A 115343-nucleotide genomic window follows, 5' to 3' on the forward strand; every position below is an offset into this window, starting at 1 on the left:
TTTTAATGACCTGATGGGCAAATTCAATCGCCTCTACCATCTCAGCTTCCGAAATTTCCTTGGCTTCGCCCTCTACCATGACGATGTCATTGGCAGACCCTGCTACAATAAATTCGAGCGTCGCGTTTTCAAGTTCGCTCAGCAACGGGTTGATGACCAGCTGCCCGTCGATCTTGGCCACTCGAACCTCCGATATCGGCCCGTTGAATGGGATATCGGAAACCGCTATGGCTGCCGATGCCGCCAATCCGGCCAATGCGTCGGGCATGATGTCTTTATCGGCCGATATCAACGATATCATGACCTGCGTGTCCGCATGGTAATCTTCAGGGAACAGCGGGCGCAACGCACGGTCGACCAACCGGGAGATAAGAATCTCATAGTCCGAAAGCCGGGCCTCACGGCGCAGAAAGCCACCGGGGATACGGCCCGTGGATGCATACTTTTCTTGGTAGTCTACCGAAAGCGGTAAAAAGTCCGCTCCGGGTTTGGGTTCCTGTGCGGAAACCACCGTGGCCAACAGCATGGTTTTTCCCTGCTTGACCACCACCGAGCCGTCTGCCTGTTTGGCCATCTTCCCGGTGGAAATCTCAATCTGGCGGCCTGCGCCGATATCGATCGTTGTTTTGACTTCGTTGTAACTCATTTGTTGTTTCGATTCGGTGTGCTATTCGTCTTTAGGCGGCACACCATGATTCTATAGACTTTTACTTGGGTGCAAAAGTAGAGAAACGGCACTGCATATGCAAGTTTTAATCTCCTTACACAGCGACGTTTATCGAATAGCGCATAGGTCTGCCCGGTAATGTACCGTGGTAATCAATGCGAATCGCGCGACACTTCACTGCCCGATCCACCTTTCAGGAAATCGAAGTCGGCCCCTAGATGTGCCTGCTCCACGTGGTCCACATACAGCTTGGCATAGCCACGTGGAAATGGGCTAGCCACTGCTTGCATACGCTCCCGCCGCCGGGCAAGTTCATCATCTTCAACCAGCAGGTCCAACCGGCGGGCAGCCACGTCCAGCCGGATCAGGTCGCCGTCTGCCACCAATGCCAACGTACCGCCAGCTGCCGCCTCCGGCGACACATGCAATACCACGGTCCCGAAACCCGTGCCGCTCATCCGACCATCCGAAATGCGTACCATGTCGGTAACGCCCTTGGTCAACAGTTTCATGGGTATGCCCATGTTGCCCACCTCGGGCATACCCGGGTATCCCTTCGGGCCTACGTTCTTCAGTACCAGCACCGAAGTCTCGTCCACATCCAGCTCGGGATCGTCTATCTTCCGCTTATAATCCTCGATATCCTCGAACACAACAGCACGGCCCGTATGCTGCATCAGCTCCGGCGATGCCGCCGACGGTTTCAGTACGGCCCCGTCCTCACACAGGTTTCCCCGGAGCACTACCATGCCTGATATCGGATTGATCGGCTCATCGACCGTCGAGATAACCGTAGTATCCAAACTCTCGCAGCCCGTGATATTTTCGCCTATTGTCTTTCCGTTCACCGTGAGTGCGTCGGTGTGGAGGTGGCGTTCGATCGCATGCATTACGGCCGGCAGTCCTCCGGCGTAATACAGGTCTTCCATGAAATACTGCCCCGAGGGTTGCAGGTTGGCCACCAGCGGCACACCCCGTGAGAACTTATCGAAGTCCTCCAGTTCAAGTTCCACCCCCATCCGTCCAGCAATGGCCATCAGGTGGATGGCGAAGTTCGTGGAACCGCCAATCGCCGCATTCACCCGGATGGCGTTCTCAAACGCCGGGCGGGTGAGTATATCCGATAGTTTCATCTCTTCCCAGACCATTTCCACGATACGGCGACCCGAAAGCTGCGCCAGTACCTTGCGGTTCGCGTCTGCGGCCGGTATCGCGGCGTTGCCAGGCAGCGTGATGCCTAATGCCTCCACCATGCTGGCCATGGAGGAAGCCGTACCCATCACCGCGCAATGCCCTCGGCTCCGGCACATCCCACCCTCGGCGAGGTTCAATTCTTCTTCGGTCATGATTCCTTTACGAGCATCTTCCGAAAACCGCCACACGTCGCTCGTACCGATGCTTTTGCCGCGGTATTTGCCGGTCAACATGGGGCCGCCCGAAACCACCATCGTCGGTAGGTCCACACTACACGCGCCCATCACCAGCGACGGCGTGGTCTTATCACAGCCGCACAACAGGATAACTCCGTCTATCGGGTTCGCCCGGATGGATTCCTCCACGTCCATGCTGGCCAGGTTGCGAAACAGCATCGCCGTGGGCTTCATCAGTGTTTCGCCCAGCGACATCACCGGAAACTCCACCGGGAAACCGCCCGCCTCCAGCACGCCACGCTTTACCGACTCAGCCAGTTCGCGAAAATGCGAATTGCAGGGGGTCAACTCTGACCACGTATTGCAGATGCCAATCACCGGCTTACCACGAAACGAGTCTGATGGTATCCCCTGGTTCTTCATCCATGCACGGTAGATAAAACCGTCCTTGCCCGAACGGCCAAACCAATCCGAACTCCTTAGCTTTTTTTTATCTTCCATCTGTTGTCAATTTAGTCGTTACTATTCGAAGTCAAATAGTAGTTAAATCGTCCTAAAGGTGCCACGTCTCCGTATTGATAAAAATCCATAATATCGCCACTTTGCGGCAAGTTATCTGTCCATTTGAATTCAATGTCGACCGTGTCAGTTATCCCTAACGCTTTCCGGTCAATCCGCAGTTCAAGGCGGTTATCGGAAACAGCAAACTCCACTGCCCCCGCCCGCTTCCATTTCCATCCTCCGCGGTTTCGTTCGAGTACAGCCTTACCCTTGCGGGGTGATACACGGTTAACGATAAAATCATAGCCTTCCCAGCCGGTATTTTTATCGCGGTCGATGTCAATCAACAAGTTCATCCAAGCAGGTTCGCTGGCGTCCGTAAGCGGTGCCGCAGTTTCCACAAGGAAATAGACGTAGTCGTCGTCAAATGTAGCTTTTGTTTTTATGATATCGTTTCGGCCGGTTGTATTTTCGTAACGGAGGTTGCCCCAGCCCTGCTCCCTACGGTGCTTCGTATTCCCGGAATAAGCATCAAATTGCAACGTTACGGCATTCCAATCCTCGGCATCACCGTCAATCCGGATACCCGTATGTTTCTCCGCATAGCGGATCGGATCAGCGCCTTTAAATCGGCGCACATTGGTAATCAGTTGGTAATAATAAGCATCGCCGTGACCACCTTTCATCGGTTCGATATCCCGGCTGTGCTCCTGATCAAACAGATCTGGGAATGCATTATACGTACCGCCCCACTCTTTCTGCCTGCCTGCAACCCATTCGTTCCAGCCCGTTACAAAAACAAACTCCGGGTCAAGCTCGATCGCACGGTCCCATTGCTCTTGAAAGTTCAGCCCATATGCTATTTTACTGTCATCGGCAGTGTGCCCTCCATGGTGGGTGTAGCTACGTCCGAATGCCTTCGGAGCATTCATCGCACTTAATCCGTTTTCCTTGGTCCAGTTTTGGGCTACACCTACCGTCACCTGTTCGTAACTCCCCTTATCATTGGCTGTAAAGCCATGTTGTGGGTAAATTTCCAGCCAGCCCCAGTGATCATCGCGCTGTGGGCCTTTATCATAAACCGGCTGGGGCGGCCTGAATGTAAAAAACTGCCGGATCTCCCGATAGAGACGTTCCTTCTGCGGATCATCGGTTGGAGCCTCCAGGTGTTCGTAGTATGCCATAATCAATGGCTTCCCTTTCCATTGAAACCAAAGGTCGCGGTATAATCCATTACCATACAGGTTCTGGTATATCTTGGTAATTGCTGCCAAACTCCCCTCATGGGCGGCAAAGCCCAGCATAAAAGCAATCTGAGGCGTATTCACACCATCTTTCCGGGCTTCCGCAAACACCTCACACAACGCCATATAAGATTCTTCCCATGTGTAAGAACCATTTGTACAATCAAACACAACGACATCCACACCGGCGTCGGCAAGCATTTCGGCATGGCGCCGTAGTACCCAGCGGTCGGTACTCCGATAGTACCCGAATAACGGCTCACCCCAATGGTAGTATGAGGCGTCTTCAGGCCACGCTGGATGATCGTAATCATCGAACATGCCATTATTTAATTTTTGCAATTCCGAAACGTTATAAGCGGGACTATCGGCGAAATGATTGTGCCACGTCCAATAGAACATGCCTACGAACTTATCGGCATGCAAATCGCCCACCTCATCATGCGTAGGTAATTTTCTACCAAGGGCGTCCGTGGCTGGCAGCGACTGTCCGGCCAATCCCAATGGGGCAATCACTAAACCCAATCCTAACCATTTCGGTATTCGAAATTTCATATCTTTTCTGCGTGTATATTCAAGGGTTTCTACAATGCTAATCAATAGATTTGATTCGCGCAAACCGCCAACAATTAAATTTTATTTTTACCATTAAACGCTAGTTGTCGTATACGATGATAGCAACACGTCAATTAACCGTAAGCACACCCTGCATAACCCGCCAGTGGCCGGGAAAGGTGCAAATGAACGGATAATCACCCTTGGCGTCTGGCGCCACAAAATCCAGCTGGTAGGTCTCGCCAGCGTTGACCAACGGGGTGGCAAACAGCACTTCGGGCATGTCGGGGATAAACTGCCTTTCGTAACCGTCCGGCAGACTAGCCATGTCGTCGGCGGCCGTGCCCACCTTTTCAAGGCTTCCCGGCTTGGCCACAACGATGTTGTGAGGCATCTGGTCGCTATTATCAAACAGCAACGACACGGTTTTGCCAGCGGCAACGGTAAGCACGTCCTGGTCGAACGCCATTTTTCCGGGCAGGGCCTTGAGATGGAGCACCACCTCGCCCAGTTCCTTCCCTTCGGTCCCGCCGCCCGCACCGGCTTCGCCCGTGCCATCGGCCAGTGGCTCCAGGATATCCCGGTGGTTTTCGCGGAACCGCTCTACCGCAACGACGCCCGCCAGTTGCTCAAAATCGGCCGGCGAAAGCGGATCCACACCATACTTGCCATGACCGGGATCGTCCGTGATGAAGCCCGGTACCTGAAGTTCCTGCGCAGAAGCCAATGGACGGAGCAGGGCATACGCTTTTTCCGGGTCATCAGCCAGAAACTGCTTATCTTTCCTGAACATTTCCATCCACACGGGTTTGAGGTGCTTGAAGGACTCGCTCAGCGCATAGCCGAGGTAATCGTCCACAGGCAATTCGGTTGCTGCAAGCAATGCCCGTACGGTCTTTTCAGACTTAAAATGACTCAGTGCTGCGATCGCTTCCAACCGTACCCTGGGTGACGGGTCTTCAGACAGGGCAACGAGCCTGTCGTGGGAGTCCTTGACCCGGTCCGACCAATAGCGCAATACACGTGTGGCCGCAGCACGCACGTGGTGGTCTTTACTGGCCAGCAATTCGCCCAGAAGCTTTTCGTTGGGCTGGTTGAACTGCTGGTAGACCCAAAGGCCCTCCAGGCGGTGCTGCTCCACTTCCGGGTCTTCATTGTCCAGTCCGGCAACCCAATCCGACACGGCGGGGAGCACCTGGTCGGCTGCGAACTCGCGGAGTTGCCGTCTCGTGCGGTAACGCGTGCGGTCTTCCGCCGCTTTGAGCTGGTCGAGCAGTTCGGCGATGTCAAGGCGGCTCAGGTCGACCGGATTTAGCGTGGGTCTATCTTTGTGGGTAATCCTCCAGATCCGGCCACGCGTATGGTCGCGCTGCGGATCGCGGAAATTCTGTTCGCCATGCTGGATGATGGGATTGTACCAGTCGACAACATATAGTGCACCGTCCGGCCCAAACTGGAGGTCGACCGGTCGGAAATTGGGATCCTTGGACTGTAACAATGGAACCGTCTCATCGCCGACAACACCGCTGCCCGATTCGGACATCTTGTGCTGCCGGATACCCTGGAAGCCGATGAATGTGTTGAACAGCACATTGCCCTGTGCACTGTCCGGAAATGCACGGCTGGACACGATTTCCAGGCCGCAAGTCTTGGGTTTCGACGCCGAGGTGAGGAAATCCTTCATGCCCATGTGCTTCTTCGGATAGTCGATGGCCACCGTGAGCGGAGGAGCGAAGTAGTTCATCCCTGTGGATACATCGGCGATCAGGTGCGTGCCGTCGCGCATGAAAACGTTCCCCCAAGGGTTGGCATACGGGTAGGAGATGTATTCGTCGAATTTCATTGTCCGTGGCTCGTACCGCCAGGTGTTGCCGTAGGCTCCCCGGCGCGGCCCATAGGGCGTCTCTACCTGTGTGTGCAAGAATGTACCCATGTGCATATACAGCGCCCCATCGGGGCCCCATTCATAGGTATTCAGCGTATGGTGCGAGTCTTCTGTACCGAATCCCGAAAGCAGCGTTTGCCGCAGGTCGGCACGGCCGTCACCGTCGGTATCCTTGAGGAATACAAAGTCGGGAGCCTGGGTGAGGTACACTCCGCCATCCCCCAATTCAAAACCCAGGGGAAGGTACAGGCTGTCGGCAAACACCGTATGGGTGTCGGCTTTCCCATCACCGTCGGTGTCTTCCAGCACGAGAATCTTGTCGTTGGGTGGGTTGCCGGGGGTGTAGTTCGGATAGGATGGCATCGTGGCCACCCACAATCGCCCTTGGGCATCGAACGTGATCGATACGGGGTTGGCTAACGGAAAGTCTATCTCTGAGGCGAACAACTCGATCTGATACCCTTCTTGCAGCACGAACTGCGACTTGGCGACTTCCAGATCCCTGCGGGTAGTGGCCGGTGCAGCCGCCTGCGCTCCTTCTTCCCGCCCAAAGGCAACCACACGCTCCGCGGCCCGGCCGTCGACGGCGGCCCCGTCAAGTGCGCCGGCCCACACCAGGCTGTCCAAGCGCACCACCATGCCGTCAATCTCCTGCAATTCGGCGGAAAGGGCTTGTCCCCCCGCCCACTCGCGCCGGCGGCCGTAGATGTACTCGCCGTTCTGCGCCTTGTGCCGGTAGAAGAAATGCTGGTTTTTTGTAGCAACGAGTTCTTTTAAGCTTGCCGCATGACCACCCTCGGGCCAAGCGGCCACCGGCAGGTCCAGTGTCCGGGCAATGAGCTCGCTGGCGATGCGGTATCCTCGGTCCGTAAGGTGGATGCCATTGCCCGTCAACGGTTCGTCTCCGGCATCCATCAGTTCCTTGGTTGGCGCATAAAGGTCGATGAACGGGATATCCAGCGACCGGGCCACCTCCCGCATACCGCGGGTGTAGGCCTTCAGTTCCTTGTTGTGTTCGGTGGGGTCGGGAAGGAAGCCACCAAGCTTCTCGTGCGCAATCGGCGATACAAGGATAATCTGTGGGGGTGTCTTGCCGTCATGGCTGTGGGCCCGCAGGCCCGAAAGGAATACCTGCAGGTCTTCCTTGAATGCTGCCAGGCTGTCCCGCCCCTTGAATGACTCGTTCATGCCGAAGCAGGCGATAATCACATCAGCCTGCTGCTGATGGAGGTGTTCGTGGAGCGTACCGAAATTGAGTGGGCGCGGGCGCAGGTTCACCTCGTCGGCGCTCCACCCCAGGTTTCTCACGCGCAGGCGGTGTTCCGGAAAACTAAGGTGCAGCAGCGTCTCGAAATAGTTGCTCCGCTGCAACCCCTCGGCAAACGAATTACCGATGACCACGATGTTGCTTTCGGGAATGGGCTTAAATGGCCAGACCTCGGTCTCCTGCCGACAGGATAAAACAGTGGTAATAACGGCTAATGCGAAGCCATAACATAAGATTCTGTTCATTGTCTTTACCGTATGATAGTAAGTGAATTCAAGTTTAATCGGTCAATCCGAGCATACGCCGCTGTGACCATACAATCGATTCCAAAGAAAGTAAAACGGATGGAGACTGGCGTCCTGTGCTTACCTGATGCGAGCGGAATCGAGGCAATGACACCTACGGCGTTGAGTCGTCAAGAAGTCGTTTACAGTGTAGCTGCCATTGCGGGATCACTAACACCATGCATCCCGGTTTCGACCCTTCCGGCAAAACGACACGAAAATCCATCGGCAGTTTGAACCGTAAAATCATACCAGTTAGCACTTTTTTTCAAGGATATATTTTTTTTCAGTACTCGTCCGGCGGTGACCGTTAGCATCTCAGATGCGGGATATCCGTAGGCATTACTTACAAGTGCGACAGCGAGCGACGTTCCCGATTGATGTCGTAAACGTATTGAAATACCTCCCTTACGCTCGTCGTAATCCAATGCTACGTCCGGTTCAACGGCATTGATATTGCCGGCAAATTTGCGGAAGTAACCGTTAGGTCCGTACACTTCAAGATCATATGCACCGCCAGTTTCGCCTAGGTCCCACTCGTCCGTCAGGGACTTAGTAGCCTCTACAGTGTATCGGCGGGGTATTTGATCAAGTCGGTTCATATCATATACATGATAGACGCCCCCCTTGGAACCCTTATTTTCAAAAACAAGTCGCACCTTGTCGTCTTCACGCAGGTAATTAAGCGTGCAATGCAAGGTATAAGGAAGCGCGCGGGATAGCCGGGTTCCTTTTTCTTGATAGAGCTGTGACGGCTTTTGCGGAGCCGCGGCTCTGGGCAATGCCTTTGAAGCCGCATCAATAGCCTCAAAACCGGACGTGTCCGGCAAATTGGGAAACTTAGGATCATTGGGCGTGACAAAGTCAAATGCCGACGTCAGATCACTGCTTACCGCGCGATGCCACGGTGAGATGGCCGGCACCGTTACACCGAACCGCTTTTCAATAAACTGTGCCACCGAGGTATGGTCAGCAACGGCGGAGTCTACCCATCCCCCTTTGCTCCAGGGCGACAGGATGTACATGGGCACCCGGGGGCCCATACCCCAGGGCCGTAGGTTGCCTGAAATGGTATCCCTTTTGTCGATATAAACGCGGGCTGTCTCCATATCCGCGAGATTATCTTTATCATTATGGAAATACATGCCAGCCAAATCGATGGTAGACTTGCCGGCAAGGGTATTATCGAGGTTGTAAGATGGTACAGCAGGTGCCGGTAGGTGGTCAAAGAGACCATCGTTTTCGTCAAATGTCAGAAAGAAAACGGTCTTACTCCATACTTCAGGATTGGCCGTGATTGCCGAAAGCACGTCGTGCGTAAAATCCGCTGCTCGATAAGGGCTAGACGGCGCTCCGGGGTGTTCCGAATTGCTTTGAGAGGGCAATACCCAACTCACTTGCGGCAATGTGCCGTTTTTCACATCATTGGTGAGGTCTTCTATCGACCAATGGCGCATCCCATTTTCATAGATCGGCGATCCCGGTTTGGCATTACGGAAGCTCTCAAACGCTAAGCAGCCGTGCATCGCCCCTGTCCAATTGTCATTCGGGTCCTGATAAATACGCCAGCTTATGCCTGCCTCTTGCAATACATCTGGGATGGTGGGCCAAGTGAAGGCATTCCCTTGGTAGGTGTACCCCGGTTCGGGCATTTGGCCTTTGATCCAACAACGCAGATTGACCGGTTCGGAATCGGCGTCGGTACAGTTAATACCAGCCGCCCGCTTTTCGGGATCACATACCGAACCGGACCAAAACACAATCCGATTGGGATCTGTACCGGTCGCTATAGAACAGTAATAGGCATCACAGATGGTGAAATACTCGGCCATCGCATACTGGAACGGGATTTCTTCGCGTGTATAGTAAGCCATGGAAAACGGCGTCTTAAATAACGGCCAAAATCCGTATTTGCCCTGGTTCCAGGCAGCCTGTGTATCCGGGAAATTGTGTGGGGTCCCATTAATCAGCGCGGCATTTGAGGTGTTTCGGTTTGCCCGGTACGGGGGCACGATTTGTTCGCCATCCGATTGATGGAACGCCCGCTGACCACTGGCGAGCGGTATGGGAAAGCGGTCACCGAAGCCACGCACGCCACGCATGGCACCGAAATAATGATCGAAAGACCGATTCTCTTGCATCAAGATGACAATGTGCTCCACATCGTTAATGGACCGGGTTGCATTATGCGCTTCTACGGCTAAGGCACGCTGTAACAGCGGCTCCCACAATGCAGCAGAAAGTCCGGCTGTAGCCGATAGTTTGATGAAATCTCTCCGATGTAATTTCCCCATTGTACCTCTTTGTTTACGAAACGGATAACGCCAACGTCGTTTTTCGTCTGCTGCTACCAAAAATGGTAAAAATCAGGGACTATTTGGCCAACGTCCCCGGAAAATCACTTAACTTTTCGCAGCACACCTGCTCCATGACCTGTTTCAACTGGGCTTTGAGCAACGCAATGGTATGATCGCCACCACGCTTACCCAACGCGGAAACGCCATACATAAACGGTCTTCCCATAAATGTGAAATCGGCTCCGCAAGCTAACGAACGGCCAATATCCGGCCCAGAACGCAAGCCGCTATCTATCATTATCTTTATCTGGTCACCATATTTCTCAACCAGTGCACCCAAGGGTTTGATGGTCGATTCGCCCGCATCGATTTGCCTACCGCCATGATTAGATACAATCACACCATCTGCCCCAAGTCCGATACTCGCTTCCATGTCTTCATCACATACAACCCCTTTGATGACCAGTTTGCCCTTCCACAAATCGCGGATGGCTTTAACCTTGTCAACATCAACCCGGCCGGTAAACGTCGCATTCATAAACTTACCCAGCTGACTCAAGTTGAGGCTCTTATCCATATAGGGCTTCAACGTGGCAAATTCGGGAATTCCCACACGTAAGGTTTCAAACGCCCAAGTGGGCCGTATCGCCGCTTGCAGAAAATTATTGATCGTCATTTTTGGCGGCATGGAAAGACCTGCCTTGATTTCACGGTAACGCAATCCGAACGACGGCACATCGACCAACACAACCAACACAGGACATTGCACGGCTTCGAGCCGGCGGAGGATGTCATCGCGTAACCGATTTTCCGTAGGGTGATACAATTGGAACCAAAACTGCGATTCCGACACTTCTGCAATACGTTCAATGCTGCTTGTAGACACCGTACTCAGAATATAGGGCACGTTGTGCTTCAGCGCGGCCTTGGCCAATATTTCCGGGGCATTAGGCCACATCAGGCCCTGCAGTCCGATGGGCGATATACCAAACGGAGCATCGTATACATGACCGAATAACTCCGTCTGCATGTCTACCCCATGGTGCTTTTTGAGGTATCGGGGGATGAGCTGGATATCGCGGAAATCCGCCTCATTGCGCCAAAGATTCAGCTCGTCATTACACCCTCCTTCGAGGTAATCGAATGCAAATTTGGGAATACGCCGTTTTGCTCTTCTTTTTAGATCTTGCACCGACGGGTATTGGGGGTTGTATTTAAATAGCTCAGGATTCATTGCTGTTCTTTGTTTTCATTCGAAAATAATTTTGTTTTTTGTAGCCTCATGGAAGCTGCATTTTCATCAAGCACATTTACGCCCAGCAGTGATGAAGCTCACAAACGCCGAGTGCTAGGTTTCGTTCGAGTGCGCGTAGAAACGCAGCTCGATCAAGTCGTTCGGCAATGGCTGCGTATTCCAAGCGGAGTGAATCGCCAATGCGGCGCCAACTGCCGTGGCTTGCGCCATGGAAGCGGCAAAAACCTCCATTTCCGGAAAAGCGTTAGCCAACAAATTCATGAAGATTGCATTCTTGCTGAACCCGCCATCCACAAAAATACGTTTTACGTCGGAACCCTTTATTGCCAGTCCAGTCGAAATCACCTGTAAATCAATCAAGTCCATCATCAATCGATGATAGGCTTCCTCATACGAACCATAATCCGACAGGTTACGTTGGGCAAAGGCAGATACCTTGCTCCCGATCGGCACTGGGCCAGCCGTTTCCTTACGCAACTTAGCCACGATACGGGGATTATATGCCATGTTACGGTAGCGGCTGGTAGGCTGGCCAAAGTATTCGGCAATCCGTTTCACCTGCTGTTCATGCTCATAACCGGCAAAGAGGCGAGAAGCTTTCACCGGGGTACCCTGGTAATGCATGTAACAAAGGCAGTCAGCCTCCAATTCCGCCTTGGTAAGCGGTGTATGGTTAAACGGATTGAGGCTGATGCACCAGGTTCCCGTCGATATCAACACAAACGGCTCGTGGAAACTCACTAGGTAAGGAATGAGGGCGGCCGAACTGTCGTGCAGCCCTACTCCAACGCCGTACCCATTGCCCGGAAACGAGGCCGGAAAGATGTCATCGCCCGCTACGATGGGTGCGAGCTTTTCATCGAGTTCTTCGCTGCGTACCCATTCGTGGTAATCGTTTTTGCTGAAATCCCACAGCTGGGTGTGGCAACCGATGCTTGTCATGTCGGAATACATACGGCCAGACACCAAGAAACTCAGGTATTGCGGCAGATGCAAGGCGTAGCGTATCCGCTCGTAAAGCGCCGGCTTCTCATATTTGATCCGATAAAGCTGCATACCCGAGTTGAGGCTACCCAATACGGGCGAGGCCGTTGAATAGGCCACTTTTTCCTCCCCACCGTACGTTTCGTAAAAGTGCCGCTGCAATTGCTCCGGATAAGGCTTCAGGTAATTGTAAAGTGGCGCAAGCGGCTTCCCGTTTTCATCCACATACACCAAGCTGGCTCCGTATGCCGCAAAATTAATGGCCCGCACGTCAAACTCCGGCCTCCGGAATACCTCGTGCAGGGAATCGAACACCGATAACCGCAAGCTTTCCAGATTTTCACAGGGGTCGCCATCTTCGTCTTCCGTCTCGGTGAACCGAGCTGACCGTTCGAACACAATTTTATAGCGCTCATCGAACAGAAAGAGCTTTTTGTTGGTTTTGCCAACGTCGAATATCGCTATGACTTGTTTCTTCATCTACAACCCCGTAGCTACCGTCTTTGCCCCTCTTTCTTTGATCAAGCCAGCCCGCACATCCAATTCCCTATAAAGTTCAATCGGGTTCAACGCTGCGCCAGCCCGCAGGCGTGCTTCGGCAACCAGCGGCCGCACATCGGTACGAAATGCCTGCTGCAGCACTTCCTGAGCGCGAGCTACGTCGTTTACTGCCTGCGCTTCGCGGAGTGCATCGCGATCGATAAGCAACGCCTGTGCGTAAGCAATCAAAATCGCCTCAACCGACTGGATCAAATCTTCCAAGGGATCCTTCAGGTTATGTGAAGCATCAATCATCCATCCCAAATCTTTCGCATGGTTCATCCCGCGTGCATCCATACCCTCCACCAGCTCGCTGAAGATCAAGAACAGTTGGTAGGGTTTGATACTACCGGTAGTAAGGTCGTCATCGCCATATTTAGAGTCATTGAAGTGGAAACCGCCTAGCTTACCTTCCATGAGTAGCAGGGAGACAATCTGCTCGATATTGGCGTTCGGCAGGTGGTGACCCAAATCGACCAGTGTATAGGCCTTGTCGCCCAGTTTACTGGCATAAAGCAACGACTGTCCCCAATCGCCCACCGTTGTCGAATAGAAGTTGGGCTCAAATGCTTTATACTCCACAAATATCTTCCAGTCGGCAGGCAACGCCGCGTATATCTCCTGCAAGCTTTCGAGGGTATTTTGAAAGGCCTGGCGGAAGTTTAGTTGACCAGGAAAACTTGAACCGTCGGCCAGCCATACCGTCAATGACTTAGACCCCAGCTCCACGCCATGCTTGATAACCTCGATATTATGATCGACTGCTTGCTTGCGCACCGCGCGGTCTACGTGCTGCATGGAGCCAAATTTGTAACTTTGCGCTTGGCCAGGTTGATCCTGGAAGGTGTTGGAATTCATGGCATCAAATGCCAATCCATGCTGATCGGCGAGGGTACGAATAGCCTCATAATCTTTTGGGATATCCCAGGGGATATGCAATGAAATGGCGCCGCTCGACTTATTGAGGGCATGCAACAGCCCAATATCTGCAATTTTTTCTTCCAGGTTACGGGGTTCGCCCCCGCCAGAGAAACGACCGAAACGCGTACCGCCCGTACCTAATGCCCAACTGGGAATGGCTACCTGGAAATCGACCAGTTTGTTTACAATATCCGCCGCATTAGGCAGTTCTTCCGCCAACCGCTCAAATCGGCGTTGTTGCGTCGTTGCCAATCGGCGGTTATGCTCCGCTATTTTATTTTTATCGATACTCATAATGGATTCTTAACAAAGATAAGCAGAATTGCCAACCGATTGCCCAAGGGTCAATTGAGTTGACAATACTGCAAAAAAAAGATAATTAACGTACAAATGCCATGGCTACACCTCCGTCCACATTCAACACATTGCCGGTCGACTTATTCAATAAGCCCCCCGTCAAAGCGAAACATGCGTTAGCGATATCATCCGGCAGAATGATCTCGTTGAGCAGCGTGCGCTTGGCGTAATATGCAGGCAACTCCGCCACGGTGATACCGTATGCTTTGGCACGGCCTTCCGCCCATCCGCCAGCCCAGATATTACTGTCACTGATTACCGCATCCGGGTTCACTACATTCACCCGGATATGATCTGCGCCGAGCTCGGCCGCATTCAACCGGCTTAGATGTAGCTGTGCTGCTTTGGCCGATCCATAGCCCGCGTTATTCGGGCCACTAACCAGCGCATTTTTACTGACAATATTGATGATATCTCCACCGATTGCCTGTTTTTTCAACACAGTCACTGCAGCTTGTGTAACCAAGAACTGGCCTTTAACCAGCACATCATATAACAAATCCCAATCTTTCTGGGTATGATCCTCAATCGATTTCGATATCGAAAGACCTGCGTTGTTCACCACAATGTCGATCCCACCGAATGCCAGTGCCGCGGCATCAAAGGCTTGTTGTATCTGGTCAGCATTGGTTACATCCAGCAATGCCGTAGCGTAGGCATCTTTACCGAATGCGCCTTGAAACTCCTTCCCAGCTTCCGCCAAGCGGTCTGCGTTGAGGTCGTTGAGTACAACCACTGCTCCCTCTTGTACAAACTTTCTTGCGATAGCTTTACCAATGCCACCGGCACTTCCGGTTACCAAAGCTATTTTCCCAGAGAGGGGCTTGGGTTTTGGCATACGCTGCAGCTTCGCTTCTTCCAACAGCCAGTATTCAATATCAAACGCTTCCTGCCGCGGTAGGGAGGTGTACTCCGATATCGCCTCGGCACCCTTCATCACGTTGATGGCATTGGTATAAAACTCGGCTGCTACACGCGCGGTCTGTTTATCTTTTGAAAACGAAAACATACCGATACCGGGATAAAGGATAATCACCGGGTTGGGGTCGCGCATAGCAGGGCTATTGGGACGTTTGCAGGTCTCGTAATAGTCTTTGTACATAGCCCGGTAGGCTTCAAATGCCGGTGCGAGCTGTGTTTTCAGTGCCGCAGCATCCGACAAATCAGCGTCGGGCGCCAAGTCAAGCACCAACGGGCTGATTTTCGTGCGTAAAAAGTGATCGGGGCAGCTGGTGCCTAACGGCGCCAAGCGGTCGAGGTCGTTGGAATTGATGAATTCCAGTACTCTCGAATCGTCGGTGAAGTGCCCCACCATGCTACGCTCGGATGAACAGAATCCACGAAGGATCGGTGCCAATGCAGCTGCCTGCTTTTTCCGGATGTCAACGTCGACATCCGCCACCTTGGCGCCACCGAATACCGGTCGCTTCTTGCCGTAATTGGCCTCCAGGTATTCGGCACAACGTTCAATGACCGTCAATGTATTTATGTAACTTTCATAGGCGGTATCGCCCCAGGTAAACAAGCCGTGCGATCCGAGCATGATACCCCGGATGCCCGGGTTCTCAGCCAAACATTGCCGCAGTTGCAGCCCTAAATCGAATCCCGGCCGTTGCCACTCGACCCAGCCGATTTCACCATTAAATAACTCTTGGGTGATGCGCTTGCCGTCTTTAGCAGCAGCTATAGCTATCGCTGCGTCCGGGTGTAGGTGGTCGATATGCTTAAATGGCAGGAAGCCATGCAGTGGCGTATCGATAGACGGCGCCTTTGACTCCAAATCATAAATACAATGGTTAAAAAGCCCCACCATCTCATCCTCGTGTTCGATTCCCCGGTATACATTTTCGAGGCTCCGTAGCCGGTCGACATACAATGCCGCAAGGCCACTACGTGTGAGCGTACCGATATCACCGCCCGAACCCTTTATCCACATCACCTCAGTTTCGGCGCCTGTGAGCGGGTCTTTGGCAATGGCTTTACAAGAGGTATTGCCCCCACCGTAATTTGTGAGACGCAAATCCGCGCCCAGTAAGTTGGACCGGTAGAGCAGAAGAGCCACCTCGTCTCCCTCCAGTTCTGCGGCCTTAGCGTGATCCCACAAATAACTTACATGCTTGAATGCATCTTTCTCAATGATATTTGACATCTTACTTATTGTTTTATTCGTTTGTTGTATTGTTTTCCGTGTGTTTGACCCAGTGTTGTTTCTTCAGTCCGCCCCTAGCGACTTATGACTTCCCGCTAGCGACTTATAACTTTAGGTATCCAGCGTCCTCGCAAAGCCCACCAATATGATGGAAAGGATAATGGTAGCGATACCACCTATAATAGTAGCATAAGTCTTCTTTCCCACGCCCTTCCATTCCTTTAAGATAACCCCCCAAGCGTTGGCAATCAGGATAATAAATGCCATGTGCAGTATCCACGAGCTTGCCCCGTTGCCCAAGCGGCTTTCGCCCATCCCGTAAAAGAAAAACTGGAGATACCACGTGGTTCCAGCCAATGCGCAGAACAGGATATTACGTGCGATCGGAGTTTTCGTATTTACGTAGTCACCGAATGTTTTGTTGCGTGCATTCAGGAACATGCACCACAGGAAATTGGTCGTAAGGCCGCCCCATAACACAACCACATAGGTAACATTATTCTGGAACAGAAACTCACCCTCACCCGGATTGGCCGCCTTCCATAGGTCGTTGGCTACGTTGGCCATTGGTTTGCCGGCTTCCAATCCGAAATTGAAACACGCGCTGAGTATACCAGACACGATACCGACAATCAGCCCAATGCCGAATTTAAAATCTTTGTTCCCACTGGCATCAGCGGCACCCGCAGCCAGTTCTCTTTCTTTCAGCACACCTGCTTTGCCGCATAAATAGATACCAACTATACAAACTGCCAAGCCTATTAATACGGTACGTCCGGAGTTCGTTGTGAAAAATAAATCGATGGTTTCTTTCCCCTCACTGCCGCTGAAATAAAAGTAAATAGATGGCACCAACGAACCGAATACCATGGTAAGACCCAGTATGATACTGCTGCCCAACGAAACACCGAGGTACCGTACGCCCAGCCCATAGGTGAGGCCACCAACACCCCAGAGTAAACCAAACAGGAACGAATAGCCTAGTGTGCTGCTGTCGGCCTGACGGATGATATCTGCAAAACCGGGAATGGTAATGTAGGCAGCCAATGGCGGAACGATAAGCCAGGAAAACAGTCCGCCCACAATCCAGAAGCTTTCCCACGCCCAGCCTTTCACCTTTTTATAAGGCACGTAAAAACTACCTGAGGCAAATCCGCCCACAAAATGAAAAAACACTCCTGCTAATGCTTGCATATCAATACGGTTAAATTTTCGGTCATTTAGCTATAAAAACAGCGCAAGATAGAAAACATGAAAACACGAACTGTTATGGGCTGTCATGTTTAATGTCGGCTGCTCAATTTTTTGCCCTTGGATTTCCATTTAGACAATAAAACCCGTAATATCGTGTTCTAAAATAGAAAATAATACAACAGACGAACATGAGAAATTTTACAATGCTTGCGATCCTGGTTGCTGTCTTTTCAATTGGCAACGTTTTTGGCCAAAGTACAACCACACGTGTGCCCCCCAAAGGCTCGCTCACCAGTGGTACCATCGATAGCCAATTCGTTTACCTTTATGCAATTTCACGGACAGAGAATGGCATCGAGTATGTTCGCCGACCTAACCTTGAGCAGATTCGGAAAAATGTGGCCGACACCATTCGTGCACTGACCCAGGAAATAGCCGGCTTAAAGGCAAAAGAAGGCAATCGACAGACTGCCGTGGAAGCAATGACCGATTCACTCACCCTCGTACAGGAAGAGCTCCAGACAGCCCAACGGGAGAAGGACAGTTTTTCCTTTATCGGTATTTCACTGAAAAAATCGACATATAGTTTGATTATGTGGGGAATTGTATTGCTGTTGGCTGCTACATTGGCCATCTTTATCTACCGATTCAACCAAAGCCATGTGGTGACCCGAGATACCAAGAAAGCGATTGCTGACCTCCAAGACGAATTTGACCAACACCGAAAAAAAGCGATGGAGAAAGAACAGAAACTGAAGCGCCAATTGCAAGACGAAATCAATAAACGGCTGTGATTGTACGAAGCCGAATAATTGTTTAATTTATATTTGCTTTTAATTCTTTAAAGCGTATTTTTGCAGACCAAAATTAAGGCGGTTAATTGGCCTTTATTAGATTGGTTTATAAAATTTTAGTTCCTGATAGTATGTCCAATATTGGAAAAATAGCCCAAATCATCGGCCCGGTGGTCGACGTCAGTTTCGCTGAAAATGCCAAGCTTCCGAAAATTTACGATGCGCTGGAAATCGAGAAAGAAAATGGTCAGCGTATTGTTCTAGAGGTCCAGCAGCACTTGGGCGAGGAGCGCGTGCGCACCATCGCGATGGATGCCACTGAAGGCCTTACACGCGGAATGAAAGTGGTCGACACAGGAGCCCCCATCAAAATGCCCATCGGTGACAGCATCAAAGGACGGGTATTCAACGTGGTAGGTGACGCTATTGACGGCATCCAGGAGCTTGATAAATCCGGTGGCCGTAGCATTCACAACGACCCACCCAAGTTCGAGGACCTTTCCACAGAATCCGAAGTACTCCTCACCGGGATCAAGGTAATCGACCTCTTAGAGCCTTATGCAAAGGGCGGCAAAATCGGCCTGTTCGGTGGCGCCGGTGTTGGTAAGACCGTATTGATTCAGGAATTGATTAATAATATCGCTAAAGCATATGCTGGCCTTTCCGTATTCGCAGGGGTTGGTGAACGTACCCGCGAGGGGAATGATCTGCTCCGTGAAATGCTAGAATCGGGCATCATCAAATATGGTGACGAGTTTTTGGAAGGTATGGAAAAGGGCGAATGGCCGTTGGAAAAAGTGAATACCGAAGAAATGAAGGATTCTAAAGCGACCTTCGTATTCGGACAAATGAACGAGCCCCCAGGAGCACGTGCCCGTGTAGCACTTTCGGGACTGACCATCGCCGAGTACTTCCGCGACGGTGACGGCGAAGGAGCAGGCCGTGACATCCTATTTTTTATCGACAATATTTTCCGGTTTACACAAGCAGGTTCCGAAGTGTCGGCACTATTGGGTCGGATGCCGTCAGCGGTTGGATACCAACCAACGTTGGCTACCGAAATGGGACTCATGCAGGAACGGATTACATCCACCAAACGTGGTTCAATCACGTCGGTACAAGCAGTATATGTACCAGCCGATGACTTGACGGACCCCGCACCGGCAACGACGTTTGCCCACTTGGATGCGACCACTGTACTTTCCCGTAAAATCGCTGAATTGGGTATCTACCCTGCCGTAGACCCGCTTGACTCGACCTCACGGATTTTGAGCCCGGCCATTTTGGGCGATGAGCACTACAACACAGCGCAACGTGTGAAGGAAATCCTTCAGCGCTATAAGGAGCTACAAGACATTATCGCCATTCTCGGTATGGATGAGTTGTCCGAAGAGGATAAGCTAACCGTGCATCGCGCCCGCCGCGTGCAGCGTTTCCTTTCGCAACCATTCCACGTAGCGGAACAATTTACCGGCCTCAAAGGCGTATTGGTAGACCTCAAAGAGACCATCAAAGGGTTTAACATGATCATCGATGGTGAGGTAGACGAATACCCGGAAGCTGCTTTTAACTTGGTAGGCACCATTGAAGACGCAATCGAAAAAGGTAAAAAACTGTTAGCGGAAGCTGTATAAATGAGACTCACTATCATTACCCCAGACCAACCGGTTTTTGAAGGCGACATTACATCGGTAACCGTTCCCGGTACCGCTGGCGCTTTTGAAGTCCTGGAAAACCACGCACCAATCGTATCAACACTGGAAAGCGGCAAGGTCGTCGTCCGTACCGGAAAAGGGGAAGACATTTTTGAGATTATCGGTGGCGTAGTGGAGGTGATCCACAACAACGTTACCGTGCTTGCCGAAGGGATAAAGGAACCGTAAAACAAGATACACGAAAACACGATAAGCCCCTCGGTAAATACAGTGCCAAGGGGCTTATTTTTTTTGCAACTTTTCCGACCGTCGGACCGATTTTAAGCAGAATTTATAGGCAAACCAACGAACGTCAAAAAAATGAACCGAATACCAAAATTGGATTTGGTATATATTCATCAAATTTTAACACGTGTATAACTGTTAATCATAGACAAATATTTTGAAATTACAATAATATCAGAATTATATTCTGTTTTAAAAAATAGGCGTTTTGCTATTGCCAATAATGAATAAAGGTTTTACCTTGATGAGGTCGAAAATCAACACCTATTCGGATGTTGATTTAAGAAAGACCCAAAGCGTTCAGACAGGCTCGGGTAACTGGTATAAGTTGGTTAGAAGTGATGAAGTACTTCGATAGAAATGCATGGATTTATTTGGACGGTCGGTTTGTCAAAGCCGATACCGCAGGAACAGATCTGTTTAGCCAGTCGGTACATTACGGATTGTCGGCCATCGAAGGAATCCGCGCATACAACACGCACAACGGCACACGACTATTCAGGGCCGAACAGCACTACGAGCGGCTCCGTCACTCCTGTGAGCAGGTTGGCATCGATTTCCGATGGGAAACCGATGTGTTGGTAGACAAGACTTATGAGCTGCTTGACAGAAATAACCTGCGGAGCGCATACATCCGCCCGCTGGTCACTACTGGACGCAACATGTACCTCACACCGGCAACAGATTCTAGTATCGTCATCACCGCTTGGGAGTGGGGACCCTTTTTAGGTGCAGGCCTTATCCGTACTACCTTGTCTCCTTACCGCCGGCCATCGCCGCATTCCCTGCCCATGGACGCAAAGGTTTCGGGCCAATACGTATCATCCATCGTGGCGACAACCGAGGCTACCAAACGGGGTTTTGACGAGGCGATTCTATTGGACCACGACGGATATGTTGCACAGGCTTCGAGCAACAACCTATTTATAGAAAAGGACGCCACGTTATATACACCGCCGGTGGGACATATCTTTCCGGGAATTACGAGACAAGCTGTCATCGAACTCGCAAATATATTTAACATCGGCGTGGTAGAGAAACAGTTGACGCCCGACGAACTGAAAGGGGCCGACAGTGCTTTCCTCACGGGTACGGCGACCGGCATTGTGGGAGTCGCGGCTGTAGACGGCACAACGTTCCCAGAAGCGTGGAGCGATACGATGGGCGCAACGGTACAACGTGCGTACAAGAATTTAACATTAGAAAAAGAAAACTACGAAGTGATCATATAATTATGCCAACTAATCAAACAACAGAACTAAACAAATACAGCAAAGTATTTACACAAGACAAGACCCAACCTGCAGCCCAAGCCATGCTCTACGGCATCGGGCTAACGGACGATGACATGCAGAAGGCACAGGTTGGTATTGCGAGTATGGGCTACGACGGAAATACCTGCAACATGCACCTCAACGACCTCGCCCAGGTGGTAAAAGAAGGTGTATGGGAGAATGACCTTGTAGGTCTCGTCTTCAACACCATCGGTGTGAGCGATGGCATGAGCAACGGTACGGACGGCATGCGGTACTCGTTAGTGAGCCGCGATATCATCGCTGACAGCATCGAAGCCATTTGTGGCGGCCAATATTACGATGGTGTCATCACCATCCCTGGTTGCGATAAAAACATGCCCGGCTCCATCATGGCCATGGCTCGGCTCGACCGCCCATCCATCATGGTGTATGGAGGGACCATCGCACCGGGTCACTATAAAGGGCAGGATTTGAATATCGTTTCCGCTTTCGAAGCACTGGGACAAAAGATAGCGGGCGAACTCACCGATGAGGATTTCCTAGGCATCGTCAAACACACCTGTCCGGGTGCAGGGGCATGCGGCGGCATGTATACAGCAAACACGATGGCAGCTGCCATCGAAGCACTGGGCATGAGCCTACCCTACTCATCATCCAACCCCGCCGTAAGCGAAGAGAAGAAGCAAGAATGCCGCGAAGCGGGGAAATACATCCGCATCCTCCTCGAGCGCGACATCAAACCGTCTGACATCATGACGCGCAAAGCGTTCGAAAATGCCCTGCGTGTCATCATCATCCTTGGTGGCAGTACCAATGCCGTGCTCCATTTCATCGCCATTGGCAAAAGTGTGGGTATTAATATCACACAGGACGATTTCCAGCGGATGAGTGATACCACCCCGGTACTTGCCGACTTCAAGCCGAGTGGAAAATACCTGATGCAAGACCTGCACAACTACGGCGGTGTGCCAGCAGTGATGAAATACCTGCTCAATGAAGGGTTGCTGCATGGCGATTGCCTTACCGTAACCGGGCAGACGCTGGCCGAAAACTTAGCCGAAGTAACACCGGTTAATGAAATAGACCAACCCATTGTCCATACACTCGACAATCCCATTAAGCAAACGGGTCACCTCCAAATACTGTATGGCAACCTCGCCGAGAAAGGCAGTGTCGCCAAGATTTCGGGTAAAGAGGGGGAACGTTTCGAAGGCCCCGCCCGAGTATTTGACGGTGAGAAAGACCTGATTGCCGGACTAGCTTCAAAACGAGTAAAACCTGGCGACGTAGTGGTCATCAAAAACGAAGGCCCAAAGGGAGCGCCGGGCATGCCCGAAATGTTGAAACCGACCTCGGCCATCATTGGTGCCGGCTTGGGTAAAAGCGTGGCATTAATCACCGATGGCCGCTTTAGCGGTGGTACCCATGGATTTGTGGTAGGCCATATTACGCCGGAAGCGTACGAAGGTGGATTGATCGGCCTGGTTGAGGACGATGACGTCATTGTCATCGATGCGGTTAATAATACGATCAACCTGCTGGTTACCGACGATATCATCGCCGAGCGCAAGGCCAAATGGGAACAACCCACATTGAAAGTAACCAAAGGTGTATTATACAAGTATGCAAAGACGGTAGCGGACGCTGCCTCCGGTTGTGTAACGGATGAATGTTGATTGTAAGTCGTTAGTCATAAGTCGTTAGTACGGAAGCAAAAAACAAAAAACTATGAACACGTTGGAAATCACAAAAGACAACTCGCAGGACAATTTGACGGGCGGTGCTAAAACCACGCAGTTGAGTGGCTCACAGGCTGTGCTCGAAGCGTTGCTGGCAGAAGGCGTAGACACCATATTCGGTTATCCCGGCGGTGCCATCATGCCAATCTATGATGCGCTGTATGATTACAGCGAAAACCTAAAGCACATCTTGGTGCGGCACGAACAAGGTGGCATCCACGCCGCGCAAGGCTATGCTCGCACCTCCGGCCGTGTAGGGGTGGTCTTCGCTACCAGTGGCCCGGGAGCCACTAATCTGGTAACCGGCCTTGCCGATGCCATGATCGACAGCAATCCCATTGTCTGCATTACCGGCCAGGTATTTGCACACCTCCTCGGCACCGATGCTTTCCAAGAAACCGACGTGATCAACATTACTGCTCCGATTACCAAATGGAACTACCAGGTTACCGATGCTTGCGAAATCCCTACGGCATTGGCCAAGGCATTCCACGTAGCACGTACCGGCCGGCCGGGCCCTGTCTTGATCGACATCACAAAGAATGCCCAGATCCAGTCGTTCGACTATACGGGCTATCAGGTGTGCAACCACATCCGTAGCTATCGCCCGAAGCCCATTGTCCGCCGGGAATATGTACAGCAGGCCGCCGAACTGATCAATGCAGCTAAAAAGCCATTTATTTTATTCGGCCAGGGCATCATCCTCGGTAAGGCAGAGGCCGAGTTCAAAGCGTTCATCGAAAAAGCGGGAATTCCCGCAGCAGCTACGGTCATGGGGCTTAGCGCACTGGAAACCGACCACCCCTTGCACGTAGGTATGCTGGGCATGCACGGCAATTACGCACCCAACGTACTTACCAATGACTGCGATGTGCTTATCGCCATCGGCATGCGCTTTGACGACCGTGTGACGGGCAGGTTAGACAAATATGCTAAACAGGCGCAGGTGGTCCATCTGGACATCGACCCTGCTGAAATCGACAAAAACGTAAAAGCAACGGTCCCGGTATGGGGAGACTGCAAAGAGACCCTGCCATTGCTCACGGAATTGGTAACCCAACGTGAACATAAGGAATGGGTAGCACGTTTCCGCGAATTGGAACAGGAGGAAATCACGGAGGTCATCCAAAACGAACTCAACCCCACTACCGAAATCATGACCATGGGCGAAGTCATCAAGACTGTCAATGAACTGACAGGCGGCGACGCGGTAATCGTTACGGACGTCGGACAGCACCAAATGGTAGCTTGCCGCTACGCGAAATTCAACCAATCCAAGAGCAATGTCACCTCCGGTGGGTTGGGCACCATGGGATTTGGACTACCGGCCGCCATCGGGGCTTGGTATGGTGCGCCAGAGCGGACAGTGGTTGCCGTTATCGGCGATGGGGGCATCCAGATGACCATCCAAGAGTTCGGCACCATCATGCAATTCGGTGCCAAGGTGAAAATCCTCGTCCTCAACAATGAGTTTTTGGGGATGGTGCGCCAATGGCAGCAACTCTTCCATGATAGGCGGTATTCGTTTGTAAACATCACCAGTCCGGATTTCGTGACTGTAGCGAAAGGCTACGGCATACCCGGCCGCAGCATCAGCGACCGCACAGACCTGAAACAGGCGGTAAAGGAAATGATCGACTACGATGGATCTTACTTCCTTGAAGTGATGGTAGGCAAAGAAAACAACGTCTTTCCGATGGTACCCCAAGGTAGCAGTGTAAGTGAAATCAGGTTAAAGTAATTGATTTTTGACTTTTGGTTTTTAACTTTTGACAACAAAACATGGACAAGCAAGAATATACGATAACGCTCTATACGGAAAACAGCATCGGGATGATCGGCCGTATATCCATTATCTTCTCGCGGCGCAAGATTAATATCGAGAGCCTCAATACGTCACCCTCGGAAGCTGAGGGCATCCATCGGTTCACCATCGTCATCCATGAAACGGAAGACGTGGTGCGCAAGCTGTGCCGGCAAATCGAAAAACAGGTGGAAGTACTGAAAGCATATTACAACACCAATGATGAAGTAATCTGGCAGGAGCAAGCGCTTTACAAGGTCCCTACAAACATCGTTACCGAAAAAGCGCCCGTTGAGCGGCTGTTACGCCGATACGGTGCCAGCGCGGTGGTAATCCGCAATGACTACACGGTATTCGAAACAGCTGGCCACCGCGAAGAAATCGATGCGCTCACGGAAGCGTTGGCCGAATACAACCTCATCGAGTTTGTGCGGAGTGCCCGCATTGCTATCATTAAGGATAGTGAAGGTTTCCATAAAAAACTGAAAGAGTTTGAAGAAGCCGAACCGGCGGAGGAAGTGATCGAGAATCGCTACCTCAACAAGCAGGATAAAGTATTCACGATGTGACCTGCAACATCAACATGACAGCTAAATAAATACGAAAACAAAAAAGTCAATTACATAAATAGAACAATGGCAAATTATTTCAACACCCTACCCCTTAGAGAACAATTGAACCAATTAGGCGTTGCTGAATTCATGGATATCAGCGAATTCGCTGACGGCGTTAGCGCGTTAAAAGGCAAAAAAATCGTCATTGTGGGCTGTGGTGCTCAGGGCCTCAACCAGGGCCTTAATTTAAGAGACAGTGGACTGGATGTCTCCTACGCGCTCCGCAAGGAAGCTATCGAACAAAAGCGCGATTCATGGAAGAATGCTACCGATAATCATTTCACCGTAGGCACCTATGAAGAGCTTATTCCTACGGCCGACTTGGTCAGCAACCTCACACCCGACAAGCAGCACTCGTCGGTAATCGATGCGGTGATGCCGCTGATGAAAGAAGGCGCTACGCTTTCCTATTCACACGGCTTCAATATCGTCGAAGAAGGAAAGCAAATCCGCAAAGACATTACGGTCATCATGATTGCTCCGAAATGCCCCGGCTCCGAGGTGAGGGCGGAATATCTGCGTGGTTTCGGCGTACCCACACTCATCGCTGTCCATCCGGAAAACGACCCGCAGGGAAAAGGCCTCGCGCAAGCGAAAGCCTATTGCGTGGGAACCGGCGGACACAAAGCGGGCGTATTGCGTTCGTCTTTCGTTGCGGAGGTCAAATCCGACTTGATGGGCGAACAAACCATTTTGTGCGGATTGCTACAAACCGGATCCATCCTGTCGTTCGACAAAATGATCGAAAAAGGCATCGAGCCCGGCTACGCCTCTAAACTGGTGCAATATGGCGTTGAGGTCGTTACCGAAGCGCTGAAACAAGGTGGGGTTACCGCAATGATGGACCGCCTCAGCAATATAGCCAAAATAAAGGCTTTTGAAGTATCCGAAGAACTAAAGGCAATCATGCGTCCTCTCTTCCAAAAACACCAGGACGACATCATGAGTGGCGAATTCAGCCGCACGATGATGGAAGATTGGGCGAATGGCGACAAGCAACTCTTGGGATGGCGTGCTGCCACCGGCGAGACCGCCTTTGAAAAAACACCCGCTGGTGATGTGAAAATCGGTGAACAGGAATATTTCGACCATGCGGTATTTATGGTCGCTTACATCAAAGCCGGGGTTGAACTGGCTTTTGAAACCATGGTTGAAGCCGGTATCAAGCCGGAATCGGCATACTATGAGTCGTTGCATGAAACCCCACTGATTGCCAATACCATCGCGCGTAAGAAGCTCTTCGAGATGAACCGCGTGATTTCCGACACCGCCGAATACGGTTGCTACCTGTTTGACCACGCGTGCAAGCCGCTATTGGCCGATTTCATGAAAACCGTGGATACGGACATTATTGGCAGGGATTTCAATGAAGGCAAAGACCTCGCGGTTGACAACCAAACATTGATTGCTGTAAACGAAGCCATACGTACCCATCCCGTAGAAAAAGTGGGTGCCGTATTGCGTAAGGCCATGACAGCCATGAAGGCTATAAAAACAGTTTAAGAACCTATATCCGGGTCGGTAAAAGCCGTAAAACGCTGAGGCCGATCCGGATCGGTTTAATAGGCCAAGAAAGGGCATAATTGCATATTATTGGCATTTTTTAGTAAATTTGTGTCGTACCATAATGACTGACCCGGTCGTCCATATCGCTCAATTGAATCTGCAGTATGCGGATCGTTTGGTATTGGATCAATTGGACTGGCAAATCCACCGTGGGGAACATTGGCTCATCGGCGGCAAAAGCGGTTCGGGTAAAAGTGCGCTGGCAAAAGCATTGGCGGGGCTTGAGAAAACGAGTGGTAGTATCCGGATCCATTTTGATGACCAATCGGCACTGCCCGCACGCACATTATACGTATCCAATTGGTATCAGTTTACTAACCTGGAAGGTGATCGCAATTTTTATTATCAACAACGATATAACAAACAACAGAAGAACGATACACTCACGGTATACGCCGAATTAGCTGCTTACGCCGAGTCCGAGGACCTCTCATTTGCGGACCTCGAACAATACCTTACCCTTTTTGAATTCGTTGATCTGAAGGGCACCCAATTGATTGAGCTTTCCAGCGGTGAACACAAGAAGCTGCAATTGATCAAAGCATTGTGGCTGAAACCCCAGCTGTTAATTGTCGATGAGCCCTACACCGGGTTGGACAAAGCTTCACGCCAGAAGCTGAATGGTTTTTTTGACGACCTTGCGGCCAGCGGGGTGCAGTTGGTACTCGTTACCAATGAACGGGATGTACCAAACTGCATCAACCGGTTTGCCGAAATTGACCAAGGCAAACTCAACCAGGTGGACGATGCACACGCGATTTCGATGGATGTAAGCCGCACAAAACAAACACTACCCGCATTTCTTAGGGAAGCACCGGCATCACCTTCCGAGATCATGGTGCACATGGAAAACATCCAGGTCCGGTACGGCGAGAAGGTGGTGCTCAGCGGAATCGATTGGACGGTACGTGCAGGCGAAAAATGGTTACTTCAAGGGCACAACGGGTCGGGAAAATCTACCTTGCTGAGCCTGATAACGGGCGACCACCCACAAGCGTATGCCAACAACATCAGCCTCTTCGGTCAACCGCGCGGTAGTGGCGAGAGCATTTGGGAAATCAAGGAACGCGTAGGCATCATCTCGCCTGAACTGCATTGGTATTTTGATAAAACCGCCCGGGTGTGGGAAGCCATTGCTTCGGGTTTCTATGACAGCATCGGTTTGTTCAGGCAGGTCAGCTATGAGAAACAGCAGAAAATTGATCAACTGCTAGCCTTCTTTGAACTTACCGATGTCAAAGACCGGCTGATCACTACACTGCCCTTGGGAAAACAGCGCTTGGTACTGCTGGCCAGAACGATTATCAAAAACCCGCCGTTGCTGATACTGGATGAGCCATGCCAAGGGCTTGACCATACGCAAACGGCCTTTTTCAATGCGGTAGTCGATGAGTTGTGCGGTTTTGGAAAAACGCTGATCTATGTTGGTCACTACGAAACCCAACTGCCCAATTGTTTGGAAAAGAAGATGGTACTTGAAAAAGGTAAAGTAAAAATAATAGAAGAGATGAGCGAGCTTGTTTATTAAGCAGGTTACCAGAACACATAACATAAACAAAAAAACAATTTATGATGTTGCACGATCCTAACCGCATATATATTTTTGATACCACCCTCCGGGATGGCGAGCAAGTGCCGGGTTCACAACTGACCACCCCCGAGAAACTCATCATCGCTGAAGCACTGGAGGAGCTGGGCGTGGATATTATCGAAGCTGGTTTCCCGATTTCGAGTCCCGGCGACTTCAAGAGCGTCGTGGAAATATCCAAGTTGGTGACAAACCCCACGGTGTGCGCGCTTACGCGCGCTGTCAAAGGTGATATCGACAGCGCGGCCGAAGCACTGAAGCACGCTAAGCACCCCCGGATCCATACGGGTATCGGTGCCTCAGACATGCATATCAAATACAAATTCAACAGCACGCGGGAAGCCATTTTGGAGCGTGCCGTCGAAGCGGTGAAATATGCGAAAAGTTTCGTTGAAGATATCGAGTTTTATGCGGAGGATGCCGGCCGGGCCGACAACGAATACCTCGCCCGCATGATCGAGGCCGTAATTGCAGCCGGTGCAACCGTCGTAAACATACCGGATACCAACGGTTACTGCCTTCCCGAACAATACGGCGCCAAAATCAAGTACCTCAAAGACAACGTAAAAAACATCGACCAAGCCATTATATCCGTCCACTGCCACAATGACCTGGGGCTCGCTACGGCAAATAGTTTGGCTGGTCTGCAAAACGGCGCGAGGCAAGTAGAGTGTACCATCAACGGCATCGGTGAGCGTGCAGGAAATACCTCGCTCGAAGAGGTTGTTATGGCATTGAAAACCCATCAATCACTCGGGCTACATACCCAGATCAACACGAAACAACTGTACCCGCTTAGCACGACGGTGAGCCGGATGATGCGCATGCCGGTTCAGCCCAACAAGGCGATCGTAGGCCGCAACGCGTTTGCACATAGTTCAGGCATACACCAAGACGGGGTACTTAAGCACCGTGAAAATTACGAAATCATCAACCCGGAGGATGTCGGCATCGACCAGTCGGAAATCATATTGACCGCCCGGAGCGGCAGGCATGCGTTGAAACATCACTTGGTGCGCTTAGGATACGCCAGTGATCGGATAGACCTCGACCAGATCTACCAACGCTTCTTGGAGTTGGCGGATGCAAAAAAGGAGCTGAAAGACGACGATCTGCTCCAGTTGATGGGTGCAAAGACCGAAGAGAACTTTAAAAATGGGTTAGCCATCAATGCCCTGCAGGTAACTACCGGTGATCAGGATACCCCGATAGCGACCATCAGATTGGCCCACAACGGGGAGGAGTTTACGACCACCGCCACCGGCAATGGTCCGGTGAGCGCCACCATCAAAGCTATCGAGGAAATCACGGGCAAACACATCGAAATCAAGGAATTTAATATCCATTCGATCCACGGTGGCAGTGATGACGTAAGCAAAGTGGATATGCGCGTGGTGTACGAAGACAAATCTTATATGGGCTACGGGTTCAGTACAGATATCGTCCGGGCTTCCGCAAATGCGTACCTCGATGCGCTCAACAAGTTTATTTAGGTATTAGTGATAAGTCATTAGTCGTAAGTCGCTACGCTAACGGCAAACAGCAAACAGCAAAAAACGAAACAACTATAAAAATGAGTAAGACATTATTTGACAAAGTGTGGGATGCACACGTCGTGCATAAGATCGAAGGAGGGCCTGATGTGTTATTTATTGATCGGCATTTGATCCATGAGGTAACCAGCCCCGTTGCGTTTCTTGGGCTCAGGAACCGTGGAATCCGTGTATTGTATCCGGAGCGCACATTTGCAACGGCAGACCACAACACGCCGACAATAAACCAGGATAAGCCCGTGGCGGACCCATTGTCTGCCAACCAATTGAGGGCATTGGAAGAGAACACGAAGGAATATGGCATCCCACATTGGGGATTGGGCCATTATAAAAACGGAATCGTCCACGTGATTGGTCCGGAGAACGGGATTACGCAACCCGGTGCCACCATCGTATGCGGCGACTCGCACACCTCTACCCACGGTGCTTTCGGCGCCATCGCCTTCGGGATCGGCACCTCAGAAGTGGAAATGGTCCTTTCCACGCAATGCATCATGCAGCCGAAACCGAAAAAAATGCGCATCACCATCAACGGTACATTAGGCCGTGGTGTGCTGCCCAAAGACGTGGCGTTGTTCATCATTTCCAAACTCACCACCTCGGGTGCCACCGGTTACTTCGTCGAATACGCCGGTTCGGTATTCGAGCAGATGAGTATGGAAGGCCGCATGACCGTCTGTAACCTCAGTATCGAAATGGGTGCCCGTGGCGGGATGATCGCGCCCGACCAAACCACGTTTGACTACATCAAAGGCCGCGAGTTCAGCCCGAAAGGTGCAGACTGGGACAAAGCAATGGCTTATTGGAAAACGCTCAAAAGCGATGCCGACGCCCAATTCGACAAAGAGCTCACGTTTGACGGTTCGGAAATCGAACCGATGATCACGTATGGTACCAACCCGGGCATGGGCATCGGTATTACCCACGATATCCCCGATGCCGAGCAAGTGGAAGCAGCGAAAGCAACGTTTGAGAAATCGCTCGGCTACATGGGCTTCCATGAGGGCGAAGCCATGATTGGCAAGAAAATAGATTATGTGTTCTTAGGCAGCTGCACCAACGGCCGCATTGAAGACTTCCGCGCCTTCGCATCCCTGGTGAAGGGTAGGCGGAAGGCCGATGATGTGACGGTGTGGCTGGTGCCCGGCTCGCACGTTGTCGAAAAACAGATCCGTGAGGAGGGCATCCTCGATACGCTCACCGAAGCCGGCTTTACCTTGCGGCAGCCCGGTTGTTCGGCCTGCTTGGCGATGAACGACGATAAAATACCAGCAGGGAAATACGCCGTGAGTACGTCAAACCGTAACTTCGAAGGCCGGCAGGGCCCGGGCGCCCGTACCTTACTTGCCAGCCCATTGGTAGCGGCAGCTGCTGCCGTAACCGGCAAAGTAACCGATCCACGAACCCTCATTTCATAACGACATGGCATACGACAGTTTCAACATATTGACAAGTACAGCGGTTCCACTTCCTATCGAGAATGTGGATACCGACCAGATTATCCCGGCACGGTTCCTGAAGGCAACCGAACGGAAAGGTTTCGGGGATAACCTCTTCCGCGATTGGCGGTACCACCCCGATAATACGCCAAAAGCGGATTTCGTACTGAATGATCCCACTTACAGCGGGAAAATCCTCGTTGGTGGCAAAAACTTCGGCTCCGGCTCATCCCGCGAACACGCCGCATGGGCAATTTATGATTATGGTTTCCGATGCGTGATATCCAGTTTCTTTGCTGATATCTTCCGCAATAACTGCCTGAATATCGGTGTACTACCTGTACAGGTAAGCGCAGCGTTCCTTGAAAAGGTATTTGCTGCGGTTTATGCCGATCCAGATACCAAGTTGGAAGTCAACCTGCCCGAGCAGACCGTTACGATACAGTCCACCGGCGAAAAGGAATCTTTCGATATCAATAACTACAAGAAGGGCAACATGATGAATGGCTTTGATGATATCGATTACCTGCTCAATATAAAATCCGACATCGAAGCGTTTTCCAAGACACTCCCACTGTAATCGTAATCGCATGGCCAGCAGGATAATTGAAATCATGGACACCACGCTGCGCGATGGCGAACAGACATCGGGCGTGTCGTTCTCGGTTTCTGAAAAACTGACCATCGCGCAATTGCTCTTGGAGGAACTGCAGGTGGATCGGGTGGAGATCGCTTCGGCGCGTGTTTCACAAGGCGAATTTGACTGTGTGAAAGCGGTAGCCAAATGGGCAGCGGACAATGGTCATCTTGACCGCATCGAGGTCCTCTCGTTTGTAGATGGTGGCAAATCGCTCACTTGGATGCAGCAAGCTGGCATCAACGTGCAGAACCTGCTTACTAAAGGTTCGCTGAACCACCTGACGCATCAACTGCGGAAAAGTCCACAGCAACACTTCGATGAGATTGCTGCCGTTATCGAATCGGCCGCCGAAAGCGGCATCCGTACCAACGTGTATCTCGAAGACTGGAGCAATGGCATGCGCCATTCGCCCGACTATGTGCTGCAATACCTCGATTTCCTGACATCACAGCCTATCGATCGGATTATGCTGCCCGATACGCTCGGCATCCTTTCGCCAAGCGAAACCGCTGCGTTTGTTTCGTCCGTACGGACAAGGTACCCCCAAACACGTTTTGATTTCCATGCGCACAACGATTACGACCTCGGTACGGCCAATGTATTGGAAGCCGTAAAAGCCGGCATAAATGGATTACACCTCACTGTAAACGGCATGGGCGAACGCGCTGGCAATGCTCCATTGGCAAGTGCAGTAGCAGCAATCAATGACCTACTGACCGATGCCAGGGTACGCATCAACGAGTCGGCCATTTATACGGTGAGTAAGCTCGTGGAAAACTTTTCCGGCGTACGGATACCCACCAATAAACCGGTGGTGGGCGATAATGTCTTCACGCAGACGGCAGGTATCCATGCCGATGGCGACAACAAGAAGAACCTGTATTTCAACGACCTGCTGCCCGAACGTTTCGGCCGCAAGCGCAAATACGCATTGGGCAAGACTTCAGGCAAAGCGAATATCGAAAGAAATCTGCAAGAGCTTGGTCTCAAGCTGAATGAAGAAGATCTGAAAAAGGTGACCCAGCGTGTGATCGAACTCGGTGATAAAAAGGAGACCGTAACCATGGAGGATCTCCCCTACATCATTTCCGACGTGCTGACCACCGGCACCCAGGAACTGCAGATATTAGTGGAATCGTACGTACTTACACATGCCAAGGGCCTCCGCCCATCGGCAACCATCGCCGTACGGATAAATAGCAAACTGTTTGAAGAACATGCGCAGGGGGATGGTCAGTTCGATGCCTTTATGAACGCACTGACGATGGCTTATTCAAAAAATAATATCCGGCTACCGGAATTGATAGATTATAATGTGCGGATTGCACCGGGAAGCAGTTCGGATGCACTCTGTGAAACCACCATCACTTGGCAAACGGACAAACGGACATTTTCAACCCGCGGATTGGATTCGGACCAAACCGTATCGGCCATCAAGGCGACCCAGAAAATGCTGAATATCCTCCCAGACATTAGACATCAGACTCTTGATAGTAGACATTGGACACTAAATTTTAGATTTAAATATTAGATACGAGAACAAGGATGAAGGATTGGTCTTCGGGCCTTCAGACTTTTTTAATTTTGACTTTTAACTTTTGACTTTATAAAAAAATGGAACTAAATATAGCGCAGTTGCCCGGCGACGGAATCGGGCCTGAAGTTGTTGCACAAGCGGTAAAAGTAATTGATGCGGTTGCCGAGAAATTCGGACATCAAGTGAACTGGACGTCCGGTTTGACCGGGGCCGCGGCCATTGATGCCGTAGGCGACCCCTATCCGGAAGCTACCCACGAAATCTGCATGGCAGCTGATGCCGTGCTGTTTGGTGCCATTGGCCACCCCCGTTATGACAACGACCCCAAAGCCCCCGTACGTCCTGAACAGGGTCTCTTGAAAATGCGCAAAAAACTCGGTCTATTTGCTAATGTACGGCCTACGTTTACGTTTCCTTCACTGATTGACAACTCGCCTTTGAAAAGGGAACGCATCGAAGGAACGGACCTGATCATTCTCCGCGAGCTTACCGGCGGCATCTACTTTGGCGAGCGTGGGCGGAAAGACGGTGGCGATACCGCATTCGATACCTGTACCTACACCCGCGAAGAAGTGCAGCGCTTGGCAAAGCTGGGCTTTGAGATGGCCATGAACCGCCGCAAGAAGCTTTGCTGCGTGGATAAGGCAAACGTACTTGAAAGTTCTCGCTTATGGCGTGAAACGGTACAAGACATGGAAAAGGATTTTCCCGAAGTGGAAGTAAGCTATGAATTTGTAGATGCCGTAGCCATGCGTTTGGTCCAGTGGCCCAGTGCTTATGATGTGTTGATTACCGAAAACCTCTTCGGCGACATCCTCACGGACGAAGCTTCCGTCATTTCGGGCTCTATGGGGTTGATGCCTTCGGCTTCCATTGGTATACATACCTCCCTATTCGAGCCGATACACGGGTCTTACCCGCAGGCAGCGGGTAAAGACATCGCCAACCCACTAGCAACGGTCCTTTCGGCCGCCATGCTGTTAGAAGATGTATTTGGCCTCAATGATGAGGCGGCCCTCATCCGGGAAATTGTCAACAAATCGCTGGCTGAAGGTGTTGTCACCGAAGATCTGTCGGGGAAAAACAAGGCGTATAAGACCAGCGAAGTAGGTGATTGGTTAGCAGCTCAAGTGAGGCTGGATGAAGCTGTGGAAACTTCAGCTTCATGAAAAACCGTACCGAAGCGGCGGCCGAACGCTTGGCGGGGGTGGTAACACACACCCCGCTTCAGTATAGCCAGCGGTTATCGGAAAAGTACACCGCTGCCGTGTACCTCAAGCGGGAGGACCTGCAGGTAGTCCGCTCATACAAACTACGCGGAGCCTACAACAAAATCAGCAAACTCACGGAAGCCGAACGCGCTAACGGCGTGGTATGTGCCAGTGCCGGCAACCATGCACAGGGGGTAGCTTTTTCATGTAAGCGACTAGGCATCAAAGGGGTCATATTCATGCCCGGCCCTACCCCACGGCAAAAAATCAGTCAAACGGAGATGTTTGGCGGCGACCGTATCGAAATTATTCTTACTGGCGACACCTTCGACGACTGCCAACAGGCTGCTACGGCATACTGTACCAAACACGGACTCACCTTCATCCATCCCTTTGACGACCCCGATATCATCGAGGGCCAGGGCACCGTGGGTGTCGAAATCCTGCAAGACCTACCCGCCACCGATATGGTTATCGTTCCCATTGGCGGCGGTGGCCTCATCTCAGGGATAGGGAATTATTTCAAAGAAACGAAGCCGGAAATCGCCCTCCTTGGCGTGGAACCCGAAGGCGCTCCCTCCATGAAAGCCGCATTGGCAAATGGCGGACCGATAACCCTCAATGAAATCAACCGTTTTGTAGATGGTGCTGCGGTAAAACGAATCGGTGACCTTACCTATCGGTACGGGAGCGCATTATTGGACGATGTACAACTTATTCCCGAGGGGAAAATCTGCACCACCATCCTCGAACTGTATAACAAGGATGCGATTGTGGCCGAACCTGCAGGCGCGCTCGCCGTCGCCGCACTCGATGCTTATGCCGAACAAATCAGGGGTAAAAACGTGGTATGTGTCATAAGCGGTGGTAATAACGATATCGACCGTATGGCAGAAATTAAGGAGTTATCCCTGCTGTATGAAGGGCTCAAACACTACTTCATTGTCCGCTTCCCCCAGCGCCCGGGTGCGCTGAAGTTATTCGTTAATGAAGTCTTGGGCCAACACGATGACATTACCCGATTCGAATTCATTAAAAAAACCCAGCGTGAACGTGGACCGGCACTGGTTGGTATCGAGTTGCAACATGCCGCCGATTATACAGCACTGATCGACCGTATGCGCAAACATCGCTTCGATTTTAAGGAAGTAAATAACGATCCGACGTTGTTCGAATACTTGATTTGATAACACGGGAACCGTGGTCGGCTGAGCGTATTAACATATCAATAAATATACCGAAAACAGCAAGCATTTCTCCACAGTCCTTATTACTGGAAGGAACACAACGAACACATAATACTAATAACCAACACATTAAACCTACACTAGCAAACAGCATTTATCCACAATGTGTATAATTCCACATCTGTTGATAACAATTGCTACCTACCTGGAATTAAATAGCTGATATTTGTTCAAAGGCTACAACTTACCAACCACACGGCGAAAATAATCGGAAGCAACCCAATAAACATTTGGCTTCCGGTAGATGTTGAACAATAAATTTTATAGCGTATGACACGGATTATTAAGTTCGAAAAAAATGATTGTGCGCCCTGCAACCAAGTGTCGGATTTTCTCGACCGCAGGGGTATTTCCTATGAAAAAGTGAATCCGTTTGACAAGCCGGAGCTAGCCATCCAATACAAGGTCCGCACCGTGCCCACTGTCATCGTGCTGAACCAAGATCAAGAAACCCAACGCATCATCGGATTCAAGCCGGAAGAACTATCAGCCTTGACCGTACAATAACCCGCCGAGCCCAGCGAGCCTGTATTAGGCACGTGCGGTATGGCATCATAACACGAAATAAAGACCCCCTCGGTATGTGGGGGTTTGGCATCTAAAAAGGTTCGCAACATGGAGCGGATATATTACGATAGTAAAACAGGCAACGTAGAACGGTTTATGCATAAGGTGGCCGAAGTGACGGGTTGGGAAACACAGAAAATCCAACCGGATACGGTAGCCGTTCAGGAAGGTCATCTAGTAACGTTCACCACGCGGTTCGGAGAAATCCCCGAAACCACGAAAAACTTTCTAGCGCAGGCAAGCCCATATATCCTATCTGTATCGTCGAGCGGAAACCGGAATTGGGGACAGAATTTCGCCGTTGCCGGAAACAAGATCGCCATCGAATACGGTATCCCATTGGCCTTGAAATTTGAGCTATCGGGAACCAACGAAGACATTAACGAATTTATCGCCATCATCAAAGCAAGGAAAAACCATGGTAACAAACGAGGTAGCAAAGAGCTGGATACTGCTCAATAACGAAATCATGATCAAGAACGATGAGGAATTTAGCCTGCACAAGGACAAAGAGGCTGTGCGCGCTTATTTCCTTGAGTATGTCAATAAAAACACGGTATTCTTTTATACCCTCAAAGAAAAAATAGACTACCTCATCGAAAACAACTATTACATCAATTTCTATGAGTGGTTTACCTTTGAAGAGATGGAGCGGGTATACGATTTCATCGCTTCAAAAAAGTTCCGCTTCGCCTCGTTCATGAGTGCGTTCAAGTTTTTCCAAAGCTATGCCCTGCGGGATGACTCGGGCGAGAAATTCCTGGAACGCTACGAAGATCGCGTTGCTGCGGTATCGTTGTTCCTTGCCCGCCATGGTGGAATAGAGCAGGCCTTGGAATACGCCGAACTCTTGATCAACCAAGAATACCAACCCGCTACCCCTACATTCCTCAATGCAGGCAAAAAACGTTCGGGTGAATTGGTGTCCTGTTTTCTCGACGAAATCGGCGACAACCTCAATGGCATCGGCTATGCGGTCGATTCAGCGATGAAGTTGTCGTCTATCGGTGGTGGTGTTTCATTCAATATTTCGAAAATCCGCGCCCGGGGCGAAGCCATAAAAGGCGTGGAAGGACGTGCCGGTGGTGTGCTGCCCATCATGAAAATCCTCGAAGATACCTTCTCTTATGCCAACCAGTTGGGCCAGCGGCCGGGAGCGGGAGCGGTGTACCTCAACATCTTCCATTCGGATATCGAAGAATTCCTTGATTGTAAGAAAATCAACGTGGATGAGAAGGTCCGCATCAAGTCGCTATCCATCGGTGTAATCGTGCCCGACAAGTTCATGGAACTGGCAACCAAGGACGAACCCTGTTACTTAATTTATCCGCATACGGTGATGCAGGAATATGGCCAACCGCTGGATAACTTGGATATGGACGAAATGTACGATGAGCTTGTGACCAATCCGAAGATAAAGAAACGTAAAATCAATGCCCGCCACCTATTGGTCAAGATTGCCCAAACACAGAAGGAAAGCGGTTATCCATACATCTTCTTTAAAGAGAACGCCAATAAGCAACATGCATTGAACGGTATCGGCAAGGTTAAATTTTCTAACCTCTGTACCGAGATCATGCAGGTATCCGAGGTATCCGACATCAACATCTACGGACAGGAAGACACCATCCGGTACGGCATCTCATGTAACCTAGGCTCACTCAATATCGCGACCGTAATGGATAACAAGCGGATTAAGGAGTCTGTAAAAACGGCTATGCGCGCGCTCACCATGGTAACCGATGTGACCGATATCGCTATGGTGCCGTCTATCCAAAAAGCTAACCGCGAACTGCACAGCGTAGGCTTAGGTGCGATGAACCTTCACGGCTTCCTCGCGAAGAATTTCATCATGTATGAAAGTGAGGAAGCATTGGATTTTGCCAACGTCTTCTTCATGATGGTCAACTATTATTCGCTTCAGGCATCCATGGAAATAGCCCGTGAGCGGAAGCAAACGTTCGAAGGTTTCGAGAAAACGGCTTATGCCGATGGGTCGTATTTCGACAAATACGTTAATCGCGATTACTTCCCCACCACCATTAAGGTGACCGAATTGTTCGCTGGTGTCGACATCCCTTCGATGGAAGATTGGAAAGCATTGAAACAGCAAGTGCAGGAGCATGGCATATACCACGCTTATCGGATAGCCATTGCACCCAACCAGTCGACCTCGTACATCATGAACGCTACCGCTTCGGTTATGCCGATCGTAGATACCATTGAAGTGCGGGAGTATGGCGATAGCACCACTTATTACCCCATGCCCTACCTCACCAACGATAATTACTTCTATTACAAATCGGCATACGATATGGACCAGATGAAGGTATTGCGGTTGATTTCCGTTATCCAACGGCACGTGGACCAGGGCATTTCCACCATTCTGCATACCAACTCAAAAGACAATACCCGCGATTTGGCAAAATACTATATCTATGGGCATAAAATGGGGTTGAAATCGCTGTATTACACGCGTACGCGGAAGTCATCGATCAACGAATGTGTATCGTGCTCGGCGTAGCTCTGCGAGTAAAGAGTAAAGAGTAAAGAGTAAGGAGCAAAAAAGCAAAACCATCATGAAACAATATAAAGCCGTCAATTGGAACGAACCGGAAAATGACTATGCATTGATGTTTTGGGAACAGAACATCAAACAATTCTGGATAGACACCGAATACATTCCTTCTAAAGATATCGACAGTTGGAAGGCCCTTTCCCCCGAAATGCGGGAGTGTTACAAAAAAGCATTGGGTGGACTTACACTACTCGATACGCTGCAAAGTCACACAGGCATGCCGAAAATCATGGATCATATCGATTCATTGCAGAACAAATCGGTACTAGCATACATGTGCATGATGGAAGCCATCCACGCCAAGTCATACTCGACCATCTTCACCACAGTGGCTACGTCGCGCGATATCGAAGACATCTTCCAATGGGTACAGAACAACAAATACCTGCAGTTTAAGGCATCAACTATCGATAAACATTACCGTAAATTGGCCGATGCCGATATCAGCAAGGAAGATCTGTTCATGGGCTTATGCGCCTCGGTATTCCTGGAATCCTTCCTGTTCTATAGCGGTTTCTTCATCCCGCTGTGGCTTTGCGGACAGGGACATATGGTGGCCAGCGCGGACATTATCAAGAAAATTGTAGCCGACGAGTCTATTCACGGCGTATTTGTAGGGCTGCTGGCGCAGGATGTTTACAAAACACTCCCCCACCCCGAAAAGACGAAAGAAAAGTTGTTGGAACTGCTCAACGAACTGTACGAGAATGAGCTCAAGTATACCGAAGAGATTTATACCGAAGTGGGCTTAACGGCCGAAGTGAAAGAATATGTACGCTACAATGCGAATAAAGCGCTGATGAACCTGGGCTTCGAACCCATCTTTGAGGTCAAGCGGGTAAACCCGATTGTATTGAACGGACTCAGCGTAGAAACCACCCAACATGATTTCTTCTCCAAGAAATCCACCAACTACGAAAAAGCAACGGAAATCGTACACCTTCGCGACGAAGATTTCGTGATGGACACGTCGATAGCCATATAATGAGAAAAAGGGGGCTTCACAGCCCCCCTTTTTCCCGCTACCTTTTCCCTTAACGTCAGAATTTATAGCCAATACTTACGCGCAGGTTACGCGGCGTTTCAGACTGCCAATAGAATGCATTGTTCCAGGAATAGTATGAACCCGTAAACAGGTAATCATCCAATACATTGAATAGGTTAGCGCTAATGCGCAGGTCATCATTTTCCCAAAATAGGCCTGCATCCAGCTTGAAATAATCAGGCAGCCGCACATCACTCGTATCCCAGTCGTCCGTTTTACGATCCCATAACCAGGTAAACCCGGCTGCCGCGCCCAAATTCCGCAATGCGCCACGCTGGATACGGTAGGTCAACCAGGTATTTGCCGTATTCGCCACATAGCCAAGCAGGTCGTCGCCCACCTCGTAATCGGTAACGCCCTCGGCCACTTTGGTCACTTCCGCATCGGTATATGCATAATTGGCGATAAGGTCAAGTCCTGGTGCCAATCGGCCATGGACATCGAACTCGATACCGCGCGTTACCTTCTGCCCGAGAACGATACTATAGCTTTCGGTGGGGGTGCTATGCAGTGGATCGGCCGTCAATTCATTCTCTTTCAGAATACGGTACACCGAAACCGACGTATTCCATGCCCCATTCGCCCAATTCCGCTTCAAACCTACTTCTTGGTTGTTGCCGGTGATGGGCTTTACCCGCCCGCCGCCGAAAATACGGCCCGATTGGGGTACGAACGCTTGGTCATATAGCCCATAGAGAGCCGTTTGTTTGTCGATACTCCAGCTCAAGCCAATCCGCGGCGTAAAGTGGCTGGCCTTGTCGGGCGCACCGCCCCATGCGCTCTGGCTTACCGATGTAAAACGTCCGGCAAGGGTAAGCCGCAATTGGTTCTCAAAGAAACCGAGTTCATCCTGCAGGTAAATCCCTTTATATTGTTGCGTCATCGCGCCGCCTGCTAGTGCCGCACGAGCTTCCAAGCTGGTGGCACGATCAAATGATGGGTAGCCGTTTACCGGCACGCCGAGGTACGGATTATGCACATCGAACTCGCCGCCATCGGCCGTATCCAGTGCGTGCGACTGCCCCCAGTCCGCCAGGTAGTTCTTCTTGCCTACGTCGATGCCTAACAGGATACGATGCCTAACAGGGCCCGTAGTGAGCTTACCGTTGATGAAAACCTGCGCCAAACTCATCTCGCTGAGTGCATCCCACACACCAACGCTGCGGATGATTTTACCGTCGTCGGTCATGTTTGAAGCGGGCCACATTGAAGAACCCACCTGGTCATACAACAAGTAGTATCCCTGGGCCGTCAATCGCCAGTTCGTATCGATATCGTGCGTGAGGTTCACCAGAAATGTCTGGTCTTTGATATTTGTCGGTTCCAAACCTACCGGCATCATCGTAAATTCCCGTGGAAGGCTGGCGTACCCGTCGGGCGTAGGGCCAAACACGTAATACGAGCCTACATCGGACATATTCGCATATTGCAACGTGTATTCGGCCGTTACCTTAGTTTTGGCGTCCATTTGGTAGGAAACCACCGGAGCCACCGCATATCGGTTATCAAATTCATTGGCGCGATGCGAGCCTTTGGTTTGGGCTGATGCATTGAAACGATATAACAACCTACCGCTTTTGCTGAGCTTGCCATCCAAATCCAGTGCGGCACGGAAAAGGTCGTATTCCCCTATTGTAAGCGTAGCCTCGCCCTTTGTTTCCCCGGTCGGCTTCTTGGTTACCACATTGTAGGAGCCCGACGGGTCGCCGTTGGATAGCATAAATCCAGCGGGACCTTTTACGAATTCGATGTGGTCAACGAAACTCATGTCTTCGGTAAGCGGCCCCCAATAAGAGGCCACCACGTTGAAGCCATTCCGGAATGCCTGGATTTGGGTGCCACGCATGCTGATGTTGGTATACAGATTGCCCCAGTGCTCCAATCGGACCGCTCCGCTAACGTTCCTGATCAAGCCGTCGCTCATGCTGACTACCTGCTGGTCCGAAAGGGATTTGCTGGAGACCACTTGCACATTCTGTGGAATCTCGATCAACGGCGCATCCAACCGCAATGTAGGGGATGGTGTGAGGATATTATAACTCCCGCGCTTTTCGCTGATTAACACTTCCTCCAGCTGCTGGCTGGTCATATCGATGGTAAAATCAAGTGTATAGGTTTCGCCCGAATAAGCGGTAAAGGTTTTCGACTGATTGGCCGTGCCCAATGCACTGATCTCCAACGTAAGCGCACCTGTTTTGGGAAGCTCGATCCGGTAAATGCCCGCATCATCTGTTTGGCTGCCAAATGGGGTACCTTTTATGCGAACCGACACATGCCCCGCAGGAGATCCATTGGATGTCGTGATCTTCCCCGTAACCACCGCATGTTTGCCGTTTTGTGTATATCCCGGATAAAAACCGAAAATGGTCAATAAAAATAAAATTGTTAACTGTTTGATTAACTTCATTGTTTGGATATCAAAATGCTAGTCAATGTTAAAACTCCAGGTAGCAATGCGGTGAAGGTGTTTATGGTCTGCATTCGCTACGTCTACGCTGTACAAGGCCTCAACAAGATAATGCCCCGGTCTATCGGGAACGAATGAAATCGCACCTTTATCGTCCGTGCGGAAAGTTTTTTGCCAACCATTTGGCGAGAATACCGTCACTTCCAAATCGGCTAACGGTTGACCTTCCAAATGCGCATCAACAGAAATGGCCTTGCCAACGGCCTCCGTTCCCAACGAACGGGCCAATAAACGGAAATCGCCGAGGCCGTCAGCGTTTCCGGCTGGCGTTGCCCCTACGTGCACAAAAGCGGCACCATTGAATTGGTACTTGTGACCGTCAAAGGTCTCCGCAACCGGCTTCGTAATAGTGAGGGCATATATGCCATTTCCTTCGGGGGTAAATGTAGCCGTATAGTGGTCGGATTTCGGCGTAACGGCCAATTCCTTTTTGCTGCCATCGGGGAAATGTATGGTGAGCACAAAGGAACCGACATCCGACCACCAATCGGTAACGTTCTCCAATACCCCCTCAGACGGTTCACCGTAATAAATTCGCACATGGTGCGCCGTACCCGATTTACCAATCGGGGCCGTATCTATCCACAGCGCATGTGCCCACGCGCTAGAAAATGAAAATAGACATACAATACAAACAACGATAACGTGTTTAACTTTCATAATGATAATGTGTTAGAAATGATGAGATAAAAATTGTGGAAAGGTCTTGGAAGGCCCCGTTGGGCATAGATAGCAATAATTTTACAGGTGCTAATTGCCACTGCAAACAAAATTTGCCTACTTTGCATAGCTTTTGAATGTATACCAATATGTTAAAAGCGACCACCCTTGGTGGACCGGCCGTGCAGGTGCGAACTGCACGGCCTATTTATTTACGAGGGCAAATATAGACACTAGTTTATAATAAGTCTAAATAATTTGAAATTAATTACAATACGGATGGCGGATAAGCAAAACGGGGTACGCCGATTGGTGCACCCCGTTTGCTTAAAGGTAATCGTTATTAAACGGTCGGTAAACTCCAACCTTGGCGGTATTGCCGCTTTACGAATTGGTTGACCTCATCGAAGTTGGTCACCTTCATGTTATCGTTATCCCAAATCAACTTGAGGTTTCTTCCGGGATATTTGTTATCGATACGCAGGTCCGAGCCGCGGATGGCTAAGTTGGCCATAAGCAGCGCTTCGGTAAGCGGACCGGCAATGGAGAACGGCGAACTTACCTCTTTGTTGCCGTGTCCGGCAATGCATGCCTCCACCCATTGTGCATAGTGGCCACCCGACCCATTGGGTACCCGTTCGTATTTAACAGGTAGTTGATGCTTCTCGGTTAGTGAGGTAGGCAACAACCTGGGGTTTTCGGCATAGCAACCAGCCATCATTTTGCCTTTAGTACCTACAAAGAGGATACCGTTGCCACCGTCACCAAATACTTCATTCGGTCCCAATTCTTCTGGGCGTTGCGGTTGTATACCACCGTCCATCCAATGGATTTTCACGTCTCCAGTCGTTTTTGCAGATTTAGGGAAAGTAAGTACCGCATAGCTGGACGGCGGGCAGCTTTCGGGGAAGTGACCCCGTTTGAACTCATCCACGTAAACGCTTCCGACACTGGCCTGGACATCCTTTACATATTGGAGCCCCAAGATACTGAAGGGCGCTTCCATGATATGGCACCCCATGTCGCCCAATGCGCCGGTACCGTAATCCCACCAGCCACGCCAGTTGAACGGCACCAATTTATCGATATATTCCTTATAGGGAGCAGTACCCAACCAAAGGTCCCAGTCAAGTTCCTTAGGTACCTCAGCCTTTTGGGCTGGCCATTGGATGCCTTGTGGCCATACAGGTCGATCCGTCCACGTATAGATGGTATGCACGTCGCCGATCAGCCCCGCGTCAAACCATTCACGCATGATACGGACACCATCGCCCGATGCGCCTTGGTTACCCATCTGGGTTACCACCTTATATTTTTTTGCCGCCTGCGTCAATGCGCGAGCCTCGAACACGTCGTGAGTAAGTGGCTTCTGCACGTATACGTGTTTCCCCAACTGCATCGCAGCCAGTGCTTGTATCGCGTGGTTATGATCGGGAGTAGATACCGATACTGCATCAATATGACGGTGTTCCTTATCGAGCATATCCCGGTAATCTTTGTAATATTTCGCTTTCGGGAACCGCTTCACAGAACCCGCCGCACGACGGTCGTCAACATCGCAGAGAAAGGCAATCTCCGCCTTTCCACTTTCATGAAAACTGCGGATATCCGATTCACCTTTACCGCCTACACCAATGCCCGCCACGACCAATTTGTCGCTAGGCGCAATGAAACCAGTACCCCCCAATACATGCCGGGGTACTACCATAAAGCCCGCTGCAGCGGCAGCCCCGGTTTTGATGAAATCCCTACGGGTTGCCTTTACTTGATTACTTTTTTTCATTTAAAATTTAAATTAAATTGTTTTAGCGTTTCTGATTCCGTACGGCTTGCATATAGCCGATAGTACGCTGCTAATATACTAAAATTGCCAGCAAGTTATGTAACAACTTGCTGGCAGTTAAGGGTTAATTACCGTATCGGGTTTGGTGTCAACGAAGGGTTCCGCTGCATTTCCTCATCCGGTATGGGAAACAATAGGTGGTCTTCGGAGTAAGTGGCGCCAAAGTTATTCTGGTGACCGATGACATTGACAAAATCGATCTCACCATTATCCCCGGTTACCGGGAATTGCCGGGTACGCAGGATATCGAACCAGATATGGAACTCGAACAGTAGTTCACGCAACCGTTCCTTCCACACTTCTTCCACGAACTGTTGCGGGCTGAGGTCGGCCAAATCGGCCTCAACTTCTGCCGTTGTTTGCTTCCAATAGGCCCGGCTTCTTACCTGTGCGAGATAGTCTATCGCTTCGGCCGTAACACCTTCGGATTGGGCAATCGCCTCGGCGGCCACCAGCAGGATGTTAGCATAGGTCATAATCGGCAGATCTTTCCCCGATGTTGCAGTTTCCAATGACGCTTCCTCGTCGAACCAGATGTGCGGCGCTGTATTGAAATTGGCCACCGTACCGTCGGCCCGGGTGAGTGACGAATGGAAATATTGCTTTTCCTGTATACGTAAGTCCGCGTCGCTATCGTACGCCCGTAGTAGGGCAGCTGTGGGCCGATAGGCATTATTGAAAATCGCGTAAGCCAGCTCGGGGGCCATGCTCACCGGAAATGCATACTGTGTATAGCCGGAGCGGAAATCCGAAATATCAGCAGTATACTCATAGTAATAAATCTGCTCGTTGGGGAGATTATCCGCAATTCGGGCTTTATTGTAAGCACTATTGGTCAAAACCACTTCACCTTGTGCATTTCGATCATGCTGCGTGAGGCTGTATACACCGCTGGAAATAATATCGCGAGCTTCCCTGGCAGCGTCGGCATACCGGTCTGCCTGCAACGGATAGCCGCTCATGGTAAGGTAGGCCTCTGCGAGCAGCGACTGTGCAGCTCCCTGCGTTATCCGGTTCCCATTACCACTCATCGTTGTCTCCGCAAGCATACCATCTTGGGCAGCAAACGTCAGGTCTTCGATAATGAGCGCGTACACATCCACAACCGGAGTACGTTCGACATATAGGTTCTCCAGGCTTTCGTAGGGCTCAGTCACCAAGGGTACGTCCCCGAAAAAGCGAACGAGGTAATAGTAGCTCATCGCCCGGAAGAAACGGGCTTCCGCGAGCAGCTTATTGGCCTCCGATTCGGCCAGGCCCGGTGTCGTGGGAATATACTTGATGGCGTTATTCGCCCGGGATATACCCAAATACATGTCGCGCCAGAAACCACCGAGGTATCCCGACATATTAACACCGTTTAGCGTAAGTTCTTGGGCGTGTTGTACGTGCACTTCCTGTCCTTTATAATCGTTGTCTACCAACCCAGACATATAAGGCCCAAACATCAGCCTCGATCCAGCGTAAACGCTAGCGCCAAATAACGAGGGCGCACCGGTCCGATATAACGAATTCACTGCATTATACGCATGGTCCGAATTTTTGAAAAACTGGTTCGGCGCGATTTCGTCTTTCGGCACTTCCGTAAGAAAATCCGAACAGGAGGTCGCCAGTACTCCTGCTGTAACCATAATTGCTATTAACTTTTTCATCTTCAATCGTTTTGTAGGTTAAAACTGGAAACTGGTACCTATCGTAAAAGTGCGTGGGTTGGGGTACTGGAAAAAGAAAATATTCTGTCCCCATTGATCCCCACCCCAAGACGTAGCTTCCGGGTCATACCCTTTAAATTCCTTTGAGTCAATAAGGAATGCATTCTGCACACTGGCGTAAACCCGCAGGCCTTTCAGGTTCATCCTGTCCAAAGACACGCTCCCGAAATTATAACCGAGCGAAATAAGGTTCCCACGCAAATACGAGCCATCGGCAACCCAGTGGTCGTCAACTTCACTATTTTGGCCAGAATAAGCACCGTTCCGAATCTGTTGTACCATGGTGTTTTGGTTCGTTTCCGTCCAACTGTCGTACAGCGTCGTTGCGAGGCCATTGGATAGGCCGGTGCGGTCCTCCATGGAGTGTGTGAATTGTTGCAGAATGTCCACTCCCCAAACGAACTGTAGATCTACGGTAAGATCAAAGTTCTTATAACTTACGTTATTCACGAAGCTCCCCACCCAATCGGGGAGTCCGTTCCCGATGATGGTCCGGTCAGCGCTGCGTTTGGCAACACCGGGAATGGCGCCTACCGCCGCAGCCTCGTCAGCTTCATCCGTGCCCCACGTGCCTAATCGCCGATAACCCCAATACGAACTCAGCGGCTCGCCAACCCGCAATATCGTTTGGCTTCCCGATACCCAGTTGGGTCCGGGGAAAATGTCCTCGCCATTCTCACCCAACTCCTCGATGCGGTTCTTGTTGAAACTGAAATTGAGCGTAGACTGCCAGCTGAATACATCATTTGCTACCGGTACACCACTCAACAGCACCTCAACCCCCCTGTTGGATACCGAGCCGATATTGTCTCGCACGCCGGTGAAACCCGTGGAATAAGGCACCGGCTTATCGAGCAGGAGGTCTGTCGTAAGCTTATAGTAATAATCAAATGCCACCGTAAGACGGCGGTTATACATCGCTAGGTCAAACCCAACATCGAATTGATTGGTCTTCTCCCACTCCAAATTACGGTTTGGCAGGCGATTGATGTAGCTATATGCCACCCGGCTTCCATTGATCAGTGTTGTTCCGGTAGATATCGTCCCCAGCGACTGGTATGTCGGGATTTCGGTATTACCGGTTACACCGTAACTCGAACGGATTTTAAGTTCATCCAATGCCTGCGCATCACTCAGGAATGACTCCTCCGAAAGTACCCAGCCCAAGCCTGCCGACGGGAAGATACCATACTTGTTGTTCTCACCGAACCGCGAAGAGCCGTCGATCCTACCCGTTACTGTAACCAAATATCGGTCTTTGTAGCTGTAACTCCCCCGTAAAAAATAAGAGTTCATCGCCCATTTGTCGTACGAAGACGCCGGTGCCCCCGGTTGGCTGGCCGATTGGATGGCATTGAAGCGGAAGAAGTTGTCAGCAAACCCCTCAGCAGAAATCGAATTATTTGCGTAAACACGTTGTTGCCAGCTCAACCCCAATACAGAGTTGATACGGTGGTCGCCCAGCTCTTTATTGTAGTTCAGATAAGTTTCTTCCTGCCAGTAAAACGACCGCTGGTTTTCAAGGTAAGCGCGGCCCAATGGCTGTGAAATGTTAATTAAGTCGGTAGGACTGTACTCTTGGATATTGGTATCATGCTTATCAAAACCAAATTGCGTACGTAGATCCAGCCCGGGTAAGATATGGAACGTAAGGTATGCGTTGCCAAACAACTGTTGCCGCTTACGGAGCCGGTCTTGGGTCTCAAGTACATGCACCGGATTCGGAATTGCTTCCAATCCAAAGGGATCGGTAATCATACTACTATTCGCCCACGTACCGTCAGGGAACTTCACCGGAAAGATCGGCACCATCTCGAGCATCGATCGGCGCGGCATCTGATGGCCACCACCTTCTTCAAACTCATTTTCTTTCGTGTAATTGGCCAGCAGATTGACGCCCAGAGAAAGCCAATCTTTCGGCTGTGCATCGTAGGCAATTTTACCATTTATACGCTCCACATCGTTACGGAGCATGATTCCCTGCATGTTGGCGTAGTTGATGAAAGCACCAAACGACGAATTGTCCGCCTTGGTCTGCACGGCAAACTGGTGGTTATGTGACAACGCCGTACGAGTTGCTTCTTCCTGCCAGTCGGTATCATACAATGGATTGCCCTGTTCATCAAATAACCTCGGGTCATCTCGGGTGAGCACGGGAATATCGTCCGTACTGTATTTGGAATGATTCGCAAAACCACGTTCAATAACTTCCAACCATTCGGCGGAATTAAGCACATCAATTTTGCGGGGCAATGTACCCACATTCACGAAACCGTCATAGCTAACAACCGTCCCACCAACTTTCGCTCCCCGTTTCGTGGTAATAAGGATAACGCCATTTGCTCCCCTAGCACCATAAATCGCCGTCGATGAAGCGTCCTTCAACACCTCCATGCGCTCGATATCATTGGGATTAAGAAACTGGATACTCTCCATGGCGACCCCATCCACAACGAACAACGGATTGGAAGAGGAATTGATGGTGCCCAGCCCCCGAATCAGGATACGCGGGCTTCCTGATGGGGAACCTGAATTCAAAAAGACGTTAACACCAGCAACGCGCCCCTTCATCCCTTGCAATGCATTGTTAACAGGGGCTTGCAGCAGGTCCTCGGCCGACAACACCCCTATCGATCCCGTCAGGTCGGATTTCCGCTGCGTACCATACCCCACTACAACCACTTCGTCCAGACTCTCCGCATCTTCTTCCAACTGTACATGGATGGTGGCCGTTTGCCCGATCACAATCTCTTGCGGGGTATAGCCCAAATAAGAAAACACCAAGGTTTCGCCAGCTTCAGCGGAAATCGTGTATTGCCCGGCGTCATTGGTAGCCGCACCGCGCGAGGTACCCTTCACGGCCACAGATACTCCTGTCAAAGGTGTATCGTCCGCAGCACTGGTTACCGTGCCGGTAATGGTTTGCTGCGCAACCGGGGCGACCACGTGTCGCGTCGTATGCCCACTGTTCCCCGCAAATGCGGGTCCCGTTAGCAATGCTGCAGCAAGCGGGAGAAATGACAATCGCACCCTCCCGTGTCGTGTTTTAATTAATTGTTGGTTCATTGTTTTGTATTATTGGTTCATCATTAATTCCTGGTCCTTATTCCCAGCGTTCGCCAGCATCAATCCCAAGCCGGGATAGCTCCAACTTCAGACCATCGCTTCAAGCGCGCCCGAAATAACTGATAGCTAAAAACAACCTTCTTCAATTGGTTTGCTAAAATATTTTAGCCAACAACTAGGCAAAAAATTACTGACATGTTTATAAATGTTTTAACAGGTGAACGACTTTGTTTGTTTGTTTTTTCTTTGGTTTGTTAGTCGCGCAATTACCCGACAACGGGGCTAAGGTATGTAATAATTGATTTAGTTGCAAGCAAAACCAGCATGGTACGGCACTTCCCGACGGCATTGGCCTATTTGTTTTCACCGTTAAAACCTCCTTACACACATTTTTTTACACGAATGTCGCTAGGCTCATTTTTTTGGAGAGTTTGCGAAAAAAAGCCAACGGTTTCAGCAATCTTTGCACGAACGCCTTGTTATAACGGGTTCATTCACGAACGCAGTGGCATAAGGCAGTTTCTCAATTGCAACAGAATTTGACTAAGTTTGCCTCAAACAGCATAAGATATGAAGATTGTCGCCGTCGGCCGCAACTATACCGAACATGCCAAAGAGCTTCGCAACCCGGTGCCCGAGCAACCGGTTATTTTCTTAAAACCCGATACCGCATTATTAAAAGATAACCGCGATTTCTATTATCCGGATTTTTCCGCGAACATCCATCACGAAGTCGAGGTCGTTCTCCGCATCTGCAAAGAGGGGAAGCATATCGGTGCAAAATTTGCACATACCTACTATGATGCCGTTGGTTTGGGAATCGATTTTACGGCACGGGACATCCAACAGGAACACAAGGAGAAATCCCTGCCTTGGGAGCTTGCAAAAGCATTTGATGGGTCGGCACCGGTTAGCACGCTGCACCCCAAAGACACGTTCGGCGACTTGTATAACCTGGCCTTCCGGTTAGACAAAAATGGCGAGACGGTACAGCAGGGGAACACGGCCGAATTGATTTTTTCGTTTGAGTACCTCCTCGTGTTCGTCTCGCAGTATATCACCCTCCGCAAAGGCGACCTCATTTTCACGGGTACGCCAGCGGGCGTGGGGGCCGTGGCTATCGGTGATTACCTCGAAGGGTTCATCGGTGACCAGCGGATGTTTCATTTTCACGTGAAGTAACAAATCATACATGAAGGCACTCTGTATCTGGACAAGTTTGTTTTTTGCAGCCCTCCTCGCCGAGGCGCAGCCGGCAGTTATAAAAACCCGCGAATACCCGGCAAACTATTTCCGGAACCCCTTAGATATCCCCCCGCAGGCATCCGGCACGTTCGGCGAACTGCGTTCCACACACTTCCATGCCGGAGATGATTACCGCACCCAGCAACGGGTGGGGCTGCCGATCTTCGCTGTAGCCGAAGGCTATGTATCGCGCATACGTGTACAGATAGGTGGCGGCGGCAATTCCGTGTATATCAACCACCCCAATGGCTATACCAGCGTATACCTGCACATGCTTGAATTCAACGCTCAACTTGCAGCTATCGTAAAGGCTAAGCAATACGAACAGGAACGCTTCGATGTGGATGTCACACTAGACTCCGCCGCCGTCTTGCTGAAAAAAGGTGATCGGATTGGGCTTGCCGGCAATTCGGGCAGCTCGCAAGGTCCACACCTCCACTTTGAACTGCGGGATACCGAAACCGAGGCCCCACTCAATCCCCAACTGTTTGGGCTGAAATTCCCAGACAATGTGCCCCCTACTATCCGGGGAATTACCCTATACGACCTCGCAGACGAGCCATTCAGTGAACATACACCGAGGAGGCATCTCTCGTTGACAGATAAGCAAACCGCACGCGTAAACGGTCGATTTGGCATCGGTATCAACACGACCGATCGGCATAACGGCACCACGTTCAATAACGGGGTCTACTCCATCGAGCTCTTCTTAGACGATAAACCGATCAGCACCGTTCTTTTCGAAGAATTATCATTTGCCACTTCTCGAGCGATCCACTCCTACATCGATTATCCCTATTACATCCTCAAGCAAACACGGGTGCAGAAGAGCTTTAAGGATCCCAACAATCCCATCAATATTTTCCATTTCCTCGAAGGCGACGGGAGCATTACATTGACAGATAACCTCGAACATACCCTGATGTACCGGGTGCGCGATGCACATGGGAATACCAGCACCCATACATTAAAGGTCAAAAGCGATCCCCTATATATACCCGAAAGGCAGCGCACCACCGGTACAGCGATGTTTCGGTACGACCGCGAAAACCACTTTGCCGCAGATCATATCGAAATTATCATGTCCGAGGGCGCCCTATACGACCATTTACACTTCAACTATCACCAAAGTGCGCGCCCGAGAGACGGTTATTCGATGGTGCAGCACGTACACAACCGATTCATCCCGCTCTTTGAAAGTTATGAGCTCAAAATCAAACCGGACAGCACCCTGACCGACGCACTAAAACCGAAGGCCATTATCGTCGATGACCGGCGGAACTCGCACGGAGGAAATTTCGACGATGGTTGGGTGCGTACCAAGACCCGTTCTTTCGGGAGCTTCCACGTCGCCGTGGACACCGTGCCGCCAACCATCCAACCGCAAAACATCAGTCCGGGTAAAGACATGGGCACGGTACGCCAGGTAAACTTTAAAATCTCCGACAACCTGTCGGGCATACAATCATTCCGCGGTTACATAGACGGTAAGTGGGTACTTATGGAATATGATCCGAAATCGCGCTCACTTTGGCACGTGTTTGAGCCAAACTTACCTACCGGCAAACATAGCTTCCGGCTGGAAGTGGTCGATTGGAAAGACAACGAGCAAGTTTATGAAATTTCATTTTTGAAATAATACATCGAAAATCCGTACGAATATGGCAACACTGAAAGTGGGCGATAAGGCTCCCGCAATAACAGCGACAGATCAACATGGCAAAACTGTCTCCTTAAGCGATTTCAAGGGCAAGAAGGTCATCCTCTATTTTTACCCCAAAGATAATACGCCGGGCTGTACCACCGAAGCGTGCAATTACCGCGACAACTATCAGTCGCTACTAGCGGATGGCTTCGAGGTAATCGGCGTCAGTGTCAACTCCGAACGATCCCATCGCAATTTTGCCAACAAGTATAATTTGCCATTCACCCTTTTGGTGGATACCGACCAACGCATCGTCAACGACTATGGTGTTTGGGCCCAGAAGACATTGTTTGGAAGGAAATACATGGGTACACTGCGTATCACTTTTATTATCGATGAAGAAGGCATCATCAGCCACATCATAGACAAGGTGGATAACCGCCGGGCATCCCAGCAGGTCAGGGAATTGCTTGGCTAGCAATGATCCTTGGGTCACTCAGCCGTCGCCAGCCGCCGTTATTGTGGCCCTACGGGCAATATGGGCAAATGATACAACTTTATGCTCCTGCTCCAGTATATCGTAGATAAGCAGTACCTTTTCCCACAGCCGGGCCCTGTCGGCATCCTGCCCGCACGTCTCGGCAGCAGTATCCAAAAAGTCGGCTAGAAGACTCAACTCCTCAGGGAGAAAGTCTGCTTTATCCAAGTGTTGGCGGAAAACGTTCGCCGGCGTTTCCAGCAGGTCGGTAATCGATGTACCGAAATATTCACCCAGCACCCTTTCCAAGGTCGATAAAGCTTCTGTGTGTTGTTCTTCCACAATAAGCCGTTTTACCTTGGCCAGCGTGTGGCTCAATTGCTGCATCTGCGCCGTTAATGAATCTCTTTTCAGCATCGTTTAGTCTACTCCTCCTTCCATCACATAGCCAAGCATATATTCCTGGAATTTTTCATAGTATACCTTGAATTGCTCCTTGCGGTGCGGTGCATCCAGCTCCAGGAACAAGATCCCCTGGTCTTGGAAATCAAATGGCTTAATAGTCATGTTATCTTTAAATGAAACCCCTCTATTGCCCTGCAATTTATATACCGCTTCCTTGGCACACCAGCAGGCGTAGAGCTTCCCGATATGGTCTCGGCCGATGGCTGTGAGCTCCTCGGCTTTCATGAACTTATCGGCAATACGGACAATCTTCGGCTTCACCAGTTCCAAGTCGATGCCTACCTCGCCATTATCGCTCATCATCACCGCGGCATAGTCGAACGAATGCGTCAGCGAAATGCGCTGCGGAAAATTCACCAGGTAAGGTTTACCGTTTTCGTCGGATGGGCAGTCGATGAAACCCGACGTATCCAACATGGTCCGCAATAAAACACGCGTGGCCAGCCAGTGCAGTGTGCGCTTACCCTTATTCAACCGACTTAAGATCGCCTTTTCGCGGTCATCCAGTTGGATTCGACTGATCAGGTCTTCGGCCGATTCTTCGATCCGCCAAATGGCAAACCGGACGTTATTGTCCAACTCCCGTAAATATGCCAAAGCCATAGCGTCAAACTTAGATAAATTATTGGTACGAAAAAACAATTAGAATATCAATAATTCATCGATTTCCCCTTTGCTAATAAGAAGCAACACTTATAGGGGGGAAAATAGCTATTTATAAATAGTTATTTATAACCAATTCCTTAAAAATCTGATTCATTAGTGTATTTTTGCCACGAGCTTATTAAAAAAATGATTCTATCCGACAAACGCATTTTAGAGGAGCTGGAGAGCGGCTCCATCGTTATTGAGCCTTTCCGCAGGGAATGCCTCGGCACCAACTCGTACGATGTGCACTTAGGCAAGTACCTGGCCACATACAAAGACCGCGTACTGGATGCGAAGCAACATAACGAAATCGTACACTTCGAAATCCCGAAGGCTGGCTTCGTGCTAGAGCCGAACACGCTATACCTCGGTGTAACACTTGAATATACCGAAACACATCACCACGTACCTTTTTTGGAAGGGAAGTCGAGTACTGGCCGGTTAGGCATCGACATCCATGCTACCGCCGGTAAAGGTGATGTCGGTTTCTGCAACACCTGGACCCTGGAGATTTCAGTGGCACAGCCCGTACGGATCTACGCCGGTATGCCGATCGGACAGTTGATTTATTTCCATGTGGAAGGCGATATCGAGGTTTTTTACAACACCAAGGGCAACGCCAAGTACAACCGGAAAACCACACGCCCCGTAGAAAGCATGATGTGGAAGAATGAGTTTTAGCTGATTGCTTACGACTTATTACCCTCCGAACTCCATCAAATAAGCTTTCAGGAACTCATCGATATCACCATCGAGCACAGCCTGTGTATTGGAAGTTTCGACATTGGTACGCAAGTCTTTAACCAGCTTATAAGGGTGAAGCACATAGTTCCTGATTTGCGAGCCCCACTCAATTTTTTTCTTGCTCCCCTCTATCGCTGCGGTGGCTTCCTGTCGCTTGCGCATCTCGATTTCGTAAAGCTGCGATTTCAGTAAGCGCAATGCATTTTCCTTATTCTGCAATTGCGAGCGCGATTCCTGGTTTTTAATGATGATGCCCGTAGGCTTATGGTGCAGGCGCACTGCAGTTTCCACCTTGTTCACATTCTGACCACCAGCCCCTCCGGACCGGAAAGTATCCCAGTCGATTTCAGACTCTTTCACGTCGATTTCGATGTTGTCATCCACCAACGGATACACATATACGGAGGCGAAGGACGTGTGACGCTTGGCATTGGAATCGAACGGCGAGATCCGCACCAACCGGTGTACACCATTTTCCCCTTTGAGATAGCCATAGGCAAAATCGCCCGAGAACTGCAACGTCACGGTTTTAATACCCGCCACGTCGCCTTCTTGGTAATCCTGCTCGGTCACCTTGTAACCGTTGCTTTCGCCCCACATAATATACATCCGCATCAGCATGCCCGCCCAGTCGCAGCTCTCTGTACCACCCGCACCTGCCGTAATCTGCAATACGGCATCCAACTGGTCTTCTTCAGCACTGAGCATGTTCTTGAATTCCAGCGCTTCTACTTTCCCCACCGCTACATCATACTGTTCTTGTGCCTCCCCTTCCGAAGCGTCACCGGCTTGGTAGAACTCGAACATCACGACTGTGTCATCCACCGCTGCCGCAACCTCATCGAAGTGATCGGTCCAGATTTTCTTGCTCTTTATGGATTGCAGGACTTTCTCGGCTGCCTTGGAGTCGTCCCAAAAGCTGGGTTCCAATGTGGTGGCCTGTTCGCTTTCTATTTCGTTCTTGCGCACATCGATGTCAAAGGTGCCTCCTCAGGGAAGCTGTTCGATCCCTCAAGTCCTGTATCTGTTCTTTGGTCATGGCACAAAGGTAGGGTTTTTTGGTTTTTCCTGGTTTATCTTTTTATCTCCATCACTCAAGGCGCTACCAGTTGCATCAGAATGCCACACAAATAGCCTGCATACGTACCTATCGCGTAGCTGAACACCGAGATGAATACCCCTACGGGCACGAGTGCCGGATGGAAAGCCCCCGCGGTAACCGAGGCGGAAGCCACGCCACCGATATTGCCCATGCTGCCGATGGCGAAAAAGAAAAAAGGTGCTTTGACAAGTTTGGCCACGATAAACAATAGCAACGCGTGAAACGCCAGCCAAGTAAGGCCGACCAAAAAAAGTCCCGGATTATCCAGGATGGCAAACACATCCATCTGCATCCCGATGGTGGCAATCAGCACATACAGAAAAACGGTTGCCAAGCGCGATGCCCCTAAGCTTTCCATTTGGCGTGCACGGGTAAACGAAAGCCCCACACCCATCAGGGTGGCGAGCAGAATCAACCAGAAAAAACCCGACGTCAAACTGAATTTATCGAGCTGCGGTGCATGCGCTGCGATGTACTGAGCAATGACACCGGACAGCAAATGCGCCACTCCCGTTACACCGAAGGCGATGCCCAGCATGATGATGTAATCTTTGGTCTCGGCTGCCTTCGTGGCTTGGCCACCGTATGCCTCCATCCGCTTGGATAGTTCTTCCACCTCGTTGCCCTCGGCCTTAAAATAAGCGTCAAACTGCCGTTGCTTACTGGCTCCGTACAGCAATACGGCCATCCAGCCGTAGGCTACGAACACATCTACGGCTACGGTCGCCGCGAAAATCTCCGGCGACGGCTCGAATATACGGAACAGGGCCGCTTGGTTCGCACCACCTCCTATCCATGAGCCAGCCAGCGTAGCCAGCCCCTTCCATACCTCACCCGACACCACGTCGGGCGCAAACAGCGAAAATAGCCATACGGCAAATGGGCCGCCAAGGATAATGCCGATCATCCCCGTAAAAAACAACAACCCGGCTTTCTTGCGTAGTTTCCATACCTCGCGGAAATTGATATTCAACGTAAAAAGGACCAAGCAAGCCGGAAGTAGGTAATTGGAGCTCATGCTGTACAGTTGAGAATCGCTGCCCGAGATGACGTCGAACGAATTGAACAGCCCCGGTACAAAGTAGCACAGCAACAGTGGCGGCAGCACCGTGTAAAACTTACGGAACCCCGTGTTTTTACTATTAGATGTATAGAAAATCACGGCCAAGATGACCATCAATAGCCCGAATACGGCGGCATCGTCGGTAATCAGCGCGGAAGCATTTGAAATGTTATCCATGGTCGTTAATTGGTGGATCAAACTTCGTTGGTACGCACCAAAGGTAAAAAAATGGATGCAGCTTCAATAGTGATTATCGACTTTCCTTTAACGGAATAACGACTTCGATGGGGCGTACCTGATAGCCCTTGTCTTGCAATAATTGAAGTACGCCCGACGAAAAAGGTAAATGGGCAGCACCAATCATAAGAAATATGGTATTATCCTGCATCATACTATCCGCCTTCAACGCCATGTTACGATTTCGCATCACCATAATCGAGTCTTCATACACTTCCTGGGGAAGCAGGCTTAGGTTCTGTTGCCGGTAGTTTGCGTAGATATCGATGCGCTCGGCATTATCTTCCGAGAAATAATCGATACTTACCTTCAATTGCTCAATCCCATCCTCGAATGAGGTACCGTCGTCTCTAATCATATAGCTTAACTGGTCTCCCGATTTTTCAAACCCCACGACACGGATCCCGTTAGCTTCAGCGTATTGTTCGAAATGGGACTCCGGTTGAAAATTCGCTTCCTGAAATAACGGGCTGCGTTGTTGGTTTCCCATTAAGAGAAAAAAACTTATGGCTTGTGGTTTAAGTCGCGGTAACGCTAGCTCCCACGGCAATGCGTTAGCGAGCTTACCCGACTGCAGGAGCCCTAAAAGCTCTGTCTGATAAGGTTCATCTAAGGCCTTCATCACATGCTGTGCAGTATCACTTAGAAACATAGCCTTACCAAATTTAGCCGCCTGCTGCCGAGTCTCAGACAATTTCACTTCCAAGCAAAGGAAATCTGTTTCGGCAATTAATGCGGCAATCTGGTCAAGGGGTAAGGTAATATAATTAGTATCCAGCTCGTGTATCGTGCCCATCACATAGGAACGGGCACCGGTAACCGGGTGTTCTACCGACCACAATATGCTGTCGTCAAAACGTTGCTGACCAGTGCACCCGCAACCAAGGGAGAAAACCATGATGAATACGGCGAATAGATTTACACGATTGGTTACCACTGCCCGAGTATGCCTGTTGGGGATATATTTCATTGGATAAGGTATTAATGCATCTTTACTGTTGCAGATTCAACCGGATGGGCAAGGTGTACGCCACTCGCACTGGCCGGCCGTTTTGAATACCCGGCGACCATTTTTCGCTGCGCTGCAATACGCGAATGGCGGCCTCACCCGTGCCATATTTTAAATCCCGGACAACCTTCATATCCGTAAGGCTACCGTCAAGCTCCACCACAAACGCCACCTGAATCTGCCCGTTCACCCCCGCTTCGATGGCCTCTTGTGGGTATTCATAATTCTTCGCTATATATTCCATAAATTTCTGCATCCCTCCCGGCGGCTTGGGATCTATCTCAACCGACTGGAATACGAGGTCCGTTGGTTCTTCTTCCAGTTGTTTTTCACTTACCCGCACCTTCACCACCGTCGGCTCGGGAAATCGTTCTTGCTCATTTGCGGTGTTGGCATTATCGTTTTTATCGGTAGGCCGTACGCGTGGCGGTGGCGGCAAATCAGGGGCTGCCGCCAAAATAGTGACCTCGCCCAGCGACGTATATTCATTGGAAACCGGTGGTGGCGGCGGTGGTGTATCGGCTGGTTCCCCGTCAAAGATCCGGAAATTGATGGAAACCATATACTTTCCTTCGGGAGCCACACGCGCTACGTTTTCCCGCTGAAGCGCCTTGATGACTTCAGCTTCTTGTCCGCTACCAAATTCATTGAGAAACCGGATGTTCTCAATATGGCCAGCTTCCCTTTTTTCAAAAGTAAATGCCAATATGCCCTGCTTACCATTGCGCAGGGCCTCATCCCCATAAGCCACAAACTTGCTCAGCTCCTTCATAAATGCGTCAGCGTTGGTTTCAGCCGTTGCCGCCCCGCCGGCGGTGGTTTCATTTGCCCCCGTCTTTCCTTGATTATTACAGGCAATCGAAAAAATAAGCATGCCGATGATAACAGGCAAGAGAATCGCGTAACGCAACCAACTGTATCTTGAAGATTTGTTTCGTAACAACATAGCAACCCGGCGCTTCAGCAGTTTCTTGTTTGAAAACGAGTTGGCCAAAACAGGACCGCTTACACCCATCGCACGGGACACCAATAATTCGGCATAAGCTACTTGGTCGTAGGCCGCTGTTTCCCCGTCGGCAATGTATTCGTGTTGCAACTTCAATGCCCGCTCATAAAGATAAACGACGGGATTAAACCAGTTGAGAATCTTCACCACTTGCATCACTACAATATCAGCACTGTGCCATTGTCGTACGTGAACCTGTTCATGATGGGCGATCCGATGGCTACCATAGGCCGTATGGTCAATACGGACGATACCAAAAAAAGAACACGCTTGCCCCCGATGCGGCCTTCTTAGCGCCCTAATCGTATATACAACTTGCATGGCCGCAAAAATCGCCGCGATTATACAACCCACCATGTATCCGATAGATACGTACTTTTTTATCAGGGTTGGAGATTTGGCTGTAGTTGCCGTCGTCCCAAGTTGTTCGGGCGTGGAATCTTCCAGTTGGATTACAGGTAAGTGGTAGTGGTATACTACCGTGTTGTCAAATTCACCATGTTCGGCCAGCGGCAATGTAAACGCCAATAGTAAACCGGCGAGCAGGTATATCCGATTCCCTTGAAAGAATGTTTGTTTACGTAAAAAAACGTAGTAAAAACCATAAAAAATACAGAGGTATAGGTTGGCTAGCATCAAGTACATCATAACATTAAGGTTTCATCGTGAACGATTAGGTTACGCCGTCACTTCTTTTTCGTCTTCGCGCTCTCCAGCAACTTCAATAGCTCATCCGCGTCGTTGAGGTCGAGTTTTTGCTCTTCCAAAAAGAAAGAGAGCATGTTTCTCGCGGAATTGTCGAAATAACCATGGAGCAACTTGCCTGTGGCAAACGTTCGGTATTCCTCTTTCGAAACCAGCGGGTAATAGCGATGGCTTTTACCGAATGCCTCATGCCCCACAAAACCCTTGGTTTCCAATATCCGCACAATAGTGGATACCGTATTATAGGCCGGCTTGGGGACTGGTAGCCTGTCTATGATCTCTTTCACAAAAGCCTTGTCCAAATTCCACAGCTCCTGCATGATCTGTTCTTCCGCACGGGTCAATTCTTTGAGTTCTTTCATTGATTTTTACCTTTTTAATTGTGGTCAACGACCTATTATTAACATATGAAGCACAAATTTAAAACTTATGTTTTAGTTTTGCAACTAATTAATTAGTTTTTTATTAGCGTGCTCGCTACATCATCAATCTTTTTACGTTCGGATGAACATCCCATCGGGAAATTTATCCGTACTTTGCCGGCAACAAATAAGACGGGAGTACATGAAAATCGGTATTGTATGTTATCCCACCTTTGGTGGAAGTGGTGTAGTCGCCACAGAACTGGGCAAGGCTTTAGCCGCCAACGGGCATCAGATTCACTTCATCACCTACAGCCAACCTGCCCGGCTGGATTTCTTTTCGGAGAATCTTTACTACCATGAGGTAACGATATCCAAATATCCATTGTTCGATTTTCCACCTTACGAGCTTGCATTGGCCAGCAAGCTGGTAGATGTGGTTCGATTTGAGAAACTGGATGTGCTGCATGTGCATTACGCCATCCCTCATGCTTCCGCGGCATTTATGGCCAAGCAGATACTGGCCACTTACGGCATCAACATACCGGTGGTTACCACATTGCACGGTACGGACATTACGCTCGTGGGCAAAGACGCCAGCTACAGCCCGGTAGTCACATTCTCAATCAACCAGTCGGACGGGGTTACTGCCGTATCCGAAAACCTCAAAGCCGAAACGTTGGATCATTTCGACATCAAACGCGAAATCCGTGTTATCCCCAACTTTATTGACCTTGACCGTTTCAACCTCAAGCCACGGCAGCATTTCAAACAGGCCATCGCTCCGGGCGATGAACGCGTGTTGGTGCATACATCCAATTTCCGGAAAGTAAAGCGCACCACGGACGTCATCCGCATCTTTAAAAAAGTGCAAGAGAAAATTCCAAGCAAGTTGCTGATGGTGGGCGACGGACCGGAACGTACCGCGGCCGAACAATTGTCGCGGGAACTGGGCGTGGCTAACGATATCCGCTTCCTTGGCAAGCAGGATGCCATTGAGGAAATCCTTTCGGTATCCGACCTGTTCCTCATCCCCTCCGGCTCGGAGAGCTTCGGCTTAGCAGCCTTGGAAGCCATGGCCTGCAAGGTACCAGTCATCTCGTCAAACTCAGGCGGACTGCCCGAGTTGAACGTAGACGGTATAACCGGCTTCCTCAGCGATATAGGCGATGTGGATTCAATGGCGGCCAATGCCATCCACATCCTCGAAGATTGCGATCGATTGCAGCAGTTCAAGGAAGCCGCATTGAACAGGGCGAAGGATTTCCAGTTGGCCAACATCATGCCGCTATACGAACAGTATTACCGAGAAGTCATCACTGGCAGTTAAAAAATTTCTTTTATCTTTGGCGCTTGGAAGCCTCCTTCCAAGACAGCAAGAATATGAAATATAAGCGTATCCTACTCAAACTCAGCGGTGAGGCCCTCATGGGCGACCAGCAATACGGTATCGACATCAACCGCGTAGCCCAATACGCCAAAGACATTAAGGAAATCCACGCCAAGGGGATGGAAATTGCCATCGTTATCGGCGGGGGTAATATCTATCGTGGGCTAAGTGCCGAAAAGGCTGGGATGGACCGTGTGCAGGCCGACTACATGGGTATGCTGGCTACGGTGATCAACAGCATGGCCCTGCAGGACGCACTCGAAAAACTCGCAATAAAGACACGCCTGCTCACGGCTATCAAAATGGAACAGATCTGTGAACCTTTTATCCGCCGGCGGGCCGTCCGGCATCTCGAAAAGGGACGGGTGGTTATTTTCGGTGCCGGTACAGGAAACCCTTATTTCACCACCGATACAGCCGCCTCGCTCCGCGCCATCGAAATCAATGCGGATGTGGTGCTTAAAGGCACCCGCGTGGATGGTATCTATACGGCCGATCCGCTTAAAGACGCGTCGGCCACCCGGTTTGACGAAATCACATTCCAGGACGTGTACAACCGCGGACTCAGTGTGATGGATATGACAGCCTTCACACTGTGCCAGGAAAACAACCTGCCCATCATCGTTTTCGACATGAACAAGCCCGGCAATCTAGCCCGGTTAGCAAATGGCGAACATGTCGGTACGTTAGTACGAGAATAACTATCTTTGTGACCAACCCATAATAAACACATAATCATGGACGAACTGATATCCCTACAATTGGAAGACAGTACCGAGCAGATGACCAAGGCGGTAGCGCACACCGAGTCGGAGCTCACCAAAATCCGTGCAGGCAAGGCGATGCCTTCCATGCTCGATAGCATACACGTGGATTACTATGGCACAGCCACACCACTGGCGCAGGTGAGCAACATCAATACACCCGATGCGCGTACCCTGGTGGTGCAGCCTTGGGAAAAAACCATGCTTACTCCCATCGAAAAGGCAATCCTCGATGCCAACATCGGTTTGACACCACAGAATGATGGCAGCATCATCCGCCTCAATATTCCACCGCTTACCGAAGAGCGCCGCCGCGACCTCGTACGGAAAGTAAAGGATGAAGCCGAAAAAGGGCGCGTGGCCATACGCAACATCCGCAAAGACGCCAACGACACCATCAAGAAAATGAAAGCCGACGGCGTATCGGAAGATGAAATCAAAGCCGGCGAAGCCGAAGTGCAGAAACTCACCGACAAATACATCGCCAAGGTAGACCAGTTGGCCGAAGCTAAGGAAAAAGATATCATGACGGTTTAGTGTGCCGCCCCCACTTTCTGTTCGTACCTGATTCGTATTAACTTCGTACCTGCTCCTTGCCAATGAGGCGACTCGACAATGGTTCGACTCTTGTTCGCCAGTGGTTCGAGACTGCTTCGCTATGCCTGCACCCTGTGAGCACGGTAAGTGCACGTTGAGTCCACGTTTTTACGGTAAAAACGTGGATACACCCCGGACTCAGCATAGCCACAGCCCGGTTTCATTCCGAAGTAGCCTCGAAGCAGCCTCGAAGCAGTTACGAGCGAAAGACGAACGAACCCGCCTACCCCTAAATTTAAGTGCGCCGTGCAACTTTGTCATTATAATTACGTAAAACGTCCGACGGATTTGCAGGCAGAAAAGGGAATTTTTATATTCGTAACGACCGAAAACGCCATATCGTCAGCGAAATGCGTTCGGTATATTTTTTGTCTAATTGGGTTGGAAACAAGTGAATAAAGCAATCCCCCAATACGTTACAACGAATCGGGGGAGCAAATAGCGAATAAACAAACAGCAAAAAACAACGATATTATGATAGGTTATTGGATTATTTTCGGCGGTATCATGCTGGTCAGCATGATTGTGCAGTGGCGCTTTAAAAGCAAATTCAAGAAGTATTCGGAGACCCCGCTGAGTAGCGGGATGACCGGTAGAGACGTAGCAGAGAAAATGCTGCACGACAACGGGATTTACGATGTACAAATCATTTCGGCACAGGGCCGGCTGAGCGACCATTACAACCCAGCCAACCGGACGGTTAACCTGAGCCCCGAGGTATACAGCGGCCGCAGTGTTGCCGCAGCAGCCGTTGCAGCGCACGAATGTGGCCACGCCGTGCAACATGCCAGGGCATACTCCTGGCTGCAGTTTCGCTCGGCGATGGTACCCATCGTAAGTGTGGCGTCCAACCTGGTAACTTGGGTACTGATGATTGGCGTACTGATGATGATATTCGCCCACAATCCGTACATACTGGCCATCGGTGTGGCGGCATTGGCCATCACCACCATATTCTCGTTTGTAACGCTGCCCGTAGAATTCGATGCCTCCAAGCGCGCATTGGCGTGGCTCGACAGTAACAACATTACCCACAGCAGCGCAGAACATGCAGGCGCAAAGGACGCGCTATGGTGGGCGGCAATGACGTACGTAGTGGCAGCACTCTCGTCATTGGTAACCCTGCTCTACTACGCCAGCATGCTGCTGGGCAGAAGGGAGTAACGTTCCTTCTATAATTAAATAGGTGAGTCCGCCTTCCCCTCGGGGTGGGCGGACTATTTTTATAACAGATTTCGTACCTTTGCACCTCGTTCAATTTTATTTTACAACTGACGATGTTTCAGAACCTACAGGATAAGCTAGACAGAGCCTTCAAGGTATTAAAAGGCCAGGGAAATATTACCGAAATAAACGTAGCGGAGACCATGAAGGAAATCCGCAAGGCATTGCTCGATGCCGACGTGAACTACAAAACCGCCAAGGCGTTTACCGATGAGGTGAAACAGAAGGCACTGGGACAGAACGTGCTGACCAGCATCTCCCCGGGCCAGTTGCTCACCAAAATCATGAATGACGAGCTGACCGAACTGATGGGTGGTTCCACCACCGAACTGGACATTAGTAACAACCCGACGGTCATCCTCATTGCGGGTCTAAACGGTGCCGGTAAAACCACCTTCTCGGGCAAACTGGCCAAATACCTCAAGGAAACCAAAGGCAAGAAACCATTACTGGTGGCGGGCGACGTGTACCGTCCGGCAGCGATCGACCAGCTCGAAGTGCTTAGCCAGCAAGTGGGTGTACCGGTATATACCGATCGGGAATCCAACGACCCCATTGGTATCGCCCAAGCAGGTGTGGCCGAAGCCAAGCTGAAAGGTTATAACGTGGTCATCGTGGATACCGCTGGCCGTCTTGCTATCGATGAAGCGTTGATGAATGAGATATCCGCGGTAAAAGATGCGACCCGGCCGCATGAAATCCTCTTCGTGGTGGATGCCATGACCGGGCAGGATGCCGTGAATACGGCCAAAGCTTTTAACGACCGGCTCGACTTTACGGGAGCCGTGCTTACCAAGCTCGACGGCGACACGCGCGGAGGGGCAGCCCTATCGATCAAATCGGTCGTCAACAAACCCATCAAATTCATCGGTACCGGCGAGAAAATGGAAGCGCTCGACGTGTTTCACCCTGACCGGATGGCCTCGCGTATACTCGGTATGGGCGACGTGGTATCGCTCGTGGAGCGCGCACAGCAGCAGTTTGACGAGAAGGAAGCAGCCGAACTGCAACGTAAAATACGCAAAAACAAGTTCGATTTCAACGACTTCAAGAGCCAAATCCAGCAAATCAAAAAGATGGGCAACATGAAGGACCTCATGGGGATGATACCCGGTGTGGGCAAGGCTATGAAGGACGTGGAAATCGACGACGATGCGTTCAAGCCCATCGAAGCCATCATCAATTCCATGACGCCCTATGAGCGAGAAAACCCCGATGTCATCGACCAGAAACGCCGTGCACGGATTGCCAAAGGATCGGGTACCGAGCTCGTGGAAGTGAATAAACTGATGAAGCAATTTGGCGATATGCGCAAGGTGATGAAACAGATGTCTAATCCTGCGGCCATGGCCCGCATGATGCGGGGCGCACCGAAAATGCCGATGGGTAGATAAGATTAAGGCGACGAAAACCGCTTGATCTCCACTTTCTTTTCTTCTACCTTAAGCACGAATACCGGACCGGTGTTGATTTCATTGGCCTCCACAACCATATGCTGTGCAGGCACCTGCACATACACATGGGGTGGCATATTACTATCCAGTATACTGATTTCATAACTCCCTGCAGGCAGGAAAAGCACATACTTGCCCTGGCTGTCCGTAACCGTACGCCCAACATAGCCACTGGTGTTTTTCGCAATTACCGTAAATCCCGCCAACACCGCATCAACTTCAAAACTGATACGCTCGTCGTATTCGTACCGCACGCTACCCTCCATCGTACCCGCCTGTCGGAGGCCGATCGATGCCTGAAGTCGTTTGGAGGCAAGTTGGAAGACTTCACTCGGAGCATACCACCCTTGCTGCATAGGGATATTGATCTGCTGTGTACCGTAGGGAACGCGGTTATAGGCAATTTTGCCGTCGTTTCCGGTAACGAAAACCGAATTATTGATCATGACCATCGTGTTGGTTGCCGGTGTGTCACCTTGGTCAAAAACACCGTTGTTGTTTTTATCTTGATAAAGGAAAAGCTCCATGTTCCCCCTTTTTGGGAGAGTAGCGCTGCCTCCCCGAGGTAACGATTGGTGAATACCCATTTGGATATTAGCCATCGCTGAGCCCGCGTAGTAGGGTGTGCTATACTGATACAGTTGGCCCAAAAGAAAGAGCGCTGTCTTTTTTGTCGCCGCATATTGAATCCGTGCGTTGCCCATCCAGTTTTGGCCGGAGAAACTATCGTCATAATAGCTCAAACCGCCCGTTACTTGCAAGCGTTTATGCATAAAATCACGTTGTACCGAAGCCGATGCACCGAGCCGGTAACCTGTGCCCCGGTTAAAATACCGGTTATTTGCAGCCTCAATGACTGAAAAATTCCCACGCTGCAGGTTGGCATTGAAATTAAACCAACTGTAATTGTAGGCAAGATTAGCCCGCAACTGCCATTCCCCATCCGTCGCAACGGACGATTGCATGTGGCCACCCTCCAGCTGCACATACGCGAACTGCCGGTAATTTCGGCTCCGCCAATTGATTGCACTACTCAATCGATAAGCACGGAGATCCATTACCGGATCGGCATTATCCACGCCTCCCGCATAGTAATTTCCTTGTTCATATTCATGCAGCGGGGCCAACGAGAGGTTAACAAAGTCGGTCAACGGGAAAGACGCACCGAGTTCCGCTCGGGATATGAGGAAATCATTTCGATAAGAAAGCTGTTCCCCGAAATATTCCGGTGCATATTCATATAGGCTATAGGCTAGCCAAACATTGGCCCGGTTAACGGCCCGGTTAATGCGTTGGTTGAGCTGCAACGCACCCCGCCTCACACCGGGATAATAACCGGTACTGTAATAGTTGGTGCTACTAATGGTGTATTGTGCCACGCTTGCGTGCAATTGGAGGCCGGCAGCCAAAGCTGGCCGATAGTCATCGCCCTTATCGGTTCCGTAAAGCGGCCGTGTAAGCGCGGGGCCGAAATCAGCCACCAATCGGATGCGATCCTTCAACGCTTGCCGGAACAGGTCAAAGGTACTCATGTACAGAAAACTTTCGCTGTTGCCCAAGGGTAGCCGTTCGTAAACGGCGGTACCGATATACCGCTTTTTTTCCGGAATACCCTCGCCCAACCGAGTCCGAAAATATGTAGTGAAACCATTTCGGAAATCCGGACGGTAATCGGATCCAAGTAAATCGAATGTATGTTCCACTACACCAATTTCCACATGCTCCGACTTCAAAGAATCGGAAAAATAGACCTTTACACCACGTCCATTTACGAATGTTTCCAGGCTTTCCGCAATATTCCCAACGGTAATCCCCATATTACCACGCTCATAGTTCAACCATGTATTGCTCAGGAACGGACGGTGGTTCCAAGCGCCCCATTGGTATGCCAGCGTATTGAAATCGAGTTTCCCGCCAGCAAGTGGATAATTGCCCCGGGCAGCGAGCTGCCAAGAACGGCTTTCGGAGAATGGATTGCGGGCGATGAACGTGACGCGGTTAGGCTGGTAAGACCACAGATTGGTTGCCGCATGGGTAGGGTCTTCATATCGCCGGGTTGCGGAAGCGTTCTGCACGTTGACGGACGTATTCCCGAAAACGTCGCCATTCGCATACATCCCTGCGATGGTAATCGTAAAGCGTTCCATCCGCATCAACTCACGATCTATGATATACCCGAAAGCGATTGTCGTATCGGCTGACGGCAGCACCTCCGCTTCCGCAGCGGAAAATCGACGGGGCCCGTGCTGACTGGGCAGGGAAACAACCACGCGGACCCGTTCGGTTGTATTGCCGCCATTCCGAATGACCACGCGGACAGGCAACGAATCACCTACCTGCCGCATCAGCGCGTTGGTATTGATGGCATGTAGCCACATGAGTTGTTTGGGCTTGACAACCAATATCGTCAGGGCACTTGCCAATACATGACCGTCGGTACCCAAACATTGCATGGTGATTGGATACTCCCCCGCCGCTATGCTTTTTGATAACTGTAATTTAATCGGCACATACTGCCTGCTTTCCGGCGCCACGTGCACGCTTCCGCCACCGCTTCCCAATACGTGGATGCCGGTCGGCGAAATGATGCGTAACTGTCCGCCTATGGAGTCGGTTGTCCGATTCACAAAAGCGACAGTGAGCCCGACAATGTCGTCATTTGAGCCAGACACCAATGAGTCGACCGTAAGGCTATACCCCGGTTCTTGTAGGCCGGTTTGCTGCTGTACGGCCATAGCCAGCAAGGCGAACAAACTGAGTACGTTTGTTACCGCTAATGCACGTATGTAGCCAACCCACATCCTACCGCGGCTTTATTGGGGGAGCAACTGGTAAAGTACAACGGTGGTATACGTGCCTGACCTGGCCCTAAGTAAGCGTTCGTCATTTCCGGTCGTACGGTATACAATCGTGAAAAATTGCGGCGCCTCCCTGCCTGTATTGGCTGCAAACAGCACTTGGTAGCCATCCGATAAGGCGATTTCCGTATACTGGCCCGACGATGCAGGATTACTCCCAGGCTCGAGCCGTAGGTTGACTACCGAAACAGGCAACGTAGCCTGCCCACCGGCCAGCGAAGTCAGCTCCGGACCAATGGTCTTGACCGCCACCGAATAGCCAGTGTTTGCGTTGACTTTCAATCCATCTGGGTAAGTTGCCGTTACGCCGCCTACATAATTGCTCACGTTCCCGAACTCCAACGTGCCCTCACGCGCCGCACCGAGCACTTCCAGGCCATAAACGGGCTCTTCTTGGGGTGCGCCCGATAACGTTTGGTTTACTTGGATATGGTAAACAACGTCTTGATAACCCAACACACCGCCTGCTTGGCCGTACAGGGTAAACGTAATCGGCACCGAATACACAATCATCTGGTAGGCTGCACGGTTTTTCATCTGGTCGAGGTACGAGCCGCCCGCCACATGCATGGTGAAATACAAGTGAAACTGCATACTTCCGCCATACGGATTCTGATAGGCAATCGGCACATTGGATTCGGCAATTAGAACAGTTTCCCCAAGCGCATTGAATGGAATGGATGCCATACTGGCACCGATATCCGCCAAAGTAGGACTGTTGCCACTATCGTGGGTGAACTGGAAACGCAGCTTCTCTGCCGGAAAAGGGAGGCCCGAAACATTCTCCCCCGACACCGGCCTGATTTGACCATTGATCCGCGCACGGACCCCCCAATTAGGCTCGTTGATTTCCATTCCTTGATATTGGATATGAAACCGATGGCTTCCCTCCGGCGCCGTGTATCCGGCGTAGTCGGTTACGTTGAAGTATCCCCCACTGTACGCGTTAAACCGTAGCTGTGCCCAGGTAGCCGATGGCCAGCAGCTCAACAAACACCAGATTGCCCAGCCGAGAAACCACTTAATTTCCATGGGTAAATTCCAGTTCCGCAATCTTAACCGTATTTGCTTCTCCATAGTTTACAATCGCTGTGGCGATGTACTTTCCGGTTTCCAGATCTTTCGGCACTACCACGTACTTTTGCCGCCGGTCGCCCGGCATGGAATAGAACGACTCATCGGGGAGTACACGCTTGCCACCGGTGGTTTGATTAAGTAACTCCAAACTGATCCGGCCGTCGGCCCATACGTCGCCGTCGTTGTCAACATGCAATATAAGTACCGGCACGTCTTCTTTTTGATACCTGAAATTGGTTATTTCCAGGTTCGGACTGAAACTGCCGGGCAGGCGCTGGTACAGTTTAATTCCTGTTCGAACCGCAATGCGGATATTCGCACCTTGCTGGTCAACACCGTCACGCGGGTTGAGCTGCGTAACGTACAAAATCGCCGTATGTACGGGTATAGTGTCATTTTGATAGCCTACGGGAACAGTCATCTGCACATCAATCTCCTTACTTTCGCCCGGCGCGAGTGAAAAATAAGCTTCTGGAACCGAGAGCCAAGCCGCACAAGATGTAGCTAATGTCCCCGCCGGGTACATCAGGTTATCGCCATAGGTATCATATGCCCAGTCCTCAAATGAAACCGCCAACTCCAACGGATAGTCTCGACTCGGGTTACTCACCACCACCTTTTCTGTTTGGCTCTGGCCCGGCCCGATGACATAGTATACCCGTGGCGGACTGATGGAAATGCCCGTCTGGGCATATACTCCCAACATCCCAAATCCCATGAGGATAACAAAGGCAACAGCCATCGGCTTAATCAACTTATGTTTCATCTGTTTATTTTTTGTTCTTCGTGGTTAGCTGGAGCCTTTGATGGTTCATAGGGTAAATATAACAACAATGGGGTTGCAACCCTAATGGAAACAACCCCAACATGTGTTTGTTTTAATCTCGTTTATTCACTTACGATGGTGTAAACCACATTCACCGTATACTTGGTCTGCTTGTTCTGAAAGAGCTTATCCAAATAGGCCCCTTTTCCGGCAGCTTTGTATTCGACATCGTAGGCCTTGTCAACCACATTGGCGTTGTTGCTGTGATGAAAGAGCTCCGCACCGTACGTGCCGCTATTCATTTCGCTGATTTTCCGGGCATATGCATTTACGCCTGATTGGGCTAATCCCGTTACCATAACCGTGCTACCGTCAATCGTATTGGTATTTCCGCTTTCACCGACCAAATTCGGCGAAGAGGACTTCACATAGATTTTATAACCACCGCCAATATTCGTTACCCGAAGGTGGCCATTTGTCGTTGTGAAGCTCACACCGTTTTCATAGTCGGCCGCGGTTTCATAGACGAGATTAACTTGGTCGTGGCTTACCGTCAATGTACGCACCGGCTTCAAAATCACGTTGAGTGCAACCTGCGCCGGACTACCATTTCCCACAGGACCTACCTGGCCGCCACCCAGCCCCGTCGTTTGTGCGCTTGCCACGCCTGCAAAGGTGCTACCCGCTGCAACCAATACCGCTAAAACTACATTTTTCACCTGATTTTTTACACTGTTTTTCATGATGTTGTTACTAATAATATGTTTTGTATTTTTCCTTTTTTCTACAATTCCCTTAAAGGATAGTACAAAGGTATGGCGGGATGGAACGCCGAAAAATATGAAAAACAGTATATGAAATATGCGTTACAGCAGGTGTGTAGTAGTTTGCTTACATTTTGTAAACAGACCGCTACGAATAGCCTTGTTTACGAAATTCGGAAGGTCTTAATCCGGCGTTTTTCATGAAAAATGCACTAAAATTTTGCTCTCCACTGAAGCCGAGGGAAACACTGATTTCTTTTACACTTTTCTTGGTATAGATGAGCTGGCGTTTCGCCTTTCTGAGTACGTAATTGGTGATGACCTCTTTGGCGCCCATACCAAGCACTTGTTCTGTAGCCTTGGTTAAACGGCGTTCGGTAATATTCAATTGGTCGGCGTAAAACTTAACGGTTTTCTCTTCCACGAAATACTTAGCGATAAGCTCCTTATATTTTATCGATAGGAAATTGTCTTGGTCCTCCTTGTAACTCCCCATAGAAACCTGGTTGACCGTCATGGAACCCATGATGAGGATTTGTTCAACGAGGTTGTGCGCCAAATCCTTATTCACTTGCTCGTCGAGGCCGTTCTTTGCCTGATACAGCAAATATACCATGACCTTGCCATAGGCCACCCCTTCTTCAGGTAGCGCCATATAGTACACTTGGCTATAATCATTGAAAAGCGGGCTGTGCTGCAAAAAGTGTAAGTCGCGCTCGGACCGGCTGAAAAAGCGCGACGAAAAAAGCAACACATAGGTATCTTCGGTCATATCCTCATCAAACTTCGCTATCCGGTCTTGGCCGACGAACAAAACGGAATATGGAGGTAATTGAAATGCACGTTCGTCGATATGGTGGACCGTTCCGTTGGGGCCTGAAAAGATAATCGTGTAGACGTTTCGCCTTACGGAATCGAACATATCGGGAAGGTGTTCATGTAGCTTTTGTACACGGTAAATACCAAAATCAGTAGCCATAACATCAAAAAAGCAACAATTATACCACTCGGCTTATTCGGTACCGAAACGCAGAATAAGCGTGCATTAACGGACACTGATACTGTAAATCAGAAGTTGGCGGTCAGGATTTGCCGGCGTCTCCTTTTCGCGGCGTATACCTGGCTGGCCAACTATCTTTGACCAGTTGCCGGAAGCGATTTGTCCCATTACTTCATTTTTCAATATAACCAGCGAATCAACCGCAATACGGTTCACCGACACGCCATACACGCTCGTACCGAAGCCCATTACGTGTTCCTTTCGATAACCAGTCGTGGCACTATCCAGTGTCGTCAACCCCCGGTAGTCACTCCCATCCACACGGATGGTTTGGATTGGCTTCAACGTAATGCTGATACCCACAGCGCCCTGCTGCTGGGAATACCCGTCATGGGGCAACACCGATACTGTGGCAACCAAAAGAAGAAAAGCGGAAGCAGAACCACTTGCTTTCATAGGGACGCATTTACCTTTCGCAAGGTAAAAAAAATCCCATTAATAATTTTTTTATCTTTGCAAGATATGGATGACCCGGCGCAGCTAACCGAATTCGGAAAAATACTCCTTATTGGAGTGGCGGGTATCTTGTTGGTATTATTCACCTTACTGCTGGGCAACATGCTGTCGCCCAAGAAACCGACTGCCGAAAAGCTAAGTACTTACGAATGCGGAGAAGAGACCGTCGGAAATGCTTGGATACAATTCAATCCACGTTTTTACGTTATTGCACTTGTATTTCTGCTGTTTGATGTCGAACTGCTTTTCATCTTCCCGTGGGCAACCGTCTTTGGCCAATCCGAGTTGGTGGCAGCTGACGCCCGATGGGGCTGGTTTGCACTGCTGGAAATGGCCTTATTTGTAGGGATATTGATTATCGGTTTGGTATACGTATGGAAAAAAGGCGATTTGGAATGGATAAAGCCCAAGCCGGTCACCCCGCACGTGCAGGTGAATATACCTACATCGGCCTATGACAGATTGAACAGCGGCAGCTACCGTGTGCGGGAATTCAGCCCGGACAACGCAGCCCCGGCTATCGCGAAAACGACATCTCCCGGCGGTGAACCGAAAAAAAAGCCGGTTTTTAAGCCGGTATTCAGGAAACCCGGAACAACACCATCATGAGCATCGATAAACAATTGGAAAGCAACGGCGTTGTCATCGCCAAATTGGACGACCTGCTCAACTGGGCTCGGCTTTCGTCCATGTGGCCCATGAGCTTCGGTATCGCTTGCTGTGCCATCGAAATGATGGGCGCTATGGCGTCCACCTACGACTTGGATCGATTCGGTGTATTCCCGCGCCCCTCGCCACGCCAATCGGACGTGATGATCATCGCCGGCACGGTAACATTTAAGATGGCCGACCGCATCCGCCGACTGTATGAGCAGATGCCCGATCCCAAATATGTTATCTCCATGGGCTCGTGTGCCAACTGTGGCGGCCCCTATTGGCAGCATGGTTATCATGTGGTCAAAGGTGTGGATCGCATCATTCCCGTAGACATTTACGTGCAAGGATGCCCGCCTCGGCCCGAGGCACTCATCGGTGCTTTCTTGGAGTTACAGAAAAAAATAGAAACGGAACACATCGTAGCCGATAAACTGCGATCAACACACGCATAACCTTCAACGTATATTTCAATCTTCATCATGGCAAAAGATTTTTATGGCGAACTGAAATTGGGAATCCTCGGCGGCGGACAATTAGGCCGCATGCTGATCCAGGAAGCCATCAACTTCAACGTGAATGTACACGTGCTCGATCCGGATAAGAATGCACCTTGCCGCAACCTATGCAACCACTTCGCGCACGGCGCGCTGGATGATTTCGACACCGTTTATGCATTCGGAAAAGGACTCGACATGGTGACCATCGAAATCGAGAAAGTAAATGTAGACGCCCTCGAGAAACTGGAAGAAGAAGGGGTAGTTGTGTATCCGCAGTCGCGCGTAATCCGCCTCATCCAAGACAAGGGGCTGCAGAAGCAGTTCTTCAAGCAAAACGATATTCCCACGGCACCCTTCCAATTGATATCATCGAAAGAAAACCTGGCAAATACCGCAATTACGCTCCCTTATATCCAAAAGCTCCGTAAGGATGGCTACGACGGTCGGGGGGTGAAGAAAATCGTGAACCAATCCGATATCGGAACAGCGTTCGAGGCCCCAAGCCTCATTGAGCAGTGGATTGATTTTGAAAAGGAGCTAGCGATTATCGTGTCGCGGAACGACAATGGTGATGTGGCCGTTTTCCCTTGCGTGGAGATGGAGTTCAACCCCGAGGCTAACCTCGTAGAATTTCTGATATCACCTTCTACCCTGCCCTTTGAAACCCAGCAGCGGGCAGAACTTTTGGCCAAAAAAATCGCAGAAGATTTGCAGATTGTTGGCCTGCTTGCGGTAGAGCTATTCCTCACCCGAGAGGGGCAGCTGCTGGTCAACGAGTTGGCCCCACGCCCCCACAACAGCGGCCACCAAAGCATTGAAGGGAACTTTACTTCCCAATTTGCACAACACCTCCGGGCAATCTTCAACCTCGCTCCCGGCAGTACAGCCATACGCAGCAATGCCATTATGGTAAATCTATTGGGCGAGGCCGGTCATGAAGGGCTGGCCCGTTATGAAGGAATCGAAGAGATTCTGGCCATGGAGGGTGTATATTTACACCTGTATGGAAAGAAGTTTACCAAACCCTTCCGCAAGATGGGCCACGTGTGTATCATCAATGAAGACCGCGAGCGTGCCATTTTGATTGCGAGGGAAGTGCAACAAACACTTAAAGTGGTGACGTGATAGTTAGTTGATAGTTGATACCCTACCCGATTGGTGTAGTGAAATCGGGAAAAAGCAAATAGCAAAAAAGCGAACAACGGATAACGAATGGCAACAAAAACAATAATACCGGAAGTAGGCATCATCATGGGCAGCAAGTCGGACCTGCCGGTAATGCAGGATGCTGTGGAAATTTTGAAAGCGCTCGGCGTACGCGTTGAAGTATCCATTGTTTCTGCACACCGCACGCCCGACCGTATGTATGCGTATGCGAAAAGTGCGGCTTCCCGCGGATTGAAGGTCATCATTGCCGGTGCCGGCGGCGCAGCCCACCTCCCCGGTATGGTCGCCTCTATCACGCATCTCCCGGTTATCGGTGTACCCGTAAAATCATCCAACTCCATTGACGGATGGGATTCGGTGCTCTCCATCCTGCAAATGCCCAATGGCATACCTGTAGCTACCGTAGCGCTCAACGCCGCTAAAAATGCGGGCATACTCGCCGTTCAGATCCTTGCTGTCTCAGACGAGCAACTGGCGCAAAACCTGTTGGCATACAAAGCCGAATTGGCTAAAAAAGTGGAGGAAAGCGCGAGGGAATTGGAGTAATTTCTTCCGGGTTATCCAATGGCAGGGATACGGTAGCCATTGTGATATTCAGCTGCAAGTAACCTGTTCGCCGCCTTGCTGGTAAAACGTTCCCTTTGTGCATCCCAATAAATTTTCTCTCCCGTACGGTAAGCGATATTGCCCATCTGTGAGAAGATAGCGATATGGGCTCCGGCAGTGATGGGTGCGTGGAGATCCTCCAGCTTCCTTGAGCGCACCACTTCGATGAAATTGGTCGTATGCTTATCCAATCCATTATCCGAGCTTTTCTGTAAAGGAACGGCTTCCATACGGTTCCCTTCGGGGATTACTTCCCAACCGCCTCGGTCAAGCACCAATGTGCCGAAGTTACCAATGAAGGCCACGCCGTGATTGCGCCCATAAGGGCCACCGTCGATGCCGTTGGCATGTTCCCATTGCACGGTGAAGTCATCAAATTCGTAAACGGTGGTAAGCGTATCGGGTGTTTCTGCGGCGTCATCCGGATAGGCGAACTTCCCACCCGTGGCCATGATGGATTTAGGTGTGGTCGCCTTCATACCGATCAATGCAAAATCGAGCATGTGCACGCCCCAATCGGTCATCAGCCCACCGGCATAATCCCAAAACCACCGGAACTCGAAGTGGAAGCGGTTCGGGTTAAACGGCCGTTGCTTAGCAGGCCCCAGCCACCGCGTATAATCCACGCCCTCGGGCACCGGGCTGTCGGGCTTTACGGGAATACTTTTCATCCATCCTTGGTAAGCCCAAGCCTTTACCAGCCGGATCTTGCCGAGCTTACCCGAATGCACAAAATCCATGGCGTCGCGGAAGTGCTGTTGGCTTCGCTGCCATTGCCCGACCTGCACCGCGCGGCCGTATTTAGTGGCTGCGGCCACCATGGCCCGGCATTCGGCAATGGAGTTGCCCAACGGCTTTTCGACGTACACATCCTTTCCAGCCGCACAAGCATCCACCAGTTGCAGGCAGTGCCAGTGGTCGGGCGTACCGATAATCACGGCGTCGACGTTCGGATCAGCTAGCAATTCCTCATGCTTGCCATACAATTTGGGTTCGATACCGCGGGTCTTAAGCTCGCCGGCACGCTTATTCAACACGTTGGTATCCACATCGCAAAGTGCGGTGCACTGTACACCCGGCACGTTCAGCATGGAGTTGAGGTTTGCCCATCCCATGCCATTGGCACCGATAAGGCCCACCCGGACCGGACCTTGAATGGCACGTCCGACAGAGAATGTACTCGGCCAGGCCGAAGCGGCACCGGCTGTCGCTGCCAACGTTGCCATCGTGCCAATGAACTTTCTTCTAGTCGTATTCATATCAATAGCGTTATAACGGTTCGAATTATCCGACCAAGATAAGAAAATATTGGATTATCTTCACCCAAAAAAGGTCCTTGGTTGGTAGCCAAGGACCTCCTTCAGTTACCGATTTCGGAGACTAATCCCCGTAGCCCGGATTTTGGTCCAATTGGCCATTCCGGTTCATTTCATCCCGGTGGATCGGGAAGAAGTACATCTTATCCAGCCATTGCCGATTTTCGATGCCGGGGTCAATGGTTCCCACCGTATAGGTATAATCGTAATTTTCGGGGTCATAGCGGTACACCGACACCGAACTGCCGGCCTTCAGCCGCCCGAACACCCGCATAATACCCACTTTACGCCCCAGCGTTTCACCAGCGATCATCCATCGGCGTGCGTCATGGAAACGATGTTCCTCATAAGCCAGTTCGATGCGCCGTTCATTACGGTAAATATTTCGCAGATCATCGCCAGACGCGGTGACTGCCGGCATGCCTGCACGGAACCGGATACGGTTAAGCCAGGTCCTTGCTTCGTCATCTTCGCCAAGTTCGATGCAGGCTTCCACATAATTCAAAACGACTTCAGTAAAGCGCAATACCGGCCACGGCACGAACTGCCTGGTATTTTGGTCGACCACCGCGGGGTCCGGATCGATGAATTTTCGCATGTAGTACCCTGTATACGAGCCGTTCCAATCTTCCACACTGCTATTTCGCGTATCCAAACCATAATGGATTACTTTTCGCCCGTCCTGCATCACTTCATATTGGCCGGTTTGGATCTGATTGGCGGGGTCGCGGCCCGCCACGTCAGCAGTACGTGGCTTCCAATCAGCACCGTCGTACAAAATCGTCGCATAAAAACGCGGATCGCGGTTCTCATAAGGCGTGATGGCGTGCTGGGGGTTACCCCAATCGAACGGAGATCCATCGGCCATCCCGTAGTCATCCACCAATTGCTGCGTCGGCGTATTCCCTGCCCAGTTGTGGTAGCCGTTAGGGCCATTGTTTCGGCCCACATAGTTACCGCCTTCATCTTTGAGGTCGATAAAAAACCGGCCCAGTATAAGATCCGCTTTGCCGTCAGCAGGAACGGCTTTGCTACCCCCGCCCATGGCAATCGACAGGTAATTTTGCGTGCCTTCTTCGGCGGTGGCAGGTGTCGTGAGGTCCATCATATAACCCGGCCCATGCGCATCCAGGATCGCCTTGGCCGCATCGCGTGCCAATAACCAACGGGCTTGCTGATCTCCCGTGGTATAGCCTAGGTATTCCTTATTTGCATACCCGCCAATCACTTCGGAATTTGCAGTTGCCGTAGGAATGTCGTGGAGATCGCTTGCGGCATACGTCAGCATGCGCGACTTCAGCGCCAATGCAGCCACGGCGCTTGCACGTCCATCTACGGGCTGGGCCTCTGCCAACAGCTCACTGGCTCGGTCGCAATCGGCTATGATAAACGCCACACACGCTTCGTAGGTGTTGCGGGGTGCCGTGTAATCCTCCTCGCCCAGTTCATATACACGGTCGATCAGCGGCACCGCACCATAATATCGTAACAGTTGGTGATAGTAAAACGCCCGGAGGAAGTGGGCTTCACCCATCAACTGTTCGGCAATGCCACTTGAGTTGTCAAACTGGGGCTCGGCAAGATTCGCCAACGCGATATTCGTCGCCCGGATGCGCCCGTAGACGTTCGCCCAGGCGTAAGACCCAATGATCCATCCTGGGTCCGCATCATTCGACCGGCTTTCAGTCACGGTATTGATACCGCGGCCGGGATGGGTAAACATGGACTCGTCCGTAAGCGAAGCCTGCATCTGCTCGTCCAACCCACCCTGCCCGAATCCATTGTAAATTTCGACAACAAAGGCCTCCGCCAATGCGGCATCTCCCCAAGCGACTTCTTCCGGCACTTCTCCAAGCGGTGCAGTACTTACGAAATCGTCGTTACATCCAGTTATGCACGCCATGAGTAACAACGCGCTTATGAAGTTATATTTTTTTAAAGTTCTCATCGTCATTTTTCTTAAAAGGTTACCGCTATTCCTGTGTTGATCAACCGTGCTTGCGGATAGTATTGCCCCGTGGAGTTGAGCGATTCCGGGTCATATACCTCAATCTTGCTCCATGTAAACAAGTTAAATCCACTCAGGTAAATCCGTAGGTTGCTGATGCCGGCTGGCTGCATCCATTGCGCAGGGAAGGTATATCCCAATTCAAGGTTCTTCAGCCTGATGTAGTCTGTACTCCGCATCCAATACGTGTTGCCCGACGAGTAATACTGGTCACTGCGGTCCGTAATACGAGGGTGCTCGCTACTGGGCGCATCGACCCGCCAACGATTTTCGTAGAAATGCAGCAAATAGTTACCAATGGCACCCGACTCGTCGGTGCCCACGCGCAACTCTCCGCCGGTAGCCCCTTGGAAAAGGATCGTCAAATCGAAGCCTTTGTACTGCATACCGATGTTCAACCCTCCCTGGAATGTCGGAATGGTGTTTTTGTCGCGCCGTACACGATCATCGGGATCGATCTTGCCGTTGCCATCGTAGTCCACAAACTTCATGTCCCCCGGCCGAAGCGAGTTGGTCACGTCACTATAGTCGAGTGTATTGGCGGCGATATCGGCCTCATCGCGGAATACACCGTCGTAGATGTAATACAATCCGGAGTTGATGGTCCTGCCGGTCGAATGCTGCCATTCGGGTGCACCCGGTGCTTCGTCCCAAAAGATGATTTCGTTCTTGGCGTATCCGCCATTTAAGCTGACATCCAAGTTGAGCGCACCAATTTGATCGGTGTAGCCAGCGGAGAAATCCCAGCCTGCGTTTTCTACGATACCGATATTTTCAGCAGGCAACGTCATGCCCGTACTTTGTGGTATAGAGGCATTCCTACGCCAAAGGATACTTTCACGGCGGTTTTTGAACCATTCTACCGTAAAATTGAACATGCCATCCATCAACTGGCCATCAAGGCCGATGTTGTAGTTATTGGCCACCTCCCACGTAACGAACATATTGGGCACCCGGCTCTCGTATAATGTCTTTACGAGATTGTTTCCAATAACGTACGTTCCAAAACCGTAGGTGGAGAAATATTGATACTCCTGCAACGTTTGTTCGCCATTATTGTCATGATCATAATAAATCTGATCATTACCCATTTGCCCATAAGAGCCGCGCAGTTTCAGGTAGTTTACTAACGGTACGGCGTCTTTCCAAAAATTCTCTTGAGAAATCATCCAGCCAGCCATGATTCCGGGGAAAAAACCGTACCGGCTATTCTCCGGAAACATGTAGGAGCCATCATAACGCCAGAGGAACTCTGCAATATATTTGCTTTGGTAATTATAGCCTACCCGACCGAAATAATTGAGCCGGGCGCGTTCCCAAGCGCCGCCGCTATTGTTTTTCTCGGCATCGCCACCGGCGAACAAGTAATCAATGTTCGTAGAAATAAAATACCGCCTAAATGCGCTGAAATTGTCGTTGCTAATCGTCTCACGGTTAACCCCCGCCAACAGGTTGATCGTATGATCACCGAATGTCCGATCGTAAGTAAGCACGCCCCCCAACAAGATGTTCATCTGATCTTCATCCTCTTGGTTTAGACGCGGGTCTGCCGGTCCGCGCTGTCCGCGCACCAACAGTGGGGTCACACCATCTTCTTCGTAATCACCCTGCCACGTGTATAGATACCAGGGGATTTCCCACCGTTTCGTTTTCCGCATATACTTGTCTATGGACGCCGTGCCGCTGAACTTCAGTCCTTCCACCCAAGGTACGGTAACATCTACTTGTCCATTGGTCTGGAAATAATACCGTTTATCCCGATCATAACCGGTTTGATCTGTCGTAATCACAACCGGGTTTTCTCCATACTCAATGTCGGGGCCGGGCATTCCGTTCGGCCAGTAAGCGGGCTCGGTCGGTATCCCCCGCATCAACATGCGGAAGATAGCTGCAGCCGATTTTGTAGGGAATTGCCGGTTTTCCTGCCGGCCTAAAATGCCGATTTTGGTGCTGATATACTCGTTGATATTTGCGTCTAGGTTCACACGGATGTCGTACTGCGAGTAACCCGTGGCTGAGTTTTTATAATATGCATCCTGGTTCTGGTAGCCTAAGGAGGTAAGGTATTTGATATCTTCCGTGCCGCCGCTTATTTGTAGATTATGTTGCGATTGGGGCGACCAGTTTTTGAGGGTGGCACCATACCAGTCCGTATTCGGATGACCCCACGGATCCGACCCATCAGCAAACAACTGGAAATCTTCCGGAAGGTAAGGTGCCGTCAACACGCTGTTATCTGGCCGGGTATATGATCCCGTTTCGCGGAATGCCGTTTGCGCATCCTGCCATTCATTCACGGGCAGTTTAAACACTTCGAGCTCGTTGCGCATTTCGGCATATTGCACCGCATCGGCTAGTTCTGGAATTACCGTTGGCTGTGAAAACGCCTGGTTAAATGTATACGACAATGACGGCTTGCCCGTTTGGCCGCGCTTAGTGGTAATGAGGATAACCCCATTTGCCGCCCGTGCGCCATAAATAGCCGCCGAGGCGTCCTTCAGCACCGAAATGTTGTCGATATCAGCCGGGTTCAGGCGTTCAAAACCGCCCGCACGTGCCGGTATGCCATCGATTACAATCAGTGGGCCGCTATTTCCCAGCGTGTTAGTACCACGTATCCGTACCGCAGCGCCATCATATCCGGGCTCTGCACTCCCTTGGGTGGCCACAACCCCCGGCAGCCGGCCCGCGAGTGCATTGGATACATTGACGGTGGGTGATTTCATCAGTTCGGCACTCTTTACAGAGGCTACGGACCCGGTAATCGTTTCACGTCGCTGGGTGCCGTACCCCACTACGACGACCTCTTCCAAATTCGACATGGCGGCATCCAATTCCAGCTGCACATCGATTCGCTGTCGATCGACGACGATGGTTTGGGGAACATAGCCAACATACGAGTAAACCAGCGATATGCCTTCCGTTACTTCGATGCTGTAGTTTCCGTCGTCATTGGTCATTGTGCCGGTTGTACTACCGGCTACTGAAACACTGGCTCCAGCAATGGGCGCACCCTGTACATCCGTAATTTTGCCTTGCACCGTGACGGTGCTTTCCTGGGCCGTAAGCGAATGTCCAGAAAAGGCAATCAACATCCACAAGATGCCGATCGACATGTACCCGTGTGTCCTTAACCAGTATCCTAGCCGGTTAAGTGCCTGCTGCGATCGCATTTGATTCATAATTGTGTGTTTTAATGATATAAAAGAAAAAACTTGGTTATTTTAATAAGCAAACCCCCTACTTGTTTGTGGCAATCGGATTGGCGACACACCTTTATCAATGTGACTCATAATTTCGGTTCTTTTATTTTAATAAGGCATTACGGACCGTTTCGGCCCAAAGCAGATGAACACTATAATTGCTTTTATCGTTAATTTAACACTTGTGCTGATTTATTGTTTTCAACAAAAAAATAAAAGCCAATATGTGCCCTGGGGTTCTAACGAACATGCCTTTATGGCAACATACAACCGATTACGCCTTATGATAAATTAGCTTGTTTCGTAACAACATGCCGCTATAATTTACGAATTCCGTTTTTATCTGCTATTATTGCACTTGTCGAATAACAAAAATGCCTACATTATGATCGAGTACACAAAACAGAGCCGCATTTTAGTCGCCGTAGACTGTATCATCTTTGGCTTCGATGGCTATGACTTGAAGCTATTGTTGATAAAGAGGGGGTTCGAGCCAGAGAAAGACAAATGGAGCCTGATGGGTGGGTTTGTCCAATCCGACGAACGACCCAAAGATGCCGCTTCACGTGTACTGAAGCAACTTACCGGATTGAAGGACGTCTATATGGAACAGTTACAGGTATTCGGGGAACCCCGCCGGGACCCCATAGAACGGACAATCAGCATCAATTATTTCGCACTTATCGATATCAAAAGATACGAAACCCCACTCAACGATGACTACCGTGCGGAATGGTTTCCCCTCAATCGTGTACCTAAGCTCATTTTTGACCACCATAAAATGGTGCAAAACGCGAAGAATAAACTGCGTTACAAAGCCGCATTGCATCCCATCTTGTTCGAGCTGCTACCGGAAAAGTTTACTATTCCGCAAATCATGACGCTTTACGAGCAAGTCTACGACGTGGAGTTGGATAAACGTAACTTCACCAGAAAGCTGCGTTCAACCGGGCTACTCATCAAACAACAAGATAAAGACAAGGAGAATTCAAAGAAAGGCGCTTTCTATTATAAACTGGATAAAGCCACTTACAAGGAAAAGTTTACCAAATTTTTAAATTTCGTTTCAAACCCCGAGTATTAAACGTACATCAATTAGCCATAACCTCTTTATAAAGCGTTTCAGCATTCCATTTTTGCGTTTTTGCATTTTCCACCTCAAACGTTTACATTAGCTGTATAAAAAAACTAACGATGCACAACAGACGTAAATTCCTGAAGCACGCAGGGATAGGTATGGCCTCGGCTTATTTTGGCCCCTTACTTTTCTCCTGCTCGCCAACAGGAAAACCAACGGTAAGCTTAACCGAAATCGGTCTGCAACTCTTCACACTCCGCGACCAGCTCGCTGACAACGCTGTTGCAACCCTCGCCCGGGTGGCCGAAATCGGATATGACCATGTAGAAACTTTCGGGTTGGAAGTAGGTGACGACGGAAAAATCACATTTTGGGGCATGGATATTCCGTCCCTGTCGACCGTGCTTACTGACAATAAACTAAAAACCTATAGCGGGCATTATGATTTGGCCGAATTCCTCACACCGGGCGATGGCAATCAAGACACATTGAAAATCGCGATAGATACGGCCGCGGCATTGGGCCAGCATTACCTAGTCGTACCCGTGCCCCCAATCGCGCTTATCGACAAGCTGACAGCAGATGATTACCGTTTCATAGCAGACCAGCTCAATAAGGGGGGCGAGCTGGCGGCAGAGTCTGGCCTGACAATCGGTTATCACAACCACTTCTGGGAATTCCGCACCTTGGCAGACGGCCGTAAGGGCTTGGATATCCTTATTGAAAACACCGACGAGGGCCTCGTGGCGTTTGAATTGGATTTATTCTGGTGCGAAAAATCAGGTACGGACAGCGCTGCCTATTTCGAAAAGCATCCCGGCCGTTTCCCTCTTTGGCACATCAAAGACATGGACAAAAACAATTCCGGAACCATTGTGGGCGGCGACTATGACCAGAGACCATTCATGGAGATCACCGAAAACATCACGTACGCCGAGGTCGGAACAGGAAGCATCGATTTCGAGAAAATCATGGCGGCAGAAAAGACAGCAGGCTTACAATATGCCTTTGTAGAACAGGATTTTATCACGATTGATCCATTTGAAAGCATCACCAAGAGCTACAAGTACGTAAAGGAAACGTTGTTGTAAGCCAATGCTTACCATTAAGAGCCGCACCGCCACTGAATCGCTTTTTCTTTTTTCAACCCGTGTCGTCAACTATCGGTAAAACGTGCGCGTGCACGTTTGTTAAGATGGTATTAGAGAATATACTAATTCAGCAAATCATATTCTGGTGTCTATGACACTAGAATATCTTATTGAAATAACCATAAAAATCATTATTTCGGGCAGATTATTAAAAATTATTATTGATATAGAAAATATTATAAATTATGTCTTGGGTGCGTTAACATTGCTCAGTACGATGGCGTTAGGTTTAACGGTATTATACAGTACCACGCAAGAGCAACGGCAGGAAAGACATTTATTAACTTCCCTGATAACGGACCTACAACACCAAATACCCAAACCCAAGACTATGCGAAGCTAATCGATGCCAAGCTCATAGCTATCAACGAATACTTAAAAAAAGAGGTGTAAAGGGTTTCACGCAAGATGCGAGTGGAGGTGATCCTATGGAACCGAAGCTTAGCCTGCTGGAATACTATAGCCTATATGATCGACACCTGAAGCGAATATTCGAGGGGCTTATGTACATCCCCACGGACTTCCCGGCCAAGCCCGAACTCACCTCCGCTTATGGATACCGGACCAATCTATTCCATTTGGGAGCAAGCGAATTCCATTCAGGAATTGATTTCAGGGGAAAAAAGGGTGACCTCATGCGGAGCACGGCGAATGGGGAAGTGGTTTATGCCGGGAGGCACGGCGGCTACGGAATCTGTGTGCAAATCAAACACAAAAATGGATATGAAACGTGGTATGTCCACCTATCGAAAAGCCTTATTAAAAAAGGTGACAACGTAGAAGTTGGCCAAATAGTTGGCGAAATCGGATCGACAGGGCGTCCCACCAGCTGCCACCTGAAGTACGGTAGGCAATAAAAAAGAAAGTATAGGCGACCTTTGGTCGCCTACCTAAACTGATAAACGGTCTTCGTGGTATATTCGCCGCCCGGTTCCAATACGGTAGACGGAAAGTCCGGGTGGTTTGGTGCATCGGGAAAATGCTGTGTTTCCAAACAGAACGCCGAGCGGTAACCGTATGTTTTTCCACCCTTGGCGTGCTGCACCTTATCCATGAAATTACCGCTATAGAACTGTAAGCCTGGTTCTTCCGTCAAGATGTCCATCACGATGCCGGTTTTGGGGCTTTCCACCGTGGCCACTAGCTGCAAACCGGGTTCTTTCTTCAACACAAAATTGTGGTCGTAACCCTTGCCAAGCAATAACTGCGCATCCGTCGTATCAATACGCGCGCCGATAGTGGTAGCTTGGCGGAAATCAAACGGTGTGCCTTCCACGGGTGTGATTTCACCGGTAGGGATAAGGGTTTCATCTACCGGCGTATACCCGTCTGCGCGGATAGTCAGCAGGTGATCCAGAATCGTGCTGTCCCCCTCCCCATTCAGGTTGAAATACGCGTGGTTGGTCAGGTTTACCACCGTAGCTTTGTCAGTAGTAGCATGATAGGCGATTTCAAGTCCATTGGCCGCCGTCACTGTATAAACTACCGTTGCTTCTAACGTGCCGGGATAACCTGCATCACCATCGGGCGATACGTATTGCAGTTCGAGGCTACTATCTGTTACATGTTTCACTTCCCATAGCTTAGAAAAAAAGCCATTGGTTCCGCCATGCAGCGAGTTTGGCCCATTGTTGATTTCCAATTGGTAGGGTTGACCTTCAAGCGCAAACTGCCCCTTGGCAATCCGATTACCGTAGCGACCCACAACGGCGCCGTAAAATCCTTCATCGGGCTGCCGGTAAGAAGCCAAATCGCTATAACCTAACACCACATCAACAAGGTCGCCGTTCTGGTCGGGGACGTGTAAACTTATGATACGGGCACCGTAATTAGTGATTGCGGCCACTACGTCCCCATTGGTCAGTGTATAGAGTTTAACTGAGTCGCCATCAATTTCTCCTGCGAAGTCAGCTGGCGATACCGTCAAAACAGAGGACGTGGCGGCAGCTGTCGACTGCTCTTGGGGTGGATTACAGGCCCACACACTTGCTACAGCTAGGACAACAGCGATCGACTTGTTTGCTTTTTTTGTCATCGTATTCAAATCAGGTTTACTAATACTATCTCCGCAAACTTAGATAAAGTATTGATACTTTTATTGTTTTTTTTTGCATCAATGAGATCGCTGCGCTAAGTTATTGATATTTTAATTATTTTTTTTTCGTATCAATGAAATTGCTACGCTAAGATTTGCTTTTATATGCAATTATAATCACGCCCTATTTTTTTACGGGTACGCGAACCTACAAAATATGGGTAAGACCGGACAAGCGTCATTTCGTTACCTTCATTACCCCATGCATAATGCGCCAATGGCCCGGAAAGGTACACACGTACGGGTAATCGCCCGGTGTATCCGGCACCGTTAATGTCAGTTCATAGCGCTCCTCGGGATTTACCAGTGGTGTACTGAACAAGACATCCGGTGTGGCAGGAATATACTGCATTTCGACACCCGTAGGTTGCTTGGCCAACTCATCGGCGGCTTCACCGACTTTTTCCAAGCTGCCCGGCTTCAATATCAGCATGTTATGCTGCATGTGATCGGGGTTTTCAAAAATGATTTTCAACGTTTGTCCCGCCTTGGCGGTGAAGTTGGTAACGTCGTATTTCATTTCGCCAATGACAGCCTTAATTGTTATCGTATTGTCAGCCACGACCACTTCGCCCGCCTCAGCCGCATGCAGGTTAACCGCGACAAGCCGGGTATTCGCCAGTCCACCCGTGAAATGGAAATCGTCGGGGTAATCGCCAACGTTGGGAAGCAACTCATTCGTACCCCATTGCTGTCGCCGATTATGGCCTATCCGGATAACCCTTTCGGGCACATTTGTGAATAGGCCGGAAGCCTGACCTTCGGCAGCCTGTTTCCCATCGATAGACAAGGTCATCTTTCCACCCGTAAGCAACGAAGCTTTCAGTTTAAAGGCATTAGGCAACGCATCGGTTGAACGGATAACCGTTTGGCGTCCGTTCTGGTTTACCTGGAAAGTTACCTTGCCATCCTTCATGTATACTGCATACCCGTTCCTTCCGTCCCCATGCGATACCAGTACACCTTCTACCAGCACGCGTTGCATTGCCGGTGGCCGCACATCGGTGACAAAACTGATTTCCTGATTGGAAAAATCGGGGATTTGCCGTCCGCCAATCGTACCTCCGGTTTCCAACGGAAGCACCGTCATGCTTTTACCGGCGACGATCCGTTCTGCCAGCGAACCATCGGTATTCGAGAGATCGGGGTGACCGACTTGTTGGTGATATTCGCCGAGAAATGCTTGCCGGTGCACTGCACCGGCGATAAGCAGGGCATGTGAAATCCATTTATCTTCGATATTTTCAGGTTGCTGGACGGCTTCGAAGATCGACTTACCGATTTCGACCGACGGCGCTGCATCCGACAGTGCCAGAAACGCAGCAAGGCGTACACGTAGGTCGGCGTCTTTGGTCACACCCGACGCGATCAACTGCTGCACCATGCCCTCGTGATTGATCGGGAGGGTCTGTACCGCAGCCCGCCGCACACCGGCAGCGGGATGCTTCAATGCGTCGATAACCACCGTCAGGCTTTTCTCATCTGTTCCATCCAGCAGGCCCAAGCCGTGCAAGGCCCATACCGCATGTATCGCCGGTCCGTTTGTACCCACCTCATCCAGCGAGGTGTCGCGGATCAACCGATGCAGGTCACCCGCCACTTCCGTATCGCCAGCCTCGACCAACAGCCGCTGGGCAGTAAGCCGCCAGAACATGTTATCGTTTTCCAACGCGTCAACCAGCGTACCCGGACGCTTGGGATTCAGCTTCACGGGCTTATACCGCTTGGCATCCTCATGAACCAACCGGTAAATACGCCCCTTGGTATTGTCGCGCAAGGGGTCGATATAAGCGTTCCCTTCGCCGTTTTCAAAGCCATCCGGTGTAGGGTTGTGCTGGATGATGAAATTATACCAATCCAATATCCATACAGCCCCATCCGGCCCTACTTTGGCAGCGACCGGACCGAACCAGTTGTCGGAGCTCGCTACCATATTCCAACCGTCGCCTTTTTCCTTGAACCCGGCCCCCACCTGCTCCAGCACATGGCGGTGTACCAACCTGCCCGTAGGCTCCGAGATAAATGCCACCCGGTTCCAGTATTCCTGTGGAAACGCCCGTGCAGTGTACAAGGCATGCCCCGCGGCAGCGGTAAACCCGCCATGCACATCTACCTGCCTCAACTCCTTGGTAAGTACATGCATGCCATAATGCCCATCGATTTTTTCGATGCCCCGCTCGCGAAGGTTCGCCTTTTCGTAGTACCGTGCCGGGATAGCAAAGAAGTCGCTATGTTCATTATTGGCCGTGGATATAAACACATCAAATTCTTCCGAAAAACCAAGCCCCCAGGTATTATTGGTGGTGTTGCCCAAAAACTCGAAGTGCTTTGCCCCGGAATCGAACCGGTATACCCCTGCGCCGAACCTGAACGGATGACCGCCGATGGTTCCTTCAAATCCGGAATAACCCACGGTGCCCCATATCTTGTTGTCTAACCCGTACTGTAGATGCGACGGGCCTGCATGGGTGTCAAACGTACCCCAGCCATCCATCAACACCTCACGTACGTCTGCCTTGTCATCGCCATCGGTGTCTTTGAGAAACAGGAACTCAGGAGCCTGCGCCACGATGATGCCACCATTGGCAAAGATGAATGATGTAGGGATATTCAACCCGTCGGCAAAAACCGTGAATTTATCGGCTTTGCCATCGCCGTTGGTATCCTCACAGATCGTGATGCGATCGTCCCCTTTACTGTTGTCATTCCGTACCGTATTGGGATAATCGACTGTCTCCACGATCCACAGCCTTCCCTTCTCATCCCATTCCATGGCAATGGGTTTTCTGATGTCGGGCTCACTGGCAAAAAGTTCCAACTTGAAGCCAACCGGTACCTGAATCAACGTTTGTGATTCTTCAGCGCTGAGTGGCAGTTGATAGCGTGGCGGCGGATTGCGGCGTTCATAGTTCGGCATGCGCCCCTCCTCGTATTGCGGCTGGGCGATGGTATAAGCCTCCATCTTCTTCACCGCTTCTTCACCGACCGCCCAGCGGATTCCGCTCTTGACCAGTTGGAGAAATCCGGGATTACGGAATGTGCGTTCATCATGGCCGAAGGCGGTATAAAACACCCGACCTTTACCGTATTCCTTTACCCAAGTATAGGGCTCGCGGCCTGTGCTGTCTACCCGCTCCATCAACACCTCGATATCGTCGACAATATGGTCGTGTACGTATGTTTCGTCCCATTCCGTTTCGAAAGCCGTCACCCCTTCCAGGGCTGGATGATCCGGCTTGACAATTTCAGCTGAAAAAGGGCCGCCACCATGGCTTTTAAATTGACCGCCAATGAGTGCTACGACTTCTGGTGAATTGCGGAAACAATAGGAAGCAGAATGCAGGGGAATAAACCCTTTGCCCGATGCTATATAGTCCAGCAATGCTTTTTCCTGTCCCGGGCTGATGGAATCATGATTGGCATACAGAATCAGTCCATCGTACCGCCAGAGGTCCTTGCGCGTCAAATCCTCCGGGTCTACCGAATAGGTGATATTTATCCCTTCCGGAAAATACTCCTGAGCCAATATACCGGCTAATAACTCCGAATCGTGATGTTTACTGGCATGACCAAGAAAAAACAGTTCCAGCCGCCGTGGTCCGTCATCGCTACGCTGGCCACCACAGCCCAAAAAGAACAGTGGTAGCATAGCTAAGATAGACACGTTAATTAATCTCTTCATTATTGTTCAAACGACGTTTATTAATGTATAAATGTATATATGCTCCCGTAGGAGCAGTATTCGTTTACCAGGATGCCGGCCTTCAGCGACCTGCCAAGGTAAAATCAGGCAGGGGGATCAATTCACCACCTTTCAGGGCCGACTCGTGCGCCAAGATACCTACGCAGGTGATATTGGCAGACTGCCGTGCATTGGGGAAAGGCTGTCGGCCTTCAGTCAGTGCGCTCACAAATTCATTCACCAAATGTGGATGTGAGCCCCCATGCCCAGCCCCCTGGATAAAGGAAAGGTGCTGGTTATCGCCCTCGTCATACACACCCCCTGTCGTGAAATGCTGGATTGGCTTGGGCAGCAGGTGGGCATAGTCCGGGCACTCCACCTCTTCGGGAATCTCATGTTCCGCTTTTTTAGCGGTGTGGACTACCAATGGGTTCCCTTCTATCAATGGCCACTCCACTGCTTTTTTGGAGCCGTACACTTCAAAACTCTCTCGGTATTGGCGGGCGGTGTCAAACAACGAGCGATAGACATGTGCGCTCAGGTCCGAATCCCGAAATTTAATATGAGCGGTCTCCACGGCAAACGTAGCGCCATAATGGTGATGTAGTTCTTCGCGGATTGTTCCAGACCCGAAGCACGATACGTACTCGGCCTCGCTGCGCGTAAGGCCCAACACCGGCCCCACGCAATGCGTCGCATAATGCATGGGCGGCAAACCCGGCCAGTAATTTGGCCATCCATCCATATCTTGTTGGTGGCTGGCTTTAAGGAATTGGATTTTCCCCAACTCGCCTTTTTCATAAAGTTCCTTCATAAAGAGGAACTCCCGGGCATAGACCACGGTTTCCATCATCATGTAGGTCAAGCCCGTCTCCTCTACGGCCTCCACCAACTGTCGGCATTCTTCTACCGTGGTGGCCATAGGTACCGTGCATGCCACGTGTTTGCCCGCCCGCAATGCTTTGAGCGACTGCTCTGCATGGTTAGGTATGGGTGTATTGATATGCACCGCGTCGACCTGATCGTCTCTGAGTAGCTCATCGTAATCGCGGTACCGCTTTTTGATACCGAAGGCATCGCCGATTTTATTCAGACTTTCTTCATTGCGTTGGCAGATGGCATACATATTGGCATCGGGATGCTGCTGGTAAATTGGGATGAACTCCGCTCCGAATCCCAGGCCGATGATGGCCACATTGATTGGTCTTTTGGTCATGCTCTTTGCTGTTATGTTCTTTTGCTTTTGTGTTGTTTGCTATTTGCTGTTTGCGTATTTATTTAAGGGACCACGATGACACGGATTAAACGGATTTGCGCGGATCAGTAGCTATCCAAATAATCTGTTTCATCCGCGTTCAATCAATCCCCTGTTGCCCACTTCCTCAAAAACGCATGCCCTTCGCGGGCAAACGCGTCCTGGCTTTCCGCAAGGCTACGCCAGATGCATACAGCCGCAGCCAATTCTTTATTCGCCGGTGTAAAACTCTCTATCGACACCACCCCTTGGTAGCCGATTGCCTCCAGTCCACGCCGGTAGGCATCCCAACTGGCGTTGCCGGTGCCTGGTGTTCCCCTATAATTTTCGGATACCTGCACATGGATCAGCTGTTTGCCCGCTTTGATGATGGCAGCCTCGGGATCAGGTTCTTCAATATTCATATGAAACATATCCAGGCATATTTTTGCTGCGGGGTGGCTAATGTCACCGATGAGGCGCAGCAAATCATCCACGTTATTTATCAAGTCCGATTCAAAACGATTCAACGGTTCCAACGCAATTTCCAGCCCTCTGCTTGCGGCGCTTTCACAAACGGTTTGTAGGTTGGATACCGCCCGCTCCCACTCGATGGTCCGCTGTTCCGGAGCCACCATCCGAGCCTTTCCCACCGCCGAGTACATCGGCCCGGCGAAGAATCGGGAACCCAGTGCATTGGCAATATCCAGACATGCTTCGATATAGTCCAACCCGTTGCGTTGCAATTGCTTGTCATCGCTAGTCAAGTCGCGTGATGGACCAAACGCTCCACAAATAATCGCCTCCAACTGGTTTGCTGCTAATGCCGCCTTTACCGTAGGGATATCGATCAACGTGGGGTCTTCCACGGCAATTTCCACCGCGTCATACCCAAGCGCGGCAATTTTACCGAACAATCCAAGTGCCTCTTCGGCGCGGAAAGGGGAGGTCCACAACCATGTGCTTACACCTATTTTAACGTTTAATGTCATGTTCAAACAATGCCGTTGATATATATTTGATTTTAAGTTATTTACACCTTCATAGTTAGTCAACCGTTTCGCAATAGCATTTTAATATATAGATTAATTGATTATACGGCTAATTGTATCCGCTAAGGTAGTAGTTTACAGTGCTTCAGCACACCTATTAATTAACAAATGCTGACTGTATTTTATCTAATTAACGTCAACACAACACGATTAATGGATAACTAGCTAACATTTTCTTTACAATAAATGGAAATGCCAGACGTTTAGTATTTTTGGAGTACCAATAGGCCAAACGAGGAATTATTATGAATGTTGCGCTGAAAAAAACAGCCATCCAAAAAACAAGGATTCCGGAATCCAACATTTTTTTTGTCCGGGAGTTGCATGACCGGCATTTCGACCCTACGTGGCATGCGCACTCGGAGTACCAGCTTTTTTTAGTTGTGGAAGGTACCGGCACCAAATTCATCGGCAATACGGTTAAGCCTTTCGACGGCGGCGATCTGACCTTCCTCGGACCGAACATCCCTCACCTTTGGCGTAGCGATGAACGTTACTTCGACCCACACAGCGAAAAAGTCAGCGGGGGCTTGGTTATTTATTTTAATGGGGCGGCCCTTGGTCAGCTCATTGAGAAGCAGGAATTTGACCAATTGAAAATCCTATTGGAAAAAGTTCGGCGCGGAATGGAAATCCATGGGGAAACCGCCCAGCAAACGTCGGTATTGATGCATGAACTCGTGCATTTGCACGGCATGGAAAGCATTATCCATTTATTCCGTATACTCGATTTGCTTGCCAAAAGCAAGGAGTATCGCCTGTTGCACGATGACATGGTGCAATACAAGCTAAAAGATGTTGAAACAAACCGGATTAATATCGTCTATAATTACGTAGCCAAGCATTTCAAATACAAGATTACCTTAGAAGAGGTTGCTGCGTTGCTGAATATGACACCCACCTCGTTTAGCCGGTATTTTACAATGAAAACCAGCAAATCGTTTTCCTACTTCCTGACGGAACTCCGTATTCGCAATGCCTGCAAACAGCTTTCTACAGAAGAAGCGAAAACGATCGCACAGATATGTTACGAATCGGGGTTCAATACGCTATCCAATTTCAACAAGCAGTTCAAAACGTTCATCGGGATGACGCCTACCGCATATCGACAGAAATTCTTAACGCTTTGATCTATAGCCCAAAATGCTTCCTCAACGTTACCCCATAGGTAGCCGGCCTCCCCAAATGTACAGCTGCAAATCCAAAGTTGTACGCATAATCCGCATAGCGCTTGTCGGCCAGGTTTTGCCCCCATACCATGAGCTCGTATCCTTGAAATGAATAGCCAATATTGGCATTTAGCAAACTGTACGCACCTTGCCCTAGCGTATTCTCCACGGTGAAATATTGTTGTCCGATAAATTTACCGTAGACACCCAACTGGAATTGCTGCCGTTGCGATGTGCCGATCGGCAGCGTATAGTGCGCACCCAAAAAGCCGGTCCACTCCGGTGTGAATACCGGGCGGTTACCTTTCAACTGCACGTTTCCTTCTTCGCCTGCCGTGTTTAAATCGAGGTAACGGGCATGGGTAAATGCCGCATTGCCCCAGAGGCTGAAATTACGGATTACACGCGCGGTGGCTTCCAGTTCCAAGCCCATACTTTCCATACGGCCGGTATTCTGTGTAACGGTGATGGCATCGGGCAGCACCAAGGTAGGTACCTGCGCATCATGTACACGCGTATAAAAGGCAGCTACATTTACTTCAAGCTGCCGATTCAACAACATATTCTTGCTGCCAACTTCTACATTGTCACTATACTCCGGATCGAACGGCTGCAACAACGCTTCACTGGGGTCGGACGAAAGCTGCGAAATGCCGCCGGCGCGGAAACCGCGGGTATAGCTAGCATATACCTGGCTACGGTCATGGAAGGCATATTTGGCGCTAAGGCTCGGGCTCAAAGCATGGAAATCCGCCGAAGTTGCGGTATCCGGTTGTAGCACCATCAGGTCACCGCCATCGGGCTGGAACTCACCGCGGGCATCTAAATTGGCATGCTCATAATCATACCGCAGTCCAGCCTGGAGTTCCCACCCATTTTCAAACCGGTACCCCAATTGCCCAAAGACTGCCGCCCCTTGGTTAACGGCCGAATTGGTCAGTATACTTGTGGCGTTAGCGGGGTAGTCGTCACCGAGCAATGGTGCATCTGTACCGAAATGCGTACCCTGTTTTGTGGGGGCATCCTGGTGGAAAAGGAATGTTCCCACCGTCCAGTTGAAGGGACTATCCTTACTGGGCGCAGATGAGAGCTTGAACTCCTGTGTAAATACCTTTACATTGTTCCAATCGCGCCCGTAGTTGTTAACGACCGACATCGCATCCAGCGGCATAAAGTCAGCGTCTATCGGCGTACGATAGTACCGGTAGTTGGACTGGAATGCCGTCTGCGAGCTGAAACTGATCGTGTTGCCAAAGTGATTGATGGATAGCGACACGTTACGCGACTCGTCAACCATGGTTGTCTTCGCATTTTGGTTTAAGTGGAACGGGTTTTCAAATGCATCCTCCAACCCCATGATCAACGCAAATGAGCCATCATTCCGGTTAGACACGTGTTTGAAATTAAGCGTCATTGCCCACTGGGTGTTTAGCAGGTACTTCAGGTAATAATTGCCAAACACCGCCTGTTGCCTGTCGTAGTCCGAACTATCGAAATCGTTGGTATAAAACCCATCCAAACCATTATATAGCAGCGACGCACCAAAGAATAACTTATCCTTGACGATCGGCGTGCGCAACCCCAGCACGTATCGCTGCTGGCCGCGGTTGCCCAAGTTGATTTCGGCAAGCCCGGTGGTTTGGTTGGTAGGACGCTTGGTGACGATGTTGATTACGCCAGCCATCGCGTTCCGGCCATAGAGCGTACCTTGGGGCCCCCGCAGCACTTCGATGCGTTCCACATCCAACAAATAGGGGATGTACGTATCCAAACCGAATTGGTTCACGCCGTCCACATAGGTGGCCACCGCTTGATTATAGGAAGTGGTAGTGATACCACGGAGCGAGGCTACATTCCGGCCATCGCCCGGATTGGCCATATTGAGGTTCGGCACCACGGCGGTCACATCCATGACGTTCCAGATATACTGCTGTTCAATCGCTCTACTGCTGATTACCGATAAGCTTGCCGGCACGTCATGTGGATCACTTTCCATTTTCTGTGCGGTCACTACTGCCTCGTCTAGGCGGTTTTCGACGCTGTTCAACTGAATATCGATCGACAGGTTACCTTCGACAATCACCGTATGGTTTTCGGTGGCGTAACCCAGTGCACTAACGCGCAGCACGTGACTGCCCGACGGAATGTGCTCAAGCACGAAATTCCCTTGTTCATCGGTGGCAGTAGCCAAGTTGGAATTCAGTACCTGTACACTGGCCTTCGGCAGCCCCGTATTATCCGGCGACAGCACCTTTCCGCTGACCACATGCTGGGCCAGCGTGGACGTCGTAGCCAACATTACACACACCATCAATAAAAATACACTGCGCACTGGCGCTTCAAACCTAGCTATCCGTATCATCTTTCTTGCTTTGAGATGCGGCGAAATTACTATTATTCTTCCCATAAATGCAAGCAGCCCAATCGCGTGGTAGGCACTATTGCGATTTTATGACAGTTGGGTGCATTCTTCGATATTTTTTATACATTAGTGGCGTGATAAACCGCTACTAGTCATTTTAAAACCGTTATGCGACTTCCCCTTCTAAGTATTTGCTTTTTCTTGCTACCTTTTTTGCTTACTGCACAAAACAACGGCACGATCAATGGAATCGTGGTAGATGCCACCAAACAACCCCTGGAAAAGGCGACGATAGCGATTGTTTCAGTGAAAGATTCGCTTGTAGTCTCCTACACATTAACAGATGATAAGGGCAAGTTCAACCTGATAAGGATACCGACAGGGCGACAGTTAATGGTACATATCACGCATGTTAGCAGTTCGCCTTATCGTCACGAATTCAACTTAAAGCCGAATGAAACGCTAACACTTGATACGGTGGTGATGGCGGGTGTTAACCTGGATGAGGTGGTGATCACACAGGTCGCGCCTATCCGATTGGTTGGGGACACGTTGGAATTCAAAGCTGATTATTTCAAGACACGCCCCAATGCCAATGTGGAAGAATTACTCCAGCTGTTGCCCGGACTCCAGGTCAACGTAGATGGCTCGATCTACTATCAAGGAAAGGCCGTTTCCGGGGTGCGGGTAAACAACAAAGACTTCTTTTCGCACGACCTCACGATAGCGACCCGCAACTTGGATGCTTCGCTGATCGACGCCGTGCAGGTGGTGAAAGATAAAGGCGATTCAAAACGGGAGATTCTGGACGACACGGACCTACCCATCATCCTCAACCTGAAGACAAAAAAGGATTTTGTAAAGGCTGATTTCGGAAAATTTTATGCTAGCGGCGGTACACGTGACCGTTATGAGTCGGGCGCGCTGATCAACACCTTTCGGGACACCTTACAGGTCAGTTTCATCGGCTATGCCAATAACCTCAGCCGCCAGGGCTTCGACTACAGTGAATTGGCGCAATATGGTGGGATGAACCGTGCGGAGAATAACTCGTACAGTTACATGAGTTACGGCGGATTACAGAATAAGATTTCTCTTGGCATCAATGCAAATTACGACATCGCCAAAAAACTGAAAGCCAATTTAATGTATACGTTTGAGCAACAGAACGACTACGTAGACAATAGAGGCATGAATTCAAACTTCTATGAGTCCATAACTGAAATAGCAAACAACCATAACAATTCTACGCATAAAAATTATGGACATAACGTGCGGGCTTTTGCAAGGTATGCGCCAGACACGACCGCTACAATCTCATTAGACGTCAATATCGGCTTACGCCGAAACGCAAACGATAATCACGGTAGTTCAAACAGGCGCCGTGACGAGGGGACAAATGTGCAGGAAAGCGAAAACAACAGTAACAGCTCGTCGAGTAGCCGCAACCTCCGTTATAACTTCTACGCCGAAAAAAAGCTGATCCCATCCAAGATCCTTTTATCATTCCGCCAAAATGCAAGCGCCCAGCAATCGGAAAACAACAATAGCCGGAATACCTTTAACCGATACTACTTATTTAACGACAGTACGGTTAACCAAGGTATATTGCAGCTAACCAACGGGAACAATGCATCTATTGCCAACACGTTCAATGTACAGGTGCCCATTCGTGAGCACCTGAACTGGGACGTCTACGCCCGCTACGATTGGGAACTGAACCGGAATACCGAAGAGATAGACAGCAAAATCAATGCGGACACGTATTCGAACCGGAATGATGTAGCAAACAACAAGCAAGGGCGATTTAACTTTACATATATCGGTACACGCGCAAATGCATCGCTATTCAACAAAAAGCTACGGATTACCGCCGGAATCGAAAGGCTGGATTTAAGCCGCAATTATCATTATTATGGAAAGGTCGCCGATTTGGACGATCGGCACCGTTATTGGTTGCCCAGTGCCTCGCTGAGCTATGCTGGCTTGCAACTATCGTACAATAAACAGGTACGGCTACCCTCCTTTTACCAGATTGTGGCGGTAAACTCAGACCTATACCCCACCTCGTTGACCATCGCCAGTCCGTATTTTAACAGCCAACTGGAACAAACGGGGCGCATAAGCTATTACAAACGGTTCGCGAATGCCCACCTCAACCTAAACGCCTCGCTAAACTATACGGTATATGGTTCATCAATCGGATCGAACAGCACGTATGATGTAAGCAGCTCCGAAAACACGCGAACATACTATGAAGCACCCGGAACAGAGCGTCTGTACGGTAATATCGGTATTACGAAACGTATCGCGCAGAATAAGACATGGAATATCCATTGGAATATCTCAGGGAATGGATCGACGAGCGAATCGTACACCATTGTGAATAGCGAGGAAAATAAAACACAGCATCTGTACGGTAATCTGAACAACAGCCTTACATTGACCTACAAAAACAAGGTGACGGTGATACCTACGTATGGACTTAACTTTAACAGGAGCAAGAATCAGCGGCAAACCAGCAATTTCCGTGATATCGAGAATGTGAATCATAGCCTTGGTGGCGTATTCCGACTGGATGACATCTATAAATTCCGTTTGGAAACTTCCTACACGGTAAGAAACCAACCCCGAAGCTTAGGTAATGACCGCACCAACCTGCACCTCGTGAATGCGTCGCTGTACTATCCTATCATGCAGCGCAAAGGGGAATTGAAATTCACCGCTTTCGACATCCTCAATCAAAATCAAAACATTTTTATAGGGGGTTATGGAAATTCCAACTATTATAGCGAGCAATTGACCCTGCGCCAATATTTTATGCTGGGATTGGTATATAAGTTCCTATCGACTTCAAAATGACAATCGTCAGCAGTTCATTGCCAAACCGGAGGCTCCACAGCCAACAAGTGTTTCACGAAAAAGTCGCGCCGTTTCTTTTCTCCGTATTCGCCGCCAGACGTGTGGCCTGCACCGGGTATCACCACCAATTCGTGCTCCTTATTGGCCTTAACTAGCGCGTCCACCACCTGCATAGTCGATGCCGGGTCGACGTTATCGTCTACCTCACCCACAATGAGCATTAGCTTGCCTTCCAGCCTGTGGGCATTGACCACATTGGAACACTCGGCGTATTGCGGTCCGATGGGGTAACCCATCCACTGTTCGTTCCACCACATCTTATCCATGCGGTTGTCGTGGCAGCCGCATGATGATACCGCGACCTTATAGAACTCGGGATGGAACAACACCGCGCCAGCCGCGTTTTGGCCTCCGGCCGACGTGCCGTATATGCCCACCCGGTCCAAATCCATGTACGGGTATTTGGCAGCCGCGGCCTGCATCCAGCCAATTCGGTCAGGGAAGCCGGCGTCCTTCAGGTTCTTCCAACACACGTCATGGAAAGCTTTGGAGCGATTAGACGTACCCATACCGTCTATTTGAACCACGATAAAGCCCAATTCCGCAAGTGCTGCCATACCTTGCTGCGTACTGAAATTCTTGGGTACGAACGACCCTTGCGGTCCGGCGTAAATATTTTCGATAACGGGATAAGATTTGTTGGGATCAAAGTTGGAGGGCCTAATGATGACACCCCAGATGTCGGTAACCCCATCGCGCCCCTTGGCATGGAATACTTCGGGATAATTCCATCCGGTAGCCAGCAGAGTAGTGGCGTCTGCTTGCTCCAATTCCATCAATACCTTGCCGTTTTTGGCATCGCGCAACACCGAGACCGGCGGGGCATCTACTCGCGAGTAGGTATCCACAAACACCGAATGGTCGGACGAAAACGTCGCTTGGTGATTACCGTCTTCCGTAGTAAGCGGCGTAAAGTCTGAGCCGTCGAAGTTGACCCGATAGTACTGAATGAAATAAGGGTCCTGGCCAATCGTTCGACCACTTCCGGTGAAAATCAAATAACGTTCCGCTTCATCCACATGCACGACCTCGCGCACCACCCACTCCCCTTTGGTAATCTGGTTTTTCACCTTGCCCGTATGACCATCGTACAGGTAGAGGTGGTTCCATCCGTCGCGCTCCGATGTCCAGATGATTTCCTTCCCATCACCAATATCTTTACGGAAGCGCTTCCCGCTGTAATCGATAAAGGTCTTGCTGGTTTCAACGATCAGCGACTTCACGTCGCCAGTGGCCGCATCCATCGAGAAAACCTCGTAACGCTGATGCCCGCGCCGGTTGTATTCAAACGTGAACGCCCGGCTATCCGCGCGCCATTCGAGGCGCGACAAGCTGTACTGGTCGGCGATCAACGTGGGGTCAACGGCAAAAGATTTCTTATTCTCTACATGGAAAAGCACGGGCTGATACTGGGGCAGGGCATCGCCGGGTTTCAGGTAATTGCGCTCTTGGAGGATGGGTTGCAATTGCGTGCTCGGCGACGACTCGACAAAATAGATTTTCCGCGGGGTATTGGGTCGTACTTTCGTAACGGCTAGCTTTTTCGAATCGGGCGACCAGGCAATCCGCGATGAATAATGATGGCCCAGTGCACCGTCATAGCTCAGTTGAATTTCGTCCGCATCGGCTTCGGCGGGCCGGACAAACACGTTGTAATTCTTTATATAGGCTACCCAATTGTTATCGGGCGATGGGATTTCTCGGCTTTCACCGTCGTTCGAATCGCCCCAATACCCACGCCGCCCCCACTGACGCTGTTCGGGTTTCCTTCCGGTGTCCTCGACGGTGTAGTCGACCAGGTTGGCGTACCATATCTTACCAAAAGACTCGAATTCGATGGTATCCGTCGATTTGAATGCGATACGATTGAAAGGCAGGCTATCCGGATTGACTTGTTTACCAGTAGCTAATGACAGCGTGGCGGCAATCTTTGCATGGTCAAAAGCCTCCTTTTTCGTTTGCTTATCAGCATCGACCAGTACGAAACGGCGGCCTTCGGGGGTGTTGTTGACGTACCAAAGCCGATGTTCTCCCTCCAACCACGAAAAGCTATTGGGCGAATAGAAAACGGTGTTACGGGTCGTCTTCCCGAGGTCGGCAGCACGTTTGTAATCCGCGGCGGTTCCTTGCCCCTGGACTTGGCTGATACTCGCCAGACAAAAAACGACAATACTGAGGTACGGTAGCGATATTTTCATCTATCTAAATTTGTTTTTTAACGGTGATGAAGCTATCATGATTTTTCATTTGTGTTTGACTTCAATGGCATTCAAGATGGCTGAAGCCGTTTAGTCATTCCGCTGTGTGATTTTGAAAATCATGATGGTTTCATATAAGCAGTCTTAATTCGTTAATAGACAGTACGGCCAACACGCCTAGCGATAGTAGTTCAGTCCGCCAGCAACTCCCGTGCGATGACCATCCGCTGGATTTCGGAGGTCCCCTCATAGATTTGGGTGATTTTGGCATCGCGCATCAACCGCTCAACGTGGTATTCCTTCACATATCCATAGCCGCCGTGTATCTGTACAGCCTCCACCGTGGTTTTCATGGCCACTTCAGACGCATATAGTTTTGCCATGGATGCCGCTTGGGTATACGGTTGGCCGTGGTCCTTGAGCCAGGCTGCTTTGAGGCACAATAGCCGCGCAGCCTCAATCTGGGTAGCCATGTCGGCCAACTTGAATTGTATGGCTTGATGATTGGCGATAGGTTTGCCAAATGTCTGGCGTTCTTTAGCGTAATCGCGAGCGAGCTCATATGCACCCGATGCAATGCCGAGCGCCTGCGCCGCAATGCCGATACGCCCCCCTTCCAGGGTTTTCATTGCAAACCGGAAACCGAACCCGTCTTCGCCGATCCGGTTTTCCTTTGGTACTTTTACATCGTCAAATAGCAGGGAATGAGTATCTGACCCCCGGATGCCCAGTTTATTCTCTTTGGGGCCCACTGTAAAGCCTTCCATTCCTTTCTCCACGATGAGCGCATTGATACCGCGATGCCCTTTTTGGAGGTCCGTTTGTGCGATCACCAGATAGGTAGATGCGGTATTGCCGTTGGTAATCCAGTTTTTCGTACCGTTGAGTACATAATGGTCGCCTTTATCTTCGGCCGTGGTACGCTGGGACGTAGCATCCGAACCTGCTTCGGGTTCCGAGAGGCAAAATGCACCGATTTGTATGCCGGCAGCTAAGGGTTTGAGGTATTTCTCCTTCTGTTCCTCCGTGCCGTAAGCCTCCAGACCATAGCATACCAGCGAATTATTGACCGAAACCACCACCGAAGCCGACGCATCGATCTTGGATAGTTCTTCCATGACCAGCACATACGATATGGCGTCAAGTCCGGCACCGCTATATTTCGGGTCGACCATCATCCCGAGAAAACCCAGCTCACCGAGCTTTTTTACCTGTTCGGCGGGAAATTGTTGATGCTCGTCGCGCTCGATGACACCCGGTTTCAACTCCTGTTGTGCAAAATCACGGGCAGCGTCCCTTACCATCCGGTGTTCTTCGGTGAGTTCGAATATCATAATCAGTAGGTCTTTGTACGCAAAGATAGAAAAAAATACTATGCAAGCATAGTATTCATATCATGCGTCATTCCAATTCACGCAACAGCCCCTGCAAATCCAATACACGAGTGTACATTTCCAATGAGCCGTCAGGCTTGGATGGCCACAGTGCCCTGGGTCTATCCCAATAGAGTTCAACACCATGCTTGTCTGGATCATCCAGGTAAAGTGCTTCTGAAACACCGTGATCACTTGCTCCTGTTAAGGGATATTGTGCTTGTACCAGGCGGTTAAGGATAGCAGCGAGGTCCTTTCGGGTTGGATAAACAATGGCCGTGTGATACAGGCCTACTCCGTCCACGGGTGCAGGTGGCGCGCCTTCGCTGTGCCACGTGTTTAAGCCAATGTGATGGTGGTATCCCCCGGCGGATACGAATGCCGCCTGGCTACCATAGCGGGTGGTCAGTTCGAAGCCCAGCAGTCCGCAATAAAACTCCAATGAACGCTCCAGGTCAGACACTTTTAAGTGGACGTGGCCAATGCGTGTGCTGGCAGGAATCGTGTAGTCGCCATTCATATCACAAACTTAGTGAAACCGGATATGAAATGCAATATTTCCGATATTCCGTATCTTGCCACACGTATGGAAATCGTTCAGCAACAGGTAACCCTGCGGGCCCGGCCACGGGGTTTCCACCTCATTACGACAGAAATTGAAGACTGCCTTTCTGCCATTGCCGAATGGAATGCGGGAATATGTCAGATATTTATCCAGCACACCTCGGCTTCACTGACCTTAAACGAAAATGCAGACCCCACGGTCCGTATGGATTTCGAAACCTATTTCAATAAAGCGGTGCCTGAAAATGATCCCGACTACCGCCACGATTATGAAGGGGCTGACGACATGCCTGCCCATATCAAATCATCGTTGATGGGTGCTTCGGTCATTATTCCCATACGTAACGGACGGTTGGCATTGGGTACGTGGCAAGGTATATACCTCTGTGAGCACCGCAACCGTGGCGGTAACCGCCGGCTGTTAATCACCGCATGGGGTAGCTAAAAAAAGCAGCTTGTGTTAGGAACCTGCTTGATCCATTGCTTCTTCTTTCATCTTGTCGTTGGCGACGATCACGATTTCTACACGGCGGTTCTGTGCCCGGCCCGAATCAGTGTCATTATCAGCAATGGGCTCATGGAAACTACGTCCTTCCGTTTTAATTCGCCGTCCGGCTAATCCTTCGGAAACCGCAAAGCTTTTTACCGACCTTGCCCGGCGCTCGGATAGTCCCTGGTTATACTTATCTGCACCTTTATTATCAGTGTGACCGATAACCAGGATATCCGTATCGGGATTGCTGTTCAGTGATTCCACCAATTTCGCAATATTCTCCTGAGCAGCAGGCTTCAGATCGGTTTTGTCGAAATCGAAGAGGATCCCTGAATCAAACTTGACGATAATGCCCTCATCTGCTTTAATCACTTCGGCCCCAGCCACAGTACGTTCGATTTCGGCCGCCTGCTTATCCATTTTTTTGCCGATAAGTCCACCCGCTACGCCACCGATGGCGGCGCCCGCAATTGCACCTACCGCGGTATTACCCGCCTTATTACCGATAAGGGCACCTAATGCGCCACCGGCTACAGCTCCTGTAGCAGCCCCTTTTTGGGTATTACTCATGGACTGGATGGTTCCACAGCTGCTCAACAGCATTGCCGACGTGGCGACGGACAGTCCAAATAGCACTATTTTTCGATTCGTAATCATAATATTAATGTGTTATTTATAGAATTAGGTGCAAACCGGATGCCAAAATGCAGTTCGAACTGACCACAGCATATAAATTCCGTGGTGACCTTACCAGCTGCCTACTGATTAGGTTCAGCCTCCAGCTTAGGGAGTTTGGGCGTGGCTGGGCGGCCGTCGCGATCAAATTGCTTGAACGACTGCATAATATAGGCAGTTAAGTCATAATCACCCCAATACTGCATTTTTTCATACGATGGCCGGTACCAGAACATAAAATTCGTCACGTCATCGCCGCTGAGACCGGTAAGTTCCTCGATCTTGGTCCGGCTGAATTTACGGTCCACGTCCGTTTCGGCCAACTCCCGTTCCATGAAATTGTGAAAGCGGCGCGCATTCCGGGGGGTGCGGCCAAACAACTCATAAAGCGAAGTAATTGGATTAAAGATGTAAGCCAACGCCGGCGGCTTGCCATCGAAATAGACGCCTTGTTTGCGGTAGCCGCGCATAGCATCGCGCAGCTCGGCTTCCTTACTCATACGGTTTACGTCTACCTGTTCCAAGAGGATGCTTGCCAGCCGCATATCGATGAGGATATCGCTTAGCGTTTTAATCTCCGTACGCACCGGCTCATATCCCATCAGTGAGACTTCGATGGAATCGCCCACAGTAGCCTTGATCTCGAAGGTACCCAAGCTGTTGGACACGGTAGACTGGCCCGTATTTATATTGGAAATCGTGGCGCTGCCCAACCGCTTACTCGAACCCGCTTCGACCACGATACCCCGAATTAGCCCGGATTCTTGTGCCACCAACCACATCGGCAACACCCACATGGCAACAAACAGTGCAAATAGACTTCGGCAATTCATAAGTACATTGGACTGCTTATCGTGCTAAACGTTTAATGACAACAATTGTAATGTATAGCGTTATCATTTTTTATAGGGATAAAAAACGAAATTGGCTCCTTCCGGTACGATGACAAATAAGCACATGAAATCTTCCGGTCTTTTGTATTTCTTGATAAAATGTGCCTTCCGCTCCTCCTTGATTACACCCCGCTCCACAAACTCTTCGAGGGTAGCCGCATGGATAGACCAATCGGTTCCCAACTCATCCTTATCCAATATCAGTTCCCCCAATGCAACCTCGTGCTGGTGGGCAATGAAAATGGGGTATGCTGATAGACCTTCGGCCATGATTTCCACCGCAATTTCCTTGATGGACTCACTGTAGAAGTCTAAATCCAACTGCAAGCTTTTCAGCGGGCTCTCCTTTTTCGGCTGCCCATCGTCGCCGGCTTGTGCAGCAAGCAAATCTTTTAAGTCCATAACAGTTAAACGTAATTCACAGGGTAATCCATTCAGTGCGCCAGTGTAAGCAATACCACATTTTCCACGTGTTGTGTGTGTGGAAACATGTCTACCGGCCGAATACGCCGAACAACATATCGCTCGGCAAGCAGTGCTAAATCACGAGCTTGTGTGGCAGCATTGCAACTTACGTATACAATTTTGGATGCACCGATTTCCAGTAACCTTGCTACCACATCCGTATGCATTCCCGCCCGTGGCGGATCCACGATCACCACGTCGGGCTTGCCGTTGGTGGCTACGAAATCGGCGGTGAGCACATCTTTCATATCCCCGGCATAGAATTTCGTGTTCTGAACCCCATTGATTGCCGAATTCAGCTTCGCATCTTCAATAGCTGACGGCACATATTCCACGCCGATTACCTCAGCGACATGCCGCGCAACGAAATTCGCGATTGTCCCCGCACCGGTATATAAATCATAAACACGCTCCCATCCTTCAAAATCCGCAAAATCGCGGGTTATTTTATAAAGTTCGTAGGCTTGCGCGGAGTTGGTCTGATAAAAGGATTTGGCGCCTACTTTAAAGCGCAGCCCCTCCATTTCCTCGAAAATATGATCGCGGCCGGCATACAGGTGGATATCTTGGTCAAAGATGGTATCGTTTTTCTTTTGGTTTACCACATAAAGCAGCGAAGTAATTGCCGGAAATTCTGATTGGAGAAACGCCATCGCTGCTTCTATGGTCTCCGAATCGACATAGGCAAAAACGACGATCACCATCAATTCACCGGTGGATGCCGTACGGATAATCAGGTTACGCAATGCTCCTTCATGTAGTCGCAGGTCGTAAAAAGAGATGTCATTTTCCAAGGCGAACAATCGAAGTCTATTGCGGATGGCGTTCGACGGATCCTGCTGCAAATAACAGTGTTCAATATCTAGGATTTTGTCAAAGCGGGATGGCACGTGAAACCCCAGTGCGCGCATCTCCAGGCCTTCCTGGGCATCGTCTAGGTCGGTAAGCCAGCGTTTATTGGAAAACGTATATTCCAATTTATTGCGGTAATACCGCGTTTGCGGCGCAGCAAGTATATCCTCCATCATCGAAGTATCCACTTTCCCTAGGCGAGTAAGCGCTTCGTCTACGCCTTTCTGTTTATAGGTGAGCTGCGCCGGATAATCCATGTGCTGCCATTTGCACCCCCCGCATACACCGAAATGATCACAGAATGGCGCCACACGATGTACCGACGATTCGTTGAGTTGACGGACGCGTGCTTCTGCAAATTTTTTTTTCTTGCGGGTCAGTTCCACATCCACCACGTCGCCCGGTATCGCCTTGTCGACAAACACCACCAGGTCATCGACTTTTGCTACACCTTTGCCCCCTTCGGCAATGTCCACAATTGAAATACCTGCTAGCAATCGTTGTTCAGCCGTAAATCTTCTTCTACTCATAAAACGTACAAAGGTAAGGGTTTTGCACCGATTTTCAGTCGCCGTCTACCGTTGCTTTAACCAAATAGGGCAGGATTTCTTTCTGAAAAGAAACGAAGTTCTTTCGAACGTCCGCCTCGCTTACCGATGTAAATGCAAATGAGAAAACGATATTCTTACTCGCCTTGATGAGGAATGTCAATTTTTCGGGTGTAACGGACTCGCCGATCTCCGCATTATTGATAAATGAACTGATGAGCAGAAATTCAAGGTCGTCCGACAATGTACGCAGGTATTCTTGTGTGTTGGTCGACTCGCGGATAAAATCCCATCCTAAAAATTCGTTGCATATCGCATAGGTAAGGCGGCTCACACGTAGAATTGTGTTACCCAAATAGGTTTCAAGGTCGGCTTGCTTATTATACTTGCTCAACAAGTCGGCCACACTTTCGCGGATATAGTCCATCAGGATGGCGTGCAGCACCAGTTCTTTGCTGTCGAAATATTTGTAGATGGTCGCCTTGGCGATTTTTGCCCGCCGGGCGATTTCATTGACGCTGGTTTTTTTATAACCATAACGCCTGAAAAGTTCCCGGGCGGCTTTTTTTATCGATTCTTTTACTTTATCAGCTTCCATTAGTTAACGACATAATAAACGGCACTGGCACCCGATCCAACTTGTTGTATGGTATATGGCCTTAGCGGGCATTCGGCAATCTTTGATGGCGACCCGTTCAGCAGCACATATTCGGCGCCACTACAGGGGTCTACCGCCACGAGTGGATTTTCCGCTGACACATCAACAGCACATTGCTTCTCTGGGCTTACCGTGCTACACCTGTCGTAAGCAAAAAAGCCATTTGGCGTATTAACCACGAGGATACCGGCTACGCCGCCAGGCAATGTGACCGTGCCGTACGTTGCGGCTAATGCCGGATATTGTACCGGCGAAAACGGAACCCGGTTCACCGGCACATACGGCACTACATTACAGCCGCCCTTTTTGCAGGCAGAAAGCAACAAACATGCGACGCACAACAAGAACACGTGACCTTTGGTCATGCGATTATGATTAAATCAACTCCGTCTCAAACTGGCTGAGGAAGCGTACATCGTTTTCGGAAAACAGTCGCAGGTCTTTAATCTCGTATTTAAGGTTGGTGATGCGTTCGATGCCCATACCGAACGCAAAGCCACTATACTTTCTCGAGTCGATATTGCAATTTTCGAGCACATTGGGGTCCACCATTCCACAACCCAAGATCTCAACCCACCCTGTTTTCTTGCACAGTGTACATCCTGCTCCCTTGCAAATGGTGCAACTGATATCCATCTCCGCAGATGGCTCCGTAAACGGGAAATATGACGGACGGAAGCGTACTTTCGTGTCTTCGCCAAACAGTTCCTGTACAAAATAATATAGGGTCTGTTTCAAATCGGCGAAAGAAACATTTTCATCGATATACAACCCTTCGACCTGATGGAAAAAACAATGCGCCCGGGCAGATATAGCTTCGTTGCGATACACCCGGCCAGGCATAATGGCCCGGAACGGGGGTTGGCCATTCTCCATCATCCGCACCTGCACGGACGATGTATGCGTACGTAGCGCGATATCATTGCCCTCTTGCTTCTTGATGAAGAACGTATCTTGCATATCCCGTGCGGGATGTTCCGGCGGAAAGTTAAGTGCGGTAAAATTGTGCCAATCGTCCTCGATCTCGGGCCCTTCGGCTACTACAAAACCCAATTTCCGGAATATCTCCACGATTTCTTTGCGTACGAGCGCAAGTGGATGCCTAGACCCCATCACAAACCCCTCACCGGGTAAGGTCAGGTCTTCGATGTCACGCTTGTGGACCGCCGCAATCGCCGCAAATTGTTCCTGTATGGTTCGATATTTCAATTCGGCAGCCTGCTTAAGTTCATTCAGGCTTTTGCCAAGTGAACGCTTCTGCTCGGGTGAAACGGATTTAAAGGCGTCAAACAAGTCGCGTATTACGCCCTTGGCCACCAAAAACCGCAACCGGAAAGCTTCTACATCTTCCTGGGATTGCGGCGTAAACTGCTCAATCTCCTGTGCGTACTGTGCTATCTTCTCGTCCAACATGACGCCAAAGATACAGGAAAAAAATAAAATGTTTAAAACAGCGAATCATCGTCGCCATCATTCTCCTTGAAATCCACCGTCGCGTTTCCAGCATCGTCCTTTTTTGGGATCTGCTCACCCGCTGTCTGCGTTGTATTTGGATTACTAGGGGGATCAAAATCGCTCCTGCGACCCAACAGCGTGAAATTATCTGCCACTACTTCCGTCGTATACCGCCTTATCCCCTCTTTGTCTTCGTAAGTCCGGGTACGTAGTTTCCCCTCGATGTACACCAGCTTTCCCTTAAAAAGGTACTTGGCGGCGACTTCGGCCAATCCGCGCCACATAACGATGTTGTGCCACTCCGTTTGCTCAACCCTGCGACCATCCTTATTGTACATTTCGGAAGTTGCCAAGGGGAAGCTCGCTACGGTAACATTCCCTTCCAAATGGCGGATTTCGGGGTCTTTGCCTAAATGGCCAACTAAAATAGCTTTGTTAATGCCTGACATAATTTAGGTACTTTTGGTTAACCATATAATCCTTTTAAAAAAGAATAAATTAGTTTCGGTTTAGCTAATGTACCTAAATCTTTGATAAATACATAATCCCATCCCATTTTTTTGCTATTGAAGCCGACGGGCGGTTCTACGGCAATGAATTGGGCAAATAGGTTTTGGTGACTCAGCACATGCTTCACTGGGCTGCCTAACAACCTTAAATCAGGATCTGATCCGAAGTGAGCAACGACCGCTTCGTACGCGGCCAATTCGTGAAGGTCCATGTGACGGGGCGTCTCGATCAGGGGCAACTCATAGAGGCTCTCCCAAATATCACCCTGCCCCCGTTTGTTCATCAAGATACGGTCGCCGTCTGCTACTACGAAATAATTGAAATAACGGTTACGGCTGGCTTTTCCTTTCAGCTTGACCGGCAGCTGGTTAACCCGCCCTTCCTGCAAGGCCCGGCAATCCAACCGCAATACGCAGTTCCCGCAGTCGGGGTTTTTGGGTTTGCATTGCAAGGCACCGAATTCCATGATTGCTTGGTTGTAAAGGCTCGGGCGTGTGCCTTCCAATAATTCTTGCGCCAGCTGCAGAAAAGTTCTTTTACCCCCCGTGGAATTGATGGGTTCATCGATACCGAAATACCTGGCCAGCACACGGAATACATTGCCATCCACCACCGCGCGTGCTTCATCAGCCGAAAAAGAAGCAATCGCCGCCGCCGTATATTCGCCCACACCTTTGAGCTTGATAAGATCGTCGTAGCGATTTGGAAATATACCGGCGTACTCCGCTACGACGGTTTTGGCAGCATTGTGCATGTTGCGTGCCCTCGAATAGTAGCCCAGCCCCTGCCAGTGCATCAGTATCTCGCCCTCGGGAGCCGCCGCGAACAACGCGACATCAGGGTAATGCGAAAGAAATCTGTCAAAATAAGGCCGTCCCTGCTCTACCCGCGTTTGCTGCAGGATGATTTCCGATAGCCAGATGACATACGGATCGGTGGTGTGACGCCAGGGCAAATCTCGTTTATGCCGATTATACCACGCAATGATATCGTTAGAAAACGCCATGCGGCAAAGGTCCCCTTTTTTTAGCTTGTCTCCAACATCCGCATGCGATAGCAATTCATCGCAGTGGCACCGAGCTGCTGCACTAAGCGGTAGTTGACCACGGCCCCCACAGCAGCACCGATTACCGGAATCAGCTGCGCCATTTTGGCCAGATCGATATAATCGCGGTATTCCAGCTGAAACGTGCGCCAATCGAAGCTGTCGATATTGTCGGGTAGGCTTTCGGCATAAGCATCCCAATTGCAAAGCCGGTTATACACGGCAGCACGGTGTTTGTGGCTCGAAAACGCCAATTGGAAGACGGTAAGCAAAAAAAGGCGTTCCTTGTATTGCCGTACGTCATAGCCGTAGGTTGCTGCGATATCGAACAGCATTTTAACCTTGATGGCCAGCAGTGCAGGAAAATCAGCTATGCCCATCAGTATTCCGCCGGCACCTGTTACGGCACCCTCAATGGAAGCAGTTTTTCTGTAGGTGTCGATCAATTTCTTCACGTAAGCTTCGCGCAGTTGGAAACTCCCATATGCACGGGGCGGCGCAACGGTGTACGTGGCGCCAAACAACACACCCTTCACCATTTTCTCAATCGTAAACGTAATCGCTTGGTGAACCTTTTCCGGAATGAGGTCATTCAGTCTGGACTGTATATTTTTAGCCCATACCGCCCCCGTCGGCTGCTTCTTGGTCATTTTATGCTTCCAGAAAACCAACTCAATCATCACCTTTTTCCGGTACAGCGGCGACATATCCGCACCCCAATCCTGTTCCATCCTAAATTGGACGGCGATAAAGCGGCATTGTTACATCACTTTTTAACGAACGAAAGGCAAAAAATAACGGACAACCTTTGTATTGCCAGAAAATCTATTAACTTTGTAGACTACAAATTCATTCACTAAAATAGGAGGAATAATATATGAGTTTAAGATTAGGCGATACCGCACCGAATTTCCAAGCGGTAACGACGATAGGAGAAATCGACTTCTATGATTACACGGAAGGTAAATGGGTAGTATTGTTTTCACACCCAGCGGACTACACACCGGTATGCACCACGGAATTGGGGCGTACGGCACAGTTGAAAAGCGAGTTTGACAAGCGTAATACTGTGGTGCTTGCTGTGAGCGTAGACCCTATCGATAGCCACCACGGGTGGGTAAAGGACATCAATGAAACGCAGAACACCAACGTTGAATTCCCGATCATCGCCGATGATGACCGCAAGGTGGCCGAGTTGTATGACATGATCCATCCCAACGCATCGGCGACCGCCACCGTACGCTCGGTGTTCGTTATCGGACCGGACCGGAAAATTAAACTTACGCTTACCTACCCGGCTTCAACCGGGCGGAATTTCCTTGAAATCTTACGGGTAATTGATTCTCTTCAGCTCACTGCTAATCACAGCGTAGCCACACCGGCCGATTGGGAACATGGACAGGATGTCATTGTATCACCGGCCATTGCAACGGAAGATATACCGGCGAAATTCCCGAAAGGCCACAAGGTCATCAAGCCTTACCTTCGTACCACCCCACAGCCAAATATCTAAAAGGGCCAATAGGAACAAGGGACCGCATGGTCGGCCCTACAAAAAAAGCGATTGATGTTTATCAACCGCTTTTTTTCATTTATTTCACCTATGCCACAACCTTAGTATACTTTAACCAAGTACACGTAATCCTGTATTTTCTTCACCTGCTCGGTACGCTTCAATCCACCAAGTGCATTCTTTTTGTTGATCACCAACTCACTTTCCAATGAATCCACTGGTATCGCTGCGATCGAATTCAGCAGGGCCTCGGTTTTGATAGCAAACGACGCTCCGTCGATGCCGGTTTGCTTACCGCTGATGATGCCAACCACGTTACCTTTGCTGTCGAGCACAGGTCCGCCGCTGTTGCCTGGATTAACCGGAATAGATATCTGATACGCAGTGGTATCACCAGCATAGCCGGTCCGCGAGCTAAGATACCCCTGCCCGTAAACCACTTCGTCTCTTGGATAACCAATGGTGTATACATCCTCGCCAAGTTCCGACGGAGTCTCTTTAAATGTATAAGGCGCGTTTTTCAATGGTGCAAATGTGCTATCATTGATGCGCAGCATTGCTAGATCGTGTGTGGGGTCGATATAGATGACCTTCGCCTTAAAGGACTCACCTTTCGTGCTTTGGAGGTGGACCGAATCAGCTCCCCTTACCACGTGATAATTGGTAACAACATAGCCGTTTGCCGAAATGATAAACCCGGTACCTCCAAAGTTGCTTGCGGACCGGTCATCGCGCTGTTTATCATTATTGATATTCCGGATAACCGCATTTTGCGCATTCACATTTTTCTTCACGTCATTCATATCCCGCCGCAATGCACTGTAATTGGTGGAAGTCTTCTCGATGGTTTTGTAATAACCGGACATCCACAAAGTGGAAAACACGGCCACTATGGCCACACTTGCGGCCACTAGTGAATTTACCTTGAATTTGTTCCACAGGGTTACAATCAGCGGTTCCCTTTGCTCCGCTGCTAAGCTATCACCTGCATGGTATCGGGCTGCGGCCGCGGATAACGTATTTTTAAAAGCCACACGGTCGGCGTGTTCTTTCAATTGCTGCAAGAACAACCGATGTGTTGCTAGCTGTTCGGCGGCGGCGTTTTCTTCACAATACCGTTCAAAGGCCACCCGCTCCCTATCCTCCATCTCGCCATTCAAGTACTTGTCGGCCTGCATTATAAATTCTTGCTCATTCTCCATCATATCCGTATCAACTTACTTTGTTGTCGCTGTAAAAAACAACTTCTTTAACCGTTGCAGGCATTTGTATTTTTGGGTTTTAGCGTTATCCGCATTCGTATATCCGAATTTGTCACAAATCTCCTGCATAGACAGATTAGCTATGTAGAAGTCTCGGATAATCGTCCTGCACGGCTCTCCCAATTCATCCAGTGCCTGCTCCATCATCGTCAACTGGAGGTCTTTCTCTTCATGCATTGCCAAATCCTCCTCCACCACAATGATGTCTTCGTATGCCGCCACATCGCGGAACGTGCGATCTTTGCTTCCCAATTGCTTGAGCCAAAGCCGTCGGCATACCGAGTAAATGTAGGTTTTCAGCCTGCTGGTCAACTCAAAATCGTGCTGTTTGACTTTGTCATAAAGCACGATAACAGCTTCTTGAAAAACATCCTTCGCCTCCTCTTCAGTGCCATTATTCTGGACGATCATGTTCAAAATCATCGGGAAGTAATCGCGGTACAACCGCTCCAGACTCCCCGCATCACCGCGCGCCACGCCCTCGAGGATTACGGCATCCGCTTCTGACACAACAGATCTGCTCCTTTCACTCACTGGTTAATACGATTTTGTCCAAATAGTAACCCATATATTTCCTCCAAACCTAAGCTATTTTTTTTGATTTTGAAATGGGCAGCCTTACGGAGCGGCCCGCGGGCGGATGTGGCAAATTGGCACGGATATTCCTATCTTAGCCGCAAATTTAACATCCATGTACCATACCCACACATTGCAGGAACGGATTGCCGACGAATTGGCGGAACTCCGCATTCCGGAACAACCGGCCAACCTATACGAGCCTGTCCGGTACATGCTGCAAATAGGGGGCAAGCGTATCCGCCCGTTACTCACCCTGATGGCTGCTGATTTATTTTCCATCAGCGACATGGAGGCGGCCGTACCAGCTGCCGTAGCTGTCGAATTGTTTCACAATTTCTCATTGGTGCATGACGACATCATGGACAATGCACCACTTCGGCGTGGGCACCGCACCGTTCACGAGAAATGGAATCCGAATATTGGCATTCTCTCGGGCGACAACCTACTCATCATGGCTTATGCGCAGCTGGCGAAATGCCCTGCCAATAACCTTCCGGCCATTCTCGAAACGTTCAACACGATGGCTGCCCAGGTATGCGAAGGGCAGCAGTTGGATATGGATTTCGAGCGGTCGGCGACAGTCGGCATTGACGACTATCTCCACAT

At 50.2% G+C, this 115343-nt stretch carries 91 protein-coding genes (2 of these 91 cut by a window edge); 40 read left to right on the plus strand and 51 right to left on the minus strand.

All coding sequences use genetic code 11. The features are described from left to right. From pnp to rhaT, 10 genes are all read right to left on the minus strand, one after another. On the minus strand, positions 1-646 hold the 5' end (the start) of the coding sequence (gene pnp / locus VNQ80_RS01180; RefSeq protein WP_325635537.1) for a polyribonucleotide nucleotidyltransferase. 1493 nt of this gene lie to the left of the window's left edge; only the first 646 of its 2139 coding nucleotides appear in the window; the start codon lies at positions 644-646; its stop codon lies beyond the left edge, outside the window. Between the two features lie 173 nt (positions 647-819). Continuing rightward, positions 820-2538 carry an IlvD/Edd family dehydratase gene (locus VNQ80_RS01185; protein ID WP_325635538.1) on the minus strand — a complete coding sequence of 573 codons (1719 nt, stop codon included), beginning with the start codon at positions 2536-2538 and terminating at the stop codon, positions 820-822. An 11-nt stretch (positions 2539-2549) separates the two neighbouring features. Next, on the minus strand, positions 2550-4337 hold the full coding sequence (locus VNQ80_RS01190) for a hypothetical protein (RefSeq protein WP_325635539.1): 1788 nt from the start codon (positions 4335-4337) through the stop codon (positions 2550-2552). A 130-nt stretch (positions 4338-4467) separates the two neighbouring features. Then, positions 4468-7734, minus strand: coding sequence for a PVC-type heme-binding CxxCH protein (locus VNQ80_RS01195; protein ID WP_325635541.1), 3267 nt, complete (start codon positions 7732-7734; stop codon positions 4468-4470). A gap of 182 nt (positions 7735-7916) precedes the next feature. Continuing rightward, positions 7917-10067 carry a phosphocholine-specific phospholipase C gene (locus VNQ80_RS01200; RefSeq protein WP_325635543.1) on the minus strand — a complete coding sequence of 717 codons (2151 nt, stop codon included), beginning with the start codon at positions 10065-10067 and terminating at the stop codon, positions 7917-7919. A gap of 79 nt (positions 10068-10146) precedes the next feature. After that, positions 10147-11304 (minus strand): alpha-hydroxy acid oxidase, encoded by a 1158-nt coding sequence (locus VNQ80_RS01205; protein WP_325635547.1) that lies wholly within the window; start codon positions 11302-11304, stop codon positions 10147-10149. Positions 11305-11418: 114 nt separating this feature from the next. Then, positions 11419-12789 carry an FGGY-family carbohydrate kinase gene (locus VNQ80_RS01210; protein ID WP_325635549.1) on the minus strand — a complete coding sequence of 457 codons (1371 nt, stop codon included), beginning with the start codon at positions 12787-12789 and terminating at the stop codon, positions 11419-11421. Next, entirely contained in the window at positions 12790-14064 is a 1275-nt protein-coding gene (locus tag VNQ80_RS01215) for a TIM barrel protein (RefSeq protein WP_325635551.1), read from the minus strand. Between the two features lie 85 nt (positions 14065-14149). Further along, a complete protein-coding gene (locus VNQ80_RS01220) occupies positions 14150-16276 on the minus strand; it encodes a bifunctional aldolase/short-chain dehydrogenase (RefSeq protein WP_325635553.1) in 2127 nt (708 codons plus the stop codon). Between the two features lie 111 nt (positions 16277-16387). Continuing rightward, positions 16388-17470 (minus strand): L-rhamnose/proton symporter RhaT, encoded by a 1083-nt coding sequence (rhaT, locus tag VNQ80_RS01225; protein WP_325635555.1) that lies wholly within the window; start codon positions 17468-17470, stop codon positions 16388-16390. Positions 17471-17658: 188 nt separating this feature from the next. Here rhaT and VNQ80_RS01230 point away from each other — a divergent pair, with 188 nt between their 5' ends. From VNQ80_RS01230 to nrdF, 19 genes are all read left to right on the plus strand, one after another. Further along, positions 17659-18264: a hypothetical protein gene (locus VNQ80_RS01230; protein ID WP_325635557.1), complete on the plus strand. Its 606-nt coding sequence runs from the start codon at positions 17659-17661 to the stop codon at positions 18262-18264. A gap of 131 nt (positions 18265-18395) precedes the next feature. Continuing rightward, a complete protein-coding gene (atpD, locus tag VNQ80_RS01235; protein WP_325635559.1) occupies positions 18396-19898 on the plus strand; it encodes a F0F1 ATP synthase subunit beta in 1503 nt (500 codons plus the stop codon). Further along, positions 19899-20147 (plus strand): ATP synthase F1 subunit epsilon, encoded by a 249-nt coding sequence (gene atpC / locus VNQ80_RS01240; protein ID WP_325635561.1) that lies wholly within the window; start codon positions 19899-19901, stop codon positions 20145-20147. A gap of 398 nt (positions 20148-20545) precedes the next feature. After that, positions 20546-21436 carry a branched-chain-amino-acid transaminase gene (ilvE, locus tag VNQ80_RS01245; RefSeq protein ID WP_325635563.1) on the plus strand — a complete coding sequence of 297 codons (891 nt, stop codon included), beginning with the start codon at positions 20546-20548 and terminating at the stop codon, positions 21434-21436. A gap of 2 nt (positions 21437-21438) precedes the next feature. Continuing rightward, positions 21439-23136 carry a dihydroxy-acid dehydratase gene (gene ilvD, locus VNQ80_RS01250; RefSeq protein WP_325635565.1) on the plus strand — a complete coding sequence of 566 codons (1698 nt, stop codon included), beginning with the start codon at positions 21439-21441 and terminating at the stop codon, positions 23134-23136. Between the two features lie 52 nt (positions 23137-23188). Further along, complete coding sequence (gene ilvB, locus VNQ80_RS01255; protein WP_325635567.1) at positions 23189-24940, plus strand: biosynthetic-type acetolactate synthase large subunit; 1752 nt, start codon at positions 23189-23191, stop codon at positions 24938-24940. A gap of 41 nt (positions 24941-24981) precedes the next feature. After that, complete coding sequence (ilvN, locus tag VNQ80_RS01260; RefSeq protein WP_325635569.1) at positions 24982-25572, plus strand: acetolactate synthase small subunit; 591 nt, start codon at positions 24982-24984, stop codon at positions 25570-25572. A gap of 66 nt (positions 25573-25638) precedes the next feature. Further along, entirely contained in the window at positions 25639-27120 is a 1482-nt protein-coding gene (gene ilvC, locus VNQ80_RS01265) for a ketol-acid reductoisomerase (protein ID WP_325635571.1), read from the plus strand. A 124-nt stretch (positions 27121-27244) separates the two neighbouring features. Further along, positions 27245-28711: an ATP-binding cassette domain-containing protein gene (locus tag VNQ80_RS01270; protein ID WP_325635573.1), complete on the plus strand. Its 1467-nt coding sequence runs from the start codon at positions 27245-27247 to the stop codon at positions 28709-28711. Between the two features lie 44 nt (positions 28712-28755). Beyond that, positions 28756-30264 (plus strand): 2-isopropylmalate synthase, encoded by a 1509-nt coding sequence (locus VNQ80_RS01275; RefSeq protein ID WP_349255651.1) that lies wholly within the window; start codon positions 28756-28758, stop codon positions 30262-30264. A gap of 80 nt (positions 30265-30344) precedes the next feature. After that, positions 30345-31742, plus strand: a complete 1398-nt coding sequence (gene leuC / locus VNQ80_RS01280; RefSeq protein ID WP_325635577.1) for a 3-isopropylmalate dehydratase large subunit — start codon at positions 30345-30347, stop codon at positions 31740-31742. A 4-nt stretch (positions 31743-31746) separates the two neighbouring features. Next, positions 31747-32343, plus strand: a complete 597-nt coding sequence (gene leuD, locus VNQ80_RS01285) for a 3-isopropylmalate dehydratase small subunit (RefSeq protein ID WP_325635579.1) — start codon at positions 31747-31749, stop codon at positions 32341-32343. A 10-nt stretch (positions 32344-32353) separates the two neighbouring features. Then, complete coding sequence (locus VNQ80_RS01290; protein ID WP_325635581.1) at positions 32354-33934, plus strand: alpha-isopropylmalate synthase regulatory domain-containing protein; 1581 nt, start codon at positions 32354-32356, stop codon at positions 33932-33934. 83 nt (positions 33935-34017) lie between these two features. Then, positions 34018-35109, plus strand: coding sequence for a 3-isopropylmalate dehydrogenase (gene leuB, locus VNQ80_RS01295; RefSeq protein WP_325635583.1), 1092 nt, complete (start codon positions 34018-34020; stop codon positions 35107-35109). After that, positions 35106-36338 (plus strand): threonine ammonia-lyase IlvA, encoded by a 1233-nt coding sequence (ilvA, locus tag VNQ80_RS01300; RefSeq protein ID WP_325635585.1) that lies wholly within the window; start codon positions 35106-35108, stop codon positions 36336-36338. Before leuB ends, ilvA begins: the two co-directional genes overlap by 4 nt. Before the next feature lie 330 nt (positions 36339-36668). Then, positions 36669-36905: a glutaredoxin family protein gene (locus VNQ80_RS01305; protein ID WP_325635587.1), complete on the plus strand. Its 237-nt coding sequence runs from the start codon at positions 36669-36671 to the stop codon at positions 36903-36905. Positions 36906-37013: 108 nt separating this feature from the next. Further along, entirely contained in the window at positions 37014-37427 is a 414-nt protein-coding gene (gene nrdI, locus VNQ80_RS01310) for a class Ib ribonucleoside-diphosphate reductase assembly flavoprotein NrdI (RefSeq protein WP_325635589.1), read from the plus strand. After that, a complete protein-coding gene (nrdE, locus tag VNQ80_RS01315) occupies positions 37384-39489 on the plus strand; it encodes a class 1b ribonucleoside-diphosphate reductase subunit alpha (protein WP_325635591.1) in 2106 nt (701 codons plus the stop codon). Before nrdI ends, nrdE begins: the two co-directional genes overlap by 44 nt. 55 nt (positions 39490-39544) lie before the next feature. Continuing rightward, positions 39545-40528, plus strand: coding sequence for a class 1b ribonucleoside-diphosphate reductase subunit beta (nrdF, locus tag VNQ80_RS01320; protein WP_325635593.1), 984 nt, complete (start codon positions 39545-39547; stop codon positions 40526-40528). Between the two features lie 55 nt (positions 40529-40583). On the opposite strand, the gene VNQ80_RS01325 is transcribed toward nrdF, so the two are convergent. From VNQ80_RS01325 to VNQ80_RS01345, 5 genes are all read right to left on the minus strand, one after another. Further along, complete coding sequence (locus VNQ80_RS01325) at positions 40584-42995, minus strand: TonB-dependent siderophore receptor (protein ID WP_325635596.1); 2412 nt, start codon at positions 42993-42995, stop codon at positions 40584-40586. 18 nt (positions 42996-43013) lie between these two features. Continuing rightward, entirely contained in the window at positions 43014-43715 is a 702-nt protein-coding gene (locus tag VNQ80_RS01330; RefSeq protein WP_325635598.1) for a DUF4198 domain-containing protein, read from the minus strand. Positions 43716-44058: 343 nt separating this feature from the next. Further along, a complete protein-coding gene (locus VNQ80_RS01335) occupies positions 44059-45498 on the minus strand; it encodes a Gfo/Idh/MocA family oxidoreductase (RefSeq protein WP_325635600.1) in 1440 nt (479 codons plus the stop codon). 128 nt (positions 45499-45626) lie between these two features. Further along, positions 45627-47210, minus strand: coding sequence for a RagB/SusD family nutrient uptake outer membrane protein (locus VNQ80_RS01340; RefSeq protein ID WP_325635602.1), 1584 nt, complete (start codon positions 47208-47210; stop codon positions 45627-45629). An 18-nt stretch (positions 47211-47228) separates the two neighbouring features. Continuing rightward, positions 47229-50336 (minus strand): TonB-dependent receptor, encoded by a 3108-nt coding sequence (locus VNQ80_RS01345; protein ID WP_325635604.1) that lies wholly within the window; start codon positions 50334-50336, stop codon positions 47229-47231. A 570-nt stretch (positions 50337-50906) separates the two neighbouring features. Between VNQ80_RS01345 and VNQ80_RS01350 the strand changes: the two genes are divergently transcribed. The 3 genes from VNQ80_RS01350 to bcp are packed head-to-tail and all read left to right on the plus strand — an operon-like array spanning position 50907 to position 53704. Then, positions 50907-51518, plus strand: coding sequence for a fumarylacetoacetate hydrolase family protein (locus VNQ80_RS01350; protein ID WP_325635606.1), 612 nt, complete (start codon positions 50907-50909; stop codon positions 51516-51518). 10 nt (positions 51519-51528) lie between these two features. Continuing rightward, the gene (locus VNQ80_RS01355; RefSeq protein ID WP_325635608.1) at positions 51529-53220 is read left to right on the plus strand and encodes a M23 family metallopeptidase; all 1692 of its coding nucleotides are present in this window, start codon (positions 51529-51531) and stop codon (positions 53218-53220) included. 22 nt (positions 53221-53242) lie between these two features. Beyond that, positions 53243-53704: a thioredoxin-dependent thiol peroxidase gene (gene bcp / locus VNQ80_RS01360; RefSeq protein ID WP_325635610.1), complete on the plus strand. Its 462-nt coding sequence runs from the start codon at positions 53243-53245 to the stop codon at positions 53702-53704. Between the two features lie 18 nt (positions 53705-53722). Here bcp and VNQ80_RS01365 read toward each other — a convergent pair whose 3' ends face one another. After that, on the minus strand, positions 53723-54121 hold the full coding sequence (locus tag VNQ80_RS01365; RefSeq protein WP_325635612.1) for a hypothetical protein: 399 nt from the start codon (positions 54119-54121) through the stop codon (positions 53723-53725). Between the two features lie 3 nt (positions 54122-54124). Continuing rightward, positions 54125-54772 carry a 4'-phosphopantetheinyl transferase family protein gene (locus VNQ80_RS01370; protein ID WP_325635614.1) on the minus strand — a complete coding sequence of 216 codons (648 nt, stop codon included), beginning with the start codon at positions 54770-54772 and terminating at the stop codon, positions 54125-54127. Positions 54773-54961: 189 nt separating this feature from the next. Here VNQ80_RS01370 and dcd point away from each other — a divergent pair, with 189 nt between their 5' ends. Further along, positions 54962-55498, plus strand: a complete 537-nt coding sequence (gene dcd / locus VNQ80_RS01375; protein WP_325635616.1) for a dCTP deaminase — start codon at positions 54962-54964, stop codon at positions 55496-55498. A gap of 18 nt (positions 55499-55516) precedes the next feature. Here the strand turns inward: dcd and prfB are convergent. The 5 genes from prfB to VNQ80_RS01400 form a co-directional block, all read right to left on the minus strand. Continuing rightward, positions 55517-56600 (minus strand): peptide chain release factor 2 gene (gene prfB, locus VNQ80_RS01380; protein WP_325635618.1). Its coding sequence is split into 2 segments (ribosomal slippage): positions 55517-56539 and positions 56541-56600, totalling 1083 coding nucleotides; the frame shifts between segments, so codons are not numbered across the junction. Positions 56601-56655: 55 nt separating this feature from the next. Beyond that, positions 56656-57903 (minus strand): DUF819 domain-containing protein, encoded by a 1248-nt coding sequence (locus VNQ80_RS01385; RefSeq protein WP_325635620.1) that lies wholly within the window; start codon positions 57901-57903, stop codon positions 56656-56658. A 73-nt stretch (positions 57904-57976) separates the two neighbouring features. After that, positions 57977-58933: a TraB/GumN family protein gene (locus VNQ80_RS01390; RefSeq protein ID WP_325635621.1), complete on the minus strand. Its 957-nt coding sequence runs from the start codon at positions 58931-58933 to the stop codon at positions 57977-57979. 22 nt (positions 58934-58955) lie between these two features. Beyond that, a complete protein-coding gene (locus VNQ80_RS01395) occupies positions 58956-60626 on the minus strand; it encodes a M56 family metallopeptidase (protein WP_325635622.1) in 1671 nt (556 codons plus the stop codon). Positions 60627-60664: 38 nt separating this feature from the next. Continuing rightward, positions 60665-61045: a BlaI/MecI/CopY family transcriptional regulator gene (locus tag VNQ80_RS01400; RefSeq protein WP_325635623.1), complete on the minus strand. Its 381-nt coding sequence runs from the start codon at positions 61043-61045 to the stop codon at positions 60665-60667. A 202-nt stretch (positions 61046-61247) separates the two neighbouring features. Between VNQ80_RS01400 and bshA the strand changes: the two genes are divergently transcribed. The 5 genes from bshA to ffh all read left to right on the plus strand — a co-directional run bounded on the left by bshA (position 61248) and on the right by ffh (position 66414). Next, the gene (gene bshA, locus VNQ80_RS01405) at positions 61248-62375 is read left to right on the plus strand and encodes an N-acetyl-alpha-D-glucosaminyl L-malate synthase BshA (RefSeq protein WP_325635624.1); all 1128 of its coding nucleotides are present in this window, start codon (positions 61248-61250) and stop codon (positions 62373-62375) included. 53 nt (positions 62376-62428) lie between these two features. Beyond that, entirely contained in the window at positions 62429-63136 is a 708-nt protein-coding gene (gene pyrH / locus VNQ80_RS01410; protein WP_325635625.1) for a UMP kinase, read from the plus strand. A 36-nt stretch (positions 63137-63172) separates the two neighbouring features. Continuing rightward, complete coding sequence (gene frr / locus VNQ80_RS01415; protein ID WP_325635626.1) at positions 63173-63736, plus strand: ribosome recycling factor; 564 nt, start codon at positions 63173-63175, stop codon at positions 63734-63736. 534 nt (positions 63737-64270) lie between these two features. Next, positions 64271-64960: a zinc metallopeptidase gene (locus VNQ80_RS01420; RefSeq protein WP_325635627.1), complete on the plus strand. Its 690-nt coding sequence runs from the start codon at positions 64271-64273 to the stop codon at positions 64958-64960. A gap of 113 nt (positions 64961-65073) precedes the next feature. Further along, positions 65074-66414, plus strand: coding sequence for a signal recognition particle protein (gene ffh, locus VNQ80_RS01425; protein WP_325635628.1), 1341 nt, complete (start codon positions 65074-65076; stop codon positions 66412-66414). Between the two features lie 2 nt (positions 66415-66416). Here ffh and VNQ80_RS01430 read toward each other — a convergent pair whose 3' ends face one another. The 6 genes from VNQ80_RS01430 to VNQ80_RS01455 all read right to left on the minus strand — a co-directional run bounded on the left by VNQ80_RS01430 (position 66417) and on the right by VNQ80_RS01455 (position 73395). Next, positions 66417-69275 carry a carboxypeptidase-like regulatory domain-containing protein gene (locus VNQ80_RS01430; RefSeq protein WP_325635629.1) on the minus strand — a complete coding sequence of 953 codons (2859 nt, stop codon included), beginning with the start codon at positions 69273-69275 and terminating at the stop codon, positions 66417-66419. Between the two features lie 12 nt (positions 69276-69287). After that, entirely contained in the window at positions 69288-70409 is a 1122-nt protein-coding gene (locus tag VNQ80_RS01435; RefSeq protein ID WP_325635630.1) for a hypothetical protein, read from the minus strand. Next, complete coding sequence (locus VNQ80_RS01440; RefSeq protein WP_325635631.1) at positions 70354-71175, minus strand: hypothetical protein; 822 nt, start codon at positions 71173-71175, stop codon at positions 70354-70356. The genes VNQ80_RS01435 and VNQ80_RS01440 overlap by 56 nt, the downstream gene beginning before the upstream one ends. Positions 71176-71297: 122 nt before the next feature. Next, entirely contained in the window at positions 71298-71918 is a 621-nt protein-coding gene (locus VNQ80_RS01445) for a hypothetical protein (protein ID WP_325635632.1), read from the minus strand. Between the two features lie 169 nt (positions 71919-72087). After that, complete coding sequence (locus tag VNQ80_RS01450) at positions 72088-72918, minus strand: helix-turn-helix domain-containing protein (RefSeq protein ID WP_325635633.1); 831 nt, start codon at positions 72916-72918, stop codon at positions 72088-72090. A gap of 66 nt (positions 72919-72984) precedes the next feature. Continuing rightward, the gene (locus tag VNQ80_RS01455) at positions 72985-73395 is read right to left on the minus strand and encodes a hypothetical protein (RefSeq protein WP_325635634.1); all 411 of its coding nucleotides are present in this window, start codon (positions 73393-73395) and stop codon (positions 72985-72987) included. A gap of 66 nt (positions 73396-73461) precedes the next feature. Here VNQ80_RS01455 and VNQ80_RS01460 point away from each other — a divergent pair, with 66 nt between their 5' ends. The 4 genes from VNQ80_RS01460 (at position 73462) to purE (ending at position 76322) form a co-directional block, all read left to right on the plus strand. Then, the gene (locus VNQ80_RS01460; RefSeq protein WP_325635635.1) at positions 73462-74064 is read left to right on the plus strand and encodes an NADH-quinone oxidoreductase subunit A; all 603 of its coding nucleotides are present in this window, start codon (positions 73462-73464) and stop codon (positions 74062-74064) included. Next, a complete protein-coding gene (locus tag VNQ80_RS01465) occupies positions 74061-74564 on the plus strand; it encodes an NADH-quinone oxidoreductase subunit B family protein (RefSeq protein ID WP_325635636.1) in 504 nt (167 codons plus the stop codon). Before VNQ80_RS01460 ends, VNQ80_RS01465 begins: the two co-directional genes overlap by 4 nt. 27 nt (positions 74565-74591) lie before the next feature. Continuing rightward, positions 74592-75734: a 5-(carboxyamino)imidazole ribonucleotide synthase gene (locus VNQ80_RS01470; protein ID WP_325635637.1), complete on the plus strand. Its 1143-nt coding sequence runs from the start codon at positions 74592-74594 to the stop codon at positions 75732-75734. 87 nt (positions 75735-75821) lie between these two features. Next, complete coding sequence (purE, locus tag VNQ80_RS01475) at positions 75822-76322, plus strand: 5-(carboxyamino)imidazole ribonucleotide mutase (RefSeq protein ID WP_325635638.1); 501 nt, start codon at positions 75822-75824, stop codon at positions 76320-76322. Positions 76323-76333: 11 nt separating this feature from the next. Here the strand turns inward: purE and VNQ80_RS01480 are convergent, their stop codons facing one another. The 3 genes from VNQ80_RS01480 to VNQ80_RS01490 all read right to left on the minus strand — a co-directional run bounded on the left by VNQ80_RS01480 (position 76334) and on the right by VNQ80_RS01490 (position 82888). Beyond that, positions 76334-77641, minus strand: a complete 1308-nt coding sequence (locus tag VNQ80_RS01480) for a Gfo/Idh/MocA family oxidoreductase (protein WP_325635639.1) — start codon at positions 77639-77641, stop codon at positions 76334-76336. A gap of 121 nt (positions 77642-77762) precedes the next feature. Next, complete coding sequence (locus VNQ80_RS01485; protein ID WP_325635640.1) at positions 77763-79646, minus strand: RagB/SusD family nutrient uptake outer membrane protein; 1884 nt, start codon at positions 79644-79646, stop codon at positions 77763-77765. Between the two features lie 11 nt (positions 79647-79657). Beyond that, a complete protein-coding gene (locus VNQ80_RS01490) occupies positions 79658-82888 on the minus strand; it encodes a TonB-dependent receptor (RefSeq protein ID WP_325635641.1) in 3231 nt (1076 codons plus the stop codon). Positions 82889-83294: 406 nt separating this feature from the next. On the opposite strand from VNQ80_RS01490, the gene VNQ80_RS01495 reads away from it, so the two are divergent. The 3 genes from VNQ80_RS01495 (at position 83295) to VNQ80_RS01505 (ending at position 85995) form a co-directional block, all read left to right on the plus strand. Next, a complete protein-coding gene (locus tag VNQ80_RS01495; RefSeq protein ID WP_325635642.1) occupies positions 83295-83993 on the plus strand; it encodes an NUDIX hydrolase in 699 nt (232 codons plus the stop codon). Positions 83994-84103: 110 nt separating this feature from the next. Then, positions 84104-85078 carry a sugar phosphate isomerase/epimerase gene (locus VNQ80_RS01500; protein ID WP_325635643.1) on the plus strand — a complete coding sequence of 325 codons (975 nt, stop codon included), beginning with the start codon at positions 84104-84106 and terminating at the stop codon, positions 85076-85078. 488 nt (positions 85079-85566) lie between these two features. Further along, positions 85567-85995 (plus strand): M23 family metallopeptidase, encoded by a 429-nt coding sequence (locus VNQ80_RS01505; protein ID WP_325635644.1) that lies wholly within the window; start codon positions 85567-85569, stop codon positions 85993-85995. 29 nt (positions 85996-86024) lie between these two features. On the opposite strand, the gene VNQ80_RS01510 is transcribed toward VNQ80_RS01505, so the two are convergent. The 4 genes from VNQ80_RS01510 to VNQ80_RS01525 form a co-directional block, all read right to left on the minus strand. After that, the gene (locus VNQ80_RS01510) at positions 86025-87173 is read right to left on the minus strand and encodes an aldose epimerase family protein (RefSeq protein ID WP_325635645.1); all 1149 of its coding nucleotides are present in this window, start codon (positions 87171-87173) and stop codon (positions 86025-86027) included. Positions 87174-87411: 238 nt separating this feature from the next. Further along, positions 87412-90915: a PVC-type heme-binding CxxCH protein gene (locus tag VNQ80_RS01515; protein ID WP_325635646.1), complete on the minus strand. Its 3504-nt coding sequence runs from the start codon at positions 90913-90915 to the stop codon at positions 87412-87414. An 82-nt stretch (positions 90916-90997) separates the two neighbouring features. Continuing rightward, a complete protein-coding gene (locus VNQ80_RS01520) occupies positions 90998-92131 on the minus strand; it encodes a Gfo/Idh/MocA family oxidoreductase (protein ID WP_325635647.1) in 1134 nt (377 codons plus the stop codon). Positions 92132-92274: 143 nt separating this feature from the next. After that, complete coding sequence (locus tag VNQ80_RS01525; protein WP_325635648.1) at positions 92275-93141, minus strand: sugar phosphate isomerase/epimerase family protein; 867 nt, start codon at positions 93139-93141, stop codon at positions 92275-92277. A gap of 305 nt (positions 93142-93446) precedes the next feature. On the opposite strand from VNQ80_RS01525, the gene VNQ80_RS01530 reads away from it, so the two are divergent. Beyond that, positions 93447-94331 carry an AraC family transcriptional regulator gene (locus tag VNQ80_RS01530; RefSeq protein WP_325635649.1) on the plus strand — a complete coding sequence of 295 codons (885 nt, stop codon included), beginning with the start codon at positions 93447-93449 and terminating at the stop codon, positions 94329-94331. 1 nt (position 94332) lies between these two features. Here the strand turns inward: VNQ80_RS01530 and VNQ80_RS01535 are convergent, their stop codons facing one another. Further along, positions 94333-96777, minus strand: a complete 2445-nt coding sequence (locus VNQ80_RS01535) for a TonB-dependent receptor (protein WP_325635650.1) — start codon at positions 96775-96777, stop codon at positions 94333-94335. Positions 96778-96900: 123 nt separating this feature from the next. On the opposite strand from VNQ80_RS01535, the gene VNQ80_RS01540 reads away from it, so the two are divergent. Next, positions 96901-99594 carry a TonB-dependent receptor gene (locus tag VNQ80_RS01540; RefSeq protein WP_325635651.1) on the plus strand — a complete coding sequence of 898 codons (2694 nt, stop codon included), beginning with the start codon at positions 96901-96903 and terminating at the stop codon, positions 99592-99594. Positions 99595-99608: 14 nt separating this feature from the next. Here the strand turns inward: VNQ80_RS01540 and VNQ80_RS01545 are convergent, their stop codons facing one another. From VNQ80_RS01545 to VNQ80_RS01555, 3 genes are all read right to left on the minus strand, one after another. Further along, a complete protein-coding gene (locus tag VNQ80_RS01545; RefSeq protein ID WP_325635652.1) occupies positions 99609-101852 on the minus strand; it encodes a S9 family peptidase in 2244 nt (747 codons plus the stop codon). Between the two features lie 191 nt (positions 101853-102043). Beyond that, on the minus strand, positions 102044-103186 hold the full coding sequence (locus VNQ80_RS01550; protein WP_325635653.1) for an acyl-CoA dehydrogenase: 1143 nt from the start codon (positions 103184-103186) through the stop codon (positions 102044-102046). A gap of 67 nt (positions 103187-103253) precedes the next feature. Next, positions 103254-103745, minus strand: coding sequence for a VOC family protein (locus tag VNQ80_RS01555; protein ID WP_325635654.1), 492 nt, complete (start codon positions 103743-103745; stop codon positions 103254-103256). Positions 103746-103811: 66 nt separating this feature from the next. On the opposite strand from VNQ80_RS01555, the gene VNQ80_RS01560 reads away from it, so the two are divergent. Then, on the plus strand, positions 103812-104234 hold the full coding sequence (locus VNQ80_RS01560) for a secondary thiamine-phosphate synthase enzyme YjbQ (protein ID WP_325635780.1): 423 nt from the start codon (positions 103812-103814) through the stop codon (positions 104232-104234). 15 nt (positions 104235-104249) lie between these two features. On the opposite strand, the gene VNQ80_RS01565 is transcribed toward VNQ80_RS01560, so the two are convergent. The 10 genes from VNQ80_RS01565 to VNQ80_RS01610 form a co-directional block, all read right to left on the minus strand. Then, positions 104250-104939 carry an OmpA family protein gene (locus tag VNQ80_RS01565; protein ID WP_325635655.1) on the minus strand — a complete coding sequence of 230 codons (690 nt, stop codon included), beginning with the start codon at positions 104937-104939 and terminating at the stop codon, positions 104250-104252. A gap of 101 nt (positions 104940-105040) precedes the next feature. Next, on the minus strand, positions 105041-105790 hold the full coding sequence (locus VNQ80_RS01570; RefSeq protein ID WP_325635656.1) for a carboxypeptidase-like regulatory domain-containing protein: 750 nt from the start codon (positions 105788-105790) through the stop codon (positions 105041-105043). 63 nt (positions 105791-105853) lie between these two features. Continuing rightward, a complete protein-coding gene (locus VNQ80_RS01575) occupies positions 105854-106252 on the minus strand; it encodes a hypothetical protein (protein WP_325635657.1) in 399 nt (132 codons plus the stop codon). Between the two features lie 32 nt (positions 106253-106284). Then, positions 106285-107697 (minus strand): 23S rRNA (uracil(1939)-C(5))-methyltransferase RlmD, encoded by a 1413-nt coding sequence (gene rlmD / locus VNQ80_RS01580; RefSeq protein ID WP_325635658.1) that lies wholly within the window; start codon positions 107695-107697, stop codon positions 106285-106287. Between the two features lie 34 nt (positions 107698-107731). After that, positions 107732-108313, minus strand: a complete 582-nt coding sequence (locus tag VNQ80_RS01585; RefSeq protein ID WP_325635659.1) for a TetR/AcrR family transcriptional regulator — start codon at positions 108311-108313, stop codon at positions 107732-107734. Next, complete coding sequence (locus tag VNQ80_RS01590) at positions 108313-108738, minus strand: hypothetical protein (RefSeq protein ID WP_325635660.1); 426 nt, start codon at positions 108736-108738, stop codon at positions 108313-108315. Before VNQ80_RS01590 ends, VNQ80_RS01585 begins: the two co-directional genes overlap by 1 nt. A 10-nt stretch (positions 108739-108748) precedes the next feature. Next, on the minus strand, positions 108749-109786 hold the full coding sequence (pheS, locus tag VNQ80_RS01595; RefSeq protein ID WP_325635661.1) for a phenylalanine--tRNA ligase subunit alpha: 1038 nt from the start codon (positions 109784-109786) through the stop codon (positions 108749-108751). 32 nt (positions 109787-109818) lie between these two features. Next, positions 109819-110277 (minus strand): single-stranded DNA-binding protein, encoded by a 459-nt coding sequence (locus VNQ80_RS01600; RefSeq protein ID WP_325635662.1) that lies wholly within the window; start codon positions 110275-110277, stop codon positions 109819-109821. Between the two features lie 17 nt (positions 110278-110294). Then, positions 110295-111344 carry an A/G-specific adenine glycosylase gene (gene mutY / locus VNQ80_RS01605; protein WP_325635663.1) on the minus strand — a complete coding sequence of 350 codons (1050 nt, stop codon included), beginning with the start codon at positions 111342-111344 and terminating at the stop codon, positions 110295-110297. A gap of 20 nt (positions 111345-111364) precedes the next feature. Continuing rightward, complete coding sequence (locus VNQ80_RS01610; RefSeq protein WP_325635664.1) at positions 111365-112114, minus strand: EcsC family protein; 750 nt, start codon at positions 112112-112114, stop codon at positions 111365-111367. Between the two features lie 146 nt (positions 112115-112260). Here VNQ80_RS01610 and VNQ80_RS01615 point away from each other — a divergent pair, with 146 nt between their 5' ends. Further along, a complete protein-coding gene (locus tag VNQ80_RS01615) occupies positions 112261-112896 on the plus strand; it encodes a peroxiredoxin (RefSeq protein WP_325635665.1) in 636 nt (211 codons plus the stop codon). A 101-nt stretch (positions 112897-112997) separates the two neighbouring features. Here the strand turns inward: VNQ80_RS01615 and VNQ80_RS01620 are convergent, their stop codons facing one another. Both VNQ80_RS01620 and VNQ80_RS01625 read right to left on the minus strand, forming a co-directional pair. Beyond that, on the minus strand, positions 112998-114101 hold the full coding sequence (locus tag VNQ80_RS01620) for a serine protease (RefSeq protein WP_325635666.1): 1104 nt from the start codon (positions 114099-114101) through the stop codon (positions 112998-113000). Between the two features lie 12 nt (positions 114102-114113). Then, positions 114114-114668 (minus strand): sigma-70 family RNA polymerase sigma factor, encoded by a 555-nt coding sequence (locus VNQ80_RS01625; protein ID WP_325635667.1) that lies wholly within the window; start codon positions 114666-114668, stop codon positions 114114-114116. A gap of 181 nt (positions 114669-114849) precedes the next feature. On the opposite strand from VNQ80_RS01625, the gene VNQ80_RS01630 reads away from it, so the two are divergent. Continuing rightward, positions 114850-115343: the 5' portion of a polyprenyl synthetase family protein gene (locus VNQ80_RS01630; protein WP_325635668.1), read on the plus strand. The gene runs 481 nt beyond the window's last position; only the first 494 of its 975 coding nucleotides appear in the window; the start codon lies at positions 114850-114852; the stop codon falls past the right edge of the window.

The sequence above is a fragment of the Parapedobacter sp. genome, from assembly GCF_035556095.1.
Lineage (GTDB): Bacteria > Bacteroidota > Bacteroidia > Sphingobacteriales > Sphingobacteriaceae > Parapedobacter.

Excerpts from the sequence above, each read along its gene's own strand:
- leuC (WP_325635577.1), top strand. The coding sequence starts at position 30,345 with ATGAGTAAGACATTATTTGACAAAGTGTGGGATGCACACGTCGTGCAT.
- ilvC (WP_325635571.1), top strand. The coding sequence starts at position 25,639 with ATGGCAAATTATTTCAACACCCTACCCCTTAGAGAACAATTGAACCAA.
- VNQ80_RS01325 (WP_325635596.1), bottom strand. The coding sequence starts at position 42,995 with ATGAAGTTAATCAAACAGTTAACAATTTTATTTTTATTGACCATTTTC.
- VNQ80_RS01570 (WP_325635656.1), bottom strand. The coding sequence starts at position 105,790 with ATGAATTGCCGAAGTCTATTTGCACTGTTTGTTGCCATGTGGGTGTTG.
- nrdI (WP_325635589.1), top strand. The coding sequence starts at position 37,014 with ATGGAGCGGATATATTACGATAGTAAAACAGGCAACGTAGAACGGTTT.
- pheS (WP_325635661.1), bottom strand. The coding sequence starts at position 109,786 with ATGTTGGACGAGAAGATAGCACAGTACGCACAGGAGATTGAGCAGTTT.
- ilvA (WP_325635585.1), top strand. The coding sequence starts at position 35,106 with ATGAAAAACCGTACCGAAGCGGCGGCCGAACGCTTGGCGGGGGTGGTA.
- ilvE (WP_325635563.1), top strand. The coding sequence starts at position 20,546 with ATGAAGTACTTCGATAGAAATGCATGGATTTATTTGGACGGTCGGTTT.
- VNQ80_RS01555 (WP_325635654.1), bottom strand. The coding sequence starts at position 103,745 with ATGAATGGCGACTACACGATTCCTGCCAGCACACGCATTGGCCACGTC.
- VNQ80_RS01395 (WP_325635622.1), bottom strand. The coding sequence starts at position 60,626 with ATGATGTACTTGATGCTAGCCAACCTATACCTCTGTATTTTTTATGGT.
- VNQ80_RS01560 (WP_325635780.1), top strand. The coding sequence starts at position 103,812 with ATGGAAATCGTTCAGCAACAGGTAACCCTGCGGGCCCGGCCACGGGGT.
- VNQ80_RS01195 (WP_325635541.1), bottom strand. The coding sequence starts at position 7,734 with ATGAACAGAATCTTATGTTATGGCTTCGCATTAGCCGTTATTACCACT.
- VNQ80_RS01455 (WP_325635634.1), bottom strand. The coding sequence starts at position 73,395 with ATGAAAGCAAGTGGTTCTGCTTCCGCTTTTCTTCTTTTGGTTGCCACA.
- VNQ80_RS01550 (WP_325635653.1), bottom strand. The coding sequence starts at position 103,186 with ATGATATTCGAACTCACCGAAGAACACCGGATGGTAAGGGACGCTGCC.
- mutY (WP_325635663.1), bottom strand. The coding sequence starts at position 111,344 with ATGGCGTTTTCTAACGATATCATTGCGTGGTATAATCGGCATAAACGA.
- VNQ80_RS01420 (WP_325635627.1), top strand. The coding sequence starts at position 64,271 with ATGATAGGTTATTGGATTATTTTCGGCGGTATCATGCTGGTCAGCATG.
- ilvD (WP_325635565.1), top strand. The coding sequence starts at position 21,439 with ATGCCAACTAATCAAACAACAGAACTAAACAAATACAGCAAAGTATTT.
- VNQ80_RS01385 (WP_325635620.1), bottom strand. The coding sequence starts at position 57,903 with ATGGATAACATTTCAAATGCTTCCGCGCTGATTACCGACGATGCCGCC.
- VNQ80_RS01205 (WP_325635547.1), bottom strand. The coding sequence starts at position 11,304 with ATGAATCCTGAGCTATTTAAATACAACCCCCAATACCCGTCGGTGCAA.
- VNQ80_RS01450 (WP_325635633.1), bottom strand. The coding sequence starts at position 72,918 with ATGGCTACTGATTTTGGTATTTACCGTGTACAAAAGCTACATGAACAC.
- VNQ80_RS01200 (WP_325635543.1), bottom strand. The coding sequence starts at position 10,067 with ATGGGGAAATTACATCGGAGAGATTTCATCAAACTATCGGCTACAGCC.
- rhaT (WP_325635555.1), bottom strand. The coding sequence starts at position 17,470 with ATGCAAGCATTAGCAGGAGTGTTTTTTCATTTTGTGGGCGGATTTGCC.
- VNQ80_RS01210 (WP_325635549.1), bottom strand. The coding sequence starts at position 12,789 with ATGAAGAAACAAGTCATAGCGATATTCGACGTTGGCAAAACCAACAAA.
- VNQ80_RS01270 (WP_325635573.1), top strand. The coding sequence starts at position 27,245 with ATGACTGACCCGGTCGTCCATATCGCTCAATTGAATCTGCAGTATGCG.
- VNQ80_RS01275 (WP_349255651.1), top strand. The coding sequence starts at position 28,756 with ATGTTGCACGATCCTAACCGCATATATATTTTTGATACCACCCTCCGG.
- VNQ80_RS01565 (WP_325635655.1), bottom strand. The coding sequence starts at position 104,939 with ATGATTACGAATCGAAAAATAGTGCTATTTGGACTGTCCGTCGCCACG.
- VNQ80_RS01530 (WP_325635649.1), top strand. The coding sequence starts at position 93,447 with ATGAATGTTGCGCTGAAAAAAACAGCCATCCAAAAAACAAGGATTCCG.
- purE (WP_325635638.1), top strand. The coding sequence starts at position 75,822 with ATGGCAACAAAAACAATAATACCGGAAGTAGGCATCATCATGGGCAGC.
- nrdF (WP_325635593.1), top strand. The coding sequence starts at position 39,545 with ATGAAACAATATAAAGCCGTCAATTGGAACGAACCGGAAAATGACTAT.
- VNQ80_RS01230 (WP_325635557.1), top strand. The coding sequence starts at position 17,659 with ATGAGAAATTTTACAATGCTTGCGATCCTGGTTGCTGTCTTTTCAATT.
- VNQ80_RS01350 (WP_325635606.1), top strand. The coding sequence starts at position 50,907 with ATGAAGATTGTCGCCGTCGGCCGCAACTATACCGAACATGCCAAAGAG.
- VNQ80_RS01305 (WP_325635587.1), top strand. The coding sequence starts at position 36,669 with ATGACACGGATTATTAAGTTCGAAAAAAATGATTGTGCGCCCTGCAAC.
- VNQ80_RS01525 (WP_325635648.1), bottom strand. The coding sequence starts at position 93,141 with ATGACATTAAACGTTAAAATAGGTGTAAGCACATGGTTGTGGACCTCC.
- VNQ80_RS01370 (WP_325635614.1), bottom strand. The coding sequence starts at position 54,772 with ATGGCTTTGGCATATTTACGGGAGTTGGACAATAACGTCCGGTTTGCC.
- VNQ80_RS01490 (WP_325635641.1), bottom strand. The coding sequence starts at position 82,888 with ATGAATCAAATGCGATCGCAGCAGGCACTTAACCGGCTAGGATACTGG.
- VNQ80_RS01510 (WP_325635645.1), bottom strand. The coding sequence starts at position 87,173 with ATGACAAAAAAAGCAAACAAGTCGATCGCTGTTGTCCTAGCTGTAGCA.
- VNQ80_RS01445 (WP_325635632.1), bottom strand. The coding sequence starts at position 71,918 with ATGAAAAACAGTGTAAAAAATCAGGTGAAAAATGTAGTTTTAGCGGTA.
- VNQ80_RS01290 (WP_325635581.1), top strand. The coding sequence starts at position 32,354 with ATGGCCAGCAGGATAATTGAAATCATGGACACCACGCTGCGCGATGGC.
- leuD (WP_325635579.1), top strand. The coding sequence starts at position 31,747 with ATGGCATACGACAGTTTCAACATATTGACAAGTACAGCGGTTCCACTT.
- pyrH (WP_325635625.1), top strand. The coding sequence starts at position 62,429 with ATGAAATATAAGCGTATCCTACTCAAACTCAGCGGTGAGGCCCTCATG.
- VNQ80_RS01585 (WP_325635659.1), bottom strand. The coding sequence starts at position 108,313 with ATGGAAGCTGATAAAGTAAAAGAATCGATAAAAAAAGCCGCCCGGGAA.
- VNQ80_RS01600 (WP_325635662.1), bottom strand. The coding sequence starts at position 110,277 with ATGTCAGGCATTAACAAAGCTATTTTAGTTGGCCATTTAGGCAAAGAC.
- VNQ80_RS01465 (WP_325635636.1), top strand. The coding sequence starts at position 74,061 with ATGAGCATCGATAAACAATTGGAAAGCAACGGCGTTGTCATCGCCAAA.
- VNQ80_RS01535 (WP_325635650.1), bottom strand. The coding sequence starts at position 96,777 with ATGGGAAGAATAATAGTAATTTCGCCGCATCTCAAAGCAAGAAAGATG.
- VNQ80_RS01545 (WP_325635652.1), bottom strand. The coding sequence starts at position 101,852 with ATGAAAATATCGCTACCGTACCTCAGTATTGTCGTTTTTTGTCTGGCG.
- VNQ80_RS01400 (WP_325635623.1), bottom strand. The coding sequence starts at position 61,045 with ATGAAAGAACTCAAAGAATTGACCCGTGCGGAAGAACAGATCATGCAG.
- VNQ80_RS01435 (WP_325635630.1), bottom strand. The coding sequence starts at position 70,409 with ATGGAGAAGCAAATACGGTTAAGATTGCGGAACTGGAATTTACCCATG.
- bshA (WP_325635624.1), top strand. The coding sequence starts at position 61,248 with ATGAAAATCGGTATTGTATGTTATCCCACCTTTGGTGGAAGTGGTGTA.
- rlmD (WP_325635658.1), bottom strand. The coding sequence starts at position 107,697 with ATGAGTAGAAGAAGATTTACGGCTGAACAACGATTGCTAGCAGGTATT.
- VNQ80_RS01520 (WP_325635647.1), bottom strand. The coding sequence starts at position 92,131 with ATGACCAAAAGACCAATCAATGTGGCCATCATCGGCCTGGGATTCGGA.
- dcd (WP_325635616.1), top strand. The coding sequence starts at position 54,962 with ATGATTCTATCCGACAAACGCATTTTAGAGGAGCTGGAGAGCGGCTCC.
- VNQ80_RS01330 (WP_325635598.1), bottom strand. The coding sequence starts at position 43,715 with ATGAAAGTTAAACACGTTATCGTTGTTTGTATTGTATGTCTATTTTCA.
- VNQ80_RS01215 (WP_325635551.1), bottom strand. The coding sequence starts at position 14,064 with ATGAGTATCGATAAAAATAAAATAGCGGAGCATAACCGCCGATTGGCA.
- ffh (WP_325635628.1), top strand. The coding sequence starts at position 65,074 with ATGTTTCAGAACCTACAGGATAAGCTAGACAGAGCCTTCAAGGTATTA.
- VNQ80_RS01220 (WP_325635553.1), bottom strand. The coding sequence starts at position 16,276 with ATGTCAAATATCATTGAGAAAGATGCATTCAAGCATGTAAGTTATTTG.
- VNQ80_RS01610 (WP_325635664.1), bottom strand. The coding sequence starts at position 112,114 with ATGGAACAGGATTGGGGTGCGGATATGTCGCCGCTGTACCGGAAAAAG.
- VNQ80_RS01480 (WP_325635639.1), bottom strand. The coding sequence starts at position 77,641 with ATGAATACGACTAGAAGAAAGTTCATTGGCACGATGGCAACGTTGGCA.
- VNQ80_RS01620 (WP_325635666.1), bottom strand. The coding sequence starts at position 114,101 with ATGATGGAGAATGAGCAAGAATTTATAATGCAGGCCGACAAGTACTTG.
- VNQ80_RS01470 (WP_325635637.1), top strand. The coding sequence starts at position 74,592 with ATGGCAAAAGATTTTTATGGCGAACTGAAATTGGGAATCCTCGGCGGC.
- VNQ80_RS01500 (WP_325635643.1), top strand. The coding sequence starts at position 84,104 with ATGCACAACAGACGTAAATTCCTGAAGCACGCAGGGATAGGTATGGCC.
- VNQ80_RS01345 (WP_325635604.1), bottom strand. The coding sequence starts at position 50,336 with ATGAACCAACAATTAATTAAAACACGACACGGGAGGGTGCGATTGTCA.
- frr (WP_325635626.1), top strand. The coding sequence starts at position 63,173 with ATGGACGAACTGATATCCCTACAATTGGAAGACAGTACCGAGCAGATG.
- VNQ80_RS01615 (WP_325635665.1), top strand. The coding sequence starts at position 112,261 with ATGAGTTTAAGATTAGGCGATACCGCACCGAATTTCCAAGCGGTAACG.
- nrdE (WP_325635591.1), top strand. The coding sequence starts at position 37,384 with ATGGTAACAAACGAGGTAGCAAAGAGCTGGATACTGCTCAATAACGAA.
- ilvB (WP_325635567.1), top strand. The coding sequence starts at position 23,189 with ATGAACACGTTGGAAATCACAAAAGACAACTCGCAGGACAATTTGACG.
- VNQ80_RS01190 (WP_325635539.1), bottom strand. The coding sequence starts at position 4,337 with ATGAAATTTCGAATACCGAAATGGTTAGGATTGGGTTTAGTGATTGCC.
- VNQ80_RS01460 (WP_325635635.1), top strand. The coding sequence starts at position 73,462 with ATGGATGACCCGGCGCAGCTAACCGAATTCGGAAAAATACTCCTTATT.
- VNQ80_RS01390 (WP_325635621.1), bottom strand. The coding sequence starts at position 58,933 with ATGAAATATATCCCCAACAGGCATACTCGGGCAGTGGTAACCAATCGT.
- VNQ80_RS01485 (WP_325635640.1), bottom strand. The coding sequence starts at position 79,646 with ATGAGAACTTTAAAAAAATATAACTTCATAAGCGCGTTGTTACTCATG.
- bcp (WP_325635610.1), top strand. The coding sequence starts at position 53,243 with ATGGCAACACTGAAAGTGGGCGATAAGGCTCCCGCAATAACAGCGACA.
- VNQ80_RS01540 (WP_325635651.1), top strand. The coding sequence starts at position 96,901 with ATGCGACTTCCCCTTCTAAGTATTTGCTTTTTCTTGCTACCTTTTTTG.
- VNQ80_RS01355 (WP_325635608.1), top strand. The coding sequence starts at position 51,529 with ATGAAGGCACTCTGTATCTGGACAAGTTTGTTTTTTGCAGCCCTCCTC.
- VNQ80_RS01440 (WP_325635631.1), bottom strand. The coding sequence starts at position 71,175 with ATGAAACATAAGTTGATTAAGCCGATGGCTGTTGCCTTTGTTATCCTC.
- VNQ80_RS01495 (WP_325635642.1), top strand. The coding sequence starts at position 83,295 with ATGATCGAGTACACAAAACAGAGCCGCATTTTAGTCGCCGTAGACTGT.
- ilvN (WP_325635569.1), top strand. The coding sequence starts at position 24,982 with ATGGACAAGCAAGAATATACGATAACGCTCTATACGGAAAACAGCATC.
- atpD (WP_325635559.1), top strand. The coding sequence starts at position 18,396 with ATGTCCAATATTGGAAAAATAGCCCAAATCATCGGCCCGGTGGTCGAC.
- VNQ80_RS01515 (WP_325635646.1), bottom strand. The coding sequence starts at position 90,915 with ATGAAGAGATTAATTAACGTGTCTATCTTAGCTATGCTACCACTGTTC.
- atpC (WP_325635561.1), top strand. The coding sequence starts at position 19,899 with ATGAGACTCACTATCATTACCCCAGACCAACCGGTTTTTGAAGGCGAC.
- VNQ80_RS01185 (WP_325635538.1), bottom strand. The coding sequence starts at position 2,538 with ATGGAAGATAAAAAAAAGCTAAGGAGTTCGGATTGGTTTGGCCGTTCG.
- VNQ80_RS01590 (WP_325635660.1), bottom strand. The coding sequence starts at position 108,738 with ATGACCAAAGGTCACGTGTTCTTGTTGTGCGTCGCATGTTTGTTGCTT.
- VNQ80_RS01430 (WP_325635629.1), bottom strand. The coding sequence starts at position 69,275 with ATGTGGGTTGGCTACATACGTGCATTAGCGGTAACAAACGTACTCAGT.
- VNQ80_RS01365 (WP_325635612.1), bottom strand. The coding sequence starts at position 54,121 with ATGCTGAAAAGAGATTCATTAACGGCGCAGATGCAGCAATTGAGCCAC.
- VNQ80_RS01575 (WP_325635657.1), bottom strand. The coding sequence starts at position 106,252 with ATGGACTTAAAAGATTTGCTTGCTGCACAAGCCGGCGACGATGGGCAG.
- VNQ80_RS01340 (WP_325635602.1), bottom strand. The coding sequence starts at position 47,210 with ATGAAAAAGTTAATAGCAATTATGGTTACAGCAGGAGTACTGGCGACC.
- leuB (WP_325635583.1), top strand. The coding sequence starts at position 34,018 with ATGGAACTAAATATAGCGCAGTTGCCCGGCGACGGAATCGGGCCTGAA.
- VNQ80_RS01505 (WP_325635644.1), top strand. The coding sequence starts at position 85,567 with ATGGAACCGAAGCTTAGCCTGCTGGAATACTATAGCCTATATGATCGA.
- VNQ80_RS01335 (WP_325635600.1), bottom strand. The coding sequence starts at position 45,498 with ATGAAAAAAAGTAATCAAGTAAAGGCAACCCGTAGGGATTTCATCAAA.